Annotated in this window: 104 protein-coding genes and 3 pseudogenes (1 of these 107 running past the window's edge); 73 read left to right on the plus strand and 34 right to left on the minus strand. The window is 63.7% G+C overall.

Annotated elements, in window-relative coordinates; translation table 11 throughout:
- The 5 genes from BUE39_RS35505 to BUE39_RS16505 all read right to left on the minus strand — a co-directional run.
- On the minus strand, positions 1-350 hold a 350-nt coding region (locus BUE39_RS35505), incomplete at its 3' end, for a beta-hexosaminidase (RefSeq protein WP_084561429.1).
- Positions 338-559 (minus strand): hypothetical protein, encoded by a 222-nt coding sequence (locus BUE39_RS16490; RefSeq protein ID WP_073429743.1) that lies wholly within the window; start codon positions 557-559, stop codon positions 338-340. The genes BUE39_RS16490 and BUE39_RS35505, both read right to left, overlap by 13 nt.
- Positions 560-570: 11 nt before the next feature.
- The gene (locus BUE39_RS16495) at positions 571-804 is read right to left on the minus strand and encodes a hypothetical protein (RefSeq protein ID WP_073429745.1); all 234 of its coding nucleotides are present in this window, start codon (positions 802-804) and stop codon (positions 571-573) included.
- Positions 805-925: 121 nt separating this feature from the next.
- On the minus strand, positions 926-1,441 hold the full coding sequence (locus BUE39_RS16500) for a hypothetical protein (protein WP_143169509.1): 516 nt from the start codon (positions 1,439-1,441) through the stop codon (positions 926-928).
- Positions 1,389-1,886, minus strand: coding sequence for a helix-turn-helix domain-containing protein (locus BUE39_RS16505; RefSeq protein ID WP_073429749.1), 498 nt, complete (start codon positions 1,884-1,886; stop codon positions 1,389-1,391). The genes BUE39_RS16500 and BUE39_RS16505 overlap by 53 nt, the downstream gene beginning before the upstream one ends.
- Before the next feature lie 129 nt (positions 1,887-2,015).
- Between BUE39_RS16505 and BUE39_RS16510 the strand changes: the two genes are divergently transcribed.
- From BUE39_RS16510 to BUE39_RS16670, 33 genes are all read left to right on the plus strand, one after another.
- The gene (locus BUE39_RS16510) at positions 2,016-2,228 is read left to right on the plus strand and encodes a hypothetical protein (RefSeq protein WP_235004888.1); all 213 of its coding nucleotides are present in this window, start codon (positions 2,016-2,018) and stop codon (positions 2,226-2,228) included.
- A 111-nt stretch (positions 2,229-2,339) separates the two neighbouring features.
- Complete coding sequence (locus tag BUE39_RS16515; protein WP_073429752.1) at positions 2,340-2,870, plus strand: phage regulatory CII family protein; 531 nt, start codon at positions 2,340-2,342, stop codon at positions 2,868-2,870.
- Entirely contained in the window at positions 2,871-3,269 is a 399-nt protein-coding gene (locus BUE39_RS16520; RefSeq protein WP_073429753.1) for a hypothetical protein, read from the plus strand.
- A gap of 142 nt (positions 3,270-3,411) precedes the next feature.
- Positions 3,412-6,123 (plus strand): VapE domain-containing protein, encoded by a 2,712-nt coding sequence (locus BUE39_RS16525; protein ID WP_073429755.1) that lies wholly within the window; start codon positions 3,412-3,414, stop codon positions 6,121-6,123.
- A 270-nt stretch (positions 6,124-6,393) separates the two neighbouring features.
- The gene (locus BUE39_RS16530; protein WP_073429756.1) at positions 6,394-7,146 is read left to right on the plus strand and encodes a hypothetical protein; all 753 of its coding nucleotides are present in this window, start codon (positions 6,394-6,396) and stop codon (positions 7,144-7,146) included.
- A 401-nt stretch (positions 7,147-7,547) separates the two neighbouring features.
- Positions 7,548-8,111, plus strand: coding sequence for a helix-turn-helix domain-containing protein (locus BUE39_RS16535; RefSeq protein WP_073429758.1), 564 nt, complete (start codon positions 7,548-7,550; stop codon positions 8,109-8,111).
- Entirely contained in the window at positions 7,993-10,035 is a 2,043-nt protein-coding gene (locus BUE39_RS16540) for a phage terminase large subunit family protein (RefSeq protein ID WP_318268229.1), read from the plus strand. Before BUE39_RS16535 ends, BUE39_RS16540 begins: the two co-directional genes overlap by 119 nt.
- 22 nt (positions 10,036-10,057) lie before the next feature.
- Complete coding sequence (locus BUE39_RS16545) at positions 10,058-10,264, plus strand: phage head-tail joining protein (RefSeq protein ID WP_073429762.1); 207 nt, start codon at positions 10,058-10,060, stop codon at positions 10,262-10,264.
- Positions 10,261-11,772 carry a phage portal protein gene (locus BUE39_RS16550; RefSeq protein ID WP_073429764.1) on the plus strand — a complete coding sequence of 504 codons (1,512 nt, stop codon included), beginning with the start codon at positions 10,261-10,263 and terminating at the stop codon, positions 11,770-11,772. The genes BUE39_RS16545 and BUE39_RS16550 overlap by 4 nt, the downstream gene beginning before the upstream one ends.
- Positions 11,773-12,900, plus strand: coding sequence for a head maturation protease, ClpP-related (locus tag BUE39_RS16555; protein WP_073429765.1), 1,128 nt, complete (start codon positions 11,773-11,775; stop codon positions 12,898-12,900). It abuts the gene before it with no gap.
- A 40-nt stretch (positions 12,901-12,940) separates the two neighbouring features.
- Positions 12,941-13,285 (plus strand): head decoration protein, encoded by a 345-nt coding sequence (locus BUE39_RS16560; RefSeq protein ID WP_073429766.1) that lies wholly within the window; start codon positions 12,941-12,943, stop codon positions 13,283-13,285.
- 76 nt (positions 13,286-13,361) lie between these two features.
- Complete coding sequence (locus tag BUE39_RS16565; protein ID WP_073429767.1) at positions 13,362-14,357, plus strand: major capsid protein; 996 nt, start codon at positions 13,362-13,364, stop codon at positions 14,355-14,357.
- 10 nt (positions 14,358-14,367) lie between these two features.
- The gene (locus tag BUE39_RS16570; RefSeq protein ID WP_073429769.1) at positions 14,368-14,664 is read left to right on the plus strand and encodes a head-tail joining protein; all 297 of its coding nucleotides are present in this window, start codon (positions 14,368-14,370) and stop codon (positions 14,662-14,664) included.
- A gap of 24 nt (positions 14,665-14,688) precedes the next feature.
- On the plus strand, positions 14,689-15,228 hold the full coding sequence (locus BUE39_RS16575; RefSeq protein ID WP_073429771.1) for a phage tail protein: 540 nt from the start codon (positions 14,689-14,691) through the stop codon (positions 15,226-15,228).
- A complete protein-coding gene (locus BUE39_RS16580; RefSeq protein ID WP_073429773.1) occupies positions 15,218-15,745 on the plus strand; it encodes a hypothetical protein in 528 nt (175 codons plus the stop codon). The genes BUE39_RS16575 and BUE39_RS16580 overlap by 11 nt, the downstream gene beginning before the upstream one ends.
- Before the next feature lie 4 nt (positions 15,746-15,749).
- A complete protein-coding gene (locus BUE39_RS16585) occupies positions 15,750-16,427 on the plus strand; it encodes a phage baseplate assembly protein V (protein WP_073429775.1) in 678 nt (225 codons plus the stop codon).
- A gap of 244 nt (positions 16,428-16,671) precedes the next feature.
- Positions 16,672-17,025 (plus strand): hypothetical protein, encoded by a 354-nt coding sequence (locus BUE39_RS16590; RefSeq protein ID WP_073429777.1) that lies wholly within the window; start codon positions 16,672-16,674, stop codon positions 17,023-17,025.
- A 90-nt stretch (positions 17,026-17,115) separates the two neighbouring features.
- Positions 17,116-17,346 carry a hypothetical protein gene (locus tag BUE39_RS16595; RefSeq protein WP_200799512.1) on the plus strand — a complete coding sequence of 77 codons (231 nt, stop codon included), beginning with the start codon at positions 17,116-17,118 and terminating at the stop codon, positions 17,344-17,346.
- A 2-nt stretch (positions 17,347-17,348) separates the two neighbouring features.
- A complete protein-coding gene (locus BUE39_RS16600) occupies positions 17,349-17,693 on the plus strand; it encodes a GPW/gp25 family protein (RefSeq protein ID WP_073429778.1) in 345 nt (114 codons plus the stop codon).
- Positions 17,690-18,583: a baseplate assembly protein gene (locus BUE39_RS16605; RefSeq protein WP_073429779.1), complete on the plus strand. Its 894-nt coding sequence runs from the start codon at positions 17,690-17,692 to the stop codon at positions 18,581-18,583. Before BUE39_RS16600 ends, BUE39_RS16605 begins: the two co-directional genes overlap by 4 nt.
- Complete coding sequence (locus BUE39_RS16610) at positions 18,576-19,139, plus strand: phage tail protein I (protein WP_073429781.1); 564 nt, start codon at positions 18,576-18,578, stop codon at positions 19,137-19,139. The genes BUE39_RS16605 and BUE39_RS16610 overlap by 8 nt, the downstream gene beginning before the upstream one ends.
- Positions 19,139-20,206: a gp53-like domain-containing protein gene (locus BUE39_RS16615; protein ID WP_090518777.1), complete on the plus strand. Its 1,068-nt coding sequence runs from the start codon at positions 19,139-19,141 to the stop codon at positions 20,204-20,206. The genes BUE39_RS16610 and BUE39_RS16615 overlap by 1 nt, the downstream gene beginning before the upstream one ends.
- An 8-nt stretch (positions 20,207-20,214) precedes the next feature.
- On the plus strand, positions 20,215-20,658 hold the full coding sequence (locus BUE39_RS16620; RefSeq protein ID WP_073429785.1) for a phage tail assembly chaperone: 444 nt from the start codon (positions 20,215-20,217) through the stop codon (positions 20,656-20,658).
- Between the two features lie 140 nt (positions 20,659-20,798).
- The gene (locus tag BUE39_RS16625; RefSeq protein ID WP_073429787.1) at positions 20,799-21,968 is read left to right on the plus strand and encodes a phage tail sheath subtilisin-like domain-containing protein; all 1,170 of its coding nucleotides are present in this window, start codon (positions 20,799-20,801) and stop codon (positions 21,966-21,968) included.
- Between the two features lie 10 nt (positions 21,969-21,978).
- Positions 21,979-22,482 carry a phage major tail tube protein gene (locus BUE39_RS16630; RefSeq protein WP_073429788.1) on the plus strand — a complete coding sequence of 168 codons (504 nt, stop codon included), beginning with the start codon at positions 21,979-21,981 and terminating at the stop codon, positions 22,480-22,482.
- Positions 22,483-22,566: 84 nt separating this feature from the next.
- Positions 22,567-22,938 carry a phage tail assembly protein gene (locus tag BUE39_RS16635; protein ID WP_084561423.1) on the plus strand — a complete coding sequence of 124 codons (372 nt, stop codon included), beginning with the start codon at positions 22,567-22,569 and terminating at the stop codon, positions 22,936-22,938.
- Positions 22,939-23,036: 98 nt separating this feature from the next.
- Positions 23,037-25,484: a phage tail tape measure protein gene (locus tag BUE39_RS16640; RefSeq protein ID WP_073429789.1), complete on the plus strand. Its 2,448-nt coding sequence runs from the start codon at positions 23,037-23,039 to the stop codon at positions 25,482-25,484.
- 8 nt (positions 25,485-25,492) lie between these two features.
- A complete protein-coding gene (locus tag BUE39_RS16645) occupies positions 25,493-26,374 on the plus strand; it encodes a phage tail protein (protein WP_073429791.1) in 882 nt (293 codons plus the stop codon).
- Entirely contained in the window at positions 26,349-26,555 is a 207-nt protein-coding gene (locus BUE39_RS16650) for a tail protein X (RefSeq protein WP_073429911.1), read from the plus strand. Before BUE39_RS16645 ends, BUE39_RS16650 begins: the two co-directional genes overlap by 26 nt.
- Before the next feature lie 8 nt (positions 26,556-26,563).
- Positions 26,564-27,616, plus strand: a complete 1,053-nt coding sequence (locus BUE39_RS16655) for a phage late control D family protein (RefSeq protein WP_073429792.1) — start codon at positions 26,564-26,566, stop codon at positions 27,614-27,616.
- Positions 27,617-27,705: 89 nt separating this feature from the next.
- Positions 27,706-28,167: a hypothetical protein gene (locus BUE39_RS16660; RefSeq protein ID WP_073429794.1), complete on the plus strand. Its 462-nt coding sequence runs from the start codon at positions 27,706-27,708 to the stop codon at positions 28,165-28,167.
- Positions 28,164-28,715, plus strand: a complete 552-nt coding sequence (locus tag BUE39_RS16665) for a glycoside hydrolase family 108 protein (RefSeq protein ID WP_073429795.1) — start codon at positions 28,164-28,166, stop codon at positions 28,713-28,715. Before BUE39_RS16660 ends, BUE39_RS16665 begins: the two co-directional genes overlap by 4 nt.
- Positions 28,712-29,329: a hypothetical protein gene (locus BUE39_RS16670; RefSeq protein ID WP_073429796.1), complete on the plus strand. Its 618-nt coding sequence runs from the start codon at positions 28,712-28,714 to the stop codon at positions 29,327-29,329. Before BUE39_RS16665 ends, BUE39_RS16670 begins: the two co-directional genes overlap by 4 nt.
- Positions 29,330-29,388: 59 nt before the next feature.
- Here the strand turns inward: BUE39_RS16670 and BUE39_RS16675 are convergent, their stop codons facing one another.
- A complete protein-coding gene (locus BUE39_RS16675; RefSeq protein WP_073429798.1) occupies positions 29,389-29,661 on the minus strand; it encodes a hypothetical protein in 273 nt (90 codons plus the stop codon).
- Positions 29,662-29,708: 47 nt separating this feature from the next.
- Here BUE39_RS16675 and BUE39_RS34875 point away from each other — a divergent pair, with 47 nt between their 5' ends.
- The gene (locus BUE39_RS34875; RefSeq protein WP_159442573.1) at positions 29,709-29,870 is read left to right on the plus strand and encodes a hypothetical protein; all 162 of its coding nucleotides are present in this window, start codon (positions 29,709-29,711) and stop codon (positions 29,868-29,870) included.
- Between the two features lie 41 nt (positions 29,871-29,911).
- Here BUE39_RS34875 and BUE39_RS16680 read toward each other — a convergent pair whose 3' ends face one another.
- Positions 29,912-30,388: a CreA family protein gene (locus tag BUE39_RS16680; RefSeq protein ID WP_073429912.1), complete on the minus strand. Its 477-nt coding sequence runs from the start codon at positions 30,386-30,388 to the stop codon at positions 29,912-29,914.
- A 218-nt stretch (positions 30,389-30,606) separates the two neighbouring features.
- On the opposite strand from BUE39_RS16680, the gene BUE39_RS16685 reads away from it, so the two are divergent.
- Genes BUE39_RS16685 through BUE39_RS16695 form a run of 3 tightly spaced genes read left to right on the plus strand, consistent with a single transcriptional unit; the run spans position 30,607 to position 34,346 of the window.
- The gene (locus BUE39_RS16685; protein ID WP_073429800.1) at positions 30,607-31,101 is read left to right on the plus strand and encodes a carboxypeptidase-like regulatory domain-containing protein; all 495 of its coding nucleotides are present in this window, start codon (positions 30,607-30,609) and stop codon (positions 31,099-31,101) included.
- Positions 31,102-31,145: 44 nt separating this feature from the next.
- Positions 31,146-33,692: a cation-translocating P-type ATPase gene (locus BUE39_RS16690; protein ID WP_073429913.1), complete on the plus strand. Its 2,547-nt coding sequence runs from the start codon at positions 31,146-31,148 to the stop codon at positions 33,690-33,692.
- Between the two features lie 33 nt (positions 33,693-33,725).
- Positions 33,726-34,346, plus strand: a complete 621-nt coding sequence (locus BUE39_RS16695) for a hypothetical protein (protein ID WP_073429802.1) — start codon at positions 33,726-33,728, stop codon at positions 34,344-34,346.
- A gap of 72 nt (positions 34,347-34,418) precedes the next feature.
- Here BUE39_RS16695 and BUE39_RS16700 read toward each other — a convergent pair whose 3' ends face one another.
- A complete protein-coding gene (locus tag BUE39_RS16700; RefSeq protein ID WP_073429809.1) occupies positions 34,419-35,378 on the minus strand; it encodes a universal stress protein in 960 nt (319 codons plus the stop codon).
- A 926-nt stretch (positions 35,379-36,304) separates the two neighbouring features.
- Here BUE39_RS16700 and BUE39_RS16705 point away from each other — a divergent pair.
- Both BUE39_RS16705 and BUE39_RS16710 read left to right on the plus strand, forming a co-directional pair.
- On the plus strand, positions 36,305-36,646 hold the full coding sequence (locus tag BUE39_RS16705; protein WP_143169510.1) for a hypothetical protein: 342 nt from the start codon (positions 36,305-36,307) through the stop codon (positions 36,644-36,646).
- Positions 36,647-36,819: 173 nt separating this feature from the next.
- Positions 36,820-37,257, plus strand: a complete 438-nt coding sequence (locus BUE39_RS16710) for a response regulator (RefSeq protein ID WP_073429813.1) — start codon at positions 36,820-36,822, stop codon at positions 37,255-37,257.
- 143 nt (positions 37,258-37,400) lie between these two features.
- Here the strand turns inward: BUE39_RS16710 and BUE39_RS16715 are convergent, their stop codons facing one another.
- Positions 37,401-38,324: a LysR family transcriptional regulator gene (locus BUE39_RS16715; protein ID WP_073429815.1), complete on the minus strand. Its 924-nt coding sequence runs from the start codon at positions 38,322-38,324 to the stop codon at positions 37,401-37,403.
- 268 nt (positions 38,325-38,592) lie between these two features.
- Between BUE39_RS16715 and BUE39_RS16720 the strand changes: the two genes are divergently transcribed.
- The 4 genes from BUE39_RS16720 (at position 38,593) to BUE39_RS16735 (ending at position 42,404) form a co-directional block, all read left to right on the plus strand.
- Positions 38,593-40,140 (plus strand): ATP-binding protein, encoded by a 1,548-nt coding sequence (locus tag BUE39_RS16720; RefSeq protein ID WP_073429817.1) that lies wholly within the window; start codon positions 38,593-38,595, stop codon positions 40,138-40,140.
- 602 nt (positions 40,141-40,742) lie between these two features.
- Positions 40,743-41,093 carry a hypothetical protein gene (locus BUE39_RS16725; RefSeq protein ID WP_073429818.1) on the plus strand — a complete coding sequence of 117 codons (351 nt, stop codon included), beginning with the start codon at positions 40,743-40,745 and terminating at the stop codon, positions 41,091-41,093.
- 174 nt (positions 41,094-41,267) lie between these two features.
- A complete protein-coding gene (locus tag BUE39_RS16730; protein ID WP_073429819.1) occupies positions 41,268-41,705 on the plus strand; it encodes a response regulator in 438 nt (145 codons plus the stop codon).
- A 408-nt stretch (positions 41,706-42,113) separates the two neighbouring features.
- Positions 42,114-42,404: a hypothetical protein gene (locus tag BUE39_RS16735; protein ID WP_073429821.1), complete on the plus strand. Its 291-nt coding sequence runs from the start codon at positions 42,114-42,116 to the stop codon at positions 42,402-42,404.
- A gap of 754 nt (positions 42,405-43,158) precedes the next feature.
- Here the strand turns inward: BUE39_RS16735 and BUE39_RS16740 are convergent.
- From BUE39_RS16740 to BUE39_RS16755, 4 genes are all read right to left on the minus strand, one after another.
- Positions 43,159-45,033: a YadA family autotransporter adhesin gene (locus tag BUE39_RS16740; RefSeq protein WP_073429822.1), complete on the minus strand. Its 1,875-nt coding sequence runs from the start codon at positions 45,031-45,033 to the stop codon at positions 43,159-43,161.
- A 1,123-nt stretch (positions 45,034-46,156) separates the two neighbouring features.
- The gene (locus BUE39_RS16745; protein ID WP_073429824.1) at positions 46,157-46,957 is read right to left on the minus strand and encodes a glycosyltransferase family 2 protein; all 801 of its coding nucleotides are present in this window, start codon (positions 46,955-46,957) and stop codon (positions 46,157-46,159) included.
- 3 nt (positions 46,958-46,960) lie between these two features.
- A complete protein-coding gene (locus BUE39_RS16750; protein WP_073429826.1) occupies positions 46,961-49,171 on the minus strand; it encodes a glycosyltransferase in 2,211 nt (736 codons plus the stop codon).
- An 8-nt stretch (positions 49,172-49,179) separates the two neighbouring features.
- Positions 49,180-50,163, minus strand: coding sequence for an NAD-dependent epimerase/dehydratase family protein (locus BUE39_RS16755; protein WP_084561424.1), 984 nt, complete (start codon positions 50,161-50,163; stop codon positions 49,180-49,182).
- A 388-nt stretch (positions 50,164-50,551) separates the two neighbouring features.
- Here BUE39_RS16755 and BUE39_RS16760 point away from each other — a divergent pair, with 388 nt between their 5' ends.
- On the plus strand, positions 50,552-50,761 hold the full coding sequence (locus tag BUE39_RS16760) for a hypothetical protein (protein WP_073429828.1): 210 nt from the start codon (positions 50,552-50,554) through the stop codon (positions 50,759-50,761).
- A 160-nt stretch (positions 50,762-50,921) separates the two neighbouring features.
- Here BUE39_RS16760 and BUE39_RS16765 read toward each other — a convergent pair whose 3' ends face one another.
- Complete coding sequence (locus BUE39_RS16765; protein ID WP_073429830.1) at positions 50,922-53,438, minus strand: FUSC family protein; 2,517 nt, start codon at positions 53,436-53,438, stop codon at positions 50,922-50,924.
- Between the two features lie 201 nt (positions 53,439-53,639).
- Here BUE39_RS16765 and recC point away from each other — a divergent pair, with 201 nt between their 5' ends.
- From recC to arfB, 4 genes are all read left to right on the plus strand, one after another.
- Positions 53,640-57,014 (plus strand): exodeoxyribonuclease V subunit gamma, encoded by a 3,375-nt coding sequence (gene recC / locus BUE39_RS16770; protein WP_073429832.1) that lies wholly within the window; start codon positions 53,640-53,642, stop codon positions 57,012-57,014.
- Positions 57,011-60,715 carry an exodeoxyribonuclease V subunit beta gene (gene recB, locus BUE39_RS16775; protein WP_073429833.1) on the plus strand — a complete coding sequence of 1,235 codons (3,705 nt, stop codon included), beginning with the start codon at positions 57,011-57,013 and terminating at the stop codon, positions 60,713-60,715. The genes recC and recB overlap by 4 nt, the downstream gene beginning before the upstream one ends.
- Complete coding sequence (locus BUE39_RS16780; RefSeq protein ID WP_073429835.1) at positions 60,712-62,901, plus strand: AAA family ATPase; 2,190 nt, start codon at positions 60,712-60,714, stop codon at positions 62,899-62,901. The genes recB and BUE39_RS16780 overlap by 4 nt, the downstream gene beginning before the upstream one ends.
- Before the next feature lie 112 nt (positions 62,902-63,013).
- Positions 63,014-63,418, plus strand: coding sequence for an alternative ribosome rescue aminoacyl-tRNA hydrolase ArfB (gene arfB, locus BUE39_RS16785; RefSeq protein ID WP_073429837.1), 405 nt, complete (start codon positions 63,014-63,016; stop codon positions 63,416-63,418).
- On the opposite strand, the gene BUE39_RS16790 is transcribed toward arfB, so the two are convergent.
- Positions 63,415-64,710 carry an EAL domain-containing protein gene (locus BUE39_RS16790; RefSeq protein WP_073429839.1) on the minus strand — a complete coding sequence of 432 codons (1,296 nt, stop codon included), beginning with the start codon at positions 64,708-64,710 and terminating at the stop codon, positions 63,415-63,417. The genes arfB and BUE39_RS16790 overlap by 4 nt on opposite strands.
- A gap of 572 nt (positions 64,711-65,282) precedes the next feature.
- Here BUE39_RS16790 and BUE39_RS16795 point away from each other — a divergent pair.
- Complete coding sequence (locus BUE39_RS16795; RefSeq protein WP_073429915.1) at positions 65,283-65,573, plus strand: putative quinol monooxygenase; 291 nt, start codon at positions 65,283-65,285, stop codon at positions 65,571-65,573.
- Between the two features lie 64 nt (positions 65,574-65,637).
- Here BUE39_RS16795 and BUE39_RS16800 read toward each other — a convergent pair whose 3' ends face one another.
- The 3 genes from BUE39_RS16800 to BUE39_RS16810 form a co-directional block, all read right to left on the minus strand.
- Positions 65,638-65,895 carry a hypothetical protein gene (locus BUE39_RS16800; RefSeq protein ID WP_007182306.1) on the minus strand — a complete coding sequence of 86 codons (258 nt, stop codon included), beginning with the start codon at positions 65,893-65,895 and terminating at the stop codon, positions 65,638-65,640.
- Positions 65,896-66,231: 336 nt separating this feature from the next.
- Entirely contained in the window at positions 66,232-66,477 is a 246-nt protein-coding gene (locus BUE39_RS16805) for a hypothetical protein (RefSeq protein WP_073429841.1), read from the minus strand.
- Between the two features lie 250 nt (positions 66,478-66,727).
- Positions 66,728-67,447, minus strand: a complete 720-nt coding sequence (locus tag BUE39_RS16810) for a YdcF family protein (protein ID WP_235004889.1) — start codon at positions 67,445-67,447, stop codon at positions 66,728-66,730.
- A 266-nt stretch (positions 67,448-67,713) separates the two neighbouring features.
- On the opposite strand from BUE39_RS16810, the gene BUE39_RS16815 reads away from it, so the two are divergent.
- The gene (locus tag BUE39_RS16815; protein ID WP_073429845.1) at positions 67,714-68,037 is read left to right on the plus strand and encodes a hypothetical protein; all 324 of its coding nucleotides are present in this window, start codon (positions 67,714-67,716) and stop codon (positions 68,035-68,037) included.
- Positions 68,038-68,411: 374 nt separating this feature from the next.
- Here BUE39_RS16815 and BUE39_RS35510 read toward each other — a convergent pair whose 3' ends face one another.
- Both BUE39_RS35510 and BUE39_RS16825 read right to left on the minus strand, forming a co-directional pair.
- On the minus strand, positions 68,412-68,666 hold the full coding sequence (locus BUE39_RS35510; RefSeq protein ID WP_073429847.1) for a hypothetical protein: 255 nt from the start codon (positions 68,664-68,666) through the stop codon (positions 68,412-68,414).
- A gap of 290 nt (positions 68,667-68,956) precedes the next feature.
- Positions 68,957-69,352 (minus strand): annotated as a pseudogene (locus BUE39_RS16825) (transposase); the annotation flags it as partial.
- 407 nt (positions 69,353-69,759) lie between these two features.
- On the opposite strand from BUE39_RS16825, the gene BUE39_RS16830 reads away from it, so the two are divergent.
- The 9 genes from BUE39_RS16830 to truB all read left to right on the plus strand — a co-directional run bounded on the left by BUE39_RS16830 (position 69,760) and on the right by truB (position 82,587).
- Entirely contained in the window at positions 69,760-70,662 is a 903-nt protein-coding gene (locus tag BUE39_RS16830) for a LysR family transcriptional regulator (RefSeq protein ID WP_073429849.1), read from the plus strand.
- 125 nt (positions 70,663-70,787) lie between these two features.
- Positions 70,788-72,011, plus strand: coding sequence for a pyridoxal phosphate-dependent aminotransferase (locus BUE39_RS16835; RefSeq protein WP_073429851.1), 1,224 nt, complete (start codon positions 70,788-70,790; stop codon positions 72,009-72,011).
- A gap of 361 nt (positions 72,012-72,372) precedes the next feature.
- The gene (gene scpB / locus BUE39_RS16840) at positions 72,373-73,539 is read left to right on the plus strand and encodes an SMC-Scp complex subunit ScpB (RefSeq protein ID WP_073429853.1); all 1,167 of its coding nucleotides are present in this window, start codon (positions 72,373-72,375) and stop codon (positions 73,537-73,539) included.
- 63 nt (positions 73,540-73,602) lie between these two features.
- Positions 73,603-75,483 carry a 23S rRNA pseudouridine(2605) synthase RluB gene (gene rluB, locus BUE39_RS16845; protein WP_073429855.1) on the plus strand — a complete coding sequence of 627 codons (1,881 nt, stop codon included), beginning with the start codon at positions 73,603-73,605 and terminating at the stop codon, positions 75,481-75,483.
- Positions 75,484-76,000: 517 nt separating this feature from the next.
- Complete coding sequence (gene rimP, locus BUE39_RS16850; protein WP_007182297.1) at positions 76,001-76,459, plus strand: ribosome maturation factor RimP; 459 nt, start codon at positions 76,001-76,003, stop codon at positions 76,457-76,459.
- On the plus strand, positions 76,456-77,931 hold the full coding sequence (nusA, locus tag BUE39_RS16855; RefSeq protein ID WP_073429857.1) for a transcription termination factor NusA: 1,476 nt from the start codon (positions 76,456-76,458) through the stop codon (positions 77,929-77,931). Before rimP ends, nusA begins: the two co-directional genes overlap by 4 nt.
- Positions 77,932-78,025: 94 nt before the next feature.
- Positions 78,026-80,971: a translation initiation factor IF-2 gene (gene infB / locus BUE39_RS16860; RefSeq protein ID WP_073429859.1), complete on the plus strand. Its 2,946-nt coding sequence runs from the start codon at positions 78,026-78,028 to the stop codon at positions 80,969-80,971.
- Positions 80,972-81,172: 201 nt separating this feature from the next.
- On the plus strand, positions 81,173-81,538 hold the full coding sequence (gene rbfA, locus BUE39_RS16865; RefSeq protein ID WP_042324072.1) for a 30S ribosome-binding factor RbfA: 366 nt from the start codon (positions 81,173-81,175) through the stop codon (positions 81,536-81,538).
- 95 nt (positions 81,539-81,633) lie between these two features.
- Entirely contained in the window at positions 81,634-82,587 is a 954-nt protein-coding gene (gene truB / locus BUE39_RS16870) for a tRNA pseudouridine(55) synthase TruB (RefSeq protein WP_073429861.1), read from the plus strand.
- A gap of 97 nt (positions 82,588-82,684) precedes the next feature.
- On the opposite strand, the gene BUE39_RS16875 is transcribed toward truB, so the two are convergent.
- The 4 genes from BUE39_RS16875 to BUE39_RS16890 form a co-directional block, all read right to left on the minus strand.
- A complete protein-coding gene (locus BUE39_RS16875; protein ID WP_073429863.1) occupies positions 82,685-84,247 on the minus strand; it encodes a DHA2 family efflux MFS transporter permease subunit in 1,563 nt (520 codons plus the stop codon).
- Between the two features lie 34 nt (positions 84,248-84,281).
- Positions 84,282-85,529 (minus strand): EmrA/EmrK family multidrug efflux transporter periplasmic adaptor subunit, encoded by a 1,248-nt coding sequence (locus tag BUE39_RS16880; protein ID WP_073429865.1) that lies wholly within the window; start codon positions 85,527-85,529, stop codon positions 84,282-84,284.
- A 72-nt stretch (positions 85,530-85,601) separates the two neighbouring features.
- Positions 85,602-87,110, minus strand: coding sequence for an efflux transporter outer membrane subunit (locus BUE39_RS16885; protein ID WP_073429868.1), 1,509 nt, complete (start codon positions 87,108-87,110; stop codon positions 85,602-85,604).
- Between the two features lie 49 nt (positions 87,111-87,159).
- A complete protein-coding gene (locus tag BUE39_RS16890) occupies positions 87,160-87,675 on the minus strand; it encodes a MarR family winged helix-turn-helix transcriptional regulator (protein ID WP_073429870.1) in 516 nt (171 codons plus the stop codon).
- Positions 87,676-88,011: 336 nt separating this feature from the next.
- Between BUE39_RS16890 and typA the strand changes: the two genes are divergently transcribed.
- The 6 genes from typA (at position 88,012) to BUE39_RS16920 (ending at position 97,879) form a co-directional block, all read left to right on the plus strand.
- Complete coding sequence (typA, locus tag BUE39_RS16895; RefSeq protein WP_073429872.1) at positions 88,012-89,838, plus strand: translational GTPase TypA; 1,827 nt, start codon at positions 88,012-88,014, stop codon at positions 89,836-89,838.
- Positions 89,839-90,219: 381 nt separating this feature from the next.
- The gene (locus tag BUE39_RS16900; RefSeq protein WP_073429874.1) at positions 90,220-93,081 is read left to right on the plus strand and encodes a 2-oxoglutarate dehydrogenase E1 component; all 2,862 of its coding nucleotides are present in this window, start codon (positions 90,220-90,222) and stop codon (positions 93,079-93,081) included.
- Positions 93,082-93,232: 151 nt separating this feature from the next.
- Positions 93,233-94,504, plus strand: coding sequence for a 2-oxoglutarate dehydrogenase complex dihydrolipoyllysine-residue succinyltransferase (gene odhB, locus BUE39_RS16905; protein ID WP_073429875.1), 1,272 nt, complete (start codon positions 93,233-93,235; stop codon positions 94,502-94,504).
- Between the two features lie 138 nt (positions 94,505-94,642).
- Complete coding sequence (gene lpdA / locus BUE39_RS16910; RefSeq protein ID WP_073429876.1) at positions 94,643-96,073, plus strand: dihydrolipoyl dehydrogenase; 1,431 nt, start codon at positions 94,643-94,645, stop codon at positions 96,071-96,073.
- A gap of 92 nt (positions 96,074-96,165) precedes the next feature.
- The gene (zapE, locus tag BUE39_RS16915; RefSeq protein WP_073429877.1) at positions 96,166-97,263 is read left to right on the plus strand and encodes a cell division protein ZapE; all 1,098 of its coding nucleotides are present in this window, start codon (positions 96,166-96,168) and stop codon (positions 97,261-97,263) included.
- 160 nt (positions 97,264-97,423) lie between these two features.
- A complete protein-coding gene (locus BUE39_RS16920; protein ID WP_073429878.1) occupies positions 97,424-97,879 on the plus strand; it encodes a transposase in 456 nt (151 codons plus the stop codon).
- 166 nt (positions 97,880-98,045) lie between these two features.
- On the opposite strand, the gene BUE39_RS16925 is transcribed toward BUE39_RS16920, so the two are convergent.
- Complete coding sequence (locus BUE39_RS16925; RefSeq protein ID WP_073429879.1) at positions 98,046-98,531, minus strand: DUF2147 domain-containing protein; 486 nt, start codon at positions 98,529-98,531, stop codon at positions 98,046-98,048.
- Between the two features lie 258 nt (positions 98,532-98,789).
- Positions 98,790-99,405 (minus strand): annotated as a pseudogene (locus BUE39_RS36020) (ShlB/FhaC/HecB family hemolysin secretion/activation protein); the annotation flags it as partial.
- Between the two features lie 11 nt (positions 99,406-99,416).
- Between BUE39_RS36020 and BUE39_RS35515 the strand changes: the two are divergent.
- Both BUE39_RS35515 and BUE39_RS16935 read left to right on the plus strand, forming a co-directional pair.
- Positions 99,417-99,637, plus strand: a pseudogene (locus BUE39_RS35515) (sigma 54-interacting transcriptional regulator); the annotation flags it as partial.
- Positions 99,638-99,684: 47 nt separating this feature from the next.
- Positions 99,685-100,398, plus strand: a complete 714-nt coding sequence (locus BUE39_RS16935) for a DUF2968 domain-containing protein (protein WP_073429880.1) — start codon at positions 99,685-99,687, stop codon at positions 100,396-100,398.
- Positions 100,399-100,728: 330 nt separating this feature from the next.
- Here the strand turns inward: BUE39_RS16935 and BUE39_RS16940 are convergent, their stop codons facing one another.
- Positions 100,729-100,929 carry a hypothetical protein gene (locus tag BUE39_RS16940; protein WP_073429881.1) on the minus strand — a complete coding sequence of 67 codons (201 nt, stop codon included), beginning with the start codon at positions 100,927-100,929 and terminating at the stop codon, positions 100,729-100,731.
- A 210-nt stretch (positions 100,930-101,139) separates the two neighbouring features.
- Between BUE39_RS16940 and BUE39_RS16945 the strand changes: the two genes are divergently transcribed.
- Entirely contained in the window at positions 101,140-101,367 is a 228-nt protein-coding gene (locus BUE39_RS16945; protein ID WP_073429882.1) for a hypothetical protein, read from the plus strand.
- A 20-nt stretch (positions 101,368-101,387) separates the two neighbouring features.
- On the opposite strand, the gene hfq is transcribed toward BUE39_RS16945, so the two are convergent.
- On the minus strand, positions 101,388-101,915 hold the full coding sequence (gene hfq / locus BUE39_RS16950; protein ID WP_073429883.1) for an RNA chaperone Hfq: 528 nt from the start codon (positions 101,913-101,915) through the stop codon (positions 101,388-101,390).
- Between the two features lie 399 nt (positions 101,916-102,314).
- Between hfq and BUE39_RS35160 the strand changes: the two genes are divergently transcribed.
- The 5 genes from BUE39_RS35160 to BUE39_RS16970 are packed head-to-tail and all read left to right on the plus strand — an operon-like array spanning position 102,315 to position 105,990.
- Entirely contained in the window at positions 102,315-102,452 is a 138-nt protein-coding gene (locus BUE39_RS35160; protein ID WP_167363286.1) for a hypothetical protein, read from the plus strand.
- A 15-nt stretch (positions 102,453-102,467) separates the two neighbouring features.
- Entirely contained in the window at positions 102,468-103,010 is a 543-nt protein-coding gene (locus tag BUE39_RS16955; protein ID WP_073429884.1) for an RNA polymerase sigma factor, read from the plus strand.
- Positions 103,010-103,852, plus strand: a complete 843-nt coding sequence (locus BUE39_RS16960) for an anti-sigma factor family protein (RefSeq protein ID WP_073429885.1) — start codon at positions 103,010-103,012, stop codon at positions 103,850-103,852. The genes BUE39_RS16955 and BUE39_RS16960 overlap by 1 nt, the downstream gene beginning before the upstream one ends.
- 43 nt (positions 103,853-103,895) lie before the next feature.
- The gene (locus BUE39_RS16965) at positions 103,896-105,473 is read left to right on the plus strand and encodes an FAD-binding oxidoreductase (protein WP_073429886.1); all 1,578 of its coding nucleotides are present in this window, start codon (positions 103,896-103,898) and stop codon (positions 105,471-105,473) included.
- A gap of 52 nt (positions 105,474-105,525) precedes the next feature.
- Positions 105,526-105,990 (plus strand): hypothetical protein, encoded by a 465-nt coding sequence (locus BUE39_RS16970; RefSeq protein WP_073429887.1) that lies wholly within the window; start codon positions 105,526-105,528, stop codon positions 105,988-105,990.
- On the opposite strand, the gene BUE39_RS16975 is transcribed toward BUE39_RS16970, so the two are convergent.
- From BUE39_RS16975 to BUE39_RS17000, 6 genes are all read right to left on the minus strand, one after another.
- Entirely contained in the window at positions 105,987-106,925 is a 939-nt protein-coding gene (locus tag BUE39_RS16975; protein ID WP_073429888.1) for a DUF1571 domain-containing protein, read from the minus strand. The two genes, BUE39_RS16970 and BUE39_RS16975, sit on opposite strands and share 4 nt — an antisense overlap.
- Positions 106,926-107,030: 105 nt before the next feature.
- A complete protein-coding gene (locus BUE39_RS16980) occupies positions 107,031-108,860 on the minus strand; it encodes an AMP-binding protein (RefSeq protein WP_073429889.1) in 1,830 nt (609 codons plus the stop codon).
- Between the two features lie 149 nt (positions 108,861-109,009).
- Positions 109,010-110,311 (minus strand): acetyl-CoA C-acetyltransferase, encoded by a 1,302-nt coding sequence (locus tag BUE39_RS16985; protein WP_073429890.1) that lies wholly within the window; start codon positions 110,309-110,311, stop codon positions 109,010-109,012.
- A gap of 135 nt (positions 110,312-110,446) precedes the next feature.
- Positions 110,447-111,367, minus strand: a complete 921-nt coding sequence (locus BUE39_RS16990; RefSeq protein WP_073429891.1) for a MaoC/PaaZ C-terminal domain-containing protein — start codon at positions 111,365-111,367, stop codon at positions 110,447-110,449.
- A gap of 2 nt (positions 111,368-111,369) precedes the next feature.
- A complete protein-coding gene (locus BUE39_RS16995) occupies positions 111,370-112,791 on the minus strand; it encodes a 3-oxoacyl-ACP reductase (RefSeq protein ID WP_073429892.1) in 1,422 nt (473 codons plus the stop codon).
- Positions 112,792-112,937: 146 nt separating this feature from the next.
- Positions 112,938-115,343 carry the 3' portion of an acyl-CoA dehydrogenase gene (locus BUE39_RS17000; protein ID WP_073429893.1) on the minus strand. 93 nt of this gene lie beyond the right edge of the window, so the window shows 2,406 of its 2,499 coding nt (coding positions 94-2,499); its start codon lies off the right edge, out of view; its stop codon occupies positions 112,938-112,940.

The following is a 115,343-nucleotide window of genomic DNA, read 5'->3' on the forward strand; positions in this document are numbered from 1 at the left end:
GCCTCCTTCACGCGCATCGGCCGCGCCTGCCAGCCTTTCCTGCTCGACTTTTTCGCCTTTGCAAGCGCACGCGCGGTTTCCGTCCGCGCGTTTGCGGCCGCCCTGATAGCGCCCTCGCAGTCGGCGGCAGTGGGATAGGAGATCTGGGTGCGGACGACGTCGCGGCCGTCCATGATCATGTAAAGGGTGTGAACGCTGTCTGCTATGGGCTTTCGCGCGACGACATATTTCCCCACGAGGATGAGTGTCGTCGGACGCGCAGCCATAGGGTCGTACTTGACGATGGTTCGAAGGCGGATCGTATCTCTACGTACCGTCTCCGGTTGCAACGTGGACGTTAGTCTCTGCATTTGGCGTTAGTCCGGATCGCCGGAGGCAAGACGTTTGCCTTCTGGCGTGGGTTGGTCAGCGTGGTGCTGTTTTTCCGCAACTCGGCGCAGTTCCTGAGACACAGGCGCAAGGCGGGATTTATGAGGGCGTTGATGGCCGGACCGGCGACGCGGCGGAGTCGAAACTCACGGGCGATGTCGATGTCGGTGGCGGAAATCCGCTCGGCCATCGCGGCGCGGTTCAGGCAGTCGCCCTTGCCGGCGCGGTGGCCGTGGGCGCGTCGGCGGGCGCGGGCTGGAACAGCGCAATGCCCACGGCAATCGCCGCAGCAATGAAGATCGCCCGCCAGACCCTGGACTTTTCAAAGTCACTTTGGCGTACCACGGTGTAGCCGTCCGCAGGCTCGGTCGGCAGGCCCTGTTCGCGTCGAAGCCACGACTGGCGGGCTTCTCCGTTCATTTCGATGCTTTTCATAGCGGAATCTCCGGGTCGGGCGCGTCCGGGATTGGTGCGCCTTCCGTCGAAGGATATCCGCATACGGAATTGCATGTCAATCCGTATGCGGATTATTTTGGCTATGCCAACTCGGGTCGATCTACTTTTGGTCCGTGGGCGGATACAGGTGCGTGCGCTTGTCAGGCTGTGCGAGCCATGCTGCAGTGATCTGGGCGGCGATCGACAATGCTGCGTCTATCCACGCGATGCTGTTGACGAACGCAAGCGTAGAGAAGGCGAGTGCAGTGAGCGCCGCGATGGAGGCTGCGCCTCGTATCTTGTTGCGAAGTGGGCGCCGTTTGGCATGCAGACGGAGTCGGGCCGAGAGCTGATCGAGTCCATCGGCAAGCAGGTCCGACTGTTCGGGCTCGGCACCAATGATTGACATTTCGATCGCGCCATCTGGGCCGATCAGGACGAGCGCTCCCGTGGTCGGGCAGTCGTGTCCGAGCATGCGCGAAGCGATCTCGCTGCGAAATAGCGATTGCCGGGCTTGCAGATGAGTGTCTTGGACGTACGATGGCTCGTGCGAAGGGGCAGCGTCAGTTTTAACCAGGCGAAGCCTAGCTGCTGCGCGTTTTCTTGCGTGTTCCTCGAATTTCAGTTTTTCTTTCATGGCTGGTCAACGTATGGTCTGATGTTTCACGTTGTGCCAGCTCTTGGGCGATAGCCCGCGAGGACTGCGTGGGTTCCATTCTCTCCGAGAAAGTGATTGGAACGCCGGCCTTCTCCGCTTCGTATGATGCGATCACGAAGTCTATGAATGCCCTGATTTTTTCCTTTTCTGCCACGGGAAGCGCTCGATACTTTTCCTGAGCCAACGGCGGCAATTCGTCCGCCTGACCTTCGGTGAGAAGCGCCGCCACAGACACGCCGATCGCATTAGCCAGTTTCTGGACTGTCTCGATTTCGGGCTCCGTGTCCTCGTTCAGGATCCGGTGGACCGAGCTTTGTGACATGTGTGCCCGCGCGGCAAGCTTGGCTTGGGTCGCTACCTCCGGCACCAAGCCCATAAGCCGCTTCACGTTTTTCGCGAGTACTCGCTTCAATGGCGTTTTCATGCCGTAATGATTCCACGCACGGAATTCCCTATGCGGAATCATTTCGACTATACTTGCTTCCGCATGCGGATATATTTCACGAATCGGTAGCATTTAAAAGCGCGAGTCATGACTGCACATCAGGAACCAATGCTTTCGACCGTCCTGCGTCGTCTGGATCAGGCAAAAGGCGCGTGGCCGGAGATTGCCAGGGCAAGCGGGGTGCCCTATCAGACCCTGACCAAGATCGCCTGCCGGATCGTGTCCGATCCGCGCGTCTCCACGGTTCAAACCCTGTTCGATTACTTCGCGACCAGCGCGGAGCAACCGGCGGCGGCCGATTGCACTCACGCGACGCACTGACGGTTTCCGGAGCATGGCATTTATCGCTGGTCGGGTCATGTTCGCATCGTACGGATGCCGGGTCGCGGTAAACAGAATGAAAAACACCCAATCCAAAGAACCGGGGCTGCAATGACGTGCCGATACAGTGGTACCGAATGGCTCGACGTCCTCTATACGTCGGTCCGTAATACGCCGGGTGGCGTGGCAGACGCGGCGAACTTCCTGACCCTGCGCCGTGGCAAGGGCATCGCCACCGAATCGTTGCGGCTGCGTCTGCGCGGCGAGGGCGAAAACCGCCTGTCGATGGAGATGTTCGAGCTGCTCATCGAATGGATGCAGGAAAAGAAGGAAAGCGCGCCATTCGCGCTCGACCCGTTACACGCGCTCAATGAGCGCTTCGGCCTGATTGCCGAGCGCAGTGTCGATGCGGCCGAACACGCCACCGACGATCACCACGATGTCGAATCGCTCACGCGCGCGACGCTGCATCTGCAGGCGCATGTCGGTGAGGTCGCATCGGAGGTCGTGCGCGCGGTCGCCGACCGTCGCATCGACGTCAACGAGGCGGAACAGCTGACGGTGGTCAGCCGCAAGGGCCAGCGCCTCTTCGAGCGCCTGATCCGGACGGCCGGGCGTCTGGCCAAACTGGGCCGCAGGTAAGTGGCGCCGCGTTTCCCGATCGAGCGTTGCTGCTGCAACCCCGAGCGCGCCCGCATCCAACTCGCGTGCGACGACGACCGGCGCCTTTCCTGCGCGACGCGGCAGCTCGGCGTCGTGGCGCGTACTGAACCCCAGCAGGCCGCCGCATTCCTGCAACCGCTCTTTTCCCCCTTTGCCGCCGACATGCTGCTTCAGGCCTGCCGGTCGCTCGGACTCGTCGACGTCTGGATTTCGTGCGCGGCCCGCTACTGCGCGGCGCGGCCGACCCGCGACGAGCGCCGCAACTTCTTCGGCTACATCCGCTGGCACGTCGACGATGGGGAATACGCCGTCCTGACAGAACGTCACGCCGCCGAATGGCATCGACTGCGCGCGGGCCGCGCCACGGAGACAAAGTGACTTTGCACAGTGCCAGTTCATTGCTGCGCCGTCGCCATTCAACACCGCGACGGGCCTCGTCGGGGCGACAGACCTATGTCGCCGGACGTGCCGCCTGGCGCTCCTTCTCTCATCAACGCGAACTCGAAAGGAGAATTCTCGAATGTCTTCGCTAGACCAGATCATTTCGCAGCTCCAGTCGGCAGGGCATCCCGCGCTGCCCGACGGGCATCCCGTCGACGACGGCAAGCCGCATCGATACGGTCCGGGCAAGAAGTACTGGTACTCGCTGCACAGGATCGAGCGCGGCGGTCTGATCCTCGGCTATACCGGCGCATTCGGCCGGTGGTCCGGTAACGACAACGGCGCACAGGCGTTCCAGTGGCAGGGTGAAGCCCTGACACCGGAAGACATCGATGCGGCCCGCCAGCGCCAGGAAACGGCGGAACGCATCGAAGCCGAAAAACGCGCGCATGCCGCGAAGATGGCAGCGAACCGTGCGCGCAGCCAGTGGCACAAGGCACGCGACGAGGGCGCGTCGGCCTATCTTGAGCGCAAGCAGATCACGCCAGAGGCCGTGCGCTTCGACGACGAGGGCACGCTGCTCGTGCCAATGTTCCAGTATGCGGACGGTATCCGCCTCGTCGGCCTGCAGAAAATCACGCCGGAAGGCGCGAAGCGCTTCAACAAGGGTATGGAAAAGAAGGGAGCCTCGTTCATTCTCGGCGATATTGCGGCGGACGACAGGGTCGCGATGATCGCCGAAGGCTACGCGACCGGGCGCTCGATCCGCATGGCAACGGACGATGCGGTGCCGCTGTCGGTCTGTTTCGACGCGGCCGGCATCCTGCCCGCTGCGCGATACCTGCGCGACACCTGTCCGGACCTGCATCTGCTGATCTGCGCGGACGACGACTGGAAGATCGAACAGCGCCTGCGCGAGCACCTCGCCGACGAGTTCGGCTATGACGGCGAACTCGTGATCGGTGCCGACGCCATACGTATCGAGACGAAACAGACGTGGTACAGGGTGCGCGCGCAGTTCAGGCGCGACAATCACGGCGTGGGATTTATCGAGCTGAGCTATGGCAATGATGTGATGCCTGAGCGCAAAAGGCGCTTCGAGAACACGGGTCTGAAGTACGCGTACGAAGCGGCAGCCGAGGTCGGCAATGCGAGCGTCGTGTTCCCGCGGTTTGCCGATCGCGGCGAGCGGAAGCTGACCGACTTCAACGATCTGCATTGCGAGGAAGGGCTCGACGTGGTCAGGCAGCAGATCCAGTCGGCCCTGCTCGGCGCCCTCGCGCCTGCCGCCGACGATATCCTGCCGTATCCCCACCTGCAGGCCGAAGAATCGACGGATGATCCGCTGTACACGCAGGCTGTTGCTGTCGTACGCAAGGCATCGCGCGCGTCCGTTTCGCTTGTGCAGCGTGAGTTGCGTATCGGTCATAACCGCGCGGCGCGGCTGCTGGAGCGTATGGAAGCGGCAGGGGTTGTGTCGCCGATGGCGGCGAACGGCACACGCTCGGTGACTGGTGCGGAAGGTGCTCCGCACCCAACGTCCGCTGGCGCAGCACCGGAGGAATGGGACGGTCGGGAGGCGGAGAACGGCGCGCATACGTGGGAGATGAAGCTCGCGCGCTCGGACAAAGGCACCTTGCTCCCCACGCTCGGCAACGTGCACCTGATCCTCGCCAATCACAAATCGTGGCAGGGTGTGATCGCCCAGGATGACTTCGCGGGCCGCGTCGTCAAGCGCAGGGTGCCACCCTTCCAGCAGGGTGAACTCGGCGAATGGTCGGACATGGACGATATCCGGTGCGTACTGTGGCTGTCCCAGTCGTACGGGATCGCGGTGCGACAGGACATCGTCATGAGCGCCGTGCTGCTCGTCGCCGACCAGCATCACTATCACGACGTGCGCGAATACCTCGAAGGCCTGATGTGGGACGGCACGCCGCGCGTGCGTTCGTGGCCGACGAAGTACCTGCATGTCGCCGACAGCGAATACGTGCAGCTTGCCGGCATGAAGTGGATGATCGCCGCCGTCGCGCGTGTCATGCAGCCCGGCTGCAAGGCCGATAACGTGCTGATTCTCGAAGGCAAGCAGGGATGGGGCAAGTCGACCGCGCTCGAGGTGCTGGCCGGCAAGCCGTGGTACACGAACTCCCCGATCCGCATCGGCGAGAAAGACACGTACGCGGTGATGGCGGGCAAGTGGATCATCGAGCTGGCCGAGCTCGACTCGCTGAACAAGAGCGATTCGTCGGCGGCAAAGAGCTTCTTTGCGACCGAGACAGACCGCTTCCGGAACTTCTACGGCAAGCGGGCGACCGACGTGCACCGGCAGGGTGTCTTCGCGGGCTCGGTGAACTTCGATACGTACCTGAAAGACGAATCCGGCAACCGGCGTTACTGGCCGATCCGCGTCGGTGGCCCGGTCGATATCGAGGCGCTGCGGCGTGATCGCGACCAGCTGTGGGCAGAAGCCGTGCATCTGTATCGCCGGCGCGTCATCTGGCACGTGACCGAAGAAGAGCGGCCCCTGTTCGAGATCGAGCAGACCGAACGCTATGAGGGCGACGTGTACGAGGACAAGATCGCGCGCGCGATCGAGTATTCATCGCGCACGACGATGGAGGAGATCCTCGCCGACGTCCTGAAGCTCGATACGTCCAAGTGGACGCTTCCTGAGCAGCGGCGCGTGGGCAAGGCGCTCAAGTCACTCGGCTGGGTGCGCAAGCGGGAGTCGACGGGCAAGCGCGGCTGGTACTACGTCCCCGAAGAAGAGGCACCCGTCGCCGCTGATGCGGTCGCAGCGGTTGCGGCGGTCGCGGTGGCAGCCGGTGATGACGATGACAGCCCGCTCTGACCGTATGGCGACGCGCGAATTCATGGTGACGTCGAATACCGCGCAGCGCGCCATGTTCGTTGCTTTGGCGCGCTGCTGCGCCAGCGTCGGCGCGCGGCCCGCTGTGCCTGGAGCCGGCCCGTGTCCCAACGTCCCAGGGGTCGCCCTCACGTGGGTGCGCAGGCGTGCGACATGCGCGACGTGTGCAGCACGCATGTCGCGCGCTGCGCCCGCACGCCTGACCTTTTTCCCTTGGGACATCAGGACATTGGGACAGAGAGGAGTTGATCGATGAGCGAACTGAAGGAAAGAGCCGGAATTGCGATGAATGTGCGCGTGCAGCTTGCCGATGTCGCGCCGGACCGACAAGTAACTTTGGGTGCGCTCGCGATGGTCGACGAGCTCGGCAACATGCTGTGGCACATGAAGTACGGTCAGGATTTGCGGCGCCGTGCCTTGCACCGCGCGTCGCTGCTGCTTGCGTCGAGAATCGCGGACGGCAGTCGCTATAGACGCGGGAAATCCGCGGGTGCAAAGTTCCGCGATGCAAAGTTCCGTGACCCGAAGCGTGACGGTGAAGCTGCATCGGATGGTCCGTCGTTGCTTGTGCGCTTCGCCGAGCGTGCAATCGTCGAATGGATTGCCGATCAGTGTTCGGTGTGCGGCGGTCGGGGCATGCGCGGCGGTGGCGGCAGAATCGTGCAGCGCGTTGATTGCAGATCGTGCCGGCCGGTACGCGATGCCATCGATGCTCGCCTGCGGTTCTCGCGCTGGCCGATCAATGATCGCGAGCCCTGTCCCACGTGTTACGGAAAGGGCTTCTACGAAGAGCGTCCATTCGCGGAAGTGCCGCACTTGTGCACGCATTGCAACGGCAGCGGGAAGGAACCGGTCAATGCCGCGAAACGTGCGCAGGCACTGGGCGTGCCGCTCGATCAGTATCATCGTCGGTGGGCCGCGCGCTTCGAATGGCTCGGCGCAGTGCTCACGCAGATTGATTCGATCACCGAAGCGCAGTTCAGGCGAGGACTGCGTGGTGCCTGACGCTTGCATTTCAGAAAACACACGACTAGACTCGCGTTCGTTTGGTGGACAAATGAATTCGCTGGCACCGCGCGTGAGTCGTGCAACCTCCTCGGGACAAAAGAAGAATTAACGGAGCCTGTTGAGTACGGTGGAGTCGTTCGCCCTGAATTTTTGTGAAGCCCTGAGTGCGTGAGCCTCGGGGCTTTTTGCATTGGAGCGGTGTAGTGCTCGCGCCGTCGCGGCCGGGCCGGCAGGTTCTGCGCGGTGCCAGCCATTGCGCCGCGACGTCGTCCGGGCGGTCCGGCCTCGTTTTGCCTCGTTCTGCATTTGCCTGCCGGGGACCCTATAGCCGCTCAGGACACGGGGGCTCGCACCCGCGTTTTTTCTCTACTGGTGATTCCCCAGGGGGGGTCATATTCATGCCAACCCAACAGCAGATCGCCGATCACCTGGACCTCGACCAGTCGGCAGTTTCACGCCTCGTCGACAGGCTCGGCATCGACTACCGGCAGGCGTCGGTCGACGACGTGCGCATCGCGTACATTCGCCACCTTCGTGAAATGGCGGCTGGTCGTGGCAGTAACAACGGGATCGATCTCGTCGCTGAGCGCGCGATGACGGAGCGGGTCGATCGCGAAATCAAGTTATTGACCCTCGCGGAAAAGAAAGGGCAACTCGTCAACGCGGAGCAGCTGGAACGGGCTTACGGCCAGATGGTCGGCGCGTTCCGCTCGGACCTGCTGTCGCTGCCGGACAGGATCGCGCACGAGTTGCGCACGCTTTATGGGATCGACGTCGACGTCGAACTGCTGAATGAACACATCAATGGATGTCTCGAGCAGATGGCTCGATACGACGCAGACAGTGCGCGCAGTGATCCGGCGTCTGGCGAAGCTGCTGAAGCCCGCCGAGAAGATCGGGACGACGCAGTGGGCCACGCGTTACCGCCGTCTGAGTGCGAAGGCGACGGCGCGGCCCGGTAAATACAATCCGGACATCACGCCGTGGGTGCACGGCATGCATGCAGCGCTGGACGACCCGCGCGTGCAGAAGGTCGTATGCATGAAGTCGGCGCAGGTGGCCTGGACCGATGGCGTGCTGCTGAACTACATCGGGCGGCGCATCGACATCGATCCGTGCCCGATGATCATCATGTTCGCCAGGGAGAAGTCGGCGAAGGACTTCAACGATGAGAAATTCAAGCCGATGGTCGAGGTCACGCCGCGGTTGCGGGACAAGCTGCCGGCGCATGCGGGTCGCGCCCGCGACGAGCGATGGGACAACAAGGTTTTTGCGAGCGGCTTTCTGAAATTCATTACGTCGAACTCGGCGTCGAGCGTGAAGTCGACGCCCGCGCCGGTGGTGGCAGTCGAAGAGCCCGACGAAACCAACGAGAACGTTCGCGAGCAGGGCGATTCGATCACGCTGCTCGAGGAGCGCACCAAGAGCTATTCGAACAGCCGTCGCAAGGTCATCTTTGGCGGCACACCGACGATCGAGGGCTTCTCGCGGATCGCGCAGGCTTATGAGTCGTCGGACCAGCGCCGGTATCTGGTGCCGTGTCCGGATTGCGGCGAAGAGCACGAACTGGCCTGGGATAACGTCACCTGGTTGGAGAATGCCGAAAAACCGCATGAGGTGTTCGGGCTGGCCACGCCCGAGTCCGCGCGCTACGCGTGTCCGTTCTGCGGCAGTCTGTGGGACGACACCGCGCGCTTTCGGGCCGTACGGCGCGGGCGGTGGGTGGCGACCGCCGCGTTTCACGGCGTCGCCGGCTTCCGGCTCAATGAACTCGTGTCGCCTTTCCCTGGCTCGCGTCTCGCGGAACTCGTGAAGAAGCGGCTCGTCGCGGAAAAAGCGCTGCGCGCGGGCGACGACACGAAGATGCGCTCGTTCGTCAACAACACCGAGGGCCGCCCGTACCGATACGAGAGCGATATCCCCGAGATCGATCTGCTCGCCGAGCGTGCGCTCGACTACGGCGTCTTCACCGTGCCGGCCGGCGCACTGGTGCTCACCGCCGGCATTGACGTGCAGCATGACCGGATCGCGATCGTGCTGCGCGCCTGGGGCCGCGGCGAAGAAAGCTGGCTGGTGCTGTGGGATGAAATCTACGGCAACGTGCTCGAGCAGGGCACCGATCCGATGGTCGGCGGCGTCTGGGGTGCACTGACCGATCTGATCACGCAGGGCTACCGGCATGCGAACGGCTGGGTGCTGCGTGTAAAGGCGGCATCGATCGACTCGTCGGATGGCTCGACCTCGGATGCGGTCTACCGCTATGTGCGCGTCGCGCAGAAGCGCGGCATCAACATCATGGCGATCAAGGGCGCAAAGCAGATCGATGCGGAAATATTCAGTGTACCGAAGGCGCCCGTCGATTCCGTGCGCAACAACAGCAAGGCCGCGAAGTACGGTCTGCGTCCGTATATGGTGGGTGTGAGCAAGGCCAAGGATCTGATTCTCGATAACCGGCTCAAACTCGAAGATGACGGCGCCGGCCGCATGCACTGGTACAGGGGCGTGCGTGCCGACTATCTGCAGCAGCTCACCGCGGAAGTGAAGGTGCCGGGGCGTACCGGCAGCAAACGCATCTGGCAGAAGAAGGCCGGGGCACGTAACGAGGCGCTCGATTGCGAGGTGTACGCGTTGCATGCGGCGCGCAGCATCAAGACGCACCTCATGACCGAGGCGCACTGGATGATCGAACAGCAGCGCCTGTCGCAGGTATCGCTCTTCGACACGGTGCCTGTTGCCACCGGCTTGCCGGAGGTGGTAGTCGATCCGCCGCCACCGACTCCAGTTGCCAGCAACACCAGCAACACACCTGAAACCCCGCCCCTGAGCGGGGTTTCGCGCATTCAGGGCCGTCGCACTGCACGGTCGAGCTATCTGAAGCGCCGGTAGCAGCACATCACAGGAGCACGGTATGGCCTATACAGCGGCGGATCTCGCCCGCATCCAGTCCGCGATAGCGAAGGGCGAACTCGAAGTCCAGTACGCGGACCGCAAGGTCCGTTACCGGTCGATTGCGGAACTGCGTGAAGCGCAGACCGAGATTGTGCGCGCTCTCGATCGTGCGAATCCGCGCTCGCGCGTGTTTCGTCTTCGGCACGGCGGCAAGGGGGTGCGATGAAGCCGTCCTATCCGTCACTCGCGAAGCGCGGTTTCGTCATGCCGACACGCCTGAAGGCTGCAGCGTACGAGGCCGCCAGCTCGGCCGGTGCGCGCGGGCGATCGTGGCAGACTTCGGGCGCCGGGCCGAACGCCGCAGCGGTGCAGAACCTGCCGCTCATCCGCAGCCGCGCGCGCGACGCGATCCGCAACGACCCGTGGGCGAAGACGGCGATCGCGCGGCTGGTGTCGAACACGATCGGCACGGGTATCCAGCCGCATCCGCAACACCCGGATCCCGCTGTCCGGCGACAGCAGAAGCAGCTGTGGGACGACTGGGTCGGCGAGTCCGACGCGGACGGCCTGCTCGACTTCTATGGACAGCAGACGCTCGCGGCGCGTGCGTTCTTTGGCGACGGCGAGGTGCTGGTGCGCCGTCGCATGCGTCATCCCGATGACGGGCTACCGGTCCCGCTGCAGCTTCAGGTGCTCGAAGGCGACCTGCTGCCGGTCGAGAAAAACGAACTGCGGCCGAACGGTGGCGAGATCATCAACGGCGTCGAGTACGACGCAGACGATCGTCGCGTCGCCTATCACCTGCTGCGTCGTCATCCCGGCGAATACAACCGGATGTCGACCGGTGGTCTGGTGACCGTGCCGGTTTCTGCGGACGACGTTGCACACGTATTCCAGCCGCTGCGTGCCGGGCAAGTCCGCGGCGTGCCCGAGTTGTCGACGGTGCTGCTGCGGTTGCACTCGCTCGATAACTTCGACGACGCCGTGCTGTTCCGGCAGGAGATCAGCAACCTGTTCGCGGGCTTCCTCGTCAAGCCGAATGCCGAGCCGGGGCTCACTGGCGATCCGGTGACGGGCGAGGGGCTGGTGTTTGATTCGGACGGGTTCTCGCCGGTCGTGTCACTGGAACCCGGAACCGTGCAGGAACTGGCGCCGGGCGAGGATATGCGCTTTGCGACGCCACCCGGCGCCGGAGCCGATTACGGCCCGTTCATGCGGCAGCAGCTGATGGCCGCCGCGGCATCGGTCGGCATGCCGTACGAGATCCTCACCGGTGACCTGCGTGAAGTGGGCGACCGCGTGCTACGGGTGCTGCTCAACGAATTCCGGCGTTCGATCGAGCAGCTGCAGTGGAACGTCTTCATTCACCAGTATTGCCGCCGCGCGTGGGCGTGGTGGGTTGACGCGTGCGCCCTGTCGGGCGCCATGCCGATGCCGGACTTCCATCGCACACGGCGTGAATACCTGCGTGTGCGCTGGGTGCCGCAGGGCTGGCCGTACATCCACCCGGTGCAGGACGTCAATGCGCAGAAGCTCGCGATCCGCTCGGGGCTGACGAGCCGCTCGGCGTCGATCCTCAAACAGGGCGAAGACCCGGAACAGGTCGATGGAGAAAACGCCGCCGATAACGCGCGGGCCGATGCGCTTGGCCTGCGTTACGACACTGATCCCCGCTCACGCGACATCGCGGGCGATGGGGTACCCGATACGCTTATTCAGAAGCAGGAACCGTAGATGAAAAACCGTAAGTGGTGGGACATCAGGGCGATGACGAACGCGCAGGGCGCGGCCGTCGCCGAGATCCGGATCTATGACGAGATCGGATTCTGGGGCACCGATGCAAAGACGTTTATCGCGCAGCTCGATGCCGCCGCGGCGAGCGCAACGGAGGTCATCGTCGCGGTGAATTCGCCGGGTGGCGACGTGTTCGACGCCTTCGCGATCTACAACGCGTTGCGAAGGTACGCCGGCAAGGTGACCGCACGCGTCGATGGGGTGGCGGCGTCCGCCGCCGGCCTGGTGGTGATGGCGGGCGACCAGGTCGTGATGCCTGAAAACGCGATGCTGATGATTCACAACCCGTGGACGATTGCGCTCGGTTCGGCGGCGGATCTGCGCAGCACGGCCGACATGATGGACAAGGCGCGCGACGGGATTCTCGCGGCGTACCGGCGCAAGAGCGGCCAGACGGATGAGGAGCTCACCGCGATGATGGATGCCGAGACGTGGCTCACGGCGCTCGAGGCGCAGTCGCTTGGCTTTTGCGATGTGATCGAGGAGCCGGTGCGACTCGCCGCGTCGAGCAATGCGGCCGGCCTGCTTGCCCGCTTCAGGCATCCGCCGGAGCCGGTGCAGGCGCTGGTCGAGGGCGATGGTGATGCGCCGCCCGTGGATCCACGCGCACATGAGCCGCCCGTCGAGGATCCCCCCGCGCCGACGCCTCCGGAACCCGCGCCCCCCGAGCCGGTGACGACGCAGGAAGAGCCCGGCGTGCTGGCCGCCCACGTGTTCAATGCCTGCCGCGCAGCGAACCTCTCCATGTGCGCGGAAAGCATCGTGACGCTCACCGCATTGAAGGATCGCACCACCATCGATGCGGCGATCCGGAACGCGGCCGACATTGCCGGCCTGTGTCTGGCGGCGAAGCTGCCGGAGCTCACGGCGCAGTTCGTGGGCGATGGCCTGAATCCCGATCAGGTACGCGCGCGCCTGTTCGATCGCGTCACGCAGTCCCAGCCGCGTGTGAACAACCGGCAGCAGCCGGTCCCGCATGAGGCCGGCCGATCTGTGCAGGGTGCGACGCCGGGGCCGAAGGCGTCGTCGATCTACGCCGCCCGCAGGGGCGTCGCAAAGTCACTTTGATAACGGCCTGTTCGTATCAGGCGCACACAGGAGCAACGGTATGACCACCATCAAAACGCAGGGCATGAACACCCGCGAGTTTCTTCTCTCGGAAGGCGCGGGCCGCATCTCGCGCGAGCAGATTGTCGTCGTGAAAGGCGACGCGCTGCCGGCCGGGCAACTGCTCGGCACGACCGGCACTGGCGAATATGCGCCGTACAACAACACTGCGGCGGACGGCTCGGAAATCGCCACGGCGATCCTGTATGCGCCGCTGCCCGCATCCGAGAGTCCACGTCCGGCCGTCGGCATCGTGCGTCTCGCCGAGGTTGCCGAAGCGCGCCTGACGGGCCTCGACGCAGCCGCGCGCAGCGATCTCGCCGCGCACTACGTGATCGTGCGCTAAACCCGCCGTCCTTTCGAAAATCCGGCCGTCGCCGAACTTCGACGGCTGCACCACATATCCACTTCAGGAGAATCTTATGGCGGATATCGCCCTTCTCAACGACGACGCGTTCTCGCTGTCGTCGCTCAGCGCTGCGATCAACGAGCAGCCGCAGGTGCCCAGCCGGCTCGCGACCCTCGGCCTCTTCGAGGAAGAAGGCATCACGACCACCGTGGTGCAGATCGAGCGCGACGGCGACACGCTGGCACTCGTGCCGACCGGGCAGCGTGGTGCTTCCGGCGCCGTCGTCGTCGGCAGCAAGCGCAACATGATTCCGTTCAACACGGTGCACCTGCCGCAGCGCGCGACGATCGGCGCCGACGAGATCCAGAACCTGCGCGCATTCGGCTCGGAAACCGAGCTCGAAGCAATCCAGACCGTAATCAACAAACGCCTCGCCAAGATGCGCCGCCAGCTCGACGCGACGCACGAATTCCACCGCATCGGCGCGGTCAAGGGGCTGATTCTCGACGCCGACGGCAAATCCGTCGTGGCGGACCTGCTCGATCGCTTCGGCATCCAGCAGACCGTGATCAGTTTCGAACTGGGCAAGACCGACACCGAGGTGCGCCTCAAGTGTGCGGATCTGCTCGACGCGATCGAGGATGCCCTGGGCAACACGCCCTTCACCGGCGTGCGTATGCTGTGCGGCCGAAACTTCTGGAAGCTTCTCATTGCCCATAAGGCGCTGAAGGAGACCTACCTCAATACGGCGATGGCGTCGGCGCTGCGAGGCGACCCGCGCGACACGTTCGAATTCGGCGGCTGCACCTTCGAGCGCTATCGCGGACGCGTCGGCGACATCGGCTATGTGGCCGACGATGAAGCGTGGGCCGTGCCCGAAGGCGTGCCGGATCTGTTCATCACCCGCTTCGCGCCGGCGGACTACATGGAAACGGTCAACACCAACGGCCTGCCGTACTACGCGAAACAGGAGCTGATGGATTTCGGCAAGGGCGTCGAGCTCGAGGCGCAGTCCAATCCGATCCACCTGTGCACGCGTCCGAAGGCCGTCATCAAGCTGACGGTCTGAGGAGACACGCATGGCGTTCCGTGATCTGGTCGCGGATCTCGACGACGCCGTGATCCGCGATCTGGCCGACGACGACATCACCGTCGACGGCGAGCCGCTGCGCGGCATGTTCGCCGCACCGTGGCTCGGTCCGGATCTCGGCCGGCAGCGCACGCAGCTCGAGCATCCGCAGGTGAGCGTGCGCGATGCGGACGCCGTCGCGATCCGCGAGGGCAGCATCGTGACCGTCGGCGGCGACGAATATGTCGTGTTCGAACTGCAACCCGACGGCACGGGGTGGACCGTGCTGCTGCTAAGACCCCGTTGATGAGATTCCGTTGAGGCTCTGCTGATGGATGCACTGAAGGTCGAGATCGACGTCAGGGAAGTGACCGCCGCGTTGCAGGGATTAGCACCGTCCGCCATGCAGGCTGCGTGGCGTCGCACGCTGCGAAAGACTGCGGCGTGGATCAAAAGCCAGACGGGCAAGGAAGTCTCCCGCGGCACGCAGATCCCGCAGAAAGTGATCCGCAGCCGGCTGTACTTCTTCATGCGTTCGGCCGATACCGGCAAGGTCTGGCTCGGGCTGAATCCGGTCGAAGCCCACCGGCTGGGTTCCGTGCGCGAAACGAAAAAGGGCATGCGCGCGGGGCGCTTCGCCTTCGACGGCGCATGGCGGCAGACGAAGGCGAAACCGGACGGGCCGATCTACCAGCGAACCGGCAAGGCCCGCACGCCGTTCGAGGTCGTGACGGTGAACTGGTCGAAGACCGGCGACCCGGCGTTCCGTCGCGCAGCGCAGATGTGCGAGGCGCGACTGATGACGATTCTCCGGCAGGAAGTGAACTACGAAATCCAGAAGGCGATAGGAGGTATCCGGCGTGCTCGATAACCTGAAAACGCTGCATGACGCGATGATTGACGGCCTGCGCGCGGCGCTCCCCGATATCTCGCCGATCGATGCGTATCCGCGCATTGGCCGGAAGATTCCGACGCCGAGCATTGCGCTCGAGATGTCGGAAATGGAACCGGGACACGATCCCGGCACCGGTCAGACGTCGTTGATCGGACGTTTTCAGGCGCGGGCGATCTGCGATCCGCTTGGGCTGCATGCGGATCTCGCGGTGCGCGAGCTGGCCGCGCGCATCGCGTGTGCGGTGCATGCGCAGACGTGGGGTGTGCCAGTGACACCGGCGAAGCTCGTGCAGATCGGCGACGATCCGTTCAAGCCGGAGCTTGACGCGTATCTCGTCTGGCTCGTCGAGTGGACGCACGAGTTTGATCTCGGCGATGTCGCTGCGCCGTTTCCGTCCGCCGGCTCCACGGTGCTGTGGGGCGTCGATCCTGACACGGGCACCGCGCCGGGCGGGGAGTACCTGAATCCGGCACAGGACCTGTCCGAAGGATAGCCACATGAGCGACTACGAGATTGGCGAAATCGATCGCCTGATCGCGAGCATTGTGCAGGCGGGCTATATCGACGATGTGCAGTACGACCCGCCGCGCTGCCGGGTCCGCAACGGCGAGTGGGTCAGTGCGCTGTTGCCGTGGAAGACGTTTGCGGCCGGACGGGTTCGCACCTGGTGTCCGCCGTCTGTCGGTGAGCAGGCTGTCGTGCTGGCGCCGTCCGGCACACTTGCCGGCGCGTTCGTACTGGCCGGGTTCTACAGCGACACGCACGGCGGGGCAAACGGCAATGCCGGGAGCCTGACGGCGACCGACTGGCCGGACGGTGCGCATGAACACTATGACCACGACGCGCACGAGTATGTCCTGTCGGTTCCCGCTGGCGGCCGGATCGTTTTCCGCATCGGTGACACGCAGATGGAACTGACGGCGGACGGCATTACGCAGGCCGCGCCGAAACTGCTCGTCGATGCGCCGGATTCGACGTTCACGGGTAACAGTACAACGCAGAAGCGGCTGACGTTCCAGGGCGGCATGACGGGCAGCAACGCGACAGGCGGTCCTGCATCCGAGATCGACGGCGACGCCAACTTCACCGGCACCGTGAAATCGAAGGGAATTTCGCTGCCGGATCACAAGCATACGAGTAACGGTGCGGGGGCGCTGACTGATCCGCCTGTCTGAGTACTGCAAAGCGACTTTGCTCCTGTTCTTTGAGGCTCATACACGTGCTGTTCAACCCATGACGGAAGGACTATTTCAAGGTCGCGCGTCGAAGGGCAAAGTCTGATCACGTGCCTGACCGGCTGCAGTCTCTTGTGGTTCGCCGCTGACGGCCGTTTGCGGATGCTGCCACGGCCTGGGCACGGCGGCTGTCCGACACACGTTGATGGCGGAGCCTTGAATCCCGTTTAACAGGAGAGAAAAAATGGGCCTGGAAGATACCGTTGTACGTTCAATCATCAGCCATACTCCGCAAGGAGTCACGCTGGCTCTCGACAACAATCAATGCCTGTATTACCAGGGCGACGGGGCCGCGGCAACCTATGTGAACAGGGTGCAGCAGCAGACCGCAAGGCTTTTTCTCAAGGCATCGGATCAGACTCAGGGTGCCGCGCGGGATATCACATCGCCTGTCGATTCGCATGGACGGCCCGCCGTCTATTACGTTTTTCCCGTCGCCTGGCTACCCGGACTTCTGCAGTGGCATTTCAACGCCAACAAGCATCTGGAAGCACCGCCGGCGCACCCCTGGACCGGCATCGACGGGGATCCCGCATAGACGGAGCCCACCTTCGGGCGGACCTGCCGCCGAACCCGATCCAGTTTTCCCAGCCTCGCTTTTGCGGGGCTTTTTTATTGGAGTCCCGACATGCCAAAAGATAACGACGTTCCGATGCCGGTTCCGGATCCTGCACTGGCCATTGCCGTGGATACCGTACCAGTCACTTTCCGCGACAGGGCGTTCAGGTCACGCACGCTGGTGCTGTCCGACGGCTGCACGCTGAGCGTCGAGAAAAGCACCGTGACGGCATCGGATCAGGAACAACTCGCGCTGCTCGAGCGCCATCCCGATTTCGAACGCGTCGCGGACGGAGCCTGACGATGGGCGCGGGTACGGCGCTGGTCGGCATGGACCGACAGACGGGCAAACCGATCACCGGTATCGCGCACCTGAAGCAGAGCATCGGCGACATTCTCTCGACGCGCAAGGGCACGCGGCGCGAGCGGCCCGAATACGGCTCCGACATTCCCCGCATGGTCGATCTGCCGGTAACGCGCGGCTGGATTTCGTCCGCGCAGGCGGAAGCGGCCCGCGCGATCGGGCGGTGGGAGCCGCGCATCAGGGTCTCCCGCGTCACGGTCGCATCGATCGTTGACGGCAAGGTGACGTTCCGCATTCAGGGCGTCTACGAAGGCGACGACGCAGTTTTCGAGGTGAGCACGTGACAACCATTGATCTGAGTGCGATCGATCCGCCGGATCTGGTCGACACGCTCGACTTCGAGGATATCTATCAGGAGAAGCTCGTGCATTTCAGAAGCATTTACCCCGACTGGAGCGCGGCGCTCGAGTCGGACCCCGTCGTGAAGCTGATCGAGCTTGCGGCCTACCGCGAGGTGCGGTTTCGTGCGCGAGTGAACGACGCCGCACGCGCGGTGATGCTGGCTTTCTCGACGGGTGCCGATCTTGAACATCTGGCGGCGCTGCTCGATATCGAACGCGCGACCATCGATCCTGGCGATGCGGATGCGAATCCGCCAGTCGAGCCGACCCTCGAAGGCGACGACCGGCTGAAGCTGCGCACGCAGATGTCGATCGAGCGCTCGACGGTCGCCGGTCCATCCGGCAGCTATGTCGCGCTGGCCATGAATGCCTCCGCGGATGTGCTTGACGTGAAGGTGGATCGTCCCGAGGCGGGCGTCGTCCGCCTGACGCTCCTGTCGGCGATAGGCGATGGCGTGCCCAACCGGGCATTGATTGACACCGTGACGGCAGCGGTCTCGCCCGAGGATGTCCGGCCGCTGAACGACGAGGTGCTGGTGACAGCCGGCGAGCGCGTCGATTTCGCTGTCGAGGCGGACGTCCATGTAGGAAGCGGTCCGGGCGGTGAGGCCGTTTTCGAAGCGCGACGCGCAGCACTCGGGAAGGCCATCGCCAGTGCCCGCAAGCTGGGTGCCGGCATGTCGCTCTCCGCGATCTACGGTGCGCTGCATCCACCTGACTCCGGCGTGATCGATGTCGAGCTGCGGTCGCCGGCGGCGCACGTTGTCTGTACGCCGCGCCAGTTCGCCAACTGCACGTCGATCGTGCTCAACATGAAGGTGGACGATGCGTGACGCACTTTTGCCGGCCAACCAGACCCCGCTGGAAACGGCGCTCGCGATCGTCATGGCGCCGCGTGTCGATCCGGAAATCCTGCGCACGCTGTGGGATGCGGACCGGTGTCCGGCCGGTTGGCTGCCGTGGCTCGCGTGGGCGCTTGCGGTCGATGGGTGGGAGCTGGCCGAATCCGAAGACGCGAAGCGGGCGCTGATCAAGGGCTCGCTCGCTCTGCACCGCAGGAAGGGCACGCCGTGGGCGGTGCGGGAGGTAATCCGCCGGCTCGGCTTCGGCGAGGTCGAGCTGGTCGAAGGGCGGCTCGCGCGACGTCGCGACGGTTCAATCATGCGCAATGGCGACCACGTGCACGGCCGCGCGAACGCGTGGGCCGAATACATCGTGAAGCTTCAGCAGCCCGTCACGCGCGATCAGGCGGACAGGCTGAAGGCCGTGCTCGGGCGCTACGCACCCGCGCGCAGCCTGCTCGCGGTACTCGACTACACGGCGGTGCCGATCCGCCATAACGGCGTCGCCATGCGCAATGGACAATACAACAGAGGGAGTGTCGCCTGATGGCAGACCTTGTGGAAATCGCCCAGTGGGAAGAGGGCGTTTATCAGCTGGAAACGTCGGACCCCGTGATGGGTGGCCCGGACGGAGTCGACAACCGGCAGGCAAAGCAGCTTGCGAACCGTACGCGCTATCTGAGGGCGCAGCAGGAAGCGCACGCAGGCGGAGAAAACCCGCACCCGCAATACGCGACGCTCGTCGCCATGCAGGCCGCAATCGCTGCGCTCGTGAATGCGTCGCCGGCGACGCTTGATACGCTGAAGGAACTGGCCGATGCGCTCGGCGACGATCCGAACTTCGCAACGACGGTGACGAACGCGCTGGCGCTGAAGGCCGCGCTCGATTCGCCGCTTTTCACGGGCACGCCCAGGGCACCGACGCCGGCGCAGTTCGACAACAGCACGAAGCTTGCGACCACGGCGTTTCTCAGTCAGTCCGGGCTTCAGTACTCGCCACTTCACTCGGGTCAGGCCACCGTCGCATCGACGACGATGGACAACAGTTACATCGGTTCGCGAGTGGTTTTTAACAACACGGCCAATCAGGCCGCGACGCTTCCGCCGATCGCCGGATTGCCTAACGGGGCAAGCGTCCATTGCAGCAAGGTCAGTACATCGTCGAGCGGGATCGTCACGATTTCCGCGGCGGGCGCGGACCAGATCGACAGTGGGACAGGGCTGGTCACGAGCGTGGCGCTTAACCCTGGCGAAGACTGCGTATTTACGGTGCTGTCCGGCGCCTGGGTCATCAGCGGCTCGTTCCTGTTCCGCCGCAATGCGTTTTCGCAGTCGCTTGCCAATAACGGCTATGCGAAGCTACCCAGCGGACTGATCATCCAGTGGGGCACCAGCACGATTGCAACGCAATCCATGCAGACAGTCACGCTGCCGGTTGCTTACCCCAACGCGTTCATTCTGGCTGCGGGCAACACAGGAACCGTGATCACCCCGAATGCCGCGTCCATCTCACTGGGTTTCCAGGGGAACGGCAGCAAGACCAGTTTCAACGTGATCGCGGGCACGGCGTCTTCCGGTTCAACGGGTATTTCGTGGATCAGTATCGGGTACTGAGGGACATCATGGGACAGAAATTTGCAGCATACGACGCACAGGGCGCGATCACCGGCTTTTACGACAGCGTCGACAGTCCGGTGCCGGACGCCGTCACGGCGGTCGGGATCACGGCGGGGCTGTGGCAGGAGCTGATCAACGGACAGGGTCAGGGCAGGCGCATCGCGCTCGACACTGACGGCATGCCGGCGCTATTTGATCCGCTGCCACCGACGCGTGCGCAGCAGGCCGACATGATGCGCGCGAGGCGCGATGGTGCGCTAGCCGCGACCGACTGGCTCGTCTCACGGCATCAGGATGAAAAACTGATCGGCGACGGCACGACCCTTACGGCCGGGCAGTTCACGGCACTGCTCAGGTATCGCCAGGCGCTGCGTGACCTCGCCGGTGCGACCGGCTGGCCGAACGTTGAACTGCCTGATGCGCCCGGTGCACCCGATTTCGTGACGTAAGCGCCGTTCCGGCGTGTTGCCGGAGACCCGCGTTCCATCACCCGAAGCCGCCTGTCCAGGCGGCTTTTTCTTTGGCTGGTTCTTTGGCCGATCCTTTGGCCGATTCTTTGCCTGATTTTTTCTGATGCCTGGAGACCTTCATGGGTGCAACCTCGTTTTTCCACGGCGTGACCGTGTCGCTGGTCGACACCGGGCCGCGCACCATCGCCGTGCCGAGCTCGTCGATCGTCGGCATGGTCAACACCTACACGCCCGGAGCGGATCGGGCCGCGCCCAATGTGCCGGTGCAGTTGACGAGCTACCGCGAGGCCGTCGCCGCGTTCGGCGAAGGCAGTGCGATTGCGAAAGCGGCCCGCGCGATCTATGCGCAGAGTACGGCCGTGATTGTCGCCACGGGCGTGGCTGCTGGCGGCGAGCCTGCAGCGCTCACCTCGGCGATCATCGGCGGCGTCAGCGCCAGCGGTGCGCGCACCGGGCTGCAGTCGCTGCTCGACGCGAAATCGAAGTACAACGTGCAGCCGCGCCTGCTGCTGACGCCTGGCTTCTCGTCGACGCAGGCGGTCGCGACCGCAATCGATTCGCTTGCCGGCAAGCTGCGCGCGATCGGCATCATCGACGGCCCCAACACCGACGACGAGGCGGCGATCGCCTACGCGCAGAACTTCGGCAGCAAGCGGCTCTATATGGTCGATCCCGGTGCGACGATGTGGGACACGACCGCCAACGCCGACGTCGATGCGCCGGCTTCGTCGTATACAGCGGGTCTCTTCTGCCAGACCGACGCGAACATCGGTTTCTGGGCGTCGCCGTCGAACAAGGAAATCACCGACATCACGGGCACGAAGCGGCCGATCGAGTTTCTCGACGGCGACGAGACGTGCCGCGCGAACCTGCTCAATAACGCGAACATCGCGACGATCATCCGCGACGGCGGGTATCGCCTGTGGGGTAACCGCACGCTCTCGGCTGATGCCAAATGGAAGTTCGTCACGCGCGTACGCACGCTCGACATCGTGATGGACGCGGTGCTCGCCGGCCACAAATGGGCGGTCGACCGTGGCATCACGTCCACGTACGTGAAGGACGTCACCGAGGGGCTGCAGGCGTTCATGCGTGACCTGAAGAACAAAGGCGCATTGATCAATTTCGAGGTGTATGCGGACCCGGAGCTGAACACCGCGACGCAGCTCGAGGACGGCAAGGTGTACTGGAACATCCGCTTCACCGACGTGCCGCCGGCAGAGAACCCCAACTTCCGCTTCGAGGTCACCAACCAGTGGCTGACCGAAGTGCTCGATACCAATCCATGAGAGGTGATACGTGACTCCGGAAACACTTTATAACTTCAACGTGTATAGCGATGGCAAGGGTTTCGCGGGTCGCGCCACGCAGTGCACGCTGCCGAAACTGAAGATCAAGACCGACGACCATCGCGCCGGCGGCATGGATGCGCCGGTCAAGGTCGATCTCGGCATGGAGGCGCTCGAGGCCGCGTTCCAGATGTCGACGATGGAGCGCGACGTGCTGAAGTTCTTCGGTCTTGCCGATGCGACCGCATTTAACGGCGTGTTTCGCGGTGCGTTCCGCGACATCAAGGGCGCGACGAAGGCGGTCGCCGCGACGTTTCGCGGGATGCTCTCCGAGGTCGATGGCGGCGACTGGAAACCGGGCGAGAAGGTCGACGCCAAGTTCACCGTATCGCTGACCTACTACAAGCTGGAGATCGACGGCGCGATCGTGCACGAGATCGATGTGCTCGGCATGGTGCGGATCATCAATGGCGTCGACCAGCTTGCCGAGATCCGCAAGGCGATCGGCATGTAACGGCATGCAGCCTTCGCGGCAAAGTGACTTTTTAACCTGAACGGCGGGCCGCACGGCTCGTCGTTTCTATTTGAGGCGGGACAGATGGACAGCAATGTGAATGGCAATGTGGCGGGCAACGTGGTCAGTAGCGTGGTCAGTAACGCGACCGACCGCGTCGACAGCGTCACCGTGAAACTGGACTATCCGGTGGCATTCGACGGTGTCGTGCGTGACACCCTGACGTTGCGGCGTCCGAAGGTGCGCGACATGCGCGCGGCGCAGAAGATCGCGCCGGGTGACGAGGAAGGGCAGGAACTGGCGATCTTTGCGGCGCTCGCGGGCGTGTCGCCCAACGACCTGGAGGGCATGGATCTCGGTGACTATCACCGCGTCCAGGATGCCTACTTTCGCCTCACATCCGCTGGCAAGAATCAGCCAGAAAACGCTCAAGGCGCTGGCAAAACGGCTGCTTAAGGAGCACGGCGTGCAACCCGCCTCGATCGATGCGATGACGCTCGACGAGGTGATCTGGTGGCTCACCGACTAGCAGACAAACGGGATGGGGGAATGTGATGGCTAACGACATTGCACTCGGGATCGTGATCGGCGGCGCCGTCTCGGCGACGTTCGGCCGCGCGATCACCGAGACCAGTTCGCGGATCGTGGGTCTGCGCAAGACCGCGAATGAAACACGGCTGTGGCAGCGCACGATCGGCGAGACGGTGAAACTGCAGGACGAATTCCGCCGGCTGCACGCGGCGGGCGACCGTGCAGCGGACGGCATCCGCCGCAGGATTGAATCGAACCTGCGCACGCTGCGTGAGAACGGCATCGAGGTCGACCGGCTCGACCGGGCGTATACGCGCCTCGGCCGCACGGTGCGCGGTCTGGAGCTGAAGGCATCGGGGCAGGAGCGGATCGCCGCCGGCCGCGAGGGCGCGCGGGGTGCGATTGGTGATGCCGTGAAATTCTCGGCCGCCGTCGCGGTGCCGGCGACGATCTCGGCGGACTATCAGGCGATCATCCGCGACATCGCGATCAAGGCCGGCATCGCCCGCACCGCGCAGGAAGCGTCGATGGGCGAGCGCATCCGCCGCGACGCGCGCGACAACGGCATCGGCCGCAACGAGCTCGCCGACGCGGTCAACCAGATGGTGGCGGGCGGCATGGACGTGAGCCGCGCGCTCGACTTCGCACCGCTTGCCGCGAAGTTCGCGATCGGTCAGGGGGCGACCACGGTCGAGACCGCGAGGATGATCCAGGCGCTGCAGCAGAACGCGAAGATCACCGATCCGAAGCAGATGGCAAAGGCGTTCGAGGCGATCGCGTTTCTCGGCAAGGAAGGCTCGTTCGAGTCGGCGGACATGGCCCGCTGGTTCCCGGTGCTGCTCGCCGAAATGCAGAAGCTCGGCATCACCGGGCAGGACTCGGTCACGCAGCTGGGCGCGATGCTGCAGGTGCAGATGAAGACAGCCGGCACCGCAGACGAAGCGGCCAACAACCTCAAAAACTGGTTTTCGAAGATCGGATCCAATGAAACCGCGAGTAATTACAAAAAAGCCGGCGTCGACTATGAAGCCAAAATGCGCGAGGCGATCGGCAAGGGCTGGTCGACGCTCGAGGCTTCCTTCGTTCTGGCGCGCGCGTATATCGAGCGTACCGACCCGGCCAGGGCGAAGCAGCTGGCCGACGCCGCAACGCGCATAAACGGCGAATCCGATCCGGAGAAGCGCCGCGCGCAGATCGCTGCGTTCGAAGACACGATGAAGACGGGCGACCTCTTCAACGACATGCAGGTGAAGGCGGCGCTCACCGCGTACCTGCAGAACGCCGACCTGTACCAGAAGCTCAAGCGCGAGTCGGCGCGGGCAAGCGGCGGGATCGCAAAAGATCTCGCCGACCGGCGCGATGCGTCGAAGCAGATCTGGAGCGAGGTCGGGCGGCAGTGGAACGATGCGATGCGCAGCATCGGCGACGCGTTGCGGCCCGTGACTGACGCGGTTGGTCACGCGGCGAAGACAGCGGGCGAGGGGCTGACGAGGATCACCGATGCGGCGCCCAAAACGACGATGGCGGTTGCGGGCGTGGCAGCGAGCCTCATCGCCTATCGCGGCGCAAAGTCACTTTTCCAGATCGGTCGCGGTGCGCTCGACCTTGCGCGCGGGTCGATTCTCGTTGCGCGCGGTGGAGGGAACGGGAAGGGCGGAGGCAGATCAGGTCCCGTTGGCCATGCGATCGAGGCGCTCGGTGGTGCTGCGGCGTCGGCCGGCGTACAGCGCGTCTTTGTCGTCAACATGCCAGGCGGTGCCGGTGGGTTCGGAGGCGCGGCGGGTGTGGTCGCCGACGAACTGGCATCGGCGGGTAAGGGTGGATCGGCCGGCAGTGCTGCGTCCAAAGGTGGACGCTTTGCCCGTGTGTTTGGCGCGGCTCGCGGTGTACTCGGCCGCGTGATGCCCCGCGTTTTGCCCTATGCCGGCAAGCTGGCCATGGCGGGCACCGTGCTGAAGCTGGGGCTGGCTGCAAACAACGCATATGCGGTCGCGACCGGCGACGACACGCGGGCGGCGAAGGCGCAGGGCTTCGCGGGCATCGCCGGCAGTCTCGCCGGGGGCGTGCTGGGTGCGAAGGTCGGCGCGATGATCGGCGCGTTCGGCGGGCCGGTCGGTGCGGCGGTCGGCGGTCTCGCTGGCGGAGCGCTGGGGACGTTCGCTGGTGAGAAGGCGCTCGGCGCGGTCGCGAAACTGGCGTTCTCGCGCAACGATGCGCAGCAGCCGCCGGTGGCTGAGGCGCTCGCGAAAGCGAAAGCGCTTGAGAGAGCGCCGGGTTCCGACAAACCTGTGGCGAAGATCGACCAGCAGAACACCTTCGCACCGGTCTTTCACGTCACGTTCCAGGGCGAGCCGGGCAGCGACGCCGCGGACCGTTTCCTCGCGAAGGTGTCGCCGCAACTGCAGCGCCTGATGAAAGACGAACTGGCGAAGAACAACCGCTCGGCGATGTTCGACAGCCCGCATCTGTAGGAGGCAGGATGGATTTCACAGGACAGATCACGCAGGCCGCAACCCAGGCGAGCATCGCGACCGAACGCGTGCGCAGCATGAGCCGCGTGTATGAACGCAACCGCGCGGCGAGCGCGAACACGGTGGCGGTGCTGCAGAAGCTCGCCACCGGCAACCTCACGAGCGCCGCCGAACTGTTATCGGGCGCGGGCAGTGCGCTGTCGGTGGCGGGCGATCTGGATCCGAAGGTCGGCACGGTGGTGCGCAGCTTCAACGCCGTGCAGTCGTCGGTCAATAGCGTGCTCAGGATCGCCACCGCATCGAATCATCCGCTGGTGAAGTCGGCGGCTGACTCGGTGAACACGGCGCTCGGTGACGTGCGCACGAAGTTCAATGCGTGGGCGGGCATCAGGGACACGCCGTCGGTCGCATCGCTCGCGACATCGACGGGCGCCGGGGCGCTGCTGTCGGGTCTGCTCGGCGGCGCATCGGGCGCCACGCCGCACCTGATGACGCTCACGTCCGATGCTGGCGATACGTTCCACTTCAACCTGTCGACCGCCGCCTTCGACAAACTTCGACGCACCACCAAATACAAGGTGGCGTCGCAGGAGCGTCTGAACCGGCAGGAGGCGCTGCAGGCGGTCAGCCAGGGCGGCGAGACGATCACGCTCTCGGGCGTGGTGTTCGCCGCCTCTGGGCCGGGAGCCAGGCAGATCGATGCCCTGCGCGCGATCGGCGACCGGATGGTGCCCGTGCAGCTCACGACCGGCTATGGCGAGGTGCTCGGCCGCTGGTATCTGCAGGGTGTCGACGAGGAGCAGGAGGCGCTGATGTCGGACGGCGCTCCGCGCAAACAGACCTTCAGCCTGGAGTTCGGCCGCTATGGCGAAGACTATAAGAACCTCTGACGGCGACGTGCTCGACGAGCTCTGCTACGCGTTCTATGGAGCGCTCGCGGGTGTGGTCGAGGCGGTCTATGAAGCGAATCCGGGGCTCGCGGCACGCACGCAGCCGTTTGCCGCGGGAATCCTCATCACGCTGCCCGATCTCGACGTGCAGCGCGATGAACCGGTCCAGCTCTGGACCTAGGAGAGTTGATGCAGGCCATTTTCCAGATCGTCGCGAACGGCGACGACATCACGCGCGTGATCCAGGATCGCGTGCTGCGCATCCGGACGGTGGACAGGCCGGGGCTTGAGTCGGACGAGTGCGAGATCGAGCTCGACGATCGCGACGGCAGGATCCAGTTTCCACCCAAGGGCGCCACACTCAGGATTTCGCTCGGCTGGAGCGGCAAAGGCCTGTCGTTCCTGGGCGAGTACGCGGTTGACGAGGTTGCGCTCAAGGGTCCGCCCGCGTCCGTGGTGATCCGGGGCAAGCCCGCGAACATGCGCGCCACCGCGAAGACGCACCGGTACGGCAGCTGGGAGAACGTGAAGCTCGCGGACATCGTCGGTGACATCGCCCGCCGCAACCGATGGACGGCTGCGTGCAGTGTCGACGCACCGGTGCCGCGTGCCGACCAGTTCGGCGAGAGCGACCTGCACTTCATCACGCGGCTCGCGCGGCAGCATGGTGCAACGGCGACGGTGAAGGCGGGCAAGCTGATTGTGGCGGGGCGTGGTGCGGGCCGGAGCGCGAGCGGCAAACCACTGCCGACCATCACGCTCACACCCGACATGCTGCTCGACTACGAGATCACGTTTCCCGACCGCGCGAGCTTCGTCGCCGTGCGCACGAAGGTGCACGACGCGAAGACCGGCAGGAAGATCGATCTGACGATCCCGAACCCCGATGCGCCGCCCGGCGCATCCGCGGTGCACACCGAGCGGCATGCGTTCGCAAGCCCCGAAGCCGCGAAAGCCGCGGCGAACGCCCGCCTGCAGAAGCTGAATCACCACACCGCGAAAAGCACGATGACGATGACCGGCCGGGCGGACTTCGCGGCCGAGAAGACGGTGACGCTCAAGGGCTTCAAGAAGGAGGCGGATGGCGACTTCCTCGTCGAGTCGGTGACGAACACCTACGCGGGGCGCAGCTGGGAAACGCAGGTCGAGCTGAATGCCGGGAACAGCGGGAAGGCGAAGGTCGGCCACGGGAAAAAGAAGGGCAGGAAGATCAGTCTCGTGGTGCCGGCGCCGCCGCACTGACCGACAGAAGATCACCACCAGCATCACCACAAACCGCCCGCGCCCGCATAGGGGACGCGAGGCGGTTTTTTTATTGGACGGACGGCCCGATGGGTGAACAGCACAACAACGATCTGGCGGTGCAGATCGCACGTTTCGGCGAGCAGCTGCGCAGCGTCGCGGCAAGCCTCGAAGACATCAAGACATCGGTGCAGCCGGTCGCCGCGCTCGATCGTGCGCTCGCGCAGATGTCGATTCACAACCAGAACGCGCGCAAGGATATCGAGCTGCTGTGGGCGCGTGTCGACGAGGGAAAGAAGGAACGCGATGCGCTCGAGGCGCAGATCGGCGGCGTCGACGACCGGGTGGCGGCGATGAAGAACACGGCGAGGGGCGCGATGTGGGTACTCGGGATCGTGCTCGGCGTCGTCCAGACCTTCCTCGTCGGCTCGATCGTGTGGGTGTTCACCCACATCAACGAAGGCGACATCCTCAACCGGTTGCAGCAGCAGCGCCTCGAGGTGCTGGAACAGACCATGACGCGGGAAACCAGACAGGGAACGAAGCAATGACACTTGACGAAAAAATCGATGCGCTGATCGGCCGCGAGGGCGGCTACGCGAACAATGCGCTTGACGCCGGCGGCGAAACGATGTGGGGCGTCACCGCCGCGGTTGCCCGCGCGTTCGGCTATACCGGCCCGATGCGCGACATGCCGCGCGCGACCGCCGCGCAGATCTATCGCAGCCGCTACTGGCAGCAGCCGAAGTTCGATCTCGTCGACGCGATCTCGCCCGCGCTCGCGGAGAAGCTGTTCGACATCGGCGTGAACGCGGGGCCTGCGACCGGCGTGCGCTTCCTGCAGCGTGCGCTGAACGTGCTGAACCAGAACCAGCGTGCATTCGCCGATATCACCGTCGATGGCGGCATCGGCGCCATGTCGGTCGCGGCGCTGAAGGCGTTTCTCGCCGCGCGGGGTGCGGACGGCCATCGGGTGCTGCTGGGCATGGTGACCGCCCAGCAGTCTGTCTATTACATCGAGTGTGCCGAAAAGCGCGTGGAGAACGAGACGTTCGAATACGGCTGGCAGCTCAACCGTGCATTGGGGGTGAGCGCATGATGGATGTCCTGAAAACGGTCGCGCCGTGGCTCGTCACCGCATTGACGGGCGGGGTACCCGGTATCGCTGCGATGGCGGCCTCGGCGATCGCGGGGAAGCTCGGACTTGGCGACGGTTCGGTCGATGCAGTCACGTCCGCACTGACCGGCCAGCAGATGACGCCCGAGCAGTTACTGGCGCTGAAGCAGGCCGACGACGATTTCGCGCTGAAGATGCGGCAGGCGGGGTTCACGCATGCGGAGAACATGGCCGGCGTCCAGGTGCAGGCCGACCGGGTGGCGGCCGACGATCGCGCGAGCGCACGCAATTTTGCGGCGGCGGAGCACGACCATACGGCGCGCAATCTCGCCTATATGTATACGGTCGCGCTCTTCGCGGTGATCGGGCTCGAGTTCCTGCTGGCGGCCAGACAGATCCGGCTCGACGACGGCGTGATGCGCGCGCTCGACACCCTGTTCGGGATTCTGATCGCGATGGTGCTCGGCTCGAAGGAGTATTTCTTCGGCTCGTCGTCACGCGCCGACAGGCAGGCCGCGGCGATTACGCAGTTTGCGGTGTCGCCGGATACGGTGGTCTCGCGGGCGCAACTGCCCGGCGAGGGCGAAGGGCGATAGGTCGCCTTCTCCACAGCACACCACTCATGTAGCCGTCCATCGCGGGCGGCCAAAGTCACTCAATCGTCATCGCCGCCGTGAAGTCCTCCTTTTGTCGGGATACCCGACTGAGTGGTCCAGCTTACGACGACCGGTGAATTGTGCAGTTGGAGCCACCAGAACGCCAGCACCGCCGAGATCAGCGCTACGGCGACGGTCCGCCATGCGCGATGAATACCGTCCTCGATCCTGCCCGGCTTTCGTCCACTGATCATAGCCCATACGAGGTTCTTCCGATGGAGCAAGCTTCCGACAACAACGCCGAGGACGTGCAGCGCCACCAGCGCCAGCATCGCGTTGACGGTGCCTTCATGCCAGGGGCAGCGCACACGCGCGGCCCGTGACCAGACATCTGGAGCCGATGCTCGTCGGCGATACCGTCACCTACGGAAGCTACTTCGACATGCGCTGGCGCGGGGTGTATCACGTCAACCTCGTTGTCACGCGGAAAAGCGAACCGAAACCTGTGAAAGTCAACTTCGACGTGGATCAGCAGTTTTGATTCCGGCGCTCTCGGCGCAGCAGGCCCCCGAACTCCGCCGCTTATCTGGCAGGCATTCTGGGACCCACTGGAAGCCGGATGACAAAGAGGTGGCCCGGCAGATTCCCTGCCGCCTCATCCTCGGTGTAGGTGAAGTAGACCAGTGAGTGCCGTTCGGTGTCCAGTACGCGGATGATGTGGAGCGAGTCAAACGTCGGGTCCACGTCGGCCGTGAATACCTGCGCCTGCCGCGGAACAGTCTCGGCAACGCTGACGGCGCCTGTCTGCTGGCACGATGCGGAGGCATCAGCCGCAGTGGTGATGCGCCCGCCTCCGAGCGCGCCATTGGAATGCGATTGCGAGACATAGCAGGTCACGCCACGCACGAGTGGATCGTTGTAGGCAGAGATGGCGATGTGCGAACCGTATCGCTGGGTATGCGTTTCAATCGTCGCTAGCTCGTTCGCGACAGCCGCACAAGACCAGACGATGAAGAGCGCGGCCAGGATGCCCGCACGTCCGGGGAACCGTTTGATCATCATTCACCTCCGGCATTCGATAGACAGGTCTTCGATCGCGCAACGTCGACGCAATGGCTGGTTTCAGCCTATTTCACCCGGCAATCGGCTGGTTGACGCAGGTCAACGCCTGCGTGGTCGCGTAGGGTCATTCTCGAAACGAATACGTGGCCCATGCAAGGCGTTTGCCGGCAGACCACGGTTTTGGTCACCTGTGAATTTGAATATCGAGGATTACCATGTTCAGAATCGCCCGCCTTTCATTGCTTTTGTCTTTCCTCGTCGGCTTGTGTGCAAGTGGCCCCGCGCTTGCACAGTCGCTGCCGCCACCGCAACCGGCGACTCAAAACGGCGTCTCCTACATAACCGGCGGAGTGGGGGAAGATGAGGTTCAGGCGTTTCGGGCCGTCGCGCCGAAATACAACCTTCGTATGACATTCGCGTCGAAGACGGGGAGCTATCTGTCCGACGTCGATGTCACGATTACATCGGGCGCCGGACGGTCGGTCCTGAAGGTTCGAACAGAGGGGCCTTTCCTTTTTGTTCAACTGCCCGCCGGGCGCTATCAGATTGATGCGCGGATGCTTCATGTCACGGAAGCCAGAAAGATCCAGATCCCCGCACGCGGCGGCACCGATCTGCGTTTCTACTGGGACGATCCGGATCGTCGCGGCGTCATGCACATCTGCAAAAACTGCCCCGCGACGGGCGGTCCCGCTATGGGCCGTCCCTGATCGGTTTGTCCCGTTTCGCATCGCGCGTGGTGATCGACACCAGAATGCAGACAAATCCCGTTGATCCTGCGCCGGGCGCGGTCTCCGGTTACGCCGAACCGGCGTGGCCGGGAAAGCATGCCGATATGAAGCGGGGGCTGTCGTCCGCGCAGGTAGAGGCGCAGCGTGCCCAATTCGGCCGCAACGTCGTGGACTCGACGGCGCGGCGCACCTGGTGGCGGACCCTGTGGGAGGTGCTCCGTGAGCCCATGTTTCTCCTGTTGCTCGCCGCGAGTGGTATTTATCTCGTGCTCGGGGACGTCTCGGAAGCGCTGACGCTCCTCGCGTTCGTGGCGGGGATCGTCTTTCTCACGGTTTTTCAAAGTCACCGCACCGCACAGGTTCTCGACTCTCTGCGCGAGTTGTCCGCGCCGCGCGCGCAGGTCCTTCGGGACGGGCAACGGCAACTCGTTTGCGCAGCCGAACTGGTGCCCGGCGACGTGGTTTTCGTCGACGAAGGCGCACGCGTGCCCGCTGACGGCGCGGTGACGGAGGCTCATGAACTGGGCGTGGACGAATCGCTACTGACGGGCGAGTCCGTTTCGGTGAACAAGTCCGTGGCGCGAGCCGATGCGCATCCGGAGGAAGATCCGGGCGGGCAGTTGTTTTTCGGCTCGATGGTGGTGCAAGGCCAGGGGCAAATGATTGTCACCGCGACGGGGCCGAATACGGCGCTCGGCCGTATCGGCAAGTCGTTGACCGGCATCACGGAGGCACGCTCGCCGTTGCAACTGGAGACGAGAACATTCGTCAATCGCTTTGCGTCGGTTGCGATCGGCCTGTGCCTGCTGCTCGTGGTGGCTTATCGTTTGCGATCGGGGGAGTGGCTTCCGGGCGTGCTCGCCGGCATCACGCTGGCCATGGGGATTCTGCCCGAAGAAATACCGGTGATATTGACCGTGTTCATGGCGTTGGGGGCTCGTCGCATCGCGAACGAAGGTGTGCTGACGCGCCGCATGAGTGCGATCGAAACCCTTGGCCAGACTTCCGTACTGTGCGTCGACAAGACGGGCACGCTGACGCAGAACCGCATGTCGGTGCGCGTGCTCTTCGCGCAAGGAAAGCGGCAAGTCATCGATCAGGCCACTCAGCGCATTGACGGCGCGTATCACGAACTCATCGAATACCTGGTGCTCGCCAGCGAAATCGAGCCGGTCGATCCGATGGAATGCGCATTTCACGAAACAGGGCGCGCGGAACTCGCCGGCACCGGACGTCTCCACGAGGACTGGTCGCTGGTTCACGAGTACGCGTTGACACCGGAATTGCCCGCCATGTCCCACGCGTGGCACACGCCGGAACTCGACCATCACGCAGTGGCCTGCAAAGGCGCGCCGGAGGCGGTCTGCGCCTTGTGTCACCTGGATGAGCGGGAAACGCGGAGTGTGCTTGAGCAGGTCGCGCAGATGGCCTCGGGCGGGCTGCGGGTGCTCGGGGTGGCCAAGGCGCGGCACTCACATCCCGACTGGCCGGAAAAGCAGCATGATTTCGATTTCTCGTTCGTCGGGCTGGTCGGCCTCTTGGATCCGGTCCGGCCGGAGGTCGCGGGCGCTATCGCGCAATGCCAGGCAGCCGGCATCCGCGTGGTGATGATCACCGGCGACTATCCGTCGACGGCCCGGGCTATTGCGGCCGAAGTCGGCATCGACGGCACGCGGATCATGAGCGGCCAGGAGGTGGCGGCGATGAACGACGCACGACTTCGCGAGGCCATCAAGAACATCGACGTGTTTGCCCGTGTCAAGCCGGAGCAAAAATTGCGGCTCGTCAACGCATTCAGGGAAAGCGGCCAGGTGGTCGCGATGACCGGTGACGGCGTGAACGATGCCCCCGCGCTCAAGGCTGCGCATATCGGCATCGCGATGGGCTTGCGCGGCGCCGAAGTGGCGCGCGAGGTGGCCTCGCTGGTCCTGCTGCGTGACGACTTCGCGCCGATCGTCTCGGCGATCCGCCTAGGAAGGCGCATCTACGCCAATCTGGTGCAAGCGATCAGCTATACGGTTGCCGTTCACATTCCGATGATCGCCGCCACCATGATTCCGGTTTTGGTCGGCTGGCCGCCGATGCTGGCGCCGGTTCATATCGTTTTTCTGCAACTGGTTATCGATCCGGTCTGCTCGGTCGTATTCGAGAACGAGCCCGAACGCGAGAACCTGATGCGTCTGCCACCGCGCCGTGCCGGCGCGCGGCTGCTATCGAATCGCGCAATAGTTCAAGGCGCGGCGGCGGGCGCCGTGGTCGCCATGCTGGTGCTGGGTCTGTACGCCGGCCTGCTGGCTCACGATTACCCAATGCCTTTCGCTCGCACGCTCGCCTTCGTATCACTCGTCGTGGGCAATGTCGCGTTGATCTTTGTGATCCGCTTGTTGCCGCGCTTCTTGCCACGCTTGTTGCCGCAGTCGGAAAGGCGTGCCCATGCGCCTCGGCAAAATCGCTATCTTTGGATGGTTCTGGGTGTAACCGGGGTCGCGCTTCTGCTTTTGATGACCGTTCCCGCCCTGGCGCGGCTCTTTGGGCTGGTTCCGTTGCTTGATCTTGATGCAGCCGTATAGCACGCACAAAGCCAACTTGCGGAGAGTGTTCCTGTGATGACGATGGCAGTACTCTTTATGGTGATTTTTCTGCTCAATCTTGTTCCCGCCTTCGCGCCCCCGACATGGATGGCGATGTCGTGGATAGGATTCAACCAACCCGAACAGAACCCCGTTCTACTTGCCGTAATTGCCGCAAGTGCCGCCACGATGGGGCGCCTGATTCTCGCGCAATGCTCTGGATGGCTCGTGCGCGGACATCTGATGCGCGAGGCGGACCGGCAAAACATCGACGTGGTAAAGATCTGGCTTGAAAAAAGGAAGGCCGTTACCGCATGCGTACTGCTGCTGTATGCATTCAGTCCGTTTCCATCGAACTATCTGTTCATCGCCTACGGGCTGACCAGGTTGCGACTATGGCTCATCGCGGCACCTTTCTTTCTTGGGCGTCTCGCGAGCTATGCGGTATGGACACGTTTCGCGCAGATCGCGCACACGTACCTCGATCCCGAAATGGAACTCGAAGGCGGATACTTGGGTGTCTACTTCATCGTTAGTCAACTGGCGTTGCTGGGTCTCGTGTTTGTTCTGACTCGGATCGACTGGAACCTTGCCCTAAACGAGCACCGGCTGCGGTTCAGGCGTTCGATTCGAGGAGGTGATGCACGGACCTGATTCGACTTGAACCGGCATGCGCCAGGTCGGTACATCGCAAGTATCGGACCGGAGAATCAGATCCTGCTCATTTCACGCCGAAGAGTCCGGCCTCGGGCGAGCCAGCAGTAACGGGGTTTGAGCGATGCGCGCGGTTCGAGCTGCGACGCTTCCGAGAAACCAGCGGGCGAGACCGCGTCGACCGTGTGTGCCGACGACCACAAGGTCGGCGTGCCACCGTTCGGCCTCGCGGACAATCGTATGGGGTACGTCGTCGCTCGTCGGTTTCGTACGAAGAAGTCCGGTTTCGACATGGTTGGAAAGATTGGCAAAAACTCCAGCTGCGTTGGCCAGTGCAGTCTTGCCTTCTTCGATGAACGCATCCTCAAGAACATGAATCGGCACGAAGTCGGTCAGCCGGACAGCTCGGTCGATGACGTAGACGGCGCGCAGGTGTGCCTCCGGTGTCGCCAGTTGCAGTCCGAATTGCATGGCGTCCAAGGATGCAGGACTTCCGTCAAGTGCGAAGAGGATGCGACGCGGGAACTCGGGTATCTCGGCGTCATAGCTTGCGGGAACAACTAGGATCGAGCAGGGAGTCTGCGTTGTCACGGACTCGGATACGGTTCCTTCGACCCACCGCAAAATGCCGCGATGTTGACGTGCGCCCACGACGAGCAGATCGGCTTTCCATTCGGTTGCGGCATCGATTAACGCGTTAGCGGTATAGCCGCCATGCCTTGAAAGCTCAATCACATCCGCCTCAACCGCACCATTGCCGTTGGCGAACGCTTCTTTCGCATGAGCCGCTGCTTCACTGGCATCGCGCAACAGCTCCGCCCGCGCGGTCTGGAGTGCGGCATCCGTCAGCGATCCGAGAGGCAAGAGGGTACGAGGGTTCTCGGCGACACTGACGACACGCACCTGCGCGCCAGGCGCCGCCAGGTAGCGAACGTACGCCGCTGCACGTGCGGACACGGATGACAAGTCAACCGCGATGAGTATCCGTTTAATTCTGGGACTCGGCGTACCACCAGCGCTCAATGTAGTCATGATCTGGTCTCCGGGTGACGCACGGTTTCGCTGGCGTCAATACGCAATTTTCGCCGCCTGCTTTCGTTGCCATTTGATATAGGTCAAGGTTTGGCGTGCAAGCGGGTGGTATCGGAAGTGGTCGCGCGACGTTGCTTCGGTTCCAGCAGCGAGAATTGCAAAGGCGGACGTTTGACAGGCATTGGGCCTGTCATTCCTGAACTAAGGGGCGCAAAAGTTCGGTGCTCGCAAAGTCGCTTTTGGCCGCCCGAACTTACCGGTTTGCAGCTTCTATGTTCGGTGCGATCTTCCGCTCCCGGGCCATGAACGAACGTCCGTTCGACGGCTTGAGAGCGGTCGCTGCCGTCTTCGGGTCCTGAACGACGGCAACGGGTCGATGCTGTTGAAAAGAGCGACATCGTCGATTGCCACTTTCGCTGCCTACATTGCGATGAAAAGTTTTGGCTGCACGCGGAAACCTATCACGGCAGTGGTGGTGCTTGGGAACCAACAGACGCCCAATCGATACGCGAAAACATCACGAACTAGCCGTGAGTGACCACGATGCGAACCGCATCGTTCGGTGAAAGTCAGCTTCTTACGGGGCTTCGTACGCGTCTCGCATAAATCCTGCCGTCGGCGAGCGTACGACGCCGACGCATCAGGCAGGGCGCGGCCATTTACTGCCGTTTGCCCGTTTCGTGGCTCGGCCGGTGAACGTCAGCTTCCGCGGAGCTACCTGACGGTCGCACCTTGACAAGGTAACCACATCATTGGCCGAAGGTAATGTAGTGGGTCCCGAGCAAGCCGACGCTGTTGACAAGGTCGGGCTTGCAACTCGATACCCGGGCATTTTGGTAAGACCCGTGGCGCATTGCGACCGACCTGGTGACGTAGACTACGAGGCACGGACTCAACCGGCGCGACACCGAACACGGATGACCTTTTTGAGCAACCTTGACGACCACGCCCGCGCTGAACTGCTCTGCTACCTGGTGGTGGGGCAGCTGGTCGCGCGAGCGCGCACAAGCGGTTGGATGCGAACCGTTCATGTTGAGGAGTTGCTGAGCATCTGGCTAAACGGCAACGGAGCCCGAGCCGACTGGACGGACTGCGTTCACCTCGGCGCCCTATCGGAAAAGGTAGCACTGGGTTTTGCCGGGTTCCCCATGTTTGCAGATTCGTATTTTCTCGCGCAACTGTTCACCGATGGCTGGCGGTTGGACTACCGGTCACCAGTTGTCTGCAAGATCTATGCAGCCTGCGAAGACGAGTTGCAGCCGAGCTAGGCCTATTTAATCGCAGCCGCGCGGCCTCACAATCCCCACAAAGCGACCGGATGGACGCCATTCGAGGTTCAGGGGGAGATTCTGTGCTGACTCTCGGGATTTCAAAGAACCAAAGCGACGTTCGAGGCGGCATAGCAGTTGCTGAAAAAAGGGAGCCTCGCTGGGCTCTCGCTATGTCTATCATCCTGATTGTTGACGATGACCCCGATTCGTTGTGGCTTCTTCAGGTTGCCTTGGAGGGACGAGGCCATCACGTTGTGCTCGCGGGCGATGGGCAATCGGCGCTGGAGATGGCAGGTCATTGCCTTCCTGATGTAATTGTCACCGACTGGAACATGCCGCGCATGGACGGGGACGTCTTATGTGAGCGGCTGAAGTGTTATCCGGCACTGGCCCTGATTCCGATCGTCATGACGTCGGCACGGTCGCCGCCGTTAGATAGAACTGGACTATGGAATTTTTTTCTCCGCAAGCCCGTAGATATCGAAACGCTCGCTGCGACCGTCGATTCTCTCGTGACAAAGCGCCTGGGAAATAACTCGATTCGGTCGCATTGCGGGGCCGCGCCGCTATGCAGGTGGCCTGCGGAAGCTCTCAAGTACTGGGCCTAGCACCGCCGCGCTTGAGGCCGCGCGAACCGACTATTTCCAGCGATTTCTGGCGTCACTCGAACGTGGCTACACCTTGGGACCGGTCATTCACCACGCTTGGCCCGAAGGGCCGAGAACAGCGCACACTCGAACTGGCTTTACTCTCATTGCGCCCACGACTCCGTATTCCGGGACTGTGTACCACCACCTACGGCGTCGACCAGGTAATCAACGAAGGAAGCGATCCGCGAAGACAGGGCCGTATTGCGGTAATAGACAGCATGGATCGTTTGGCGAACATCACTCGTCTGCCGAGTGAGAATCTGGACGAGCCGTCCGGACTCACGGTCCCGTGCGGTCATGAAGTCCGACAGACAGACTATGCCAACGCCCTGAAGCGCCAGTTGCCGAAGCGTCTCGCCGCTCGAGGAATAAGCGGCCGGTTCGATACGATAAGGCTCACCATCAGCGCCAAACAGTGGCCAGACATTAAGCGACTCGGGCTGATTGAAGCCCAGAAGTACATGCTTGCCAAGCTCTTCTGCGTTGCGCGGCTGACCATGCTTTTCGAGGTAGCGGTGACTCGCGAGAATGCGCATCCGGCTAGTTCCTACGAGCCTGCTGTGCAGGGTCGAATCCTTGAGTCGAGCGATTCTGATCGCTACATCGGTACGACTTTCGAGCAGATCAACGATGCGGTCGTTGGTGTTGAGCTCCAGGGTGACATGCGGATAGCGCTCCCGGTAGCCCTGCACAAGTGGCACGATCACATGCAGCATGAACGGTGCCGCGGCATCGATCCGCAGCCGCCCCGAAGGCATTTCGCGCTGCGCGACCATCAGTTCCTCTGCGTTTTCGACGGAGTCGATGATCGCTCGTGCATGCTGAAGAAATACCCGTCCCTCCTCGGTCAACTCGAGTTTGCGCGTGTTTCGGCGCAACAATGTCGTTTTCAACTTTTCCTCAAGGCGCCCCAGCAATCGACTTACGGCCGACACCGTCAGGTTTAGATGGTGCGCGGCCCTTGTCATCGAACCCGTATCTACGACGGCTGAAAAGGCTTGAAGCTCGTCCAAGGTGACTTTCATTGTTGAATTATTTTCAAAATACTTTCGTTGATGGACCAGTTTTTCGAAAAAGGTAAAGCAGGCACACTCGGCACAACATTGTAAGTGCACTTGATCGGGCGATCTTCGCGAGGAGAGCGGCCAACGACGGGCAGGACGCGATATTCGGTCCCGGCCGCACAGTGACGGTTGGGCAGGTGCGACATGCGCCAACTACCTGTTCTTGCCTACCTCAAGCGCGATTGTGATTGGCAGACTCCGTTTCACTTCGACCCACGCGAGCATTCACATGGCAGCCTTCGATCGCGCTTTAAACCTCGCCATCAGCGTGACGGAACTGGGTCGGTTTCAGGTCGACCTCGGAACGCGGGAACTGCGCCGGGACGGCGTCGCGATACCCGTTGGGTCCCGGGCTTTCGATATACTGGCCGTGCTTGTTTCGGCTGGCGGCCGTCTTGTCACCAAAGACGAGCTATTGAGCGTGGTGTGGCCGCAAACGATCGTCGAAGAAAACAACATCCATGTCCAGTTGTCGGCCTTGCGCAAGATTCTCGGTCCCGACCGGAATCTTGTCCTCACAGTGCCAGGGCGCGGGTATCAGCTTTGCATGCGAAAACCGGACGAGGCCCCCACTGCCTGGCTGGGCGGGTCGATGCGAGACGCACACCGGCTGCCACCGCCGTTGAACATCGCGTTGGTCGGGCGGGAGAGGGCCGTTCAGCGGATCCTCTTGATGCTCGAAAGTTCGCGCCTGGTAACGCTCGTGGGCACCGGGGGGATCGGCAAGACGCGGCTCTCGCTCGAGGTCGCTCGTCGAACTGAACAAGATTCGGCCGAACCCGCGTACTTCGTCGACCTATCGGGCCTGACGACGCGGGACGGAATGCTCGAAGCCATTATGAAAGGCTGCGGTCGGCCGACTGGAGGCGCTGGAGTCCCTGAGGAAGGCGTCGCGCGCGCGCTTTCGAATCTGCGCGGGTTGCTACTTATCGATAATGCTGAACATCTGATCGCGCACGTGGCGGAGATAGTCGATGCCTTGCTCGCTGCAAATAACCACGTGCGCGTCGTCGTGACCAGCAGAGAACGGTTGCGCATATCTCCCGAGCATACATTCAAAGTCGATCCGCTCGAAACGCCACCGGCGAGTGCCGCGCAAGTCGATATCCTTGCGCATTCCGCAGTCAGGCTGTTCCTGCAGCGTGCAAACGCCATGCAGGTGACCGTGGATGCCGACGGCCGGCAGCTTCAGCTTGTCGGCGAGATTTGCCGACGGCTGGATGGCATACCGCTCGCGATTGAACTGGCGGTTGTCCGCGTCGCTGACCTCGGTCTCGACGGCGTGCGGCGTTGCCTGGATGACCGCATGGCGTTTCTCACCGGCGGATATCGTACCGCACGGCCGCGCCACCAGAGCCTGCGTGCGACCTTTGACTGGAGCCATGCGTTGCTCGGTCAAAGCGATCGGACTCTCTTCAGGCGCATTGCGGTATTCGATGGTCTCTTTACGCTAGACGCGCTCGGTGCCGTGGCATGTGACGCGACGCTTTCCCTTGGCAGTGCAATCGCGGGAATCGACGCGCTCGTCGCGAACTCTCTTCTGAATGTGCAAATGGAGGGCCCGCGCGTTCTGTACTGGCTGTACGAATCCACACGCGCGTACGCGCTGCAGAAGCTTTGCGACGAAGGCGAAGCGGAGACGATCAGCATGCGATATAAACGCAACGTTATTCACCTGCCACCGCGGGGTGGTGAAAACCAGCTTAGATCCGAATCTGACAACGTGCGTCGGCCGTCGCCAGTTGCGGTCCATGACGTCCGTCACGGTACGACGTGAACGCGCGAGCGACCGCAAGGCCAATGACTTGCCGGCTGTCACGACGCGTTGAATGACCGGTATACCTCAGAAACAGTCGTCACGCCAAAGCGAGTGCATAAGTCCGCTCCGGGTCGAACGCGGGCGGACAGGAAATTGCTGAGCGTAGACGATGGCGTAGGTCGTCGCTCAACCTATTATCTGGCGGGCAGCAGGTGCTGCTGCATCACGGGCGAATGGGTAGCAGATGATCCGGCGGCTGGCGTGATAGTAGGTGCAGGCATGTTCGGATACAAAGTTGCTTTGGCGCACGAGTTTATCAGTGCGCTGCTTCATCGAGCTGCCGATCTTCCGTTCTCGGCCCATTTACTGCCATTTGTTCGTCGTGGATCGGCCGGGTGAACGTCAGCTTCTGCCGAGCTACCTGACGGTCGCACCTTGACAAGGTAACCCCATCGTTGGCCGAAGATAATGTGGTGGGTCCCGAGCAAGCCGACGCTGTTGACAAGGTCGGGCTTGCAACTCGATACCCGGGCATTTTGGTAAGACCCTTGGCGCATTGCGACCGACCTGGTGACGTAGACTACGAAGCACGGACTCAACCGGCGCGACACCGAACACGGATGACCTATTTGAGCAACCTTGACGACCAAGCCCGCGCTGAACTGCTCTGCTACCTGGTGGTGGGGCAGCTGGTCGCGCGAGCGCGCACAAGCGGTTGGATGCGAACCGTTCATGTTGAGGAGTTGCTGAGCATCTGGCTAAACGGCAACGGAGCCCGAGCCGACTGGATGGACTGCGTTCACCTCCGCGCCCTATCGGAAAAGGTGGCACTGGGTTTTGCCGGGTTCCCCATGTTTGCAGATTCGTATTTTCTCGCGCAACTGTTCACCGATGGCTGGCGGTTGGACTACCGGTCACCAGTTGTCTGCAAGATCTATGCAGCCTGCGAAGACGAGTTGCAGCCGAGCTAGGCCTATTTAATCGCAGCCGCGCTGCCTCAACAAACCCCACAAAGCGAACCGCATGGACGCCATTCGAGGTTCAGGGGCGATTCTGTGCTGACTCTCGGGATTTCAAAGAACCGAAGCGACGTTTGAGGCGGCATAGCGGTTGCTGAAAAAAGGGAGCCCCACTGGGCTCTCGCTATGTCTATCATCCTGATTGTTGACGATGACCCCGATTCGCTGTGGCTTCTCCAGGTTGCCTTGGAGGGGCGGGGCCATCACGTTGTGCCCGCGGGCGATGGGCAATCGGCGCTGGAGATGGCAGGTCATTGCCTTCCTGATGTAATTGTCACCGACTGGAACATGCCGCGCATGGACGGGGACGTCTTATGTGAGCGGCTGAAGTGTTATCCGGCACTGGCCCTGATTCCGATCGTCATGACGTCGGCACGGTCGCCGCCGTTGGATAGAGCTGGACTATGGAATCTTTTTCTCCGCAAGCCCGTCGATATCGAAACGCTCGCTGCGACCGTCGATTCTCTCGTGACCAAGCGGCTGGGAAATAACTCGATTCGGTCGCATTGCGGGGCCGCGCCGCAATGCAGGTGGCCCGCGGAAGCTGTCAAGTACTGGGCCTAGCACCGCCGCGCTTGAGGCCGCGCGAACCGACTATTTCAGCGATTTCTGGCGTCACTCGAACGTGTCTACACCTTGGGACCGGTCATTCACCACGCTTGGCCCGAAGGGCCGAGATGGGTCGCGTGCCGTCGGCCGCCCGAGGCCTTCGAGGGGGCGACGTATGCCAATTCATAAGACGGGAATCGGCCATTTGCGGACGTTGGCTGAAGGTACCAGGATTTTGCATCGCTTCCCAGGTTTACTACGATGGCACAATTACTACACTTGTAAGGGCCGCGGATATCAGGTGGGCGGCCTTCTCAATTAGTTGCACGCTTTACACGCTGTCGGAAAGAGCAGCTAGAAGCTGCAGACATTGGTTGTGCGGCGTGCTTGTCTCGTTGGTCCATCAAACAGGAGGATCCAATCATGCAAACTGTTATAAGGAGATATTCCGGAAAGGGTGCAAAGGAGTTATTCGATCTGTTGGAGAAGCGAACGGCTGACGTCGAAGAACTGCTGCGTTCGGTCAAAGGCTTTGTCGGCTACACCCTCGCACGCAGCGGCGATGGCGGATTCTCGGTGACTGTTTGCCAGGACAGGGCCGGCATCGATGAAAGCGTGCAGAAGGCGAAGGACTGGATCGCCAAAAACGCCGGAAACACGGGCGCGGCCGCGCCGGAAATATCGGAGGGAACAGTCCTCATTCACCTGAAGTAACTTCGCCTTGCGACTGGCAGCGCGTGAGTTCAGCGGGCGGATTGGGACGTATGTATCCGGCCTCGTCGGCTGCTCCTCACGCACACTTCTTGCCAGGTTCGTCCAGACCGGCCTTGTACGTTGATCAGGAAGATCCCACAGAGCGGATTGGGAATTCGGCGATCTCGTAACGGGCTGCTGATGGCTTGTCTTGAACCCGGCAGCGCTCTCCGGGAACGAGCAATACCACGCCGCTCGCCGGTTCAACGTACGGCAATCCGTTTTCTTCTTCATCGAGCGGCGAGTCGCGGACAAGCCGCGCACGCGACTCATGTCAAACGTTGAACGGCTGCTCCGGAGAGGATTGACTGGCCGGAGTGGGTCGACAGCGGGCGGACAGGAAATTGATGAGCGTGGGCTATGGCGTAGGCCGTCGCGCAAAGGCTTATCTGGCGCGGAGGAGGTACTGCTGCATCATCGGCATATGCTACCAGTCGCAGCCTGGATGATAGAGAGGGCGGCCGAACGCGTCCTGACGCAGACTTCGCTCGATCGCCGCGAGTTATGCGAGCGCCAGAAATCGACCCATCTCAGCCGTTCAATTAGACGCAATTGAAACGACCGCTGTAGAGGCAAAGCAGCCGATCAGCCGTCAGCATTGGCTCTGATACAGACGACTGCATGTGGCCGCACACGCTTCTACCGCGCCGCTCACGGTGACTGCCCCGCCGCTGTGAGGCAACTGCGACAGCAGCGGGGGAGACAGCCGAATTACTTACCAGCGGTAACCGACGCCAGCGCCTGCTCCAACCGAGCCGTGACCCGAAACAGCGGTCGTGATCGAGCCTTTGACCATCCACTTTTGCGTCGCGACCGAGAGACCCACTGCCATAGCCGACTGACCGCCGTAATTGCCTGCGCCAAGCGCGACAACCTTTTCACCCGGCAGGACAGCCTGCGGCAAGTTCGCCATCGCGATAGCGCTCGCCGTGCCAGCAGCAGCATCCTTGCGATTTTTCGACATTTCATCGCGCACCGAACCGATGGCGCCGTCCAACTGGCGCTTGTTCACAGCATCAGTCGGAGCCGTACCATCTGCAACGTTGGTAATTTGACGCTCAGCACCCGGCGCACCGACCGAAACCGTGTTGTCCCGATCCGCAACTGAATTTGCACCCAGGGCAACCGAATTGTTCGCGGTAACTTGAGAATTTGCGCCAATTGCAGTTCCGTTCGTGCCCGTGACGTTCGAACCATCACCGATTGCAGTTCCATTCGTGCCTGTGACCCTGGAGCTCGTGCCAATGGCAGTTGCACGTGCAGCCGTAACAGTCGTGTTGGTGCCGATTGCCGTACCGTCCTGGCCCGAAACATTCGAACCGTTACCGACAGCGGTTCCGTTGGGAACGGACACGACCGAATTTGTGCCAACTGCCGTACCTGTTGGATCGGCCACCGTGCCATTCGACACGGTTGTCGAAATCGTGTTGACGGTGGTTGTGAGTGACGTGAGGTTATTCGACAGTGCCGCAACCTGCGAAGCGATCGAGAAAAGCTGGGAGCCGTTCACGGCGTCGGTGCTGGTGGCGCTGATCTGCCCTGCAGCCACATTCTGCAACTGATGTTCCTGGCCGACCGTGCCGATACTCACGACACCAGTCGGCGTTGCGCCCGCGAAGCCACCGAATGTCACGCCGTTCAACGTGACGCTGCTCACGTTCGTTGCTGCACGCGTGACGGCGCCGGAACCGAGTGCCGTCGATTCGTTAGTGGAAGCCACCGCGGCATTGCCGATCGCGATTGCGTTGTTGCCCGTAGCCTGTGTCACAGCGCCGAGTGCAACCGAACCCGCTACTGCTGCATTCGCACCCACGCCCATGGCCACGGCGCCATTGCCTTGCGCTACGGCGGAATTTCCGAGAGCGACGGCTTCGCCATTCAGTGCCTGGGCACCCGGGCCGATTGCGATAGGTGAAGCCGGCGTCGTTGACGTTGCAGTCGCGTTTTGTCCAATCGCTAGGGCCGAGCTGAACGTCGCTCCACCGTTGGCGACCGCCCCGGCCCCTTCTGCCATCGCGCCATTGCCCGTTGCGGAACTGCCGTTACCAATCGCCGTGGTGTTCGTGCCGTTCGCGACCGCAGCCGCACCTAGTGCTGTCGCCCCAGCTCCGATCGCTTGGGACGAACCGCCGAACGCCACTGCGTTGTTGCCGTTCGCAATGGATGTGGCACCAACTGCAGTCGCGTTAGTGCCGGTTGCTGTGACGGTGTCGCCAACTGCTGTCGCTTTTCCGCCGTTGGCAGATGTATTTATACCGAACGCCTCGTTTTGACCCGTACTATCCGTCCCGGCGGTTGCGGGGAGTGTTCCGCCTGAGCTGGCGGGAGGCGACGTTGCAGCGCCCCCGACCGTTGCTGTTATCCCGCCGCTCTCGCCGCCGACGGCAAGGTTATCTGCGTATGCCTGCCCAACGGGTAGCAGCATCAATGCCGTCAATACCGCCAGCGACACCTTTGATTTCAGCGGCGTACCGCCCTGTCCCATTTCCGCTTGCCTCGGCTCTCCCTGCACACCGCGCTGCGTCTCGGCTGTCGCTACCAGCGTCCCAAGTCGACGATTCCAAACCAGCTTATATCGGCTGCTGTTCATTGCGTTTTCCTTTCTCAGTTAACTGATCGACAAAAAATATTCATGTTTGGTCTCCGTCATATGCATCACCCACTTATTGGGAAAGCTAATTAACGACTTTATTTTTTTGCACGGGCATGCTCATTAAGCATCACTAACGACTGTGTTCTCGGTGCAACAGGCAAGCAACGTCGCTGCGACGACTTGATCGTCGCAGGCACAGTGGCTCAGTGCTAACTAGGATTACGGCAGTTGGGTAGGAAACTTTATGTAAGTTTTTTCTGAAACCTGTGTGCGGAAATCCTTCTAAAAGTCGAACTCAAAGGGTTGCACGCACCAGAAATTCGGCTCCCGCCCAGTGGGTTTCGGGTTGGTGCTGCCAGCGACAAGGTAAGGCAATGTAAGTTCCCGCAATTCGTCGCCGAGACTCTCTCATAGGCGAATTAAATTGTCTACATAAACCCATAAAGAGCCGGGTGGCCTTGCGATATTTAACAATTACGCAACCGCAAAACGCATATTTCGTCGTCAGCAACGATATCCTGGCATTAACCATATGTCGCCAGCATGACGATGACTTGTAACCGGCTCTAAGTTCGGAACCCGCGTTGAGAGAGCGGATTGATGCTTGACGAGATGCCGAATTGCCTCGACAAAATTCCGAATACGGCAATCGCCGAGCGTTCCTCCGGACGTTCTGCGTTGTCTTCCGTCGTCCTGCGCAGGAACGCTCAGACGGGAACCGGTCGTTGGCAGCTGAAATCGGTTCGCTTGTCGTGCATTCCGAGGGTAGATGGGCGAGGTGAAGAACCATTCGGGGAACGTTCGCACCGACGAGCGCGCCGGCGATCAGCATTTATGCGCACGACAGCCATAAATGCTCGGAAGGCCATTGATCCGCGGATTGGCCCACGCTCCGACGCGCGCGGATCTTCGCAGATGACCGATGTTTGCGCAGTACAGACAGTCGAATATCGTAGTCGCCACGATGGCCAACGACAGGAGCTGCCCGGTCGCTGCCCGTCGCCCGAATGAGTGATCGCAATCCGCAGCAGGGGGGCAGCGGTGCCATAGCGGTGCCATTCTTGCGATCTCTGAGGCCAGTCGATTGATCTGGAAGGACATTTTGGCGGAGTCGATCGGATCAAGTATTCGACGGCGCTGCCGGTGCGCCGTCTCGGGCAAATGCCCGACTGATCTCATCAGTCCGCCGGGCGCGACTCCTGATCTCGTTGCGAAACAGATCGGACGGTCTTGGAATGCAAACCGCTGCAGAGGTTTGCTTGACCAGAGAGGTATGTCGTGTCCGAATCGCGTGCGAGGTATTGGGAACAATTTTGTGGATTCCGCCGTTGTTCACAACGTCGATATTCCATCTCCAGTCTTCATAGCCGATGTTGTTCTTGAGGTCGGTTCCGGTGTTGGGAACAGCCCTCAAAAACTGCCTGGACGTGAAGACCAACGAAGTCCATGCGTTCGTGTATGCGAGATGAGCCAGATGGAAACTGGGGTCCTCCATATCCACGTGCAAGAAAATATGGGGCGTTACGCCAAAGTAGACATTGACCTCCGGGTGCCACGCGACGTTTCGCGGGTCGGCTTCGGCTGCTTTATAGGCCTCAAGTAGCCAGTTGGCCCCCCAAATGTCGTCCGCGTCGAGGAACCCGATCCATTTGCCTCTGGCTTCGTTTGCAGCGGTGTTGCGGGCATAGCCGGTATCGCCGTGCTGCACTGTCACTACTCTCAGGTCGGCGCGTTTGGCGGCGAACGATTCGAATACGTGCAGTGTCACCTCGGTCGGCCTATCGAGCACCGCGAGCATCTCTACTCGCAATCCCGATGCAGCGGCAATGTCAGCGCACCTGCTTAGACTGTTGAGCGAAGCGTTTGCCAAAAGGCCTTCAGAATGGCCGTTTATGACGGCTGTGATATCAAAATTGGTCATGACTTAATCGAGAAACGATGGAGACACAGACAAGGTCTTGCAAAAGTGGTCCCACGAGTGCTCTTGCCTGACCCAAGCCATCATTCGCCTGGCGCGCTGGCGGGCCTCATCGGGGGAACGGCGAATTTCGCGAAGCGCGTCCACGTAGGGAGCCGCGTCTTTATAGTCCTGGATCAACCAGCCGGTTTGCTCAGTGACAAGGTCGGGAATTCCGCCGACAGCGGACGCGACGACCGGTATGCCCATGCAAGCTACGTCAGCCAAGGTGAGCGGCAGGCCATCCCAGAGCGATGTGTACAGAAAGGCGTTGTACTCATCGACGGGTAATTCCGATGTAGCGGAAAACGGACCCTTGATGGTCAGGTTGGGCAGTACGTTTGCAAAGGTTCTGAGCTTCTTCAGATAGGCGTCGTCGCCGTAGCCATAGATGTCGAAATGAAAGTCTGTTGCCAGTTGGGCGATCTCTATCAGCAGATCCACGTTTTTCTGCATGCAAAAACGGCCGGCCCAGATAACCCGGTTGCCCCGTGGCGAACCGGTTTTGAATTTCCCGATAGACGCGTTGCCAATAGGTTGATGAAGCGTGATCATCCTGGCGCGCAGGCTCTCCGGTACGCCATAGTCGTCCGCGAGTTCATGCATGAAGCCGGCGTTGTCAAAATAGACTTTCGTGAGAAATGGCAAGCTGTCTCGGAAGTGTGTGTCCGCATACCCTGCCGCTCGGCCGTCGGCGGTGTAGTCCCGGCAAAACAGGCAGGCGTAGAGATTCGTCACTTTGCCAAGAGCGGCACCCTTCTGGACAATGCTGTCCCAGCACGCGCCGCTGTTGACGTTCAATACTGACTTCGGACGCAAAGCCAGGATTAACGACTCCACCATCTGAATCCTGTCTGACCGCGTTAGCGACGATCCAAATTCCGATAGGACACGAACATGTGCTCCGACCGGCAGCCAGTCGATCGACTCACTCCGGTCGTGATCTGTAAGCACGACGAGCGTCGAATCATTGCCATGTTGCTGAATGGCGGCCCGCACCGCGTTCGCCGCGGCCAGATCGGCGCCGCCGCGCACGAGCCACGGCACAAAGACGATGTGATCGAACGCGTGAGGCAGCGAATCGAAAAGCTTTTGCCATGCAACGATTCCCGGCCAGGACTGGCCGCCGTAATTGAAACCCAGCAGCGCGGGCTCGACCAAGGTAGCGTCAAGCAAGATCGTGCTCTCGAGTTCCCCGGCTTCCGCCACCATCTTTTCGATTTTGTCTAATATGCGCGGCTGCAGTCCGCATCGGCGACCCTCGGCCTTGCCGATCGTGATGTAGTGGACGAGCGGTTGCAAACCGCTCTGAGCCACGTCCCGGTAGGCCGATGCGTACCAATGGCCATCGAAGAGCCGGTGTGCGCGCCGGCCTTCGAAGCTTCCATGCCGGACGTAGTGATCAAGGGGATCAGGCAGGATCGCCAGATCGGGGTAGAGCTGAAGATACAGGTCACGGTCAAACAGCCCTGACTGAGCGATAATTTCCCTCGCCTTCTCGACGGATAAGACAGCCGCCGATCGCATGTGCGCCGAGTCCTTACTCATCGAACGGGCATGGAGCCGATAGTAGGCAAGTTCACGCGAATGAAACCTTGCGTTGAACCCGGCGGCAGCAATGCGGAGCCACATATCCCAATCACAGCATCCGCCCAATGATTGATCGAAGCCCCCGACCATGTTTAGTGCCGATGCTCGGACCATCACGCAGACCGGCGGGAAATATCCGCCCAATAGAAGCGACGGCAAAATATTCCCGCTTAACTGATCTCTCGCATGCTCGATCTTATGAGCGTCTGCGATTTCTCCTTCCTCGCCAACGCGAACGATGTCGCTATAAGCCATGCCTGCATCTGGCGTCGCGGCGAGAATATGCTTCAGATCCTCAAGCATCGTTGGCGCCAGCCAATCGTCGGCATCGAGAAACACGAAATACTCGCCGTTACTGACTGCGATTCCAGTATTGCGCGCCGTAGCCACACCGGCGTTGGTTTGCCGGATGAGCCTGATACGTGGGTCGTTCAGCGAGCGCATGAGGTCCGACGGATCTTCGTCGGAGCCATCGTCGACGACGACTACTTCGAATTCAGTGTGGGTTTGCCTGAGAACGCTTTCCACACTTTGACGAAGAAACCTTAATTGATTAAAAAAAGGTATTACCACCGAAATTAAAGGCATCGACGTTATCAAGTGAGTTGGACCTGTGAAACCAGTTGTTTCGAAAAGTGATCGAGCATTTTGCTCATGCCATCTCGCAAACCGGTAGTCGCGGTCCAGCCAAGCAACTGTTCAGCGCGCGATACTTCGAGGACGTTGACCGGAACATCGAAATATCTCGACGATTCATATTCAACACGGATCGGTCGCCCCAGAATGTCGCTGATCGTTTCGACGATTTGCTTCAGGGACGTTCCATGCCCCGATCCGATATTCAAAATGGGCTCGCTCGAGCCGAACGCGTCGGGATCGACTTTTATCGCCGCGGAAAATGCGCTCACCACATCGTCGATATAAAGATAATCGCGGACGATTGAACCGTCGCCCCAGATCCGGATTTCGTGTCCGGTCAACGCGCGCCAGGCGAAGATCGACGCCGCCCCAAGTTGTCCCTCGACATTTTGGCCGGGTCCATAAGGGTTGCTGATACGCAGGATGCGAGCATCGACACCGAATTGGCGGCGGTAAAGCATCGCGTAAACCTCCGCTGACACTTTCGAAGCGCCGTAGAGCCCCAGCGGCCTCAAGGGATGCGCTTCCGAAACCGGCGTTGTTTCTGGGGCGCCATAGACGGTGCCGCCCGACGAAACGAAAACCATTGGGAGGCCGGGGCGTCGCCGAAGTGCCTCCAGCAAACCCACCGTGCCCACGACGTTGGTTGTGACGTCGTCCAATGGCAGCCTGTCCGCTGTCTTGGGAACCGTTGACCAGGCGAGATGAAAGACGCCATCGACACCTTCCAGTGCGTCATGCCAAGCGTCGACTGACGCGCCAAGAGGGCATTGGACGTTGAACGCTCCCGGCACCATGCGCCTTACCGCACGACGAACGTCGTGCCCCTCCAGCCGAAGGCGGTCGACGAGCGCCCGACCAATGAAGCCGGAGGCGCCGGTCACCAGATAGGTTTTCTTTTTCAATTCGATGAGGATTGCCGAGTGCGAGCCGGATGACAAATCAAATAAAACTCGTCAGGGCGTGCACTCTAGCATGGGCATTTTCTGTGTTTTTTCGCAAAAGCCGGCTGAGGCTGATATTAAATGCCGGTTTATTACTGCGCGCGCAATAAATCGGGTTATGCTTACAAAGCACCAGAGTCTCTAGCGTGCAATTGAGGAATATTCTCAATGTATGAGGCGCAAATTCTCGGTCTGCGAGAACGAACTGCGAGCCGCTTCGGCTAGTAAGACAGGTGATTCACGCAAACTACGAGTTGCGGATGGGCGCCGCCTCGGTCGCAGCATGCGCTTGTCCGCCGGCTGCAAGCCGAGTGCAAGCTCGGTGGGCGTAGAATGCCGCCTTTCCCGACCTATCCGCGACAGCCTCGCGAACCGAGCCCGCCTCATGAACAAGCCACCGCGCAAGAAGAATCCGACCTTCGGCATTGCCGTTTTCATCGTGGTCGCGGTATTGCTCGTGATCGCCACGCTTTTCTATAACGCCATCACGGAAAAGCGCGATTTCGACAATCAGAATGCGACGGCGCCGTCGATTTCCTCCACGGCAGCCGCTGCGGCTACCGTCGCCAGGCCCGCGAGCGGGCAGGCGCAATAGGGCGGCACGGTTCATCGGTTCGACAACCACGCCCGAATCACCGGCGACCTGCCGCGCACGCTAAAAACCACGACGCCCTAACGCATTGGCGCGCGTGCGCGACCCGACCTCTCCCGAGGCTTGGCAGGTGCGCGACGTTCCTCCCCCGCGCGTCGCCGTGTCAGCCTTCCGGCAGGCGAATCACGCTCGCGTCCTTGCGAATCTGCGCCGACGCGCTCAGCATCTGTTTGCACTGGTGGGCGAGCAGTTTCATGTCATTTACGGCGTCCGCCGGATAGTCCGGGGACTTTTCGGTTTCGACCACCATCGCATCGAGCTCACGGTTCAACAGTTTGATCTGTTCGCCCTGGTCGGCGGGCAGCGCCGTGCCGGCCTCGGCTTCGGTCAGATTGTCGCGAACCACGCTCAGCGCGCGTTGCAGCGGCTGTAGCGAAACACCGTCGTTCTGCTGCGCCGAGGTGCGCAGCAAAGGCGCGACCACGGTGATCTGCGAGGCGAGCACGTGGCTACGCACCAGCAGGTCGTTCAATTCAGGGACGAACTTTTGCGCGGACTTCGGTTCGAGCATCATGCGCTGAAACGCCTGGCCCAGATTGGCGAAGGCCACATGCACGTTCTTGCGCGCGAGCCGGTAGCGATAGTCGCGATCGAGCGCCGTGGCAGCGGCTGCTGCGGCAGGGGAGGCGCCGGTCGCCGCCGGTTTGGCGGGCGCGCTGGCGACGGCGGCCGCACCGGCATGCGCAATCGCGTTGGCGTTCGTTTTCGCACCTGGTCCGCTGTTTGTTCCGCTGCCGGTACCGCTACTCACACCACCACTCGCTCCACGACTTGTTCCAACATCGACCCCGCCGTTGGCGGCGGCCAGCGCCGGTCTGGGGATGTCGATCGCCGGATCGGCCATTGCCGCGGCCGGCGCGCGCGCACCCGCCTCGGTCACGGTGGCGACCACGGCGGCGGCCGGCTTGCCGCTCCACCACCAGCTCGCTTCCAGATACTGCCGCGTGGCGCCGATCATGTTGTTGACGAGCTTGCCCATCAGCCGGTATTCCCAGTACGGGAACAGATGGCTCGCCGCGATGGCGATCGCGCATCCCACCACCGTATCGATCGCGCGTTCGCCGATGATGCGCATGCTGCCCGGCGCGAGCAGATGGAACATCAAGAGCACGTAGGAAGAGGTGAACACCACGCTAGCCGCATAGTTGAACAGCAGCAGGCTGTAGCTCATCACCATCGACGCGAACATCACCACCAGCAGGATGTGCGGTTCCTTGACGAAGATGATCAACGCAATGCTCGCCGTGCAGCCGATCAACGTACCGACGATCCGCTGCCCATTGCGCTGCTTGGTGAGCGAATAGCCCGGCTTCAGAATGATGACGGTGGTCATCACGATCCAGTACGCGTTGGTGAGCGGCAGCAGGCGGCCGAGCCAGAAGCCGACGGCGACCGCGATCGTCACCCGCAGCGCATGGCGGAAGCTCGGCGAGGCCATCGTCAGGTTCGAGAAGATCTGGCCGAACGGCACGCGGCGGCTCGAGACGAAGCGGCTGAGCGCCTGGTCGAGGCGCAATTCGGTTTCGGTCGCGCTCGGATCGCCCGACAGGCTCTTGCGCATCTTGTCGATCAGCCGCGTGGCGCTCCAGATGCGCCGGAACGTGGACGACACCGCCGAATACGCCTCGGGATTCTTCGCCGGCAGGTCCTGCTTGCGCATCAGTTCGATCTCGAACTCGATGGCGCGCAATTCCGCCTTCACGTTGACGCGCATGCGCGGCGCCTGATTTTGCAGCACCGCGAGCCCGATTTCCTCAAGATCCGCGGCCGCCTTGCGAATCAGGTCGCGGTAGAACACCAGCAGATCCGAGCCGCCGAACGTATTGCGCACCAATGGGTAATCCGTATGCGTGCCGACGAACAGTTCGTGAAGATCGACCGTATTGATGAACAGATTGAACAGCATGGCGCGGCGCGGCTCGAGCTTGCCGCTCTTGAGCCTGGGCAGGTTGCGCAGCACCATGTCGCGCGCGGCGTCCTGACGCTCCACCGCCGCGATCTGCTTGTCGACCAGATTCCGATAGCACTCGTCCAGATCGTTGTCCAGGTCGTAGAACGCGGCCCGCGCGAGCAGATAGTCGGCGCACGCGAACACGCTTTCGGCGAGCGCCTGCTGCTCGATGCGATGCATCATCCAGCGGCTCACGAAGGTCGACCAATACGTGTACCAGAGACCGCCCACCAGGATCCATGACGCGTTGACGAGCGCCTGGATCGGCGTGAAGCGCTCCTCCAGCGTCAGGATCATCATGAAGAGCGTGGCGAAGCTGATCTGCGGCCAGCGGTTGCCGTACACGACGATCAGCGAGAGCACGAAGGTGAGCGGCACCACCGTGCACCACAGCGCCACCGAATTGACCGTGGCGAGGCCCGTGGCGAGCGCGGCCAGGAAGCCGATCACCGAGCACGCCAGCATCTCGTTGTGTTTGTACTTGAGCGGGCCCGGCATATCGACCACGCAGGCACCGAGCGCGCCGGTCGCGATCGTGAAGCCGAGTTCGCGATTGTTGAACACGACGAGGCACAGTACCGCGGGTAAAGAGACGCCGACCGCGATGCGCAGACCGCCGTAAAAGTACTGGCTGTAAAGGAATTTTTTTATTTCAACCGAATAGCGCATCGACTGCCTGGATTCCATTCGCAGAGAAAACGGCGTTGCAGGGACAGACCCAAACCGCCGTCGAGTCTAACTGATTTTGCGCCCGATCTGACCTCGTCCATTCGGCCGGGTTCTGCGTTGGGAGCGCCTTTGTTATGCTGTCGCTTCACTTTCTGTCGCGGCCTGGGCGTTTCGCTCGCGCCGCACGCCGGCCTCCCATCCATGCTCCAGCTCTTCTACTCGAATCGCTACGAAACGCTTGTCGGCGCGCTGCTCGACGACCTCGCGCAAGCGCCGTCCGATCCGTGGACCGCGCAGCCCGTGATCGTGCCGAGCGCGGCGGTGCGGCGGCGGCTCGAACTGGACATCGCCATGCGCCAGGGCATCTGCGCGAATGTCGAGTTCGGCTATCTCGCCCAATGGCTGTGGGCGCGGATCGGCGGGGTGATCGAGGTGCCCAGGCATTCGCCGTTCGCGCCGGACCGGCTCGTGTGGCGCTGCTACCGGCTGCTGGGCGAGGCGGATGAAGCCTTGCCCTGGAACGCGTCGCCGCGTCTGCGTACCTATCTGGATGCAGCGGACGCGTCCATGCGCTATGAACTGGCGCGGCGTGTGGCCACCGTGCTCGACCACTATCTGACCTATCGCCCGGAATGGTTGCTGCAATGGCAAAAGGGCGGTTCGATCTTTGCGAGCGGCGCGGCGGACGACAACGGCCCGCGTCTCGTCGGTGCGAGCGAGGCGGCGCGTGAGGACGAGCGCTGGCAGGCGGCATTGTGGCGCGCGGTGCTTGCGGAGGTGGCGGGCGACGCGCAAACGCCGGCTGCCGCATTGCCGCCCGCCTATCGCTTCCTCGAGGAAATCGGCACGCTCGATCTCGATGCGATCGCCAGGGCGGACTGGCCCGAAGCGGTGAGCGTGTTCGCGCTGCCGACCATGCCGCCGTTGCACGTCGCATTGTTGCGCGCGCTGTCGCGCTGGGTCGACGTGCGTCTGTACGTGATGAACCCGTGCCGCGAGTTCTGGTTCGACGTGGTCAGTGAAGGGCGCATCGAAGCGCTCGACGCCGCCGGGCAGCGTGACTATCAGGAAGTCGGGCATCCGTTGCTGGCCGAATGGGGCCGTCAAACCCAGGCGCAGTTGCATATGCTGCATGAGCTGACCGAGAGCGCGGCATCCGGCGAGACCGGCGACTTCACCGAGAATCCGCAGCCGAGCTGGCTTGCCGCCGTGCAGAACGGCATCCTCGATTTGCGCGTCGAAATCGATCCCGACGCGTTGCCGACCGAGCGCGGCATCGAAGTCCACGTGTGCCACAGCCTGTCGCGGCAGCTCGAAGTGCTGCATGATCGCCTGCTCGGCTGGTTCGACGAGTTCGACGATTTGCAGCCGTCCGACGTGCTGGTCGCCGTGTCCGATCTCGCGACGGCCGGCCCGTTGATCGATGCGGTGTTCGGCACGGCGCCGCCCGGCGATACGCGCCGCATTCCGTATCGGATCACCGGCTTGCCGCCGTCGCAGGCCAACCCGGTCGCGCGCTTGCTGCTCGATTGGCTGGCGCTGCCCGAGCGCAGTGTGAGTGCGCCGGACCTGATCGAATGGCTGCGCGTGGATGCGATCGCCGCGCGCTACGGCATCGACGCAAGCGCGCTCGAAGCCGCGCAGGAGTGGCTGGCCGCGGCCGGCGCGCGGCGCGGGCTCGCGCCGGTGGAGCCGACCGGCGAACACGTGCCGGTCGCCCGTCATACGTTCGCCGATGCGCTCACGCGTCTTTACCTGGGTTACGCGATGCCGGACGGCGGCGAACCGGTCGACGCCTGGTTGCCGGTCGAAGGCGCCGACGGCTCGGACGCCGAATTGCTCGGCCGGCTGTCGCGCTTCGTCGACGACATCGACAGCTTCGCCGCGCGTTGCGCGGACGAACGAACGCCGGCCCAATGGACGCAACTGCTGCTCGAAACGCTCGCGCAGTGTTTCGACGGCGGCGTGGCATTCGCCGATTCGCTGGCGGCCGTGCGCGACGCGATCGACAAGATGGGCGAAGCCATGCAAGCCGGCGCGCACGAGGTCGCGTTGCCGGCCGCGGTGGTGCGCGGCGCGCTCACGGAAGCGCTCGACGACCCGGCGCGCGGCGGCGTGCCCTGGGGCAGCGTGACGTTTTCATCGCTGACGAGCTTGCGCGGTTTGCCGTACCGGATCGTCTGCCTGCTAGGCATGGACGACGGCGTGCTGCCGAGTCTCGCGCGCGCCGACGAGTTCGACCTGATGGCCGCGTTCGGCAAGGCCGGCGACCGGCAGCGCCGCGACGACGAGCGCAATCTGTTCCTCGATCTGCTGCTGGCCGCGCGCGATCGCCTGTTCATCGCGTATACGGGGCGCAGCATTCGCGACAATGCGCCGTTGCCGCCAGCCGCATTGGTCGACGAATTGCTCGACCATCTCGCGCAAGTGTCGGCGGGCGAGGGCGCGAGTCCCTCGCAAGTCGAAGCGGCGCGTCATGCGTTCATCGTCGACCATCCGCTACAGGCGTTCGCATCGGACTATTTTTCGCCGCGCGGCGAGCTGTTCACCTACGACGCCGATCGCGCGGAGCTGGCTACCTTGCTGGACGCGCCGCGGCATCCGGCCGCCGCGCCGTTCTTCGATCAGCCATTGCCGCCGGAAGACGAGGCGCCGGTTGCCTTCGACGAATTCGTGCGCTTCTGGCGGCACCCGGCGCGGGCGTTGTTGCGCGACCGCCTGGGCATCGTGCTGTCGGATGCGCAAGGCGAACTGCTCGACACCGAACCGTTCGAACTCGATTACGCCGGGCGCGACGCGTTGGCCGAGCGACTGTTGCCCGTACTGCTCGACAGCGATACCGAGGACGACGTGCTTGACGAACGCGTACGCCGCGTCGCCGCGGCCAGTCCCGAATTGCCGGGCGGCGCGACCGGCGCGGTATGGCGTGCGCGGGAGCTCGGCGCGCTGCGCCAGCTTGCCGACAGCGTGCGCCGCGAAGTGGCCGCGGGCGTCGAGCGCATGCCGTTCGTGCTCGACATCGCGCCGCGCTGGCCCGACAGCGGTGAGATGGCGGGTACGCTCTTCGGTCCACACGACCCGGCGCTGCGTGAAGCCGCCGAAGCGCCATTGCAATTGCACGGTACGTTGAATTTGCTGACGGAAACCGGACAAGTGATTTTCCGCTACGCCAAACCCACCGCGCGCGACTATCTGTCCGCGTGGCTCGCGCATCTGGTCTATTGCGCCGCGCAGCCGGATGGCCCGCGCCGTACTGTGTGGCACGGCAGCGGCGAGAGCTTCGAACTCGCGCCGGTCGCCGCGCCGCTCGATGAACTGGCGCCGCTTGCCGCCTTGTTCAGAGCAGGGCGCAGGTTGCCGCTGCGGTTTTTCCCGAAGAGCGCCTGGACCAAGGTGAGCGAAAGCGATTCGGCGGCTCTGGGTGTGTGGGTCAATGATCGCGTGCGCGGCGAATCCGACGATGCGGCGTTGCGCATCGCGCTACGCGGCACGCCGCTCACGCTCGACGAACCGTTCGGCAATCTCGCGTCGATCGTTTTCAGGCCGCTCGTGCAGCATCTGCGGAGCGCGTCATGAACCGCGCCCTTCAGCATCACGCGCTGGTCGCCGAGGAACTCGACGTATTCGCCTGTTCGCTCGACGGCGTCAACCAGATCGAGGCGTCGGCGGGAACCGGCAAGACCTGGAACATTTGCGCGTTGTACGTGCGCCTGCTGCTCGAAAAGAACCTGAACGCGGATCAGATTCTCGTCGTCACGTTCACGAAGGCGGCCACCGCTGAATTGCACGAGCGCATTCGCGGCCGTCTCGCGGAACTGCATCGGGCAATCGACCTGGACGACGACGGCGGCGATCCGTTCATCCAGCGTCTCTTTGAAACGACGCTCGCGCCCGAGGGGGGCATCGAGCGTGACGCCGCGTTGAAGGTAGTGCGCCGCGCATTGCGCACATTCGACCAGGCCGCGATTCACACGATCCACGCATTCTGTCAGCGCGCGTTGCAGGAGGCGCCGTTCGCCGCCGCCATGCCGTTCGCCTTCGAAATGGAAGCCGACGACGCGGCGTTGCGCTTCGAGATGGCGGCTGATTTCTGGCGCGAGCAGGTCGAGCCGGTGGCCCATGCGCATCCCGCGTTCGCCGCCTGGCTGGTGGCGAAACGCGCGGGCCCCGCTTCACTCGACGAGCAGCTTGCGCGTCGTCTGAAGAAGCCGTTGGCGCAGTTGCGCTGGGGCAAGGCCGATCCGGGCGCAAGCGGCGCCGATCCGCAAGCCGGTTTCGATGCGGCCTGCGAAGTCTGGTGTGCGGAGCGCGACGCGATCGTCAGTCTGCTCGCGCAGGCGCAAGAGCGTCTCAGCAAGACCACACACAAGCCGGATCACGTGAGCGCGGCGATCGCCGCGTGGACCGAGTACTTCGCGCAGGGCGATTGTCATGCGCCGCCGCCGCGGGCCGCGTTGAAGCTGACGGCGTCGGCATTGAAGAAGGCCACCAAGGTGAAGTTCGAACCGCCCGAGCACGCGTTCTTCGAACATGCCGAAGCATTGGCGGCCGCGGTGGTCGCGGCCGAAGCCGCGCAACGCGCGCGTTGGCTCTCGCTCGTTCAGGCCTGGCTCGATTACGCGCCGGCCGAACTGGCGGCGCGCAAGCGCACGCGCCGCGTGGTCTCGTTCGACGATCTGCTGTCGAACCTCTACCGCGCGCTTGCGGCGCACCCCTGGCTTGCCGATGCATTGCGCACGCGCTATCCGGCCGCGCTGATCGACGAGTTCCAGGACACCGATCCGTTGCAGTTCGCGATCTTCAGCCGCATCTTCGCGCCGGCCGGGCCGCTCTTTCTCGTCGGCGATCCGAAGCAGGCGATCTACAGTTTTCGCGCGGCGGATCTGCATACCTATCTGACGGCGCGCGCGGCGGCTTCGGCGTGCTACACGCTCGCGGTCAATCAGCGCTCCACCGCGCCGATCGTCGAGGCTTGCAACCGGCTCTTCGAAGCCAATCCGCAGGCGTTCGTGCTCGACGGTCTCGACTATCAGCCGGTGCGCGCGGGCGAGCGTCGCAGGCCGCCTTTCTCCGACCCCGACGCGAGCGCCGGCGACTTCCGCATCTGGAGCCTGCCGCAAGGCGACGTCGCATTGACCAAGCGCGAGGCTCAGCGCGAAGCGAGCGAAGCGTGCGCGGCCGAGATCGTGCGGCTATTGCGCGGCGCGCGTGAAGGCGCCGTGACGATCGGCGGCGCGCCGCTTGCACCCGGCAACATCGCGGTGCTGGTGCAAACGCATAAGCAGGGCAGTCTGATCAAACGCGTGCTGGCGGGGTGGGGCGTCGGCAGCGTGGAACTGGCGCAGGCCTCGGTGTTCGCGACGCTCGACGCGGAACAGATCGAACGCGTGCTGGCCGCGGTCGACACGCCCGGCGATCTGCGCCGCCTGCGCGCCGCGCTGGCGACCGACTGGCTCGGGCTCGACGCCGCCGCGTTGTGGCGTCTCGAACAGGCCGCCGACGCGCCCGCACCCGCCGACGACCCCGCGCATGCCGCGGACGCGATGGGCTGGGTCGAGCGTTTTTCACGCTACCGGATGCTGTGGCACGAGCGCGGCTTCGCGGTGATGTGGCGCACGCTGATGCGCGAACTGCGCGTCGCGCAACGGCTGGTCGCCGGAGCCGACGGCGAGCGTCGTCTGACGAACGTGAACCACCTGGCCGAACTCGTGCAGTCGCGCGCCGCCACGCAACCCGGCATCGCGCCGACCTTGCGCTGGCTCGCCGCGCAACGCACGCAAGGTGGCGGCGAAGACGCGCAGTTGCGGCTCGAGTCGGATCGCAACCTCGTGCAGATCGTTACCGTTCACAAATCGAAGGGGCTGGAATATGCGGTGGTGTTCTGTCCGTTCCTGAACGACGGCGCGCTGCGCGAGCCGCCGTCTTCAGGCTTGCCGGACGCGCGCGAGTATCACGACGAAACGGGCGACGCGGTGCTGCATTATGGTTGCGACGACGAGGAGGCCGAGCGCGCGGCGCGTCACGCGGTGCGCGAACAGGCGGCGGAGCGGGCGCGGCTCGTCTACGTGGCGTTGACGCGCGCTGTCTACCGTTGCTATCTGGTGGCGGGCACGTATCTGTCGTCGCGTTCCACCCGGGAGTCGCGCCGCAGCGTGTTGAACTGGCTGGTGGGCGGCAGCGGGCACGGCTTCGACGACTGGCTTACCGATCCGCCCGACGAAGCCGCTTTGTCGGCAAGCTGGCAGGCGCTGGCGGGCGGTCCGATCACGTTGCAGGCGTTGCCGAAAGTGGCGCGCCGCGTACCGTTGGAAAGCATCCAGGACAGCGGCGCGCGGATGCAGGCGCGCGCCAATCGCCGGCCCTTGCGCGATCAGTGGCGCATGGCGAGCTTCAGCGGTCTGATCGCCGCGGGAAGCAAGACCGAGGAGATGCACGCGCCGGTGGAAGAAGTGCGGCCCGATCACGACGAGATCGCCGATGCGCTCGTGTCCGCGCCGCTGCTCGTGCCGGTGCGCGCGCAGCAGGCGCCGTCTTACGCCGAGGACGACATTCTCGCGTTTCCGCGCGGCGCGGCGGCGGGCGACTGCCTGCATCGCATGTTCGAACTGGCGGATTTCACCAAACCGCAAACCTGGCCCGACGCGATTCGCGGCGCGTTGCGCGAGCGCCCGTCGCCGGCCGTGCCCGAACTCGCAACGCGTCTACCCGCGATGATGCACAAGCTGATCGCGGACGTCGTGACCACCGAACTCGTGCCCGGCATGGTGCTGTCCAAACTCGATCCGCGCCGCCGAATCAATGAACTGGAGTTTCTGTTCGCGGCGCCGTCGCTCGATTTCCCGGCATTGCGCGAGTTGCTGATCGAACACGGCTATCCCGACGTCGCGCTGGAACCCGGCGTGTTGCGCGGTTTCGTCAAGGGATTCATCGACATGATCGTCGAACACGACGGACGCTTCTGGATCGTCGACTGGAAATCGAACCATCTGGGCGACAGTGCCGCCGACTACGCCGACGCGCCGCTCCAGGCGGCCATGGCGAGCCATGCGTATCACCTGCAAGCGCTGCTTTATACGGTCGCGCTGCATCGTTACCTGAAAACGCGGCTGCGCGACTACTCGTATGACACGCACATTGGCGGCTATCTGTATCTGTTCGTGCGCGGCGTGCGTCCGCAGTGGCGCGATGCCGACGGCCCGGCGGGCGTGCATGGGCGCAGGCCCCCATTCGAACTGGTCGCGCTGCTCGACGCGGCGATGATCGGAGGTGCCGCATGAGCACGCTCGAACACACCAGTTCGACGCCGCCGGAACTCGATGACATCGACATCGGCGTGAATCTGCCTGCGCCGACCGATTTCAGCATCGCGCTCGCCGAGGGTTTCGCGCGCCGCATCGGCACGCTGGCGCGGCGCGGCGGCGCGTCGGCCGAGGCGGTGAAATGGGCGGCGCGGGGCGCGTTCGCCGCGAGCCGCGCGACGGCCGAGGGGCACGTATGCGTGCCCCTCGCGGTGCTGGCGCGACGCTTCGAGGCATCGGGCGCGGAGGTGCGCGCGGCGCTGTTCGCAAGCGGCATGGCGAGCGACGGTTCGCAGAGCGCCGCGGCGTTGCGTCCGTTGGTGGTCGATGGGCAAGGGCGGTTATATCTGGCGCGCTACTACGACTACGAGCGGCGGCTGGCGCGCTCGCTGGTGGGGCACGCGGATGCGGAGGCGCAGCGGGTGCGCGAGGACCAGGCCCGGAGTCGTGATCGTGTTGCGGGCGGTGGCGACGCCGCGACAGGCGCGGATGCGAGCGCCGACGCCAACGCCAAAACACTGCACGAGCGCCTGCTGCGTTACTTCGGTCCGCCGAAGGACGACGAACTCGACTGGCAGCGCGTCGCGGCCGTCATGGCGCTGTCAGGATGGCTCACCATCGTCAGCGGTGGGCCGGGCACGGGCAAGACCACGACCGTGGTGGGCGTGCTTGCCTGCTTGCTCGATGCGCGCGCCGATCTGCGAATCGCGCTCGCTGCGCCGACCGGCAAGGCGGCGCAGCGGATGCAGGAAGCCTTGCTCGCGCGCGCCGGCGAATTGCCGCCCGCGCTCGCCGCGCGCTTGCCGCAGACTTCGTACACGCTGCATCGTCTGCTTGGCTCGGGACCGGGGGGGCGTTTCCGGCATCATCGCGACAATCCGCTGCCGTATGACGTTGTGGTGATCGACGAGGCGTCGATGATCGACGTCGCGATGGCCGCGCATCTGCTCGATGCGATCGCCCCGCGCACGCGTCTCGTGATGCTCGGAGACAAGGATCAGTTGGCCGCCGTCGAGGCCGGCGCGGTATTCGCGGAACTCAGCGCGCGGCCGGACTTCACGTCAGCCGGGATGCAGCGGATCGCCGCCGCGTTGGGTATCGCGGAGGCGCGGCTCGCGCAAGCATTGCCGCGCGCATCGCGAAGCGTCCACGAGCAGCGAGGCGGCCGGTCCACTCGTGAAGAAGCGCCGGACGATTTTCATGCACCGTTCGACGATCTGTTCGCGCGTGCCGATGCGCCGGATGCTGTCGTTGAGGGCGCCGATGGCGATCTGTTCGAACACGCCGTGTCGTCTGCCTACGCGTCGGCGATGGGAGCGGCGGCATCACCGCTTCAAAGCCCGCTCGCCGACTGTGTCGTCTGGCTCGAGCGCAATTATCGCTTCGGCCTCGAATCGCCGATCGGCCGCTTGTCGCTCGCGATCCGCAACGGCTCGGCGAACGCGGCGCTCGACGTCTTGAGCCTCGATCCGCTCGAACCATGCGCCGCGGCGCTTCACGAAGATACCCACGCGACGCTTGCCGAGCGCACGGTCGCGCGGCTCGCCGCGGGCTTCGCGCCGTATGCGGACGCCCTCGCCGCGGCGCTCGCCGCCGAAACGCCGGACCCGTTGCCGCTTTTCGATGCGTTGAACCGCTTCCGCGTGTTGTGCGCGACGCGTTCGGGGCCGCGCGGCGTCGATCAGGTGAATGCGGTCATGGCGGCTCAAGTGAGACGCTCGGCCGGCGTGACGCTCGCCGTGGGCGCGCAATGGTTCGCGGGACGGCCGGTGATGGTCACGCGCAACGATTACGCGCTGGGCCTGTTCAACGGCGATATCGGCATCGCGCTGCCGGGCGCGGGCGGCGCGTTGCGGGTGTACTTTCGTACCGGTGACGGCGGTCTGCGCGCGGTCTCGCCGGCCGCGCTCCCGCCGCACGACACGGCGTTCGCGCTCACGGTCCACAAGTCGCAAGGCTCCGAGTTCGAGCACGCGGTGCTGATGCTGCCGTCGGCGTTCAGCCGGGTGTTGTCGCGCGAGCTCGTGTACACGGCGATCACCCGGGCGCGCGAGCGGGTGGAAGTGATTGGTTCGCGGGCCGTGCTGGCGCAGGCTATCGAGACGCCGACGCAGCGTGACTCGGGGCTGGCCGCAAGAATCGCGGAGGCGTCGGGTAACGCGTAGCGGTGCGGCATGGCGGCGGCGCTATCGATGAAGCGGCCATGCCGACGGCGCAAGCGGTTTTCGGCGCCGCGGCCGCTGTGTACACTTGCACCTCTTTACCCAATCCCCTGTCATGACATCCCGCTATCCGATCCCGCCGAACGAAATCGAATTGACCGCGGTGCGCGCGCAGGGAGCGGGCGGCCAAAACGTCAACAAGGTATCGAGCGCCATTCATCTGCGCTTCGACGTGCGCGCGTCGTCGTTGCCGGAAGTGCTGAAAATGCATCTGCTCGCGCTGTCCGATCACCGGCTTACGCGTGACGGCGTGGTCATCATCAAGGCGCAGGAGCATCGTACTCAGGAGATGAATCGCGCGGCGGCGCTCGCGCGGCTCGACGAACTGATCGAAAGCGTCAGCGTCACGCGCAAGCCGCGCTTCGCGACCCGGCCGACGCGCGCGTCGAATCTGCGGCGTCTCGACAGCAAGGCCAAGCGCAGCGAGATCAAATCCGGCCGCGGGCGAGTGGACGATTAACGCTTGCCGCTGCGTCCGCCGGCGCGCGCAATGGCGCTCGGGCTCGTCGGCACGAAGTCGACGCAAAGCACATGCATGCCGTCATGCTCGAACGCGATGGCCGCGGTGTAGCAGTCCTCGCCGTCGGCCAGCGAATAGTGCGGACCCATCATGGCGACGCGCCCCGGCGCCGCGAGCGCATGCTTGAAATAGGCGCGCCGCGACCAGTTGCTGCGCGTGTTCGTGTAAAGCGGCGCGAGCCGCAGCGGAGGCGGCGGCACGCTAACGGCGGTGATCGACGGCTGGGTCTGCTCGCCGCGACTATCGGTGATGAACACCCGGCGCGCTTCGCGCAGATGCGACACTTCTTGCGCCGCGTCGCGCAGATCGCCGCTGAGCTTGTAGGCGTCGGCCGCGGCCAGCACCGCCTCCGCAAAACCTTCAAAACCGATCCGCTGATGGCGCGCGTGCGCGCGTTCGTAGTCGGCGAATTTGCCCCACATCGACTCGAGCAACGCGGGCACCTTGGCGCACGCCGCCTGCACCGAACTCTGCGGCTGACCGAGCCAGAAACCCTGCACGAAATCCACGTCGGCCTGCATGAGGATCATCAGTTCCTCGTCGGTCTCGACGCCTTCGGCCAGCACCAGCGTGCCGGATTGGTGGAGCATTGCGATCAGGTGGCTGATCATCGAATCGTCGCCCTCGCGCTTGCCGGCGCGCGCGACCAGTGAACGGTCGAGTTTGACGATGTCGGGGCGAAAGCGCCACACGCGGTCGAAATTCGAAAAGCCGGTGCCGAAGTCGTCGATCGCGATCAGGAAGTCGCGCGGTTGCGAGGCGGCCAGCATGCTGGCGACCGCGGATTCATCGTCGGCGGGCTGTTCGAGCACCTCGATCACGATGCGCTCCTGCGGCAGGCCGAAGTGCGCGGACAGCTCATCGATGAAGGTGCGTTGCGGCCAGTCCGTCTCGAACACCTGCGGGCGCGTGTTCAGGAACAGCCAGCCGGTGCTGATGCCTTGCTCCATGAAATTCGCCACATGCAGGCAGCGCGCGATGCGGTCGAGCTCGCGCGCGTCGGCTGCGGAGCGCGTGCCGGAGAACAGCACTTCCGGCGAGACCGGCAAGCCCACCGGATCGAAGGCGCGCAGCAGCGCTTCGTAGCCGACCACGCACTGGTGTGTGACCGAGAGCACGGGCTGGAACGCGCTGTGCAGGGTCAGCGCGCGCCACGTCGCGGTCCAGCCGGACTCGTCCCGGACCAGATGCGGGAGCAGGCCGCTCAGGGTCAATTCGCTGACGGTTGGCATAAGGGCAGGCATGAGAGCGGGCATGGTGGCATCGCGGCAAGCGGATGACCGGGTGCGCAGACCGATTCGGCGCGCGTTTCAGCGCGCCACGAAAGCACAGCCCAGGCGTCGGCGGGGTGGGGCGCGAAGCGCGCGGGAACGCGGAGAACGATGCCAGCCATGCTGGACTCCGGCGGATTGGTCAAACCAGTCTAGCAGTTTGCGATTTGCATGAATGTGCGGGTTATCACAGACGCATAACGTCATTTGATCGCCCTGCGACCAGCTGCGGCGAGGCGCCCGGCATGACTTCGCGCGAGAGCATGGCGCGCGCTTGCCGTGCGCGACACATTCATCGCCGCCGTCGCGGCCCGTCGTGATCTGCCGTGTGCATGAGGCGAGCGTAGCAGGGTGGCGAGTGGCCGCCCGCCAAACTCCAGGCGAGACGGTACTCAGACGTTATGCGCTTTTCCACGCGCTTTTCGTCAGCCCATACGACGCGCGCGAATGGCGGCCGGCTGCATCCGCGAGCCAGCCTGCAGGTTTGAAAGACGGCAGGTATGCTGCTGGCTTTTCGTGAAAAGGGGGACGGTATGTCGGAAATCGCGGTGGTCGCAATCTCGGTGGCGAAGCCGGGCTACGAAGAGCAACTGCGCGAAGCGCTCGAAGGCATCGTCGGGCCGACGCGCAACGAGCAAGGCGCGCTGCAGTACGACCTGCACCGCGATGTGCAGGAGCCGCGCCGGTTCGTGTTCGTCGAGCGTTGGGAAAGCCAGGAGGCGCTGGCGGCGCATGCGAAATCCGCGCACATCGAGGCTTACGGGAAAGCCGTGGCGGATTGGGTGGAACACGCGGAAATCCGCGTGGTGTCGAAGATCGCCTGAGCGTTCGTGAGCGGTGGTGAGCGCCGCGCGACGGCGGGCGCCGGGCGGTGCGTGCCGTTTGTGCTCAGTGGGTCGCTTGCGGGACGTCGAGAATCAGGATGATGGTCCAGTCGGCATCGCCATCGTGGTGATACTGGCGTTCGGCGACGATGAACGGTTGCTGCTTGCCATCCGGGCCGAGAAACAGCACGTCGCCTTCCATCGGCAGGCATTCGACGGGCGGCAGCGCGAGGAACGCTTCCTGACCGCCGCGCGGCATCAATTTTTCGATCTTGCGGGATGCTGCTTCAGTCCATTCGATATCTAGCTGGATGTTGCTCATGCTGTCCTCCGCACCAGGGTGCGCATGGGTTAGGGGATGCCGGCTGGGCGCCGGTCGGTGCGCGACTTTAGCATACCGTCGGCCGGATGCAGCGGGCTTGGAGCGCTCGCACGGCGCCCTTGCGGCGCGGCGTTGGCTGTCTTCAGCGCCTCGGTGGTGAACGCCATGGCAGGCCGTCGATGCCTGCTTGTCGAAGGCCTGTGGGTACGTCGCAATGTCCCTTTGCAAGTCCGAAGGTCATTAGACAACAAAAAGCCGAAACCGGCGTGCCGGCTTCGGCTTTCAATCTTCACGGCGAGGCAGCGGCGATGCTGCCGATGATCTGGCTAGCCGCGCTTACGAACTGGCTGCATCGGCCTTGGCGGCCTTCTTCTTGTGATGCGGCGACATTTTGTGGTGTTGGGCGGGTGCTGCCGGCGCGCTGTCCATGGCTTGCTGCCGGTTTTGCAAATCTTGCGCGCGTTGTTCGACGTCGGCGGCCTTGGCCGGATCGGTGCTCATCGTGACGCCGCTGTCTTGCGCATAAGCTGCGCCCGTCACGGCACTGAGGGAAACCAGGATCGCCAGGGACACTTTCTTCATCGTTACCTCCGCAGAGTGGTTTATGGACCCGAACATTTGTCTACCCAAATGGAAAGACAGTGCATTCTAGCCAGCAATATCCGCTCCAGCAGACGCTTTGTAACGACGATGACAATTCGTTACATCCTGTTACTGCCGTCCAAGGACTGTTGTCAGGCTTACAGTTGATTTCTGCGCCCTCCAACACGGTGAGCTGTCGCGGCGAATATTCGCATCTCTAAATAACGCGGCTTTTGCGATGTTTCGCATTTCAGAACCATCCGATTGCGCGATAAATCTGAAACTGGGCGATTCCAATCAGCTCGTGCAACGCGATCTCGGCATTCACAAGATTTTCATACCGCGGGAGTACACCGACATGGGCGCGCCGCGCGCTCGAGATGACAGGTTGCGGTGAGAGACCGAACAACTGGAAGTTCATTAATGCGCGCGGCATGTGATACGCGGATGTGACGAGTATCAAGGAATCGTAATGTGATCGCTCGATAATGGTCGACACGTTGCGCGCGTTTTCGTAAGTCGTTCGGCTGCTGTTTTCCAGCACGATGTCCGCGCGGGGCACCTGCTTGTCCAGCAGATAGGGCAGATAGGTGTCGGCTTCGGTCGCGCGATGCCGCTGCGGGTTGCCACCGCTCACGATCACCTCGCAGGTGAGCGCCATGCGTTTGCAGTTCGCATAGTTGGCCGCGCTCACCGCGATGCGCGTGAGCACGTCGCGTGGCGGCACGAGCACATCGTGGGCGTCGTAAATCGTGCCGCCGCCGAGCAGGATGATCGCGGTGCGCGGCGCGAACGTGGCGGGCGCAGGGGATTGCCGGTGCGGTTGCGCCAGTTGCAGCAATGGCGCGGTGAGCCAGCCGGCCGAGAGCAGCCAGAACAGGGCGAGCAGACAAACGGCGAGCGGTCGGCGGGCGCTTTTCCATAGCACGATTGCTGCAAAAAAAAGCGCTAATAAAGTGAATAGAATCAATTTAGATGGGGTAACGTATGACTTTCGGGACAAATCCACGAACCTGCTATCGCGCCGCAGCGGTTGCATCGCCGGCCGTGGACAGAACGCTAACACGCTGTTCGGACGGGGGTTCCGAAAACGAGACCAGGCAGCACCTGGCGGAAATCCGGCTGCATGACTTGCAGCCCGCTTCCAGCCCAGGGCGGGTGCTACGCGCGTCACTGGTGGCGCGGTGACGTGTTGGGCATAAATGTGTCATGGCTGCACTTTAAGAAAGAAGTGAGATGACCACGTATTCCAACGAAGCGGTACTTGAAGCGCTGCGGCGGGCGCAATATCGCCAGGTCCCATGGGCCAGACGGCCGGGCGTTTTCCAATATCTTCGCGCGCTTGGCCTGATGGATACCGTTCGGCAGCGCACCGTCGCGCCGGCTCCGGGCTTTCACGCACCTGTCGACATCGCCGTGCTCACCGAGCGCGGCAAGGCTGAGTTTGCGCGGCTCGCACATGACGAGCGGTTGCTTAGCTGGACGGACCAGCGAATGAACGACTACGTCGTCGCCACCGCCGACTCGCGGCCCACCGCCGCGCTCGAAGTGCGGCCCTAGCTTCGGCGCACGGCTAACGCTGGTTTCCGGACCGTTGCACGAGGCTGGCGGTTATTTCGTTGTTCTGCAAACTGCGGCCATACTCCGGCCCTTTCCGCCGAAGTGGCTCGCGCGTCGGCTCGTGTCCGGTCATGAAAAAAAGCCCGTATCTTGAGGATACGGGCTACCGGAATTACTACTGCCACGCTGTGCTAATGGCGTTGAATGAGACTGTTGGCGGGATCCAGTGGTTCCCCAATCGATCCGCTTCGCACTGCCGCAATGGGCTCACGGCTACGGCGAAGTCACAGCGAATCATTTGGTACTAGCAAACGGGGCGGATGACTCAGCAGGACGCTCGGGCTTCCATTCGAATTCTGATCGACGCTCCCTCCCTAACGCCGGCGCGCTGGATCCTCGCGGGGCGGTTCCGGCCGAGTGCGCACGTTGCTTGCGATGTCGCCACGCAAATCTCCGCGCGGCGCGGGTGGCGTGAAGTCACGACTGCGCGCGTCGCGCTGCTGCCAGGCTTGAAGGCTGGCGGTGCGGTCAGGCCGCCAGTTCCAGCCTTCCGGCCGTTGCTGTGCAAGCGCCGCTGCGGCCATCGATGAAACCACAATGCCGCACAGAAGCAGTGACATTGGTTTCATGCTGGAGCTCCCGTCAAGCCGATCGACTCAAGGCCTGTTTTCATACCCCTAAGGTAGGCCGACCGACGAAAGCACGCTGTAAGTAATAGTAAATGGATGTTTCACCCGCAACGCTCTCGCTGCATCGGACGTCTGACGCAGCGCGCAGGCAGGGTGGAAAGGGACGACTGCGTTGGGCGCGCCGGCGAGCGGTGCCCATGACGAGTCAGGCGGGCGTCGAGAGGCGACGCACGAAGGCCTGGACAGGTGCCGGGCGCCCATAAGGGGCCCGGGTGAAACGATTCGCGTCAGGCCATCTTGACCGGCGCGCGCCACGATTCCGGATTGGTCCAGAATGCGCCGCGCAGACGGTCGCGGCTCGGCGGTGCTGGCGGTTTCGCAGCGGTGGCGCCGATCCGCCCGCGCAGCGAAATTTCGCGGCCGCTCGTTCCGAGTCGCTTGACTATTTCGGCGAGCGTACCATCGGCCTGCCACTCGTCGAAGCGGCGGCGGCAAGTCGGCGGCGACGGATAGCGGCCGGGCAGCTTGGACCAGCCTTCGCCGGTCGACAGCACCCAAAGCACGGCGTTGACGACCGCGCGCGCTTCCACGCGTGGCCGACCGCGCCGTTCGCTCCGTGCAGGCTCCGCACAGAACAACGCCTCGACCAGCGCCCACTCGTTGTCTCTCAAATCGTCGAACAGCATCATGTTTCACCTCAGCGAAGCTAACTCCGGTGCGCTGCCCCGCGCCGCGCACTCTCCATGCACTCGATAGGCGAGTGCCAAGGGGGTCGGGCTTGCCACGGTCCTGTATGCAGTCAGAACTCATGGCGCCGATCCTGTGTGCATGTAAATGCAGGAACTGTGCCAACATAAGTCCAACAGCCTGAAGCCCTGTAGCGGCGGGCCAGCGCGGGCGCTAGCTAGGGGCGTATGAGAATCCAAAAAACCCATCACGCAAATCGGGACAATCACCAATCTTGTGCAATCAGGCCCGGCCAGCGTGCGTTTGCGCCTTCCCGCTGCATTGCAGCGAAAGCCGCTGCGCCCGCTGTGACGCGAAGTTTGCGAATACAATGCGCATCAAAATGCGTCATTGATGAGGTTGGTAAATGAATGTCACGCTGCGCCAGCTCAGGGTTTTCATTGAGGTCGCCCGCTTGCAGAGCTTCAGTCGGGCGGGCGATGAAATCGGCCTGACGCAATCGGCCGTTAGCCGCTGCGTGCGCGAACTGGAGGGGGAAATCGGCCTCAAGCTGATCGACCGCACGACGCGCGAAGTGCAGCTAACCGATGTCGGCGGCAATCTGGTTGCGAGCGTGTCGCGTCTATTGAACGACCTCGACGACGCGCTGCGCGAGATTCGTGAAATCGGCGAGCAGCGCCGTGGACGAGTCATGGTGGCTGCCAGTCCGACGGTCGCCTGCCGGTTGATGCCGGGCGTGGTGGCGTCGTGCGGACGGCAGTTTCCGTACATCACACTGGGTTTGCGCGACGACGTGCAAAGCGACGTGGTCCGCAAGGTCAAATCGGGCGAGGTCGATTTCGGCGTGATCATCGGCCCCTTTTCCGCCGACGATCTGCTCAGCGAATCGCTGATGACGGATTCGTTCTGCGTCGTTTTGCGCGGCGACCATCCGTTGGCGGCCCGCAAGCAGGTGGCGTGGACGGACCTCGAGGGCCAGCAGCTCGTCATGCTCGATTACGCGTCAGGCAGCCGGCCGATCATCGACGCCGTGATGCAGGAGCACGGTGTCAACGCGACGGTGGTGCAGGAACTGGGTCATTCCGCGACCGTCTTCGGGCTGATCGAGGCGGGCGTCGGCGTGAGCGTGCTCCCCTGGCTCGCGTTGCCGCTGCCGGCGGGCGCCACGCTGGTGGCGCGGCCGCTGGTGCCGCGTGCGCAACGCACGGTCGAACTGGTGCGGCGGCGCGACCGTTCGTTATCGCCGGCGGCCGAGGCGGTGTGGGAACTGATTCGTCAATTGCCGGCGCGGGCGGAGGAGCTGGGCTGATGCGGGTCGCGGTTCGGCTCGGCGCCTGATTGACCGCCGACTTCGCCGTCCTGACGACAGGCGCCACGCTACACTGTCGCCTCTGCGCAATCTCAACCCCTAGCCGACACCGTCTGGAAGCCTCGATGAGCGAATCGGATCTGCCTGTGCCATCCATCCCGAATGCGCGCGATGCCGTGCGCGCCCTGCGTCCTTCGCAGATCCGCGAAGTCGCGAACGCCGGATTCGGCGTCGACGACGTGCTGCCGTTCTGGTTCGGCGAGTCCGACCGCGTCACGCCGTCGTTCATCCGCGATTCGGCCAGCGCCGCGCTGGCCGCGGGCGCGACTTTCTACACGCACAACCTGGGCATCGCGCCGTTGCGCGCGGCGCTCGCCCGCTACGTCAGCGAATTGCATGGGCCGACGTCGCCGGACCACGTCGCGGTGACGAGCGCGGGTGTCAATGCGCTGATGCTGGCCGCGCAACTGGTGGTGGGCGCGGGCGACCGAGTCGTCGCGGTCACACCGCTGTGGCCGAATCTGGTCGAGATTCCCAAGATTCTCGGCGCGCATGTCGAGACCGTTGCGTTGGGCTACGGCGAGCGCGGCTGGCAACTCGACATCGAGCGGCTACTGGCTGCGCTGACGCCGGACACCCGAATGCTGCTCATCAACTCGCCGAACAATCCGACCGGCTGGGTGATGAGCCGCGACGAGCAGCGCACCGTGCTTGCGCATTGCCGGCGCCACGGCATCTGGCTCGTCGCCGACGAGGTTTACGAACGCCTTTACTACGCGGACGCCGATCCCGGCGCGAGCGGCCCGCACTCACGCACCGCGCCATCGTTTCTCGACCTCGCCGGTCGCGACGAACGCGTGATCTGCGTGAACTCGTTCTCGAAGGCGTGGCTGATGACCGGCTGGCGGCTCGGCTGGATCGTCGCGCCGGCCACGCTAATGGACGATCTGGGCAAGCTGGTCGAGTACAACACCTCGTGCGCGCCGGCGTTCGTTCAGCAGGCGGGCATCACGGCCGTCGAGCAGGGCGAGCGCTTCACGCAGGAACTCGTGCTCGACCTGAAGGCATCGCGCGACCATCTGGTGCGGGCGCTGTCCGCAGTGCCGGGTGTCGACGTGAAGGCGCCGCCGGGCGCCATGTATCTGTTCTTTTCGATGCCCGGCGCCTCGCGCAGTCTTGAGCTGTGCAAGGCGATGGTGCGCGAGGTCGGCCTGGGTGTGGCGCCCGGCAGCGCGTTCGGCCCGCAAGGCGAGGGTTTCGTGCGGTGGTGCTACGCCTGCGACACGGCGCGGCTGGATGCGGGTGTCGAACGGCTGAAGCAGTTCCTCGCGCAACGTGCCGCACCGTGATGAGCGAAGCCGAGCGGGCGGACCGGACGGAAGCTTAAAGCTCTTTTGCGCAAAGCGGCTTCCATCCGTTTGCACGCGTCGTTGCGCTGAAGTGCGCCGATCAAGGCGGGACCGGATATGCGCGGGGGATTTCGCCTTTACGCACTGATTGTTTTTGCGTAATATGGCGCTCAGTCACGCGATTCCTTTCAGGAATATCGCTGCTCCGTCCGGCTGGGTTTGGCTCGATGCCTGTTTCGCCTCCCCCCGGTGCGTGCTCCCATCAATATGACCGATCAGAATCGGGCGAGCGCGTCTTCAGTTCCACATCGTCTGTTTGATCCGGTTCTTTGACCCTAACTCATAAGGTCGACCTGGCTGCATGAATACCCAAGAGGCGAAGATCGTCCTCGAGACTGCCTTGATCTGCGCGCAGGAGCCGTTAAAGCTCGGCGAGTTGCGCAAGCTCTTTGCCGACGGCGTGTCGGCAGACACCGTTCGAACTTTGCTCGAGGACCTCAAGCGCGATTGGTCCGGGCGCGGTGTGGAGCTGGTCGGGTTGGCGTCGGGCTGGCGATTTCAAAGCAAGCCCGCGATGCGTTCGTATCTGGATCGTTTGCATCCCGAGAAGCCGCCGAAATATTCGCGCGCGGTGCTCGAGACGCTCGCGATCATCGCCTACCGGCAACCGGTCACGCGTGGCGATATCGAGGAGATTCGCGGCGTCACCGTGAATACGCAGGTCGTCAAGCAACTCGAGGACCGCGGCTGGATCGAGGTGATCGGTCATCGCGACGTGCCGGGCCGTCCGGCGCTGTATGCGACCACACGGCAGTTTCTCGACGACCTCGGTTTGACGGCGCTCGACGAATTGCCGCCGCTCGCCGATCCGTCCGCGCAACTGAACGCGGATCTTCTCGGGCAGCACGCAATCGAGTTTTCGGATGTGGAAGCGGCTCAGGCATTGGCTGCGAGCGAAGAGGCCGTGATCGAAGAGCCGGCCGACTCCGGCACGACCGAGGCGGTCGACGAATCGCATGGCGCGAGCGTTGGCGGCGAACCGCACGAAGCCTTGCAAGCAGCGAACGAAGCGCCGCTGGCCGGATCGGCGGACACAGCTAGCCATGAAGACACCGGCCATGTCGAAGAGACGCCTGGAACGGCGGGAACGGAAATAGCTAAAGAGTATCAAGCGCCGCATGCTGAACACAGGGAGTCAGCGGAGACGGCGGTTAAAGCGGCGGATATGGCAGCGGCGTCCGAGTCGCAAAACGACGCTGCCGGCGCACCGGCCGCGCAAGAACATGCTGAAGAAGCGGCAAAGGTTGTACCGCAGGCCGGCGCCGCCGAACCTGCACTGAATCACGATCCGGTCTCCCAGGCCGATCCCGCAATACCCGCGCGCGACTCGGGCGCGCTCCGCAATACGGAGCGCGCCGCCGAGCCGAACCCGACCACGGCGGCGCACGGCGATCGTAAAGATCGTCGCGATGCCGCACAGGACGCAGGCATTCTGACCGACGACGAACCCGAGTCGCGCAGCGCCTGACGTAACCGAACTTTTTTGCCGCGCCCGCAATGGGCGCGCGCGACCTGACATTTTGAGGTTGTTTTGACACATACCCACGACACCGATTCGTCCGAATCCGAGCGCGCCGTGCCGTCGGCGCGCGCTGACGAGACGCACGCCACGCAAGCATCGGCAGGCGAGGGCGAGCGCCCGGCGCAGACCACGGAAGCAGACGGCGAGGACCGTCCGCGCCGCGGCCTGCGTCGCGGGCCGCGCAGCCTGATCGCGCGGCGCCGCGCCGGAGCGAAGACGAAGGGCGCCGAAGGCGCGCCCGCGCAAGGAGCGCCGGTCGTCACCGAGGCCCCGCCTGACGGCGAGGTGGTCGCGCAAGTGCGCATGCCGCGCAAGGAAGCCGGCGCCAAGGGACAAGGTCCGCGGCGCAATGCCGGCGGGGCGAAACGCGAAGGTGGTCAACGTGAAGGCGCACCCCGCGAGGGCGGCGCTCGCGAAGGTGGGCGGGGCGAGCGCCAGCCGCGTGAAGGCGGTCAGCGTCAGAACCGCCGCGGCGCCGAAGCACCGGCGGCCGCGGCCACGGAAGCCGGCCAGGACGATCTGTTCTCGTACGTCACCTCGCCCGCATTCGATGCCGACAACAGCGCCACCGGCGGCGTGCGCGCGCCGATGCTGCGCCGTGGCAAGCCGGCCGCGCCCAAGCGCGTGCTGGCGGCGGACGACGACGCGCCGAAGCTGCACAAGGTGCTGGCCGAAGCCGGCATGGGCTCGCGCCGCGACATGGAAGAGCTGATCGTCGCCGGCCGCGTGTCGGTGAACGGCGAGCCGGCTCACATCGGGCAGCGCATCATGCCGACCGACCAAGTTCGCATCAACGGCAAGCCGGTCAAACGCAAGCTGGCCAACAAGCCGCCGCGCGTGCTGCTGTATCACAAACCGACCGGCGAAATCGTCAGTCACGCCGATCCGGAAGGCCGTCCGTCGGTATTCGACAAGCTGCCGCCGATGAAAACCGCCAAGTGGCTCGCGGTCGGCCGCCTCGACTTCAATACGGAAGGTCTGCTGATGCTGACCACGTCGGGCGATCTGGCGAACCGTTTCATGCACCCGCGTTATAGCGTCGAGCGTGAATATGCGGTGCGCGTGGTCGGCGAACTGGCCGAAGGCATGCGTCAGAAGCTGCTGCATGGCGTCGAGCTGGAAGACGGTCCGGCGAATTTCCTGCGTATTCGCGACGGCGGCGGCGAAGGCACTAATCACTGGTATCACGTCGCGCTCGCCGAAGGGCGTAATCGCGAAGTGCGCCGCATGTTCGAAGCGGCCGGCCTGATGGTCAGCCGTCTGATCCGTACCCGTCACGGCCCGATTTCGCTGCCGAAAGGTTTGAAGCGCGGCCGCTGGGAAGAGCTCGAGGACAATCAGGTTCGCGCGCTGATGGCGTCGGTCGGCCTGAAGGCGCCGACAGAAGAAAAGGGCGGTCGCGGCGCCGCGCCGGAGCGCAAGCAGCCGGATCCGATGCAAACGTCGATGGGCTTCATCAATCGTGAGCCGGTGCTGATGTCGCACGGCCGTTTCGAGCAGCAGCCGCGCGGCCAGGGTCGTCGTGGTGCGGCGGGCGGCGGCTTCGGCGGCGGTGCGGGCACCGGCTTTGGTGGCGGCTATGGCAGCCGTGGAGCGGGGCGTGGGGCCGGCGGCGGCTTCAGCGGCCCGATGGGCGGCGGCACGGGCGGTCCGCGTGGCGGACGTGACGTCGACGGCAATCGTGCGCCGTCGGGCAATAGCAATCGGGCGGCAGGCGGCGGCAAGCGCGTCGGCGGCGCTGGCGGCAATCCGGGCGGCGGCGGTCGCGGGCCGGGCGGCAATCGCGGCGGCAGCGGCGGTGCGGGCAACCGTGCGGGCGGCGGCAATGCCAATGCGGGTGGCGCCAATCGCGGCGGCGGCGCACCGCGCGGCCGCTCACGTGGCCGTTAAGCGGTAACGAAGTCGCGCGTGGCGGGCTGTCGCGTATCGCGCTCCCTAATACGTGCGGCCCTCGGCGGAATCGATCGACGAGCGCCGCGCATTTCATGCGGCGCATAAAAATCGCGGCGTGAGCGCAAATCGGGGCAGAGTCGCTCTGCTTGCTCGCCAAGCCAGGAGCGGGCCGCGCAAACCGCCTTGCAAAAGGCCCAAAGCGCCGCCATATCGTTCGAACGATTTCCCATGAAATCAAGCGGAAATGCGCTTCACGCGGCGTTCTGCGGGTTTGCGTTTGTCCCGAAAAATGGCTACAATCGCGAAGTCGCTGGGCGTGCGGCTTTTCATGTGCGGCTCAGGTGCGACCACCGGCAATAAGATGATGGGCGTTTAGCCCATTTTTTTTTGCCGCTCAGTTTATGTGGTTTGGCATCTCGGGTAGCACGAACGTGCGCCGGCTTGGCGCGCGGCCCGCATTGGTTGTTTGCAAAACAGGCGGCAGGCTCGCTGCGCGAACATCTAAGAGGGCACTGTGCAACTGACGGAACTGATTGAAACCACGGTCGTGGGACTCGGCTACGAGCTCGTCGATCTCGAGCGCACCGGGCGCGGCATGTTGTGTATTTATATCGACCAGCCGGCCGGCATTGCGATCGAAGACTGCGAGAAAGTCACGCGTCAGCTCCAGCACGTTCTGACGGTCGAAAATATCGATTACGAGCGGCTCGAAGTGTCGTCGCCGGGTCTCGACCGCCCGCTGAAAAAACTGGCGGATTTTGAACGCTTCGCAGGCAGCGAAGTGGTAATCACATTGAAAAAGCCATTGGACGGACGGAAATCGTACCGGGGCATCCTGCATGCTCCGCAAGGCGAGACGATCGGTCTGGAATTTGAAGGGAAGGAAGGCGCCGCGATGCTTGATTTCACGCTCGCGGACATGGATAAAGCACGCCTCGTTCCGAAAGTTGACTTTAGGAGCCGCAAACAATGAGTCGCGAAGTGTTGATGCTGGTGGATGCGCTGGCACGCGAGAAGAACGTCGACAAAGACGTGGTATTTGCCGCGCTCGAGGCGGCTCTCGCTTCGGCCTCCAAGAAACTCTTCGAAGAAGACGCGGATATCCGCGTCCATATCGACCGTGAAAGCGGCGAACACGAAACGTTTCGCCGCTGGCGCGTGGTGCCGGACGAAGCCGGTTTGCAGGAGCCGGATCAGGAAATCCTGCTGTTCGAAGCGCGTGAACAGAAGCCCGACATTCAACTCGACGAATACATCGAGGAACCGGTGCCGTCGATCGAATTCGGCCGCATCGGCGCGCAGGCCGCCAAGCAGGTGATCCTGCAAAAGGTGCGCGACGCGGAACGCGAACAGATCCTGAACGACTTCCTCGAGCGTGGCGAGCACATCATGACCGGCTCGGTGAAGCGTCTCGACAAGGGCAACTTCATCGTCGAAACCGGCCGTGTCGAAGCGCTTTTGCGCCGCGATCAACTGATTCCGAAGGAAAACCTGCGCGTGGGCGACCGCGTGCGCGCCTATATCGCCAAGGTCGATCGCACCGCGCGCGGCCCGCAGATCGAACTGTCGCGTACCGCGCCCGAATTCCTGATGAAGCTGTTCGAGATGGAAGTGCCGGAAATCGAACAGGGCCTGCTGGAAATCAAGGCGGCGGCCCGCGATCCGGGTGTGCGCGCCAAGATCGGCGTGATCGCTTACGACAAACGTATCGATCCGATCGGCACTTGCGTCGGCATTCGCGGCTCGCGCGTACAGGCGGTGCGTAACGAGCTCGGTGGCGAAAACGTCGACATCGTGCTATGGTCGGAAGATCCCGCACAGTTCGTGATCGGCGCGCTCGCGCCGGCAGCCGTCCAGTCGATCGTCGTCGATGAAGAAAAGCATTCAATGGACGTCGTCGTCGACGAAAACGAGCTGGCGGTCGCGATCGGCCGCAGCGGCCAGAACGTGCGTCTTGCCAGCGAACTCACCGGCTGGCAGATCAACATCATGACGCCGGACGAATCCGCGCAAAAGCAGAATCAGGAACGCGGTGTATTGCGTGACCTGTTCATGGCGCGTCTCGATGTCGACGAGGAAGTCGCCGACATCCTGATCGACGAAGGCTTCACGAGCCTCGAAGAGATCGCTTATGTGCCGCTCAACGAGATGCTCGAAATCGAGGCATTCGACGAAGACACCGTTCACGAACTGCGTAATCGCTCGCGCGATGCATTGCTGACGATGGCGATCGCGAACGAAGAAAAGGTCGAAAATGTAGCGCTCGACCTGAAGAGCGTGGAAGGCGTCGACGCCGACCTGCTCGCCAAGCTGTCCGAACACCAGATCCAGACGCGCGACGAACTCGCCGAGCTGGCTGTGGATGAACTGGTCGAGATGACCGGAATGGAAGAGGATGCCGCTAAGGCGTTGATCATGAAAGCACGTGAACACTGGTTCCAGTGAGAAATGACCATGGCGCACTAAATTGAACGCGGCCGTCAGGCCGCATGACCCGATGCTAACCGCAAGGAATCGGTCCTTGCATTAAGAGGAATGAATGGCGAGTAACAACGTAGCCCAATTTGCCGCGGAACTGAAAATGCCTGCAGGCGTGCTGCTCGAGCAGCTGCAGGCGGCAGGCGTCACCAAAGCGAGCGAAGACGACACCTTGTCCGAAACGGACAAGGCGCGTCTGCTCGACCACTTGCGCAAGTCTCACGGCTCGACTGATGCGGACAAGCGCAAGATCACGCTGACGAAACGGCATACGTCGGAGATCAAGCAGTCCGACGCGACGGGCAAGGCTCGCACCATTCAGGTCGAGGTGCGTAAGAAGCGCACTTTCGTCCGCCGCGACGAAACCGTCAGTGAAGGCGCGGAAGCATCGAATCATGTGGCCGAGGCCGACGTCGACGATCTGGAACTCCAGCGTCGTGAAGAGGAAGCGCGTCACGAAGCCGAGCTGCTCGAAAAGCAGGCTCAGGAGCTGAAAGCGCGTCAGGAACAACTCGAACGCGAGGAAGCCGAACGTCAGGCGCGCGAGCAGGCTGCAGAAGCCGAGCGCCGCCGTGCGGAAGAAGAAGCGGCGAAGAAGCGCGCGGCGGCTGCGGCCGAAGCGGCGGCTCGCGAGAAGCCTCAGCAGCCGGCGCAAGCTGCGCAGCCGGTCACGGCGAAAGCCGAACCGGCGGCTGCCAAGGCTGCGCAACCCGCCGTCGAGCAGGACGACGAACGCGCCGCGGCGGAACGCGCGGCGCAACGCGAGGCTGCGAAGAAGGCGGAAGACGCGGCGCGTCAAGCCGCTGAGAAAGCGCGCGCCGAACAGGAAGAAATCGCCAAGCGTCGCGCAGCGGCTGAAGCCGAGGCGCGTGCGATTCGCGAAATGATGAACACGCCGCGCAAGGCGCAGGTCAAGGCGCCGGAGCCGGCACCGAAGCCCGCTGAGCCGGCCAAGGCCGCCGAAGCCAAGGGCACGCTGCACAAGCCGGCACGTCCGGCAGGTGAAGCAACGGCACGCCCGGCCGCCAGGAAGCCGGCTGTCGCGGCTCCGGCCGCCACGACGGCGCCGTCGGCGGGCGACAAGAAGAAGCCGGCGGGCAAGGGCAACTGGCAGGACGACGCAGCCAAGCGCCGCGGCATCAAGACGCGCGGCGATACCAGCGGCGGCGTCGATCGCGGCTGGCGCGGCGGCCCGAAGGGTCGCGGCAAGCATCAGGATCAGAGCACCACGTTCCAGGCGCCGACCGAACCGATCGTGCGTGAAGTGCATGTGCCGGAAACCATCACGGTCGCCGATCTTGCGCACAAGATGGCGGTGAAGGCGTCGGAAGTCATCAAGTCGATGATGAAGCTCGGCCAGATGGTCACGATCAACCAGATGCTGGACCAGGAAACGGCGATGATCATCGTCGAGGAATTGGGCCACCATGCGGTCGCGGCCAAGCTGGACGACCCGGAAGCGATGCTGGTCGAAGGCGAAATCAGCGATGCGGAAGCATTGCCGCGTCCGCCGGTCGTCACGGTCATGGGTCACGTCGACCACGGCAAGACCTCGCTGCTCGACTACATCCGCCGCGCCAAGGTGGCAGCGGGTGAAGCGGGCGGGATCACGCAGCACATCGGCGCCTATCACGTCGAAACGCCGCGCGGCGTCATCACGTTCCTCGATACGCCGGGTCACGAGGCCTTTACGGCCATGCGTGCCCGCGGCGCGAAAGCAACCGACATCGTGATTCTGGTGGTCGCAGCCGACGACGGCGTGATGCCGCAAACGAAGGAAGCGATCGCCCACGCGAAGGCCGGCGGCGTGCCGCTCGTCGTCGCGATCAACAAGATCGACAAGCCGGATGCGAATCCGGAGCGCGTGAAGCAGGAACTCGTCGCGGAAGGCGTCGTGCCGGAAGAATACGGTGGCGATTCGCCGTTCGTGTCGGTGTCGGCGAAAACCGGCGCGGGCATCGACGACCTGCTCGAAAACGTGCTGCTGCAAGCCGAAGTGCTGGAACTGAAGGCGCCGGTCGAAGCGGCGGCCAAGGGTCTCGTCATCGAAGCGAAGCTCGACAAGGGTAAGGGTCCGGTCGCAACGATCCTCGTCCAGTCCGGTACGCTGAACCGTGGCGACGTGGTGCTGGCGGGTAGCGCTTACGGCCGCGTGCGAGCCATGCTCGACGAAACCGGCAAGCCGACCAAGTCCGCCGGTCCGTCGATCCCGGTGGAAATCCAGGGTCTGTCGGAAGTGCCGCAAGCCGGTGAAGAAGTCATCGTCATGCCGGACGACCGCAAGGCGCGTGAAGTCGCGCTGTTCCGTCAAGGCAAGTTCCGCGACGTCAAGCTGGCTAAGCAACAGGCCGCGAAGCTCGAGAACATGCTGGAACAGATGGGCGAAGGCGAAGTGCAGTACATGCCGCTCATCGTCAAGGCCGACGTGCAGGGTTCGCAGGAAGCGCTGGTGCAGTCGCTGCTCAAGCTCTCCACCGACGAAGTCCGCGTGCAGATCGTGCACGGCGCCGTGGGCGGCATCAGCGAGTCCGACGTCAACCTGGCAACGGCTTCGAAGGCGGTGATCATCGGCTTCAACACCCGTGCGGATGCACAGGCGCGCAAGCTGGCGGAAGCCAACGGTGTCGATATTCGCTACTACAACATCATCTACGACGCAGTGGATGAGGTGAAGGCCGCGATGTCCGGCATGCTGGCGCCGGAGAAGCGCGAAGTCGTGACGGGCACCGTCGAAGTGCGCCAGGTCTTCAAGGTGCCGAAGATCGGCGCGGTGGCCGGCTGTATGGTCACGGACGGTTTCGTCAAGCGCTCGTCGTCGGTACGCGTGCTGCGCAACAACGTCGTCATCTTCACGGGCGAGCTCGATTCGCTCAAGCGCTTCAAGGACGACGTGAAGGAAGTCCGTCAAGGCTTCGAGTGCGGTATGTCGATCAAGAACTTCAACGATATCGTCGAAGGCGATCAGTTCGAAGTCTTCGAAGTCACCGAAGTCGCGCGTACGCTGTAATTCACGCGACACGGCTCAACGGGCGGAGCGGGCTTTAGCGCCCGCTCCGCCCGTTGTTTTTTGAGCCACGGCGGCGCGCCTGTCGCCTATGGCGCCCGCAGCCGCCCACGGTCATCGAGCCGCTCACATGCCGCCCGCATGACGAAGACCGCGGCTACGCGATCAACTTTTTGCATCCGTCATAACGGATCACACAACACCATGCCTAAAAAACGTTCTTCTCCCAATCGCAACGTGCAGATCGCCGATCAGATCCAGCGCGACCTGTCCGAGCTGCTGCGTGAGGTCAAGGATCCGCGCATCGGCATCGTCACGATTCAAAGCGTCGAGCTGACGCCGGACTACGCGCACGCGAAGGTCTATTTCACGACGCTGACGGGCGACCCGCAGCAGACGCTGGAAGCGCTCACGCATGCGGCCGGTCATCTGCACAATCAGCTGTTCAAGCGCTTGCATATCCATACCGTGCCGACGCTGCATTTCCACTACGACAAGACGATCGAGCGGGCGGTCGAAATGTCGCGTCTGATCGACGAGGCGAATGCCAACCGCGCGAAAGAAGACTGAGCAGGCGTTATCCGCTGCCGTGCCGTTGACTGCAATGCGCCTGGCGCCGCCTTCCGTTTTGCTTTCCGTTTACCTCGAAGATCCGTCTTTCTGACATGACCGCACCTCAACGCCCCCGCGTGCCGCGGCGCGCGCTCGACGGCGTGCTGCTGCTCGACAAGCCGCTCGGCCTGTCGAGCAACGACGCGCTGATTCGCGCGAAACGTCTCTATCTGGCGAAAAAGGCGGGCCACACCGGCACGCTCGACCCGCTCGCCACCGGTTTGCTGCCGCTGTGCTTCGGCGAAGCCACCAAGTTCTCGCAGGATCTGCTCGAAGCCGACAAGACCTACGAGGCCACGATGCGCCTCGGCATTCGCACGACCACCGGCGACGCCGAAGGCGAGACCATCGACACACGCGAGGTGACGTGCGATCAGGCGGCGGTCCTTGCGGCTTTACCGACGTTTCTCGGCGACATCATCCAGGTTCCGCCGATGTATTCGGCGCTCAAGCGCGACGGCAAGCCGCTGTACGAATACGCGCGCGCCGGTCAGACGGTCGAACGGGAAGGGCGGCAGGTGACGATCCACGCGCTCGAATTGCTCGCCTGCGCGCTGCCGGACGTGACCTTTCGCGTGACGTGCAGCAAGGGCACGTATGTGCGCACGCTCGCCGAGGACATCGGCGAAGCGTTGGGTTGCGGCGCGCATCTGGTGGCGTTGCGGCGCACCGGCGTCGGCGCGCTGACGCTGGAACACGCGGTGACGCTCGATGCTCTGTCGAGCGCGCCGGAAAGCGAGCGGGACGCGTGGCTGCAACCGGTCGACGCGCTGCTGTCCACGTTCCCGCTCGTCAGGCTGGATGAGGACGCGACTCGCCGCTTTCTGCACGGTCAACGCCTGAAGCTGTCGGAGTTGGCGATCACCGGCGACGCGGTGAATGCGCCGCGCGTGCGTGTGTATGACGGGGAAGGCCGCCTGCTCGGTGTCGCGAAACAAGGCGAAGGCGTGCTCGCACCGGAACGGCTGGTGGTGACGACGGCGAGCCAGGCCGCGTTAAAGCGCTAGAAGCCGAAGCCGAAGCAAGGAAAAAAGGCGGGACCGCTCGAAAGCGGCCCCGCCTTTTTCCATTCCACTTCGCCGCGCCCGGAAAGACGCAACAACGTCAATGCGCGGCCGCCGCCGCCGCGCCGGCGTCACCGCCTGCACGCTCCGGCCTGGTGATCCAGATCAGCGCGATTAGCGCGACAAAAATGCCGGCCGACACGAAGAACAGATCGTTCACGCCCAATTGCGCGGCCTGTTGCGTGGCCATCGTGTTGAACAATCCATAAGCTTGCGGCTGACTGAAACCGGCCGCACCCATTTGCCGGATCGACTGATCGAACACCGGGTTGTACGCGCTAGCCTGTTCGGCCAGTTGCGCGTGATGCATGATGGTGCGGTGATCCCACGCCGTCTGGAAGATCGAGGTGCCGATGCCGCCGCACATGATCCGCACGAAATTCGACAAACCCGATGCGGCCGGAATCCGGTTGCCGGGCAAGCCCGAAAGCGTGATCGACACCAGCGGAATGAAGAACCCGGCCATGCCGATGCCTTGAATCAACGTGGGCAGCAGCAGCGAATACGTATCGACGCCGGTCGTATAACGCGAGCGCATCCAGAAGCACAACGCGAATACGAGGAACGACAGCGTCGCGATATAGCGCGGATCGGTACGCGGCAAGATCTTGCCTGTGATCGGCGACAGCAGCACGGCGAACAGGCCGACCGGCGCCATGACCAGTCCCGCCTCGGTTGCCGTGTAACCGATATCGGTTTGCAGCCACAACGGCAGCAGCACGAGATTGCCGAAGTACAGGCCATAGCCGACCGACAGCGCAACCGTGCCGCCCGTGAAATTACGCTTGCTGAAGAGCGACAGATCGACCACCGGATGCTCGGCCGTCAGCTCCCACACCACGAAGAACGCGAGCGCGATCACCGCGACCAGCGTCAGCACGACGATGGTGGTCGACGAAAACCAGTCGAGGTCCTTGCCTTTGTCGAGCATGATCTGCAACGCGCCGACCCAAAGGATCAGCAGGCCGAGACCGACGCCGTCGATCGGCGCTTTTTTAATCACTGAATCGCGATTGCGGAAGATCATCCACGTGGCCGCGGCGGCAATCGCGCCGACCGGAATGTTGACGTAGAAAATCCACGGCCAGGAGATGTTGTCCGAGATCCAGCCGCCGAGAATCGGCCCGGCCACCGGCGCGATCAACGTGGTCATCGCCCACATCGACAACGCCATCGGCGCCTTGGCGCGCGGATAGCTGGCGAGCAGCAGCGTTTGCGACAGCGGAATCATCGGGCCGGCCACGGCGCCTTGCAGCACGCGCGACGCCAGCAGGAACGGCAGCGTGGGCGCGAGGCCGCACAGCCACGACGAGATCACGAACAGCACGATCGACGCCATGAACAGGCGCACCTGACCGATGCGGTCGGTGAGCCAGCCGGTGAGCGGCACGGAGATCGCGTTCGCCACCGCGAACGAGGTGATTACCCACGTGCCCTGGTCGGACGACACGCCGAGGTCGCCCGAAATGGACGGAATCGAGACGTTCGCAATCGACGTGTCGAGCACGTTCATAAAGACGGCGAGCGACACCGCAATGGTGCCGATCACCAGTTGCGCGCCCTCGAGCGGCGGATGAGGAACTTGCGCCTGAGCCTGAGCCATGAAGCGAAAAACCTTGTAGGAATCGTTGCGCGGCTTACATCAATTTCGCGGCCGCGGCGGTAGCGGCGGCGGCGGGCTTCGCGCCGCCGGCTTGCGCCGGCTTCTGCGTGCCGCCGTTCGGCCCCGCGTTTTCCGCGATGATGCGGGCGATTTCCGCGTCGGCTTCGTCGCCGTACTTCTCGAACACGGTGGTCTGATAGACCGTGTTCGGCGCCTGGCCGAGCTGGCCGCCCTGGTCGTCCTTGATGGTCACGTCGGCTTGCATCGACAGGCCGATGCGCAGCGGATGCTGTTCGAGCTCCTTCGGGTCGAGCGCGATCCGTACCGGCAGGCGCTGCACCACCTTGATCCAGTTGCCGGTCGCGTTCTGCGCGGGCAGCAGCGAGAAGGCCGAGCCCGTGCCCGCCGAGAAGCCGACCACCTTGCCGTGATACACCACCGACGAACCGTACACGTCGGCCGTCAGTTCGACCGGCTGGCCGATGCGCATGTGCTTCAACTGCACTTCCTTGAAGTTCGCGTCGACCCACACGCTGCCGAGCGGCACGATGGCCATCAGCGGCGTGCCCGGCGAGACGCGCTGGCCGACCTGCACCGAGCGCTTCGCGACATAGCCCGTGACCGGCGCCGGCAGGTTGTTGCGCGCGTTGTTCAGGTACGCGTCGCGGACCTTCGCGGCGGCGGACAGCACGTTCGGGTGATTCGCGATCGAGGTGTTGGCGGTCAGCGCGCGGTTCGAGGCCAACTGCTGCTGGGCGGCGTCGACGGCGGCTTGCGCGCTCTTCACGGCGTCGCGCGCGTGCGAGATTTCCTCGAGCGACACGGCGCCGGTTTGCGCGACCGTCAGCCGGCGCTTCAGGTCGTCCTGAGCGCGCGACAGATCGGCCTGGCGGACGGCGACTTGCGCCTGGTATTGGTTGTCGTCGGCGAACAGGCCGCGCACCTGGCGCACCGTTTGCGCGAGATTCGCTTCGGCCTGTTCCAGCGCGACGCGCGCGTCCGCCGGATCGAGCACGACGAGCGGATCGCCGGCCTTCACGGTTTGCGTGTCGTCCGCATTCACGGCGACGACGGTGCCGGTGACCTGCGGCGTGATTTGCACGACATTGCCGTTCACGTACGCGTCGTCGGTGTCTTCGTGGAAGCGCGCGACGAGGAAGTAGTACAGGCCGTAGGCGATCGCGGCGATCAGGATCACGATGACGAGCAGCGTCATCATGCGCTTGCGTTTGCCGTTGTTCGCCGGTTGTGCGGGGGCAGCGGGCTGCTGGGGGGTGCTCATTGATGTGCTCCGGGTTCTCTCAAGCGTCGTCGTTTATTCGGGTGTGCGTGCGGGTCTGGTGCCGATGCCGTGTCAGTTCGCGGCGGCGGTCGCGGCGGTGGCCGACGCCGGGGCATCGGTCGGCACCACGAGGCCGGTCTGGGTCGCGTCGAAACCGCCGCCGAGCGCCTTGACGAGACCGATCTGCATATCGCGGCGGCGCATCTTCAGGCTCGTTACCGTCTGTTCGGCGGCAAGGCGGTTCTGGTCGGCGGTCAGCACCTGCAACTGCGGCGACAAACCGGCCTTGTAGCGGATCACGGCCAGCTGATACGCCTTGGTGGACGCGTCGAGCGCGCGCTGCGCGTCGCCCGATTGCTGGTCGATCGAACGGATCGACGACACTTGCGTCGCCACGTCAGAGAGGGCGTTGATCAGCGTCTGGTTGTAGTTCGCCACATCCAGATCGAAATCGGCGTAGCGTCCCTTCAACTGCGAGCGCAGCGCGCCGGCGTCGAAGATCGGCAGGTGGATGGCGGGGCCGAATTGCATCTGGCGGCTGCCCGCCTTGAGGAATCGGCCCCAGCCGAACGCGTCGAAACCGAAGCCGGCGGCGAGGTTGACGTCCGGGAAGAACTCCGCTTTCGCTTCCTTAACGTCGTGCATCGCGGCTTCGACCTGCCAGCGCGCGGCGACGATGTCCGCGCGGCGCGCCACGAGATCGGCCGGCAGGTTGTTCGGCAGCGCCACGGTGTCGCCGGTGGTCAGGACCGGCTGGGCGATCTGCAGGCCGCGGTCGGGACCCTTGCCCAGCAGCGCGCCCAACTGATAGCGCACCACGGTGATCTGGCCGTCGAGGTCGGTCAGCGTCGACTGGCTGGTTGCGATGTTGCCGTTCGCGGTTTGCCGCTCGACGTTGGTGTCGAGACCGGCGGCGACGCGCCCGTTCGTAATGCGGCCGATTTCCTGACGGTTGGCGATTTCACGCGCGGCGATGTCGCGCAGCGCGTACAGCTGCGCGAGCTGGTTGTACCTGCTCGCCACCGACGCGGCGAGCGTCACGCGCGCCTGCTGCATGTCGGCTTCAGCGGCTTTTTCCTGCGACACCGCCTGGCCGAGGCGCTGGCGGTTTTTGCCCCACAGGTCGAGATCCCATGACGCGCTCGCGAGCACGTTGTTTTCGCTATACCAGGTGCCGCCGTACGGAGGCGGGTAGAGCGCGTTGCCCGAGAACAGCTCGCGGGTCCACGAATAGCTGCCGGTGACCTTCGGATACAGCGCCGAGCGCGAGCTCTCGATATACGACGAAGCCTTGGCCACGCGCGCCTGCGCCTGGGCGATCGACGGACTGCCTTCGAGCGCCTCCGCGATCAGCTTGGGCAGTTGCGGGTCGCCGAACTGGTTGGCCCAGTCGAACGACGGCCATTGGCCGCTCTCGCTGGGCAGACTCCGAGCGGACTCGTACTGAGCCGGCGACGACATCTGCTTGTCGCTTTTCATACCGAAGTAGTTCGCGCACCCCGTGAGGGCGAGCGCCGTCACAGCGGCGGCGACAGCGGCCCGGCTCGAAAGTGCGGGCACGGACAGGGAAAGGGATTTCATTCGCTCGACTCTTTGAGTGAAGATAATGATGGACACTGCAAGCAAATTCTTACGATTTGCTGTCGGGTTTGCTTGCTGCATCACGGGTAACTCCCGTTTGTTCGCCGGCGTTGACCAGCACGCGGCGCAGCATGCTTTTCAGAAAGCCCACTTCTTCGGGAGTGAAACCGCTCAGCAGGCTGTTCAGCACGCCAGTGAAAATCGCGGGCATCCTGGCGGCGATCGCCTGGCCTTCGGGCGTCAGCGCGAGACGAACCACGCGTCGGTCTTCGTTGCTGCGCACTCTCGTCAGCAGGCCGCGTTTTTCCAGTCGGTCGACCAGACGCGTGACGGCGCTTGCGTCAATGCCGTATTCACGGGCCAGTTCGGCCGCCAGCAGGCATTTGCCGCTGGCCACCATGAACAGGATGCTGCCTTGCTGGCTGGTGATGCCCAGTTCGGCCATGCTGCGCTGAGTGACCAGATTCGACATAGTCGATCTCACTCGCGTGATCAGGTAGCCGACGCTTTCGCCGACCTGGTATTCGCTGATCTCGGGCGGCGGGGTGGGGGACGGCTTCGTCATGACTCTCGTGCGAACGCAATGGTTGACTAGGCAGGATTATAAGATGGGATTGATTGACGCGGCAAGCGTTACCACAGCTTAGGCAAGGAACTTTTGCTGCTCAAGGTTATACGTTGACCGGTTTTGCGTGGGATTTTCCCGGCGAAAGTCGCATAGTTTCCTACGCTTCGCTGCGCCGAAGATGCTCGGTCTGTCAGGGAATACCAGAAAGCTTCATTCGTGCGTGCTATAATGTTGGGTTCCCAAAAGTGCGCTTTGGGCTTGTCGTGGTTCATGAGAAGTAACCAAGTAACCGGCATGAGCATTCGGCGCACTCCAACTGTCCCCAGGTTTCCTATGACCCGCGCCCTACGCAACATCGCCATCATTGCCCACGTCGACCACGGCAAGACCACGCTCGTCGACCAGCTCCTCCGCCAGACCGCCACGTTCCGCGAGAACCAGCAGGTCGTCGAACGCGTGATGGACTCGAACGACATCGAAAAAGAACGTGGCATCACGATTCTGTCGAAGAACTGCGCGGTCGAATACGAAGGCACGCACATCAATATCGTCGACACGCCGGGCCACGCCGACTTCGGCGGTGAAGTGGAGCGCGTGCTGTCGATGGTCGACTCGGTGCTGCTGCTGGTGGATGCGGTCGAAGGCCCGATGCCGCAAACGCGCTTCGTGACCAAGAAAGCGCTGGCGCTCGGCCTGAAGCCGATCGTCGTGATCAACAAGGTTGATCGTCCGGGCGCGCGCATCGACTGGGTGATCAACCAGACCTTCGACCTGTTCGACAAGCTGGGCGCGTCGGACGAGCAGCTCGACTTCCCGATCGTCTACGCATCGGGCTTGAACGGCTACGCCGGCCTGACGCCGGACGTGCGTGAAGGCGACATGCGTCCGCTGTTCTACGCCGTGCTGCAACACGTACCGGTTCGCCCGGCCGATCCGGAAGCGCCGCTGCAACTGCAGATCACGTCGCTCGACTATTCGTCGTATGTTGGCCGTATCGGCGTGGGCCGCATCACGCGCGGCCGCATCAAGCCGGGCATGGCCGTAGCCGTGCGTTCGGGCCCCGACGGCGCGATCCTGAATCGCAAGATCAACCAGGTGCTGTCGTTCAAGGGTCTGGAGCGCGTGCAGGTCGAATCGGCCGAGGCCGGCGACATCGTGCTGATCAACGGTATCGAGGAAATCGGCATCGGCGTGACCATCTGCTCGCCGGAACAGCCGGAAGCGCTGCCGATGATCACCGTCGACGAACCCACGCTGACCATGAACTTCCTCGTCAACTCGTCGCCGCTCGCCGGTCGCGAAGGCAAGTTCGTCACGAGCCGTCAGATTCGCGACCGTCTGATGAAGGAGCTGAACCACAACGTCGCGCTGCGCGTGAAGGAAACCGGCGACGAAACCACCTTCGAAGTGGCCGGCCGCGGTGAATTGCACCTGACCATTCTCGTGGAAAACATGCGCCGTGAAGGCTACGAGCTGGCCGTGTCGCGTCCGCGCGTGGTGATGCAGGAAATCGACGGTGTGAAGCACGAGCCGTACGAAAACCTGACCGTCGACATGGAAGACGCCCACCAGGGCGGCGTGATGGAAGAACTCGGCCGCCGCAAGGGCGAAATGCTCGACATGGCGTCGGACGGCCGTGGCCGCACGCGTCTCGAGTACCGCATTTCGGCACGTGGCCTGATCGGCTTCCAGTCGGAATTCCTCACGCTCACGCGCGGCACGGGCCTGATGAGCCACACGTTCGACTCGTATCAGCCGGTCAGGGAAGGCGCGGTCGGCGAGCGTCGCAACGGCGTGCTGATTTCGCAGGACGACGGCGCGGCAGTCGCTTACGCGCTGTGGAAATTGCAGGATCGCGGCCGCATGTTCGTGTCGCCGGGCGAGCCGCTGTACGAAGGCATGATCATCGGCATTCACAGCCGGGACAACGACCTGGTCGTGAACCCGATCAAGGGCAAGCAATTGACCAACGTGCGTTCGTCGGGTACCGACGAAGCGGTGCGCCTCGTGCCGCCGATCCAGATGTCGCTGGAATACGCGGTTGAATTCATCGACGACGATGAACTGGTCGAAGTCACGCCGCAATCGATCCGTCTGCGCAAGCGCTATCTGAAGGAACACGAGCGCCGCAGCGCAAGCCGTAAGGGCGCCGTGGACTGATTGACCTCGCCTTGCGCGGCATGATGGCAAGGTAAGACAGGCAAAAGCCACCTCCGGGTGGCTTTTGCCGTTTCTGGCGCGCCAATCGCGTTGTGCGTAGTTGCTAGCGGTTGGCAAACCGTTGATGCGCGTTTGTCCACGTTTATCGTGGAAAGACTGCCGCGCATTGGATACCGGCCGCAAAGCCCGTCGCGGCGGGCTTGAGCGGCAAACCGTCGGCTATCTGGACTATTTGATCTGTGCTATGCTCCCCGGGTGCAAAGTTTTAGGTCCTTCCAAGCAAGACTTGATTCGCGCAATCCGCTAAACGGTCAGGCCGTGTCGCGGAAGGTTCTGTAACCCGCTATTTCTCGAGAAACTCGAAGAAAGGTGAGCGTAAAAATGATGAAGCAATTCCAGTCGAACTCTTATCTGTTCGGCGGCAATGCTCCGTACGTTGAAGAAATGTACGAAGCATATCTCGACAATCCGGCGTCAGTGCCCGAGAACTGGCGCAGCTATTTCGACGCGTTGCAGAACGTCCCTGCATCGGATGGCACCAGTGCCAACGACGTGGCCCACGGCCCGATCGTCGAATCGTTTGCTCAACGGGCCAAGGCCAACGCCTTCATCCCGCGCACGGCAACCGGTGGCGAAGATCTCGCCACTGCGCGAAAGCAAGTCTATGTGCAGTCCCTCATCGGCGCATATCGCTTCCTCGGCTCGCAATGGGCCAATCTCGATCCTCTGAAGCGCCGCGAACGTCCCGCGATCCCCGAACTTGAACCCGCGTTCTACGACTTCACCGAAGCCGACATGGACCAGGAGTTCAGCGCAACGAATCTGTATTTCGGATTCGAGCGCGCTTCGCTGCGCGAGATCGTCAAGGCATTGCGCGACACGTACTGCGGCACGATCGGCGCCGAGTACATGTACCTCAGCGATCCGGAACAGAAGCGCTGGTGGAAGGAGAAACTCGAGTCGATTCGCTCGACGCCGAACTTCTCCAACGAAAAGAAAAAGCACATCCTGAATCGCCTGACGGCCGCCGAAGGCCTCGAGCGCTTCCTGCACACCAAGTACGTCGGCCAGAAACGCTTCTCGCTCGAAGGCGGCGAAAGCTTCATCGCGTCGATGGACGAAGTCGTGCGTCATGGCGGCGCCCGCGGCGTGCAGGAAATCGTCATCGGCATGGCTCACCGTGGCCGTCTGAACGTGCTGGTCAATACGCTCGGCAAGATGCCGGCCGATCTGTTCGCCGAATTCGAAGGCAAGCATGTCGACGACCTGCCGGCCGGCGACGTGAAATACCACAAGGGTTTCTCGTCGGATATCTCGACCGACGGCGGCCCGGTTCACCTGTCGCTCGCGTTCAATCCGTCGCACCTCGAAATCGTCAACCCGGTGGTCGAAGGTTCGGCGAAGGCGCGCATGGATCGTCGCGGCGACGACAACGGCCTGCAAGTGCTGCCGGTGCAGATCCACGGCGACGCGGCCTTCGCGGGCCAGGGCGTCGTGATGGAAACGCTGAACCTCGCGCAAACGCGTGGTTACGGCACGCACGGCACGCTGCATATCGTCATCAACAACCAGATCGGTTTCACGACGTCGGACCCGCGCGATTCGCGCTCCACGTTGTACTGCTCGGACGTCGTCAAGATGATCGAGGCGCCGGTGCTGCACGTGAACGGCGACGATCCGGAAGCGGTCGTGCTGGCCACACAGCTGGCCATCGACTTCCGGATGCAGTTCCACAAGGACGTCGTCGTCGACATCGTCTGCTTCCGCAAGCTCGGCCATAACGAGCAGGACACGCCGGCTGTCACGCAGCCGCTGATGTACAAGACGATCGCCAAGCATCCGGGCACGCGCGCGCTGTACGCTGAAAAGCTGACGCAGCAAGGCGTGATCACGGCGACCGACGCGGACGAATACGTCAAGGCTTACCGCAAGGCGATGGACGAAGGCCATCACACCGTCGACCCGGTGCTCTCGAACTACAAGAGCAAGTACGCGGTGGATTGGGTGCCGTTCCTGAACCGCAAATGGACCGACGCAGCCGACACGGCCGTGCCGCTCGCCGAATTGAAGCGCCTCGCCGAGCGCATCACCACGATTCCCGAAAACTTCAAGGTTCACCCGCTGGTCGAGCGCGTCATCAATGACCGCCGCGCAATGGGCCGTGGCGAAGCGAAGCTCGACTGGGGCATGGGCGAACACCTCGCGTTCGCGTCGCTGGTCGCCTCGGGCTACGCCGTGCGCCTGACCGGTCAGGACTCGGGCCGCGGCACGTTCACGCACCGTCACGCGGTGCTGCACGATCAGAATCGCGAACGCTGGAACGACGGCACCTACGTGCCGCTGCAGAACATCGCCGAAGGTCAGGCGAAATTCACGGTGATCGACTCGGTGTTGTCGGAAGAAGCGGTGCTCGGCTTCGAATACGGCTACTCGACCGCTGAACCGAATACGTTCGTCGCATGGGAAGCGCAGTTCGGCGACTTCGTGAACGGCGCGCAAGTCGTGATCGACCAGTTCATCTCGTCGGGCGAGGTCAAGTGGGGCCGTGTGTCGGGCCTTACCATGCTGCTGCCGCACGGCTACGAAGGCCAGGGTCCTGAGCACTCGTCGGCGCGGATCGAACGTTTCCTGCAACTGTGCGCGGACCACAACATGCAGGTCGTTCAGCCGACCACGCCGGCGCAGATTTTCCACCTGCTGCGCCGTCAGATGATCCGCCTGTTCCGCAAGCCGCTGATCGTCGCCACGCCGAAGTCGCTGCTGCGTCACAAGGAAGCCGTGTCGGATCTGTCGGAACTGGCCAACGGTTCGTTCCAGCCGGTAATCGGTGAGATCGATCAGGCCATCGACGCGAAGAAGGTCAAGCGCGTCGTGATTTGCTCGGGCCGCGTCTATTACGACCTGCTCGCGCATCGCCGTGAATCGAAGTCGAACGACGTCGCGATCATCCGCATCGAACAGCTCTATCCGTTCGCGCATAAGCAGTTCGAAGCGGAAATGAAGAAGTACGACAACGCGACCGAAGTGGTGTGGGTGCAGGACGAGCCGCAGAATCAGGGCCCGTGGTTCTACATCGAGCACCACCTGAAGGAAGGCATGAAGGACGGGCAGAAGCTGGCATACAGCGGTCGTCCGGCTTCGGCCTCGCCGGCAGTCGGCTACTACGCGAAGCACTACGAGCAGCAGAAGGCGCTGGTCGAAGGCGCTTTCGGCCGCCTCAAGAGCGCGTCGATCGCTAAATAACGAAAACAGACGAACCGGGAAAGCGCCACGCGCTTTCCCGTGCCGCATCCAGTGACCATTGAGGGTTCATTCGCGGCAGACATGGTTCGCAGGCGGTCGTCGAGTCCATGGATCGCGCGCCGTCACCCGATACGTATTCAGGATATTCATAATGGCTATTGTTGAAGTCAAGGTTCCCCAGCTTTCCGAGTCGGTTTCGGAAGCCACGATGCTGCAGTGGAAGAAGAAGCCCGGCGAGGCTGTGGCTCAAGACGAAATTCTCATCGAAATCGAGACCGACAAGGTCGTGCTCGAAGTGCCGGCACCCTCGGCCGGCGTGCTCGCGCAAGTCATCGCGAACGACGGCGACACCGTCACCGCCGATCAGGTCATCGCCAAGATCGACACCGAAGGCACGGCCGGCGCCGCTGCTGTCGAAGCCGAAGTCAAGCCGGCGCCTGTCGCCGCACCGGCTGCCGCACCGGCGGCTCAGGCCGCATCCGCAACGGGTGCGAACACAGCTGCTTCGCCGGCTGCCGGCAAGCTGATGGCCGAGAAGGGTCTGTCGTCCGGCGACGTCGCCGGCACGGGCCGCGACGGCCGCATCACCAAGGGCGACGTGCTGACCGCGGGCGCTCCCGCCGCCAAGGCCGCGGCACCGGCACCGGCCGCCGCACCGAAGGCTGCCAAGCCGTCGCTGCCGGACGTCAAGGCGCCGGCGTCGGCTGATCAATGGCTGAAAGACCGCCCGGAACAACGGGTGCCGATGTCGCGTCTGCGCGCGCGTATCGCCGAGCGTCTGCTCGAGTCGCAGCAAACCAACGCGATCCTCACCACGTTCAACGAAGTGAACATGGCGCCGGTGATGGACCTGCGCAACAAGTACAAGGACAAGTTCGAGAAGGAACATGGCGTGAAGCTCGGCTTCATGTCGTTCTTCGTGAAGGCGGCCGTTCACGCGCTGAAGAAGTTCCCGCTGGTGAATGCGTCGATCGACGGTAACGACATCGTCTATCACGGCTATTTCGACATCGGTATCGCTGTCGGTTCGCCGCGCGGTCTGGTGGTGCCGATCCTGCGCAACGCGGATCAGTTGAGCCTCGCGGAAATCGAGAAGAAGATCGCCGAATTCGGCCAGAAGGCGAAAGACGGCAAGCTGTCGATCGACGAAATGACCGGCGGTACGTTCTCGATCTCGAACGGCGGTGTGTTCGGTTCGATGCTGTCGACCCCGATCATCAACCCGCCGCAATCCGCGATTCTCGGCGTGCACGCCACCAAGGAACGCGCCGTGGTCGAAAACGGCCAGATCGTGATCCGTCCGATGAACTATCTGGCGCTGTCATACGACCACCGGATCATCGACGGCCGCGAAGCGGTGCTGTCCTTGGTCGCCATGAAGGACGCGCTGGAAGACCCGGCGCGCCTGCTGCTCGACCTGTAAAAGCCGCTCCGGCCGGCGCCGGTTGCCATTGCGCAAACTGGCGCCCTATAAGCATCACGTCTTTCGCATTCCGCAGTACAGGAACAGGGCGCGCCACGAAACGTGGCCGCGCGCCGTTCCGTCATAAAAAGGATTGTCATGTCCAAAGAATTTGACGTCGTCGTGATCGGCGCAGGCCCCGGCGGCTATATCGCTGCAATTCGCGCCGCACAGCTCGGCAAGACGGTTGCATGTATCGAAAAATGGAAGAACCCGGCCGGCGCGCTGAAGCTCGGCGGCACGTGTCTGAACGTAGGCTGCATTCCGTCGAAGGCGCTGCTCGCCTCGTCGGAGGAATTTGAAAACGCGCAGCACCATCTCGCCGATCACGGCATCAACGTGTCGGACGTGAAGATCGACATCACGAAGATGCTGGCCCGCAAGGAAGGCATCGTCGAGAAGATGACGAAGGGTATCGAATTCCTGTTCCGCAAGAACAAGATCACGTGGCTCAAAGGTCACGGCAAGTTCACCGGCAGGACGGACGCCGGCGTGCAGATCGAAGTGAGCGGCGAAGGCGAAACCGAAGTGGTCACGGCGAAGAACGTGATCATCGCGACGGGCTCGAAGGCGCGTCATCTGCCGAACGTGCCGGTCGACAACAAGATCGTGTCGGACAACGAAGGCGCCTTGAGCTTCGACACGGCACCGAAGAAGCTGGCCGTGATCGGCGCGGGCGTGATCGGTCTGGAACTGGGTTCGGTGTGGCGCCGTCTCGGCGCGGAAGTGACCGTGCTCGAAGCGCTGCCGGAATTCCTCGGCGCCGCCGACCAGGCGCTCGCGAAAGAAGCCGCCAAGCAGTTCAAGAAGCAGGGTCTCGACATTCACGTCGGCGTGAAGGTCGGCGAAGTGAAGACCACCGCGAACAGCGTCACGATCGCTTACACGGACAAGGACGGCAACGCGCAAACGCTCGAAGCCGACCGCTTGATCGTGTCGATCGGCCGCGTGCCGAACACCGACAACCTCGGTCTCGAAGCCATCGGCCTGAAGGCCAACGAACGCGGCTTCATCGACGTAGACGATCACTGCGCGACCGCGGTGCCGAGCGTGTACGCAATCGGCGACGTGGTGCGTGGCCCGATGCTCGCGCACAAGGCCGAGGACGAAGGCGTGCTGGTCGCGGAAATCATCGACGGTCAGAAGCCGCACATCGACTACAACTGCGTTCCGTGGGTCATCTACACCGAACCGGAAATCGCATGGGTCGGCAAGACGGAGCAGCAACTGAAGGCGGAAGGCCGCGAGATCAAGACGGGTCAGTTCCCGTTCATGGCGAACGGCCGCGCGCTCGGCATCAACAAGGCGGATGGTTTCGTCAAGATGATCGCCGACGCGAAGACCGACGAACTGCTCGGCGTGCACATCATTTCGGCGAATGCGTCGGACCTGATCGCGGAAGCCGTCGTGGCAATGGAGTTCAAGGCGGCGTCGGAAGATCTCGGCCGTATTTGCCATCCGCACCCGTCGCTGTCGGAAGTCATGCGCGAGGCGGCGCTGGCCGTCGACAAGCGCGCGCTGAACATGTAATGACGCGCACGCCTGACTGATCGCAGCACTTTCGCATCACCACAAAGGCGGGCGGGTTCAATCCCTCCCGCCTTTCTTTTTGCAGCAACACAATGAACGTCACCGAATACTACGAAAAAGAACTGCAGACGCGGGGTTATCAATCGGACCCGGCGCAGCGCGCGGCGGTCGACCGTCTGCAACGGTGCTACGAAGAGTGGGTCGAATACAAATCGCGCCGCTCCAATGCGTTCAAGAAACTGATCATCCACCCGGACCGGCCGCGCGGCGTGTACATGTGGGGCGGCGTGGGGCGGGGCAAGAGCTTCCTCATGGACAGCTTCTACATGATCGTGCCGGTGCAGCGCAAAACGCGGCTGCATTTCCACGAGTTCATGCGCGAGGTGCATCGCGAACTGGAAGAACTGAAGGGTCGGGCCGATCCGCTCGACGAACTCGCGCTTCGTATCGCCAAGCGCTACCGGCTGATCTGTTTCGACGAATTCCACGTGTCCGACATTGCCGATGCGATGATCCTGTACCGTCTGCTCGACAAGCTGTTCGAGAACGGCGTGCAGTTCGTGATGACGTCCAATTACGCGCCGGACACGTTGTATCCGGATGGCCTGCACCGTGATCGCATGCTGCCGGCGATCGAACTGATCAAGGAGAAGGTCGACGTGATCAACGTCGACGCCGGCGTCGACTACCGGCAACGCACGCTGGCTCAGGTCGAGGTGTATCACACGCCGCTCGGCGCGGCCGCCGACAAGGCGTTGCGCGACGCTTTCGCGCGTCTCGCCGCCGTGCCTGACGAGAGCCCGATTCTGCACATCGAAAAACGCGAGCTGAAAGCGCTGCGCCGCGCGGACGGTGTCGTGTGGTTCGATTTCGCCACGCTATGCGGCGGGCCGCGCTCGCAGAACGATTACCTCGAGCTGGCGAGCCGCTTTCACGCGGTGATTCTCTCCGGCGTGCCGCAGATGTCGGCGCGCATGGCCTCGGAGGCGCGCCGTTTCACCTGGCTGATCGACGTGTTCTACGACCACAAGGTCAAGCTGTTGATGTCCGCCGCGGTGCCGGCCGAGCAGTTGTACGTCGACGGACCGATGGCTAACGAATTTACGCGCACGGTGTCGCGCATCGTCGAAATGCAGTCGAAGGAGTATCTCGACGCGCCGCGCCGGATCGTCGATACGTCGTTGACCTGAAGCGCTGCCGGGAACGGGCCGTGATGCTTTCGCGATAGATCACGATCCGCTACGCGAATACACGCGGTCCGGCGGCGTATTTTCAAGATTCGGACTCGTCTTATATTCCCTCACCGGACGACTGGATATCTTTTGTCGTGATTCTGACAAAGGAGAAATCATGAATCCGTACCGTGACATCAATGACGAAGAATGGCAACGCGTCGCACCGTTGTTGCCCGAGCTGCGTCCGCGTTCCGAACTGCGCGGCCGGCCGCTTGCCAATACCCGTTCCGTGCTCAATGGCGTGCTGTGGGTGATGTACAGCGGCGCTACCTGGTCCGCCATGCCGCGCAAATACCCGTCCTACCAAACCTGCCATCGTCGCTTCAAGGCCTGGCACGAATCCGGCGTCCTCAAACGTGTAATGGAGCAACTGTTCGGCGCGGCAAGCGAAGAACTCTGCAATTTGATGGAAGCCCGCATGCGTACCCACGCGAGCGCGGAACAGAAGAGCGTTGAAGCACAAGAGGCTACGACCCAGATTGCGGCCCCCGCGGGGTACAGTCCGGCACCGTCCAAACCACAGCCGTCCTCGCCGTTCGCGTATGCGTCGCCCTTCAAGCACGCTGCATGACAACTACACCTAGCCGATTTCAGGCACAAAAAACGGCCGAACGATAATGATCGTCGGCCGTTTTCTTTTCTATCGGGGCTGCGGCACGTAGGCGGCTCCAACGTCCAACTGGCTGCCAATCCGTCTTAACAGGCGATCAGGCGTCGGCGCCTGGATTGTCCGTGGGCTATTGCTGACGTACCCAGGTCTGCGAGCGGCCCAGCAGCGAAACGCCGATATAGCCGCGCACCACCAACTTGTTCCCGCCATCTTCCAGGTGCATCTTGCACTTGTAGACCTTGCCGTTTTCCGGATCGAGAATCTGGCCGTGGTCCCAGCCGTCGCCGTCCTTTTTCATATCGTTGATGATCGTCATGCCGAGAATCGGCTGATCCTTGCGCGCGTCCGTGCATGCGGTGCACCGGCGACCCGGCTGGTCGTTCGGGCCTAGTCCCTTGATCACCTTGCCGTTGAGCGAACCGTCGCCGTCCCGAGCGATCTGCACGAGCGCTTTGGGCTGACCGGTGTGATCGTCGATGGTTTGCCAGGTGCCGACCGGGCTGTCGGTCTGCGCCATTGCCGTGACGGCGCCGGCGAGCAGTACGCCGGCGAGCGCTGCATGCCTGGCTGCGCGAAGCGCGATTGCACGGGTGCGTTGGGTGAACTGCGTCATTGTCTTCCTCCTTGATAAAAGACGGCGCGATCATGAGCGCGCGGCGTGATTGGCATCTCGGGCGGACTTGAGTCACTCGCCGCCGTGATGCCTGATATGGCGCCTGGGTTCTTGCTTCAGGGGTATTGACTTGCCACTTGCAACTCTCGACTCGCGGCTTGCACGCCGCCGGCCGAAAGCGTTTGCGCAGAATACGTGAAAGCGCGTGCGTCGTTTGATAGTGGAACCTCTAATTAGCACGCCGCGCCGTGCGCATCGATTCAGCTGGTACGAGAAGGTCGCGTTGATGCGCGGGCTGCGCGATGCGCCTTCCAAGGACGCGTCGCCGATCGCTTTGGCCACTGCAAGATCGAGGCTGTAATACTTCGCGTCCGAGATCCTGAAACCGAGCGTAATCGACGCAAGCCTCGACGGCGAAGTGGTACCCGCATGTACACCCAACACGCGCCTTGTCGAACGAAACATAGGGCGTGAATGTGCACCGATACGTGAAGCTCGGCGTGAACGAACGGTTGCCTGCGAACATCGCTCCCAATCGGAATCGCCTGACGCTTCGCCCGGTTGACGGTCTTGCGCAAAACGCTGCGCGCCGAACGACATCTGTTCAAAGGTCGCGAGCGGGACCGCGCTGTATTGACCGGTGAGTGCGATGGCGGTGCCGATTTTCAGCGGCCACTCGTTGGTTAGCGAAAAGCTTGCACCTGTACGCACGAAGTTGATCGACGCCGGATTGATGACCCGGCAAGTCCGGAACGTTCCAGTCGTCGGATTTCGACGCCCTCGGAATATCGAGCGCCTTCGTCACATTGAAACTCGCACGGCGCACTTGACCCGTTCGCACGCTGATGTAGTCGGCCTGCAATTGCATCGCCCGCGCTCGGGCGCAGCAGCCAGCCGATGCCGGCCGAAAGCGCCGCGCAAGCGTGGGTGGACCGCGGCAAATGGGACATGGCGGAGCCCAACCGCGTGCCTGCGCCGCTCGACGCAACGGCTGACGCCGCCAGGATACAGCGCTCAATCTGGGCATCAGCCGCAAGATGTTGTGGGGAAAAATCCGCAAGTACCAAATTTTTGACGAAGAGCCCGAAACACGCGAAACTGAGTAATAATGAGACGGTTGTACTAAAACAAAAACTGTTTAAGCAGGATTTACATGGACCACAAGTCGAAACTACGACAGATTGCCTTGGCCGCACTGGTCATGATGGGGGCCGTGCAAGGCGTCGCCGCGCAGGCGATGACGGATAGCGGCGCGAGCGCTGGCGTCGTTTCCCAGCCGGGCGCCGCGCAGGGTGACCAGCCCGCTCAGTCTGGACAAGCGCAGACCACCGCGCTGACGCCGGACGAAGCGAAGCAATCCGCCGCGGGGAACGTTGCGGAATTGCAGCAGATGATTCGCGGGTCGGACGTGAGCGAATTGCGCACGACATACAACGGCAGTTACGGCGCGAGCTTGCTGTTTTACGGCAAGGAGATGACGTACTACGTAGCCTTGTTCCAGCAGAAGAATTTCTGGCGCGTCATCAAGACGCAGGACGCGACGCGCGCCGACATGATCTACAAGGATTTCGTGCGTCAGACGCTGCAACTGTCGGACGTCGAGATTCGCCGCACGCAACTCGAGGCGCAGAAGGCGTTCACGGACCGGATGATCGCATTGTCGCAAGACCGCGCGAATCGCCTGCAAGCTGACCTCGACGTGGCGCACCGGCAGCAGACCATCGTCGCGAGCCAGCAGCAGCAGACCCGCGCCGAAGCAACGGCGCTCGCGCAGCAAAAGGCCGCCGCGCAGGAGCAACTGCGCGCCGCGCAACGCCAGGTGCGCGATCTGCAACGTCAATTGGAAAGCGGCTTACCCTCGCACTGAGCGCGATGGTTTGAAGGCTGCCAGAGGTAAGGCGGCGGCATCGATCGCCGCCGCTCGAGTCACCGCGGGGCACCTCGCGCGAGCTGTTTCTAGCCGCGCTCGAATCGCGGGTCCACAAGCGGCGACCGCCGCTGTTTTCCGCGGCACACATCCCACAACGAATCGGCGCGGCAGGTTTGCCGGATGAACGATAGCGCGTGAGCGTGAGCCGCTGGTTTTCCGCTGCGGCTCGGAATAATTCCCCTCAAATTACGGCGGACTGTCTTCCGGGTTCGTGCTCGTCTCGCCAGCGCACACACGCTGTGCGCGAGAGGCGCCGACTCGCCGACTCTAATGCCGCTTCTTGCCCGCCGACGACACCTCTTTCACCGACACGTGATGCGGATCCGTCATATCGACGGCGATCGGATCGCTGGCGGGAAAGCTTTCCTCGAGTGCTTCGTCGAGCCGGCTCTCGGCGGACTGAACCGACTTGGCGGACGGCCGCGCTTTCATGGGATTGCGGGGTACGGGCTGTTTCTGCCTGGTCATGACATGCTCCGTTGGACGCGAGTCAACGACTTCAGCATAACGCAAAGCGAGTCGCGGCGAGTTAAAAGCATGCTGCATTGACTCGTTCTCCGAGTGTCGCAGAAAAGCAGAGCGGGAACACCTACACATCCGCCGCATGCCATGAACCCGGGGTTGTCCAGTCGGGAAGGGAGCAGGAAAGGACCAGCGAACGACAAGGCAGCGAACAGCATGAATCGAAAAGACCCCGCACGCACGCGGCGCTTTAACGCGTCACACGTCGTGGAAGCTGAGTTGGAACACCTGGAGTGGGCAACGAGACAACCGGCGCTGCGCATGCTGAGCGCCGGTTACTGGCGGCGCCGCGTGCTGGCGGTTAAAAGCGGATTTGAGTTGACGGAACGACAGGTGATGCGTCTGGAGAAGATCTTGCAGCGGCTCGGTCATCCGGCGGACTAGCGGGCCGCCGCGGCGGCCGTTTATTCGTTGGCGCCGTTACCGCCGTTTCCACCATTGCCGCCGTTACCACCATGATTGCCGCCGCCGTGATTACCGTCGCCGTGATTACCGTCGCCGCCGGTGCCGAACAGACGCCGCCGGCGCGTGACGACCACGGGGCCGTCGGACGTGCTGTTGCCGCGCTCGGACGACGAACGCTCCGAAGACGGCGCGCCATACGACTCGCGCGGTTCACGCGGTTCGCGCGGCTCACGATGATCGCGTGGTTCGCGCGATCCATGCGGACCACGCGTGGTGTGTTCGCCGTGCGAAGGCCGCCCCGCGCGTGGCGCCGGACGCGTGCCGGTGTCGAGCTGGATCGTCGAGATCGCGCGCTTGTAGATGCCTTGCAGGCCGACAGGCGTGCGCAGCATCACCAGATACTGATCGAACGACTCGATGCACCCGGTCAGGCGAATGCCGTTGACCAGATAGATCTCGACGCGCTTTCGTTCTTTGCGCGCAGCGTTCATGAAGTCGTTTTGCGGATGCGATTCTGCGGAAGCCATGGACAATTCAGGTTAGAAAGACGGTTGTTCGCCGCGATTCTACCCTGTATGAGGGTGGAACGCGTCGGCGGGCGAACTGCGACCACTATAACGGCTTGTGCGCAGGGAAGCACCTGATAACTATTGACTGTAACGTTGAGTTACGAATCTGCCGACGAATCGCGCTTTCTTCCGCCATGCGCGGGCCGCCGGAATAGGTGTGGCGGAAAAAGATAGCCGGCGTGACGTTCGCGCGGAATAAATCACCACGTGCCAGCGTTAAGTCAGGCATGGCGGCGTTACATCGCACATAACGCATAACGCATTTCGCATCCCGCACGCAATCGGACGGATTGCAGCCGGCGGCCCACACTCCATTCACGCGCCCGCCTCGAGCCGGGCGCTCATCAGGAGACTCATATGAACGCATCCCGCATTTTTTCCACCCTCTTCGTGATGATGGCGCTCGCACTCGGCACGCTCGCGACGAGCGCGTGCACGACGGCGGACAACAGCGCGTCGAGCACCAGCGGCGGCAGCAGTAGCGGCGGCTACTGAGCGTTTGCGCGCCGGGTGAGCTTCGAAGCGGAAGTGGTTGCGTGGCTCCCGCAGTTGCGCCGCTATGCGCGCGCACTGACGGGCGACCGCGCGTGGGCCGACGACCTCGTGCAGGACACGGCGGAGCGCGCGCTCGCGCGCTGGTCGGCGTTCCGGCCCGACAGCAATCTGCGCGCCTGGCTTCTGACGATCCTGCGGCATCTGTATATCGATCAGTTGCGCGGCCGCCGCGAGATCGCCGTCGACGACGAAAGCGCGCCGTGGCGCAATCTCGAAGCGCCGCATGGCGAAGTCGACGGTCTGGTGCTGCGCGATCTGCAGCGCGCGCTGTATTGCCTGCCGGTCGAGCAGCGTGAAGTGCTGTTGCTGGTGTGCGTGGAGGAACTGTCTTATCAGGAAGCGTCGAAGGCGCTCGGCGTGCCGATCGGCACGGTGATGTCGCGTCTTTCGCGCGCGCGCGAGCACATGCGCGTGTTGCTGACGGTGGGGCCGGCCGACGGGGCGGCCGCGGGAACGGCGCGTAAGACCGCGCCGTTAAAAGTAGTGAGAAATCCGTGATGAATAACGACGACCACGATTCCAGCTTGCCCGGCGGGCTCGATCTGCGAGCGCTGTCGGCGTTTATCGACGGCGAATTGCCGGACGCGGAGCGTGCCGCGGTCGAGGCGCAACTGCGGGAGCACCCGCAGGCCGCCGCGCGCGTGGCCGCGTGGCGCGCGCAGAAAGCCGCGTTGCGGGCGCTGTGCGGCGCGCCGCGGCACAGCGAAGCCGACGCGCGCCATGAGCGCAACGAGGCCGACGAGCCGGCCTTCATCGTGGTGCGCCGGCCTGCGCCGTGGTGGCAGCGCGCCGGCATCGCGGCATGCTGGCTCGCGGCCGGCGCGGGGCTCGCGCTTGCCTTGGGGCCGCTCGCGCCGCGCCTGACCGGCGGCGCGTGGAGCGGCTTGGGCGGCCAGCCGCCGAGCTTCGCCGAGCGCGCCGATATCGCCTACGCGGTGTACACGCCGGAGCGGCGTCATCCGGTGGAAGTGGCCGCGAGCGAGGAAGAGCATCTGATTAGCTGGCTGTCCAAACGCCTGAACCGGCCGCTCTCGGTGCCGTCGTTGCAGGAGTACGGCTATTCGCTGGTGGGCGGGCGTCTGTTGCCCGGCGAAGCGGGACCGGCCGCGCAATTCATGTACGAGAATCAGAGCGGCGCGCGGCTCACGCTGTACGTGACCGGCAGCGCGCGCGACGAAACCGCGTTCCGCCTGTTGCGCGACGGCAACCGGCGCACCTTCTACTGGGTCAGCGACGGCATGGGCTACGCGTTGTCCGGGCCGATCGCGGAAGGCAAGCTGCGCTCGATCGCCGTCGAGGTATGCAGCGCGCTCGGCGGCAAGCCGGAGGCGTGGCAGTGAGGCGCACGCCAATGCATCGTCGACATCTCACGAGGGACACACCTTGACCCGCAGCCTGCCGCCGAACGTCTCCGCCGCTCAGTTCGACCGCGCGCTCGCCGGCTGGCGCGCGATCGTCGGCGAAGCGCAGGTGGTGAGCTCCGCGGCCGGACTTGCCGCGTATCTCGATCCGTTCGCGCCGGGCGAGCCCGCCGCGTTTTCGGCGAGCGCCGCGGTGTTGCCCGCCTCCGTCGACGAGATTCGCGCGGTGCTACGGATCGCAAACGAATTCCGCATTCCGTTGTGGACGGTCTCGACCGGACGCAACTTCGCCTATGGCGGCGCCGCGCCACGGCTGCCGGGTTCGGTGGTGCTCGATTTGCAGCGGATGAACCGCATCATCGAGGTGAACGAGACGCTGGCCTACGCGCTGGTGGAGCCGGGCGTCAGCTACTTCGAGCTGCACGCGCATCTGCGCGAGAAGGGCTACCGGCTGTGGGTCGATCCGCCGGCGGCGGGTTGGGGCAGCGTGGTCGGCAATACGCTCGAGCGCGGCTTCGGCTACACCGCTTACGGCGATCATGCGGCGACGCAATGCGGCATGGAAGTGGTGCTCGCCAACGGCGACGTGTTGCGCACCGGCATGGGCGGGATCGACATCGGCACGGCATGGCAGTTGTATCAGCCGGGCTATGGGCCGTCGTTCGACGCGATGTTCATGCAGTCGAACTACGGCATCGTCACCAAGCTGGGCGTCTGGCTGATGCCCGCGCCGCCCGCGTATCTGCTCGGCGAGATCCAGTTTCGCCACGAAGCGGATCTCGAAGCGATCGTGGACATCCTGCGGCCCTTGCGGCTCGATGACACGATCCGCAATCACGCGGTGATCGAGGGCGGTGTGCGCCGTGCCGCCGGATTGTCGGCGCGCGCGCACTGGTACGAGGGCAAGGGCGCGATGCCCGAGAGCGCGGTGACGGCGATGCTGGAGAAGCTGAACGTCGGCCGCTGGAACCTGCATTTCGCGCTGTACGGCACGCCCGAACTGATCGACGCGCGCTATGCGATCGTGCAGCGCGCGTTCGCTCGCGTGCCGCAGGCAAGGCTCTTCGCCGCGCGTTACGCGGGCGACGCCGAGCCCACCGCGGGCGGCGATCGCAACCTCGCCGGCATTCCGGCGATGAGCGCGTTTCGCATGCTCGACTGGCGCGGCGGCGCGGGCGCGCATGTGGACTTCGCGCCGATCTGTCCGGCGACCGGCCGCGACGCGCTGCGCCAATACACGATGGTCAAGGCGCGCGCCGCGGAATACGGCTTCGATTACTACGGCGGCTTCACGGCGGGCGTGCGTCATCTGCATCATATTTTCGCGGCGATCTTCGACCGCGACGACGCCAACCAGGTCGAGCAGGCCGGCTTGCTGCTGGGCTCGCTGATGAGCGACGCGCGCGCGGCCGGCTACGGCGAATATCGCGCGCATCTCGCGTACATGGATCTGGCCGCGGCGCAGTACAGTTTCAACGACGGCGCGTTGCTGCGGCTCTCGGAAACGATCAAGGACGCGCTCGACCCGAACGGCATTCTCGCGCCCGGCAAGCAGGGCATCTGGCCGGCGGCGTGGCGCGACCGGCGCGGTTATACGTGAGGCGCGCGTGGCACAACGTACGCGCGGCATGAAACGGCAAGCGGATCGAACAATGGACCGACGCACGTTCGTATTGACAGGCGCATGGCTGTCCACCACGGCGGGCGGCGCATGGCCGTGGCTCGCGCAGGCGGCCGCGCGCGGCAACACGCTGGCGGTGGTCGATTCGACGCTGGCGTGCGGCCCCGCGTTCGCCGCATACGTCGCGCGCATGAAGCTGCCCGCGTTCGACACCGGCGACGACATCGGCGCGCTCTGGTACACGACGCTGGCGCCGCTTCTCAGCCGCACGCTCGCGCCGGCGCCCGCATCGCTGATCGGCCTCACGCGCGCGTCGGATTACTTCGTGCTCAAGGAACTCGCCGTGCGCGCGGGCCAGATGGTGGCGCACAGCCATGAACAGAGCGCGGGGCGTGAGGTGGACCACCGGGTAGACCATCGGGCCGGCCATCAGGCAGGCCGCGGCGCGCAAGCACCCCACGTCGCATTCGTGCTGGCCCCGCGCGCGATCCGCTAGAACTTGTACGCCTTGTTCTTCGGATCGAAGGTCGAGTCGTCGAAGGTCTTCGGCGTGATGGTTTCGAAAACGATTCGTTCGAAGATCTTGCCGTCGTTGTCGTAAGACTCGACGCTGCGGAAATACGGATGCCGCAGATCGAGCCCGAGCGTCTCTTTCTTCGCGTAGAAGCGCGGCTGGCCGATCGGCGTTTCGAACGTGAAGGCCACCACGCGCACGCCTTCGATCGTTTTGACTTCCACCTGAACCGAGCGCGGCAAGCCGGCCTCGATGTATTTCTTGCCCTCGGCAAGGTACTGCCTGGCGATGTACTCGGTGCCGAGATCGCGCACGTGGTGATTCGATTGCGAACGGGCGAGGGCGCCGTTCAGCGAGGTCCACAGCGGCATGACGTTCAGCATGCCGCCGAGGTGCCCATACATTTCGTCGGCGCGTTTGGACTCGTCGTAGATGATCTCCTGGCCCGCGTGCGCGCCGTCGGGCAGCCACTTCGCGTAGATTCGCAGCGGGTCGCGCGCGAGGCGCACAAGCATGTGATCGGGCTTATCGGGCCATTGACCGCGAATGCGTTCCGAGCGCGACATCGTGAACTCGTAGGACGCATAGCCGTTCGGCCCCGCCTTGATGTAGCGCGGCAACGCGAGCGGATCGAGCGACTGGAACAGCGCGACCAGTTGCGCGTCGTCAAGCGCTGCGAGCGCGCCGCTTTGTTGCGCGTCGCGCAGCCATTTGACCTGCTGATCCAGCGTGAGCTTGCCGACCTGCGAAGCCGGCGTGGCCGGCGCCTTGACGGCGCTCGCGGTTTCCAGCGGGGGCGGCGTGTCGTCGTTTTGCGCGAGGGCCGGCGGCATGGCCAACGCCGCGAGGCAGGCCCCCAGCGCGCCGAGCAAACATTGCCGCGACAAGCCGGCAAGCAACGGCCGCCATGAACGCATGTTGCTCAATCGGCGCAAGCTCACGGACATACTCTGCTTCACGAGTCTCTCTCCACGAATAGAGCGCCAATATGCATGAAGCTCGTGCAAGCAGCGCCTTACCTGTCAGGCAGGTTTTTGCTTCGCGAGTTCCTCGTCTCGCAGCGCGCGGCGCAGAATCTTGCCGACGTTGGTTTGCGGCAACTCATCGCGGAACTCCACCTGCTTCGGTATCTTGTAGCCCGTCAGATTCTTGCGGCAATGGGCGATCACCTGTTCCTCGGTCAACGACGGGTTGCGTTTGACGATGAACACCTTTACCCGCTCGCCTTGCGCCGCGTCGGGCACGCCGATCGCCGCGACTTCGCGCACGTCGGGATGCGCCGCGATCACGTCTTCGATTTCGTTCGGATAGACGTTGAAGCCCGACACCAGGATCATGTCTTTCTTCCGGTCGATCAGACGAATGTAGCCGCGCGAATCCATCACGCCGATGTCGCCGGTGGCGAGCCAGCCGTCGCTGTCGATCGTCCTCGCGGTTTCTTCCGGGCCGTTCCAGTAGCCTTTCATCACCTGCGGACCCTTCACGCACAATTCGCCCGCTTCGCCGATATTCGCCCACGTGCCGTCGTCCTTCCTGAAGCGCACCTGGGTGGAGGGCGCGGGCAAGCCGATCGAGCCTTCGAAGTCGCGCAGATGGGCGAGGTCGACGGGGTTCATCGAGACGATCGGCGAGCATTCGGTGAGCCCGTAGCCTTCGATGATCGGTTTGCCCGTCACCGCCTTGAAGCGCTCGGCCACCGACTTTTGCGTCGCCATGCCGCCCGCCATCGCGAGCTTCAGGTTGGAGAAATCGCGCTGGCGAAACTCCTCGTTTTCGAGGAACGCGTTGTAGAGCGTGTTCACCGCCGTCATGCCGGTGAACTTCTCGTGGCGGATGATCATCATCACGCGCTTCATGTCGCGCGGATTGGCGATCAGGATGTTGCGCCCGCCGAGTCCCATGAAAATCAGCGCGTTCACGGTGAGCGAATAGATGTGATAGAGCGGCAGCGGCGTGAGCACCGTTTCCGCGTCGCCGCTCAATTGCCCCTCGGCCCACGCCTTCGCCTGCAGCAGATTGGCGACGATGTTCCTGTGCGTGAGCATCGCGCCCTTGGCGACGCCGGTCGTGCCGCCGGTGTATTGCAGGAAGGCGATGTCGTCATGCGTGGGGCGCACGGGCGTCAAGGGCCGCGAGTAGCCGATCGCGAGCGCTTCGAGCAGCGGCACCGCTTTCGGCAGGTTATACGCGGGCACCATCTTTTTCACGTGACGCAGCATGAAATTGAGCAGACGTCCCTTCAGATTCAGCCCGTCGGCGAGCAGATCGCCGAGACCCGTCACGATGACGTTCCGCACCTTCGTGCCCGGCAGCGCCTCCTCGACCACCTTCGCGAAGTTCTCGAACACGACGATGGTTTGCGCGCCGCTGTCCTTCAGTTGATGCGCGAGCTCGCGCACCGTGTAGAGCGGATTCACGTTCACCACCACCGCGCCGGCTTTCAACACGCCGAACAGCGACACCGGATACTGGAACGTATTCGGCAGCATGATCGCGACGCGCTCGCCCGGCTTCACGCCGATACTTTGCAGATACGCGGCGAACGCGGTCGCCTTGCGGCCGAGTTCGCCGTAGGTCAGGCTCGCGCCCACGCTCACATACGCCACGCGCTCGCGGAACTTCGCGATGCATTCGTCGAAGAACTGCACGAGCGATTCGTATTGCGTGACGTCGATTTCGTGCGGCACGTCGGCGGGGTAGGACGCGTACCAGATGCCGTCGGTGTTGGGCGCCTGGGCGGGCGCGTTGGCCGATGCCGGGTTCGGCGCCTGAGGGGGAACCTCGCTCGCCGCGTGGGCCGATGACGCGGACTCGGTCGGCGTCGAGGGCGGGGCTGGGTTGGGCTGGGTCATCGGTCGTCTCCTGAAGCGGTGGCTTCGTCTATTCGTGTGCTGGTCTCGCGGCCAGTCATTGAAGCAATCAAGGCAAATCTAGCGATAGCGTTTGAAGCGAAAACATGCGGTGAAACAAGTGCTAAAACAACGTTGAAACGGAGCGACGCTCAGCGTTCGAGAATCGCCACCACACCCTGGCCGCCCGCCGCGCAGATCGAGATCAGCCCGCGCGCTGCGCCGGCCGGCTTGTCGAGTTGCGCGAGCATTTTCGCCAGGCCGGCGACGATGCGCCCGCCCGTCGCGGCAAACGGATGACCCGTGGCGAGCGAACCGCCGTTCACGTTCAGTTTCGTCCGGTCGATTGCGCCGAGCGGACCCGGCAAACCGAGCTGCGTGCGGCAATATTCATCATCCTGCCACGCCGCGAGCGTGCACAACACCTGCGCCGCGAACGCTTCGTGGATTTCGTACAGATCGAAGTCCTGCAAGCCGAGCCCGGCGCGCGCCAGCATGCGCGGCACCGCGTAGGCGGGCGCCATCAGCAGCCCTTCCTGCTTGTCGAAATAGTCGACCGCGGCGGTCTCCGACCAGCTCAGATAGGCGAGCACCGGCAAGCCGTGTTGCGCGGCCCATTCATCGCTCGCGAGCAGCACGGCGGAGGCGCCGTCGGTGAGCGGCGTGGAATTGCCCGCGGTGAGCGTGCCGGCGTCGCGGTCGAATGCCGGCTTCAGGCCGCTGAGTTTTTCGAGCGTCAGGTCAGGGCGCAGGTTGTTGTCGCGCGCGAGGCCCCGGTACGGCGTCATCAGATCGTTGACGAAGCCGCGCGCATACGCGTCGCCGAGCTTGCGGTGGCTCTCGTAAGCGAGCACGTCCTGGGCTTCGCGCGAGATGTTCCAGCGTTTGGCCATCAGTTCGCAATGCTCGCCCATCGAAAGCCGGGTGCGCGGCTCGCCGTTGCGCGGCAGCAGCGGCTTGAAAAACATGCCGGGACGCAGCTTCGCCAGCGCGCCGATGCGCTGCCCGGCGCTCTTGCCGCGATTCGCTTCGAGCAGGATCTGGCGCATCCGTTCGTTGACGGCGATCGGCGCATCGGAGGTCGTGTCGACACCGCCCGCGATGCCCGCGTCGATCTGCCCGAGCGCGATCTTGTTGGCGACCAGAATCGCCGCTTCGAGTCCCGTGCCGCAGGCTTGCTGCACGTCGTAGGCGGGCGTTTCCTTCGCGAGCGTGGTGGACAGCACGGACTCGCGCGTCAGATTGAAGTCGCGCGAATGCTTGATGACCGCGCCCGCCGCGACTTCGCCCAGACGTTCGCCATGCAGGTCGTAGCGGTCGACCAGGCCTTGCAGCGTGAAGGTCAGCATGTCCTGATTCGACGCGCTCGCGTAAGCGGTGTTCGAGCGGGCGAACGGAATCCGGTTGGCCCCCACGATGGCGACGCGGCGCACGGCTGGCAGCGGGTTGGACATGCTCGGCTCCTTTGGGTCGTGCCCGGGTGATTCAATGATGCGAACGGCGATCGGTTCAAGGCGTCCTGATTCAACAACGATTCGCGGCGGCGCGAATTCCATGCATGGATGAAATCCCGCGCACGCCTGCGTGCCTCATTGCAGCCGCCACTGCATGCGGCCGCGCAAATGCGGTTTGTCTCCGGCGATATCCCGCACCTCGATGTCGCGTTCGATCAGCGAGGGCGACGCGCTCCACAGCGACGCTTCGCCCGGCAGCAGCATCGGCACCTTGAATTCGGCGCTCAGCGTGGCCTCGGCGAGCGGCTTCGGCGGTTGCAGCGCGGAGGCCGCGCGCGCGAGCGTCCACATGCCGTGCGCGATCGCGCGCGGAAAGCCGAACGCCTTCGCGGATAGCGCGCTGAGGTGAATCGGGTTGTAGTCGCCGGACACGCCCGCATAGTCGCGGCCGAGTTGCGGCGCGAGTTGCCAGCGCGCGATGCGTTCCAGCGCGGCGGGGCCGAGTTCGAGCGGATCGAGCGGATTGCCGGTCGGCGGCACGCCTCGTTTCAGATAGACGCTGTCGCCGTCCCACACCGCTTCGCCGCGGCGATACATGCGCGTATGCAGCACGAACGCCTGGCCCTTGTCGTGCCGCAGCAGCGCGCCGAATTCCACCTCGACGCGCAAGACGTCCTTGTACGCGAGCGGCCGGCGCAGCCGCACATGATTGGCCAGATGCACGAGGCCGAGCGCGGGCCAGGGAAACGCCGGGTCGGTCAGCATCAGCAGATGCAACGGAAACGCAAGCAGATGCGGATAGGTGAGCGGCACGCCGTGCTCGGGGATGAAGCCGCACACGCGCGCGTAACGCCAGATCGGCCCGGGGTCGAGCGCGACGGCGGGGCGCACGAGGCGCAGCGCGGGCAGTTGCGTGGCGCGAGCGCGCTTGACGATGCCGCTCAACGCGCGCGCATAGAGCTTGGCCGGGGCGGGCAACGGCTCGACGACCACGGTTTTCGGGCGCGCCGCGCTCACGGTAAGACCGCCCCCGAACGGATCACCCGGCTCACGCATGGTCACGCTCCAATCAGGCTTTGTCCGCACACGCGCACGACCTGGCCGGTGATGCCCGCCGAGCCCGGATGCGCGAGCCATGCGATGGTTTGCGCGACGTCGACCGGCTGGCCGCCCTGGCTCATCGCGTTCATGCGGCGGCCGGCTTCGCGCAGCGTGAACGGCATCCTGGCGGTCATCTGCGTTTCGATGAAGCCCGGCGCGACCGCGTTGATCGTGATGCCGCGTGCGCGAAGATGCGGCGCCATGCCTTGCACGCGGCCGATCACGCCGGCCTTCGAGGTCGCGTAATTGGTTTGCCCGAGATTGCCCGCGATGCCGCTGATCGACGACACGCCGATGATGCGCCCGCCGTCTCGCACGATGCCGGCGGCGAGCAGCGCGTCGTCGATCCGTTCCTGCGCGCACAGGTTGATGTCGATCACGCTTTGCCACACGGAGGCGGTCATCTTCGCGATGGTTTTGTCACGGGTGATGCCGGCGTTGTGCACGACGATATCCACGCCTTGTTCGTCGAGCGCCGCCGCGATTTGCGCGGGCGCTTCGGGCGCTGCGATGTCGAAGGCGAGGGCCGTGCCGTTCAACTGACGCATGGTCAGATCGAGCGCGTCGCGCGCGGCGGGAATGTCGATGCCGATCACATGCGCGCCCTCGGCGGCCAGCACGCTCGCAATCGACGCGCCGATGCCCCGCGCGGCGCCCGTCACGACCGCGCGCCGGCCCGCGAGCGGCGCTTTCCAGTCGAACGCGGGTGCGGCGGCTTGCGGGCCCGCGCCGGCAGTGCTGCCGATGCGCACGACCTGGCCCGACACATACGCGGAACGCGGCGACAGAAAGAATCGCAGCGAGGTTTCGACGCCGCTTTCCGCGCCGTGCTCGACATAGACGAGATTCGCGGTGATGCCGCGCCGCGCTTCCTTGCCGAGCGAACGCGTGAAACCTTCGAGCGCGCGCTGCGCGGTCCATTGGCGCGGGCTCGCGCAGCTTTCCGGCGGACGCCCCAACACGACGATGCGCCCGCACTTGCCGAGCGAGCGCAAGGTGTCGTGGAAGAATCCGTGCAGCGGTTCGAGCTGGCTGCTGTCGTCGATGCCGCTTGCATCGAACAGCAGTGCGGCGAGCCTGCCGGGCGAGCCGGAATCCGCCGGTTCGAAACGGCCCGTCATCAAGCCGTGGCGAGTCGCGAGCGGCACCCACAGCCCGGCGCTTTCATGCGCGACGCTCGTCACGCCGATGCTCGCCACCAGATTCGCCAGCGCATCGAGCAACTGCGGTTCACGTCCCGCGCCGATCGCCACCACGCCGCCGAACTCGGGCTCGTCCGCGCGATGGCGGCGCAGCACCTCGGGCTTCGGCAAGCCGAGCGAGCGCGCGAGGCGCGCGCCGAGCGGCGAGTTGACGAAGTTCAGATAAGAGTCGTTCATATCGGTCGTTGCTCCGCTGACAGCGCGCCGCGGGAAGTGCCCCTTGCGGGCGTCGGACGTGTGTCAGTGTGCACTGAGTTGGACGCATCCGGGGTGCCTCGCCGGGATGTTTTTTGCAGGCGCTCGTCAAGACGCTCGCACCCTTGTCAGGCTGCGGCTTCCAACGCCTTGTCGAGCGCCTCCTTGCGTTGTTGCAGACCGGCGAGCATGTCGAAGTCGGCCGCGAAATCGTCGACCTTCACGACTTCCGCGCCGTAGCGCGCATAGTCGTCGAGCACGCGGCGCTCGTCGGCGTCGAGCAAGCCTTTCTGCTCGGCGGACGCGGTCCACCCGGGCAGTTGCGCGAAGCTCTGCGGCATCGGTTCGAGCAGCCCTTGCTTGACCGCTTCACGCAGCTTCTGCTCGATCCGCATGAAGCGCGGGTTCAACTGGAACGCCAGCTCGCCGTAGCCGAGCGCATCCACATCGGGACGCGGTACATACGAATCGGCCACGAGACGTTCGCGCGCCGCGCCGGGCGTCTGCATCAATTCGGCGATGTCGCTGCCAAGCCGGTCGGACGGCTCGCGGTACGGCAGGCCGAATGGAAACGCCAGCGCCCGCACGAGGCCGGCGGCGAAGCGGTTCGGGTAGTTCGCGAGCACGCCGTCGAGCGCGTGCTGCGCTTTATACAGCGAATCCTCGACGCCCCAGCGCACCAGCGGCAAGTCTTCTTCCTGACGGCCTTCGTCCTCGAAACGCTTGAGCGTCGCCGAGATCAGGTAGAGCTGCGAGAGCACGTCGCCGAGACGCGCGGAAATGCGTTCGCGCCGTTTCAGATCGGCGCCGAGCACGAACATGGAGACGTCGGCGAGCAACGCGAACACGGTCGAGAGGCGGGTCGCCGCGCGGTAGTACGGCAGCAGCGGACCATGCGCCGCGCGCGGCCTCGCGATGAACGCGCCGCCCGTCACACCGTGGACGAAACCGCGCACCACGTTGGAGAGCGTGAAGCCCGCATGGCCGAAGAACGCCGCGTCGAAATCGCACAGCGCGCGGGCGCGATCGGTTTCGCGCGTCGCGGCCATTTCCTTCAGCACATACGGATGGCAGCGAATCGCCCCCTGGCCGAAGATGATCAGGCAGCGCGTCAGAATGTTCGCGCCTTCGACGGTAATCGAGATCGGCACCTGCTGATAGGCGCGCGCGAGAAAGTTCGACGGCCCCATGCAAACGCCCTTGCCGGCGACGACATCCATGCCGTCGTTGATGACCGTGCGCGCGCGTTCGGTGATGTGATACTTGGCGATCGCCGAAATCACCGAGGGCTTCTCGCCGAGGTCCACCGCCTGCGCGGACAGGCGGCGCGCGGCATCCATCACGTACAGATTGCCGCCCATGCGGCCGAGCGCTTCCTGCACGCCCTCGAACTTGCCGACGGCGGTGCGGAACTGGCGGCGCATCGCGGCGTAGGCGCCGGTGCCGCGCACGGCGATCTTCGCCATCCCCACGTTCGACGACGGCAGCGAAATCGCCCGGCCCGCCGCGAGACATTCCATCAGCATGCGCCAGCCGTTGCCGACCTGCGCGCGTCCGCCGATCACCCAGTCGATGGGAATGAAGACGTCCTTGCCCGAGTTCGGGCCGTTCTGGAACACCGCGTTCAGCGGCCAGTGACGGCGGCCGATATTGACGCCGGGGTGGCGGGTCGGAATCAGCGCGCAGGTGATGCCGGGTTCGTCATCGGCGCCGAGCAGATGGTCGGGATCGAGCGCGCGAAATGCGAGGCCGAGCACGGTCGCGATCGGGCCGAGCGTGATGTAGCGCTTGTCCCACGTCACGCGAAAACCGAGCGTTTCGCGGCCTTCGAAGGCGCCCTTGCAGACGATGCCCACGTCGGGAATCGCCGCGGCGTCCGAGCCCGCGTAGGGGCTCGTCAACGCGAAGCAGGGGATGTCCTCGCCGCGCGCGAGGCGCGGCAGGTAGTGGTTCTTTTGCGCTTCGGTGCCGTAGTGCATCAGCAGTTCGGCGGGGCCGAGCGAGTTCGGCACCATCACCGAAACGGCGGCGGCCGAGCAGCGCGTGGCGAGCTTCATGATGACCTGCGAATGCGCGTAGGCGGAGAACTGCTTGCCGCCGTACTGCCTCGGAATGATCATGCCGAGAAAGCCGCGCTCCTTGATGTATTGCCAGCTTTGCGGCGAGAGGTCCTGCCACACCATCGTGGTTTCCCAGTCGTTCGCGAGGTCGCACAAATGCTCGCATTCGACGTCGAGAAACGCTTGCTCCTCGGCGGTGAGCGTGGCCGGGCCGTAGCCGAGCAGCGTGTCCCAATGCGGGCGCCCCGAGAACAGTTCGGCGTCCCACCAGACGGTGCCGGCTTCGATCGCGTCGCGCTCGGTCGGCGACATCTGCGGCAGGATCTTGCGGAAGAGCTCGAGCAGCGGCTTCGCGAGCCATGCGCGGCGCAGCGGTTTGATGGTCAGCACGAGGGCGGGGAGGACGAACAGAACGGCAAGCAAGACCGTCGCGGCCGGACCCGCGGCTCCGCTGACCTGCGCGGCCGCTACCCA

Origin of the sequence: Paraburkholderia terricola (genome assembly GCF_900142195.1) — a bacterium.
Taxonomy (GTDB): Bacteria; Pseudomonadota; Gammaproteobacteria; order Burkholderiales; family Burkholderiaceae; genus Paraburkholderia; species Paraburkholderia terricola.

Excerpts from the sequence above, each read along its gene's own strand:
- BUE39_RS16490 (WP_073429743.1), bottom strand. The coding sequence starts at position 559 with ATGGCCGAGCGGATTTCCGCCACCGACATCGACATCGCCCGTGAGTTT.
- BUE39_RS16495 (WP_073429745.1), bottom strand. The coding sequence starts at position 804 with ATGAAAAGCATCGAAATGAACGGAGAAGCCCGCCAGTCGTGGCTTCGA.
- BUE39_RS16500 (WP_143169509.1), bottom strand. The coding sequence starts at position 1,441 with ATGAAAGAAAAACTGAAATTCGAGGAACACGCAAGAAAACGCGCAGCA.
- BUE39_RS16505 (WP_073429749.1), bottom strand. The coding sequence starts at position 1,886 with ATGAAAACGCCATTGAAGCGAGTACTCGCGAAAAACGTGAAGCGGCTT.
- BUE39_RS16510 (WP_235004888.1), top strand. The coding sequence starts at position 2,016 with ATGCTTTCGACCGTCCTGCGTCGTCTGGATCAGGCAAAAGGCGCGTGG.
- BUE39_RS16515 (WP_073429752.1), top strand. The coding sequence starts at position 2,340 with ATGACGTGCCGATACAGTGGTACCGAATGGCTCGACGTCCTCTATACG.
- BUE39_RS16525 (WP_073429755.1), top strand. The coding sequence starts at position 3,412 with ATGTCTTCGCTAGACCAGATCATTTCGCAGCTCCAGTCGGCAGGGCAT.
- BUE39_RS16530 (WP_073429756.1), top strand. The coding sequence starts at position 6,394 with ATGAGCGAACTGAAGGAAAGAGCCGGAATTGCGATGAATGTGCGCGTG.
- BUE39_RS16535 (WP_073429758.1), top strand. The coding sequence starts at position 7,548 with ATGCCAACCCAACAGCAGATCGCCGATCACCTGGACCTCGACCAGTCG.
- BUE39_RS16545 (WP_073429762.1), top strand. The coding sequence starts at position 10,058 with ATGGCCTATACAGCGGCGGATCTCGCCCGCATCCAGTCCGCGATAGCG.
- BUE39_RS16550 (WP_073429764.1), top strand. The coding sequence starts at position 10,261 with ATGAAGCCGTCCTATCCGTCACTCGCGAAGCGCGGTTTCGTCATGCCG.
- BUE39_RS16555 (WP_073429765.1), top strand. The coding sequence starts at position 11,773 with ATGAAAAACCGTAAGTGGTGGGACATCAGGGCGATGACGAACGCGCAG.
- BUE39_RS16560 (WP_073429766.1), top strand. The coding sequence starts at position 12,941 with ATGACCACCATCAAAACGCAGGGCATGAACACCCGCGAGTTTCTTCTC.
- BUE39_RS16565 (WP_073429767.1), top strand. The coding sequence starts at position 13,362 with ATGGCGGATATCGCCCTTCTCAACGACGACGCGTTCTCGCTGTCGTCG.
- BUE39_RS16570 (WP_073429769.1), top strand. The coding sequence starts at position 14,368 with ATGGCGTTCCGTGATCTGGTCGCGGATCTCGACGACGCCGTGATCCGC.
- BUE39_RS16575 (WP_073429771.1), top strand. The coding sequence starts at position 14,689 with ATGGATGCACTGAAGGTCGAGATCGACGTCAGGGAAGTGACCGCCGCG.
- BUE39_RS16585 (WP_073429775.1), top strand. The coding sequence starts at position 15,750 with ATGAGCGACTACGAGATTGGCGAAATCGATCGCCTGATCGCGAGCATT.
- BUE39_RS16590 (WP_073429777.1), top strand. The coding sequence starts at position 16,672 with ATGGGCCTGGAAGATACCGTTGTACGTTCAATCATCAGCCATACTCCG.
- BUE39_RS16595 (WP_200799512.1), top strand. The coding sequence starts at position 17,116 with ATGCCAAAAGATAACGACGTTCCGATGCCGGTTCCGGATCCTGCACTG.
- BUE39_RS16600 (WP_073429778.1), top strand. The coding sequence starts at position 17,349 with ATGGGCGCGGGTACGGCGCTGGTCGGCATGGACCGACAGACGGGCAAA.
- BUE39_RS16610 (WP_073429781.1), top strand. The coding sequence starts at position 18,576 with ATGCGTGACGCACTTTTGCCGGCCAACCAGACCCCGCTGGAAACGGCG.
- BUE39_RS16615 (WP_090518777.1), top strand. The coding sequence starts at position 19,139 with ATGGCAGACCTTGTGGAAATCGCCCAGTGGGAAGAGGGCGTTTATCAG.
- BUE39_RS16620 (WP_073429785.1), top strand. The coding sequence starts at position 20,215 with ATGGGACAGAAATTTGCAGCATACGACGCACAGGGCGCGATCACCGGC.
- BUE39_RS16625 (WP_073429787.1), top strand. The coding sequence starts at position 20,799 with ATGGGTGCAACCTCGTTTTTCCACGGCGTGACCGTGTCGCTGGTCGAC.
- BUE39_RS16635 (WP_084561423.1), top strand. The coding sequence starts at position 22,567 with ATGGACAGCAATGTGAATGGCAATGTGGCGGGCAACGTGGTCAGTAGC.
- BUE39_RS16640 (WP_073429789.1), top strand. The coding sequence starts at position 23,037 with ATGGCTAACGACATTGCACTCGGGATCGTGATCGGCGGCGCCGTCTCG.
- BUE39_RS16645 (WP_073429791.1), top strand. The coding sequence starts at position 25,493 with ATGGATTTCACAGGACAGATCACGCAGGCCGCAACCCAGGCGAGCATC.
- BUE39_RS16650 (WP_073429911.1), top strand. The coding sequence starts at position 26,349 with ATGGCGAAGACTATAAGAACCTCTGACGGCGACGTGCTCGACGAGCTC.
- BUE39_RS16655 (WP_073429792.1), top strand. The coding sequence starts at position 26,564 with ATGCAGGCCATTTTCCAGATCGTCGCGAACGGCGACGACATCACGCGC.
- BUE39_RS16660 (WP_073429794.1), top strand. The coding sequence starts at position 27,706 with ATGGGTGAACAGCACAACAACGATCTGGCGGTGCAGATCGCACGTTTC.
- BUE39_RS16665 (WP_073429795.1), top strand. The coding sequence starts at position 28,164 with ATGACACTTGACGAAAAAATCGATGCGCTGATCGGCCGCGAGGGCGGC.
- BUE39_RS16670 (WP_073429796.1), top strand. The coding sequence starts at position 28,712 with ATGATGGATGTCCTGAAAACGGTCGCGCCGTGGCTCGTCACCGCATTG.
- BUE39_RS16675 (WP_073429798.1), bottom strand. The coding sequence starts at position 29,661 with ATGCTGGCGCTGGTGGCGCTGCACGTCCTCGGCGTTGTTGTCGGAAGC.
- BUE39_RS16680 (WP_073429912.1), bottom strand. The coding sequence starts at position 30,388 with ATGATCAAACGGTTCCCCGGACGTGCGGGCATCCTGGCCGCGCTCTTC.
- BUE39_RS16685 (WP_073429800.1), top strand. The coding sequence starts at position 30,607 with ATGTTCAGAATCGCCCGCCTTTCATTGCTTTTGTCTTTCCTCGTCGGC.
- BUE39_RS16690 (WP_073429913.1), top strand. The coding sequence starts at position 31,146 with ATGCAGACAAATCCCGTTGATCCTGCGCCGGGCGCGGTCTCCGGTTAC.
- BUE39_RS16700 (WP_073429809.1), bottom strand. The coding sequence starts at position 35,378 with ATGACTACATTGAGCGCTGGTGGTACGCCGAGTCCCAGAATTAAACGG.
- BUE39_RS16710 (WP_073429813.1), top strand. The coding sequence starts at position 36,820 with ATGTCTATCATCCTGATTGTTGACGATGACCCCGATTCGTTGTGGCTT.
- BUE39_RS16715 (WP_073429815.1), bottom strand. The coding sequence starts at position 38,324 with ATGAAAGTCACCTTGGACGAGCTTCAAGCCTTTTCAGCCGTCGTAGAT.
- BUE39_RS16720 (WP_073429817.1), top strand. The coding sequence starts at position 38,593 with ATGGCAGCCTTCGATCGCGCTTTAAACCTCGCCATCAGCGTGACGGAA.
- BUE39_RS16725 (WP_073429818.1), top strand. The coding sequence starts at position 40,743 with ATGACCTATTTGAGCAACCTTGACGACCAAGCCCGCGCTGAACTGCTC.
- BUE39_RS16730 (WP_073429819.1), top strand. The coding sequence starts at position 41,268 with ATGTCTATCATCCTGATTGTTGACGATGACCCCGATTCGCTGTGGCTT.
- BUE39_RS16735 (WP_073429821.1), top strand. The coding sequence starts at position 42,114 with ATGCAAACTGTTATAAGGAGATATTCCGGAAAGGGTGCAAAGGAGTTA.
- BUE39_RS16740 (WP_073429822.1), bottom strand. The coding sequence starts at position 45,033 with ATGAACAGCAGCCGATATAAGCTGGTTTGGAATCGTCGACTTGGGACG.
- BUE39_RS16745 (WP_073429824.1), bottom strand. The coding sequence starts at position 46,957 with ATGACCAATTTTGATATCACAGCCGTCATAAACGGCCATTCTGAAGGC.
- BUE39_RS16750 (WP_073429826.1), bottom strand. The coding sequence starts at position 49,171 with ATGCCTTTAATTTCGGTGGTAATACCTTTTTTTAATCAATTAAGGTTT.
- BUE39_RS16760 (WP_073429828.1), top strand. The coding sequence starts at position 50,552 with ATGAACAAGCCACCGCGCAAGAAGAATCCGACCTTCGGCATTGCCGTT.
- BUE39_RS16765 (WP_073429830.1), bottom strand. The coding sequence starts at position 53,438 with ATGCGCTATTCGGTTGAAATAAAAAAATTCCTTTACAGCCAGTACTTT.
- recC (WP_073429832.1), top strand. The coding sequence starts at position 53,640 with ATGCTCCAGCTCTTCTACTCGAATCGCTACGAAACGCTTGTCGGCGCG.
- recB (WP_073429833.1), top strand. The coding sequence starts at position 57,011 with ATGAACCGCGCCCTTCAGCATCACGCGCTGGTCGCCGAGGAACTCGAC.
- BUE39_RS16780 (WP_073429835.1), top strand. The coding sequence starts at position 60,712 with ATGAGCACGCTCGAACACACCAGTTCGACGCCGCCGGAACTCGATGAC.
- arfB (WP_073429837.1), top strand. The coding sequence starts at position 63,014 with ATGACATCCCGCTATCCGATCCCGCCGAACGAAATCGAATTGACCGCG.
- BUE39_RS16790 (WP_073429839.1), bottom strand. The coding sequence starts at position 64,710 with ATGCCAACCGTCAGCGAATTGACCCTGAGCGGCCTGCTCCCGCATCTG.
- BUE39_RS16795 (WP_073429915.1), top strand. The coding sequence starts at position 65,283 with ATGTCGGAAATCGCGGTGGTCGCAATCTCGGTGGCGAAGCCGGGCTAC.
- BUE39_RS16800 (WP_007182306.1), bottom strand. The coding sequence starts at position 65,895 with ATGAGCAACATCCAGCTAGATATCGAATGGACTGAAGCAGCATCCCGC.
- BUE39_RS16805 (WP_073429841.1), bottom strand. The coding sequence starts at position 66,477 with ATGAAGAAAGTGTCCCTGGCGATCCTGGTTTCCCTCAGTGCCGTGACG.
- BUE39_RS16815 (WP_073429845.1), top strand. The coding sequence starts at position 67,714 with ATGACCACGTATTCCAACGAAGCGGTACTTGAAGCGCTGCGGCGGGCG.
- BUE39_RS35510 (WP_073429847.1), bottom strand. The coding sequence starts at position 68,666 with ATGAAACCAATGTCACTGCTTCTGTGCGGCATTGTGGTTTCATCGATG.
- BUE39_RS16830 (WP_073429849.1), top strand. The coding sequence starts at position 69,760 with ATGAATGTCACGCTGCGCCAGCTCAGGGTTTTCATTGAGGTCGCCCGC.
- BUE39_RS16835 (WP_073429851.1), top strand. The coding sequence starts at position 70,788 with ATGAGCGAATCGGATCTGCCTGTGCCATCCATCCCGAATGCGCGCGAT.
- scpB (WP_073429853.1), top strand. The coding sequence starts at position 72,373 with ATGAATACCCAAGAGGCGAAGATCGTCCTCGAGACTGCCTTGATCTGC.
- nusA (WP_073429857.1), top strand. The coding sequence starts at position 76,456 with ATGAGTCGCGAAGTGTTGATGCTGGTGGATGCGCTGGCACGCGAGAAG.
- infB (WP_073429859.1), top strand. The coding sequence starts at position 78,026 with ATGGCGAGTAACAACGTAGCCCAATTTGCCGCGGAACTGAAAATGCCT.
- rbfA (WP_042324072.1), top strand. The coding sequence starts at position 81,173 with ATGCCTAAAAAACGTTCTTCTCCCAATCGCAACGTGCAGATCGCCGAT.
- truB (WP_073429861.1), top strand. The coding sequence starts at position 81,634 with ATGACCGCACCTCAACGCCCCCGCGTGCCGCGGCGCGCGCTCGACGGC.
- BUE39_RS16875 (WP_073429863.1), bottom strand. The coding sequence starts at position 84,247 with ATGGCTCAGGCTCAGGCGCAAGTTCCTCATCCGCCGCTCGAGGGCGCG.
- BUE39_RS16880 (WP_073429865.1), bottom strand. The coding sequence starts at position 85,529 with ATGAGCACCCCCCAGCAGCCCGCTGCCCCCGCACAACCGGCGAACAAC.
- BUE39_RS16885 (WP_073429868.1), bottom strand. The coding sequence starts at position 87,110 with ATGAAATCCCTTTCCCTGTCCGTGCCCGCACTTTCGAGCCGGGCCGCT.
- BUE39_RS16890 (WP_073429870.1), bottom strand. The coding sequence starts at position 87,675 with ATGACGAAGCCGTCCCCCACCCCGCCGCCCGAGATCAGCGAATACCAG.
- typA (WP_073429872.1), top strand. The coding sequence starts at position 88,012 with ATGACCCGCGCCCTACGCAACATCGCCATCATTGCCCACGTCGACCAC.
- BUE39_RS16900 (WP_073429874.1), top strand. The coding sequence starts at position 90,220 with ATGATGAAGCAATTCCAGTCGAACTCTTATCTGTTCGGCGGCAATGCT.
- odhB (WP_073429875.1), top strand. The coding sequence starts at position 93,233 with ATGGCTATTGTTGAAGTCAAGGTTCCCCAGCTTTCCGAGTCGGTTTCG.
- lpdA (WP_073429876.1), top strand. The coding sequence starts at position 94,643 with ATGTCCAAAGAATTTGACGTCGTCGTGATCGGCGCAGGCCCCGGCGGC.
- zapE (WP_073429877.1), top strand. The coding sequence starts at position 96,166 with ATGAACGTCACCGAATACTACGAAAAAGAACTGCAGACGCGGGGTTAT.
- BUE39_RS16920 (WP_073429878.1), top strand. The coding sequence starts at position 97,424 with ATGAATCCGTACCGTGACATCAATGACGAAGAATGGCAACGCGTCGCA.
- BUE39_RS16925 (WP_073429879.1), bottom strand. The coding sequence starts at position 98,531 with ATGACGCAGTTCACCCAACGCACCCGTGCAATCGCGCTTCGCGCAGCC.
- BUE39_RS16935 (WP_073429880.1), top strand. The coding sequence starts at position 99,685 with ATGGACCACAAGTCGAAACTACGACAGATTGCCTTGGCCGCACTGGTC.
- BUE39_RS16940 (WP_073429881.1), bottom strand. The coding sequence starts at position 100,929 with ATGACCAGGCAGAAACAGCCCGTACCCCGCAATCCCATGAAAGCGCGG.
- BUE39_RS16945 (WP_073429882.1), top strand. The coding sequence starts at position 101,140 with ATGAATCGAAAAGACCCCGCACGCACGCGGCGCTTTAACGCGTCACAC.
- hfq (WP_073429883.1), bottom strand. The coding sequence starts at position 101,915 with ATGGCTTCCGCAGAATCGCATCCGCAAAACGACTTCATGAACGCTGCG.
- BUE39_RS35160 (WP_167363286.1), top strand. The coding sequence starts at position 102,315 with ATGAACGCATCCCGCATTTTTTCCACCCTCTTCGTGATGATGGCGCTC.
- BUE39_RS16960 (WP_073429885.1), top strand. The coding sequence starts at position 103,010 with ATGAATAACGACGACCACGATTCCAGCTTGCCCGGCGGGCTCGATCTG.
- BUE39_RS16970 (WP_073429887.1), top strand. The coding sequence starts at position 105,526 with ATGGACCGACGCACGTTCGTATTGACAGGCGCATGGCTGTCCACCACG.
- BUE39_RS16975 (WP_073429888.1), bottom strand. The coding sequence starts at position 106,925 with ATGCGTTCATGGCGGCCGTTGCTTGCCGGCTTGTCGCGGCAATGTTTG.
- BUE39_RS16980 (WP_073429889.1), bottom strand. The coding sequence starts at position 108,860 with ATGACCCAGCCCAACCCAGCCCCGCCCTCGACGCCGACCGAGTCCGCG.
- BUE39_RS16985 (WP_073429890.1), bottom strand. The coding sequence starts at position 110,311 with ATGTCCAACCCGCTGCCAGCCGTGCGCCGCGTCGCCATCGTGGGGGCC.
- BUE39_RS16990 (WP_073429891.1), bottom strand. The coding sequence starts at position 111,367 with ATGCGTGAGCCGGGTGATCCGTTCGGGGGCGGTCTTACCGTGAGCGCG.
- BUE39_RS16995 (WP_073429892.1), bottom strand. The coding sequence starts at position 112,791 with ATGAACGACTCTTATCTGAACTTCGTCAACTCGCCGCTCGGCGCGCGC.